This window comes from Streptomyces sp. NPDC088725, from assembly GCF_044751305.1.
GTDB lineage: Bacteria > Actinomycetota > Actinomycetes > Streptomycetales > Streptomycetaceae > Streptomyces.
The window spans coordinates 226,139-339,464 of the sequence record NZ_JBIVLO010000003.1 but is presented as its reverse complement, the minus strand read 5'-3'; the positions used below and the strand labels follow the sequence as shown (position 1 = coordinate 339,464).

The window sequence follows — 113,326 nt, the reverse complement described above, 5'->3', positions numbered from 1 at the left end:
CAGCCCGATACCGCCGGTCACGGTGAGCACGCCGATGACGATCCGGAAGATCACCGGGTCGATGTCGCAGTACCGCCCGAGCCCGCCGCACACCCCGGCCACCACCTTCTGCCGCGGGCTCCGCAGCAGCGCGGGCCGCGTGCCGCCGCCGGAGCCGCCGTCGCTCGCGCCCGGCGGCGGTACGGCGGTGGCACCGGCCGGTTCCGGCGGCGACTGGCGAGGGGGCTGAGTCATGTGTCCATGGTGACGGGCTCGGTGTCACGGCTCCACCTGCGGCGACCCTGGCTGGTCCCTGATATTGGCCCTCGCCGTCCCTGAGAAGACCGCAGTTGCCCGGAGTCGGTCGCAGTAAGTACTGGGGTGTCCCACGGCCTCCTTCGGCTCACCGGGCCGCTCGTCCCGCACCGCGGGCCACCCGTCGCTCAGGCGGAGGCCCCGCCGTCACCTCAGGGTCGGGTCAGGGGCGGATCAGGGTGGTGACCCTGATGTGCCCGGCTGTCCCCGCGTGTGACCATCGTTGGCATGCCAGCCGCCACGCACCGCGCCGCCGCGACCTCCTCCCGCGCTGCGGCGCCGGAGGAGGAACCGCTGCGCAAGCTGTACCGCAGCGCGGACGGCCGGCTCTTCGGAGGGGTCGCGCGCGGGCTCGCCGGGCATCTCGGGCTGCCGGTCATCTGGGTCCGCCTGATCTTCCTCGGCCTCTTCTTCGCCCAGGGGCTCGGTGCGCTGCTGTACGCCGTCTTCTGGGTCGTCGTCCCGCTGGGCATCGGCGGCACAGCGGCCGAGCCACGCTCCCTCTTCGAGATCAGCGCGGACGGCAGACGCCGGCTGCGCAAGCCCGACAAGGGCCAGCTCTTCGCGGTGGTGGCGCTGGCGGCCGGCGCCGCGACCTTCATCGGCAACGTCAACCTGGGCCGGGATCACGCCGACCGCTACATCTGGCCGATGCTGCTGATCGGCGCGGGCGTCGTCCTGGTCTGGCGGCAGGCGGACAACGCGAGGCGGGCCCGCTGGACCGAGGCCGGCGGACACCGCAGGACGCTGCAACTGGCCCGTGGGCTGGCGGGCGTGGCGCTGGTCGGCCTCGGGCTGACCGTCTTCGTGGTGGTACGCGGCTCGGCGGCCCAGTTCGGCAATGTTCTGACGGCCGCGATCGCCGTGGTGGCCGGCGTCGCGCTGCTGGTCGGCCCCTGGCTCGTACGGATGACCCAGGACCTCTCCGAGGAGCGGCTGATGCGTATCCGCGCCCAGGAGCGTGCCGAGGTGGCCGCCCATGTCCATGACTCCGTCCTGCACACGCTCACCCTGATCCAGCGCAGCGCGGACGACGGCGGCGAGGTCCGCCGCCTGGCCCGCGCGCAGGAGCGCGAGTTGCGCGCCTGGCTCTACCGGCCGGAGGGCACGGGCAAGGACGAGGCACAGGAGCCCGACACGCTCGCGGAGGCGGTGAAGAAGACGGCGGCCGAGGTGGAGGACTACCACGGCGTGCCGATCGAGGTCGTGGTCGTCGGCGACTGCCCGCTGGACGAGCAGCTGACCGCGCAGACGCAGGCCGCGCGCGAGGCGATGGTCAACGCCGCCAAGTACGGTGGCGCGGGAGGCGCGGTGCAGGTGTACGCGGAGGTCGAGGGCCGCACGGTCTTCATCTCCGTACGCGACCGTGGCCCCGGCTTCGATCTGGACGCGGTGCCGCACGACCGGATGGGGGTCCGGGAGTCGATCATTGGCAGGATGCAGCGCAACGGCGGCACGGCGCGGCTGCGTTCGGTGCCGGACGGCGGCACCGAAGTCGAGCTGGAGATGGACAGGGCCGGCGAATGACGGCGCTGTCGGAGGCAGACCGGCGGGGCGACCCGTCCCACGAGGGTGACGAGTGCGAGGGGCACAGAGCATGAGCGAGGAAGCGCAGACCGAGGGCACTCCCGCGACGGGCGGCGACGCCGGCGGAGACCGCCGCGTCCGCGTCGTCCTCGTCGACGACCACCGGATGTTCCGTACCGGCGTACGGGCCGAGATCGGCCGCACGGAAGAGACGGGCGTCGAGGTCGTGGGCGAGGCCGCCGACGTCGACGAGGCGGTCGCGGTCATCACGGCGACCCGCCCCGAGGTCGTCCTGCTCGACGTCCATCTGCCGGGCGGGGGCGGCGTCGAGGTACTGCGCCGCTGCGCCCCGCTGATGGCGGGCGGCGAGAACCCGGTCCGGTTCCTGGCGCTCTCGGTCTCCGACGCGGCGGAGGACGTCATCGGAGTGATCAGGGGCGGCGCCCGCGGCTACGTCACCAAGACGATCACCGGCACGGACCTGGTCGCCTCGGTCTTCCGGGTCCAGGAGGGCGACGCGGTGTTCTCCCCACGCCTCGCCGGCTTCGTCCTGGACGCCTTCGCGTCGACGGACGCGCCACCGGTGGACGAGGACATGGACCGGCTCACGCAGCGGGAGCGGGAGGTACTGCGGCTGATCGCGCGTGGGTACGCGTACAAGGAGATCGCGAAACAGCTGTTCATCTCCGTGAAGACGGTCGAATCACACGTCTCGGCGGTCCTGCGCAAACTCCAGCTCTCCAACCGCCACGAACTGACCCGCTGGGCGACGGCGCGCCGGCTGGTCTGACACCGGCAGACGGGTAATCAGCAGCGGCAGCGGGTCCGCCGGATACGCGGGCTCCGAACGGTCGTCACCGGAGGCGAACATGATGAGCGCGCGGCCGGAACACAACGGGGCAGTTTGCAAAGCGGTCGGGGTGCGAGCCGGGCGTGGGAGTGCGAATCCCGGTGAGGAACCGGCACACTGCCACCCCACAGTGACCAGTGGTCCGGAACAGCACTCGCGGACGGCGTGGCCCATCCGCGTCACGCGCACTTCCACCGCGTCACATAGGGCCGTTCGTGGGCGTCCAGGAGTACGCCCCTGATGCATTCGCCCGGTGCCGTGTCCAGCGTGCCGGTCAGCTGGGCGGTGCCGTGGTGGATTCTGGCCGTGCCGAACCAGTCGGGGAACGCGGTGATCCGGTTGTCCTTGCGCTGGTAGCCGAGCCGGACCTCGGCGCCCCCGGGATCGCCGGGGCGCCGCAGGTAGCGGATGGTGAAGGCGCCGGCGCCGCCGATCGGGCCGTCGATGCAGAGCCGGCCGTTGGAGAGGTCGCCGCATCCCTTCGGGGTCATGCCGACGGGCGCCAGGACGAACGCGGCGCCGACGGCCAGTCCGGCGCCGATCAGTCTGACGGCGGTGGCTCGTCTCATGGCGATCCCTTCGCGGGCCGGCGGTGTGCAGCCATCGTGACCCGCGGAAGGGGACGCGGCATCCCGGGACGGCGGGGAATCAGGCCGGACGGGCCGCGCCGACGAAGGGCATCTGGTCGATCGGAGCGATCCTGACCGGGGCGCCCGGGCGCGGAGCGTGGATCATCCGGCCGCCGCCGACGTAGATCCCGACATGGCTGACGCCCGAGTAGAAGAACACCAGATCGCCCGGCGCGAGCTGTTCGCGTGACACGCGCTGACCCGCGTTGATCTGGGTGTACGACGTCCGCGGGAGCGACACACCGGCGGCGCGCCAGGCCGCCTGGGTCAGCCCCGAGCAGTCGAAGGAGTCGGGGCCCGTGGCGCCCCAGACGTACGGCTTGCCGAGTGCTCCGTACGCGAACGACACCGCCGCGGCGGCACGTGAGGTGGGCGCCCGTAGCCCGCCGCCCGGTGCCGGCGCCTGCTCGGCGGCCCGCAGCGCGTCGCGGGACAGGGAGCGGTCGGCGCGGGACGCGACCGTACCGCCGGCCTGCTCCTGCGCGTACCGCGCGCGCTGCGCGGCGGTGAGCTGGGAGAGGAGCTTCTTCGCGGCGTCGAGCTTCTTCTGGATGCTCGCCTTGTACGCGGCCAGCTCGGTCTGGCGGGCCTTGAGGTCGGCGAGCCGGTCGTCGGCGCTGGTGTGCAATTGGGAGATCCGGGCCAGTTCCTTGCGCATACCGGAGATCGTGTCGGCCTGGCGCGACCCGGCACGTTCGGCGAGCGCCGCGCCCTCCAGAAAGTGTTCGGGGCTGGACGACAGCGCGAGCTGGATGGCAGGGTCGAGGCCGCCGGCGCGGTACTGCGCGGCGGCGATCGAACCGAGCGCGTTGCGCGAGGCGTTGAGCCGGTCCGTGCGGCGAGCGGCCTCGTCACGCAGCGCGTTCAGCGCCGTACGGGCCTCGTCGGCCTTCTCCTTCGCCCCGTCGTACTTGTCCGTGGCGGCCTCCGCCTGCTCGTACAGGGTGTTGACCTTGGCCTTGACCTGGGCGGCGGTCAGGCGGGGCCCGGCCTGTACGGGGCCGCTCGACGCGGCGGCGGTCACAGCTCCCGCGAGCGCGAGGGTGGCAGCGGTGCGGCTCGCCGGTCCGGCGAGCAGGCGCTGTTTACGTTTTCGGTGCGCGGCCACGGGGCGTCCACTTCCTTCGGGGAGATGGCGGCCGACGGCTGTCCTGGTACGTGGACGGCGGGGAGGAGTCGGCCACCTCGTGAAGGACCGTAAGGGGCGCGATCACGAGGCGCGCCCGGCTGGCCGCTATTGCCCAAAGGTGGACGGAGAGGAGCGGTTTACGATCACCGCGACCATGCCGAAGTCACTCCGCACGGCGGGACCTGACCGTTACGGACGACGGCCCGCCACACGGAGCAGGCGCGTGGCCTGCGCCTTCGCCCCTGTCCCTCGTCCGCTGCCAACAGGAACCTCAGCCTCAGGCCGGGCGAACCTCAGGCCGGGCGGACACTTCCGTAGATCGGCATGTAGTAGATCGACTCCTCGCGGACATTCGCCCCCGGCTTCGGTGCGTGGATCATCATTCCGTCGCCTATGTAGATGCCGACATGGCTGATGTCGTCGTAAAAGAAGACCAGGTCTCCAGGGAGCAGATCGGCCGTCGCGATGCGCGTGCCGACATTCACCTGGTCCCAGGTGGTGCGTGGCAGTTCCACGCCCGCCGCCCGCCAGGCCGCCTGGGTCAGGCCCGAACAGTCGTACGAGCTGGGTCCCGTCGCGCCCCAGACGTACGGCTTGCCCAGCTGGGCGCGGGCGAAGGCGAGTACCTTCCCGGCCTGGCCGGAGTTCGAGCCGGCCGGCGTGCCCGTGCCGCCGCCCGTGCCCGTGCCGCTGCCCGGCGGCTTCGACTGCTTCTGCCGCTCCGCCTCCGCCTTGGCCTTCGCTTCCGCCTGCTTCCTGGCCTTCTCCTGCTTCTCGCGCTCCAGCGCGGCCAGCCGCGCCTTCTCCTCCGCTGTCAGCTCCGACAGCAGGGCGCGCGCCTCGCCCAGCTTCGTCTGGACGCTCTGCTTGCTGGTGCGCAGCGTGCTCTGGGAGGCGGTGAGCGACGCGAGGCTCTTCGTCGCCTGCGCGCGCTTTTTACCGGCGGCCGCCTGCTGGGTCTGGAAGTCGGTGACCGCGTCGCGCTGGTGCGCCGTCATCCGGTGCATCAGCTGAGTCTGGTCGAAGTACGCCTGCGGGCTGTCGGCGAACATCAGGGCCGCGGTCGGGCCGACGGTGCCCTCCCGGTACTGCGCCGCCGCGTACGTGCCCAGCGCGCGCCGGGCCTCGTTCAGCTTGTCCGCGCGCCTGGCGACCTCGTCGAGGAGCTGGTCGAGGTCCTTCTTCTGCTTGTCCGTGGACTCTTTCGCCTTGTTGTACCGCTCCGTCGCGGAACCGGCCTCGCGGTACAGGTCGTCTACCTTCTTCCGCACCTCTTCTATGGACGGCTTCGGCCGCGCGGGCGCGGCGTTGGCGCTCTGTGCCGAGAGCAGCGTGACCGAGGCGAGGGCGGCCGTCGTGAGACCGAGCGCGGGGGAGCTGGACCGTACACCGTTACGGGTGCGCGGCTTGCGATGCGATGCCAAGGCCGGCATCTCCTTCCGTGGACCGCCTACCGGGTTAGCTGTCGGGTTCGGGCTCGGTGGAACGGAAGGCTGCCCTACGGGCCTGGGACGTGCGGCCCGATTCACCCCGGTCGTGCGAGTGGGTCCCCGGTTCCGGATCTCCGCACGTCGGCAGGGCTTCCCTGCGGAAGCGCTTCGGTACGGAACCCCGGATTCGGCGCGGGCAGCCCGTTTGGCGTCGGTCGCCGTTGGGGTACGGGGTGCCTGTTCGAGCACGCTAACCACTTCGTGGTGCTGCTGTGAAGGTTGATGTGCGATATGCCCGATACATTTTCGTGACCTTCGCGGATGCGGTGGCTGCTGGGCACGCTCCGTGATCACCTGGAGAGGATTCCGGCGTCCGGGGCAGGGCGTTTCGGACGTCGGCTGCCCGCTGTCAGTGGAGCGGCCTAGACTCTGAAGGCGATGAGCAGCCTCTTTGATGACAGTTTCCTGGCGGACCTCCAGCCCTCCGGCGAGGAGCACCCGCCGCCGCCCGAGGACACCGAGCCTGAGCAGGTGCCCGACGATCTCTTCGAGGGAGCGTTCCACGTGCCCGCGGCCCGGGATCCGTACCACCGCGACGGCGCCCCGCGCACCGTCGTCAATCCGGTGGCGCTGCTCGACGGGCTGAACGACGAGCAGCGCGCCGCCGTCGTGCACACCGGATCGCCGCTGCTCATCGTCGCCGGGGCCGGTTCCGGCAAGACGCGCGTGCTGACTCACCGGATCGCTCATCTGCTGGGCACGCGCCGCGTGCACCCCGGCGAAATACTGGCGATCACCTTCACCAACAAGGCCGCCGGCGAGATGAAGGAGCGCGTCGAGCAGCTGGTCGGCCCGCGTGCCAGCGCCATGTGGGTGATGACCTTCCACAGCGCCTGCGTACGGATCCTGCGGCGCGAGTCGAAGAAGCTCGGTTTCACGTCCTCGTTCTCGATCTATGACGCGGCCGATTCCAAGCGGCTCATGGCCCTGGTCTGCCGTGATCTGGAGCTGGACCCCAAGCGGTATCCGCCGAAGTCCTTCAGCGCCAAGATCTCGAATCTGAAGAACGAGCTGATCGACGAGGAGACCTTCACCGGCCAGGCCATCGACGGCTTCGAGAAGACCGTCGCCGAGGCCTACCGGATGTACCAGGCACGGCTGCGCGAGGCCAACGCGCTGGATTTCGACGACATCATCATGACCACCGTCCACCTGCTCCAGGCGTTCCCGGATGTCGCCGAGCACTACCGGCGGCGCTTCCGGCACGTCCTGGTGGACGAGTACCAGGACACCAACCACGCCCAGTACACGCTCGTACGTGAGCTGGTGGGCCCCTCCGGCGAGGACCAGGACCCCGCCGAGCTGTGTGTCGTCGGCGACGCCGACCAGTCGATCTACGCGTTCCGCGGCGCCACCATCCGCAACATCCTCCAGTTCGAGGAGGACTACCCGAACGCGACGACGATCCTGCTGGAGCAGAACTACCGCTCCACGCAGACGATCCTCAGCGCGGCCAACGCGGTCATCGAGCGCAACGAGAGCCGCCGCCCCAAGAACCTGTGGACCAACGCCGGCACCGGCGCGCAGATCACCGGCTATGTCGCGGACACCGAGCACGACGAGGCGCAGTTCATCGCCGAGGAGATCGACCGGCTGACGGACGCGGGTGACGCCAAGGCGGGTGACGTCGCGATCTTCTACCGGACGAACGCGCAGTCCCGTGTCTTCGAGGAGATCTTCATCCGGGTCGGCCTGCCGTACAAGGTCGTCGGAGGCGTGCGCTTCTACGAGCGCAAGGAGGTCCGCGATGTGCTGGCCTATCTGCGCGTGCTGGCCAACCCCGAGGACGCCGTACCGCTGCGCCGGATCCTCAACGTGCCCAAGCGCGGCATCGGCGACCGCGCGGAGGCGATGATCGACGCGCTCTCGCTGCGCGAGAAGATCACCTTCCCGCAGGCGCTGCGGCGGGTGGACGAGGCGTACGGAATGGCGGCCCGTTCCTCCAACGCCGTCAAGCGCTTCAACACGCTGATGGAGGGGCTGCGCACGGTCGTCGAGTCGGGGGCCGGGCCCGCGACGGTCCTGGAAGCCGTGCTGGAACAGACCGGCTACCTGGCGGAGTTGCAGGCGTCGACGGACCCGCAGGACGAGACCCGTATCGAGAACCTGCAGGAACTGGCCTCGGTGGCACTGGAGTTCGAGCAAGAGCAGAGCCAGGCGGCGGCAGCCGGAGACGGCACGGCCGCGGCCCCGGCCGGCACGCTCGCCGAGTTCCTGGAGCGCGTCGCCCTGGTCGCCGACTCCGACCAGATCCCCGACGAGGACGAGGACGGCTCCGGGGTCATCACGCTGATGACGCTGCACACGGCCAAGGGGCTCGAATTCCCCGTGGTGTTCCTGACCGGCCTGGAGGACGGCGTGTTCCCGCACATGCGCGCCCTCGGCGAGACGAAGGAGCTGGAGGAGGAGCGACGGCTCGCGTACGTCGGCATCACACGCGCCCGCGAACGGCTCTACCTGACGCGGTCGTCCATGCGCAGCGCCTGGGGACAGCCCGCGTACAACCCGCCGTCGCGCTTCCTCGAGGAGATCCCGGGGCAGTACCTGGACTGGAAGCGGACCGGCGCGCAGATCCCGGCGGGACCGACGTCGGGGATCACGTCCTCACTGTCCTCGTCCTCCGCGCGGTCGAGGCAGAGCGGCGGCCCTTCGGGCTTCGCCACGCGGCGGGCCACCGACAAGCCGGCGATCTCGCTGACGGTGGGGGACAGGGTCACGCACGACCAGTTCGGTCTCGGCACGGTGATGACGGTGACCGGGACGGGCGCGGACGCGCAGGCGACGATCGACTTCGGCGACGAGAAGCCGAAGCGGCTGCTCCTGCGGTACGCCCCGGTCCAGAAGCTGTAGAGGTCACGGACCGCCCGCGACCTGTCGTGGACGTGTCGCGGGCGGCCCGAGGGTGGTTACAGGAGTGTGATCACTGCGGGTTGAGGCCGTGGCTGCGCAGCCACGGCAGCGGGTCGATCGCGGAGCCGGAGCCCGGCCGGACCTCGAAGTGCAGGTGCGGCCCGGTGGAGTTGCCCGAGTTCCCGGAGTACGCGATGGTGTCGCCGGCCTTGACGGACCCGGAGCGGATCTTCGTGCTGCTGAGGTGGCAGTACCACGTCTCCGTGCCGTCGGGCGAGGTCACGATGGCCATGTTGCCGTAGGCGCTGTTCCACTGGGTGCGCACGGTGCCGTCGGTCGCGGCCATCACCGGTGTGCCGTACGAGAGCGGGAAGTCGATCCCGGTGTGCACGGACATCCAGTTGACCCCGGCCTGGCCGAAGAAGGCGCTGAGGCCGTGCTGGTCGGTCGGAAGGGCGAACTTGGGCCGCGCCGCCTCCTTGCGCGCCGCCTCTTCCTCGCGCTTCTTCTTCTCCGCCTCCTGCCGCTCCTTCAGGTCGATGCGCTCCTGCGTGCGGTTGGCGCGGTTGCCGAAGTCACGGGCGTCGGCGGTGAGCGCCCTGAGCTGTGTGTCCATCTTGCTGTTGGCGGCGACCGGCTTCACCGAGCCCGGGTCGGCCGCGGCCAGCGACTTCATGTCGTCCTGCGTCTCCTCGCCGCCGCTCATGCCGCCGACGGAGGCCGCGGCGATCCCGGCGACGCCCATCACGCAGGCGGACGGGACAGCGACGGTGAAGAGCGCGGAACGCTTCGCGGGCGTGCGCCGGCGGCCGCGGTTTCCGTTTCCGCCGTTCCCGGAGGAGCTCCTGACCGGGCGGGCGGAGGGCGGCGGGCTGAGGACGGGCGTGGTGGTGGTCTCCGCCATGTGGACCGACGCGGGTTCGGACCCGGGCTCGGACTCGGACTCGGGCCCGGCGTCACGGCCTGCGTCGTGGGACGCTGCCTCGTACGCCTCGTACCCGGCCTCGTATCCGTCGGTCTCCCGGTACGGCTCGGGGTCCTGATATCCCTCGGGGTCCTGATACGCGTCGGCTTCGGGCTGCCGGCCGTACGCGGTGTCGGCGTCGTACTGGCCGTCCTGTGCGTACTCCGCCCCGGGGGCGTATCCGGGCGCGAACTGCTCGGGTACGACTTCCGCGAGGATCGTGTCCTGCGCCGCCTGCCACGCGGTGGTGTCGTACGAGCCGGTCTCGAAGACGGGCGCGGCCCACTGGGCGGTCGCCTCGTACGCGTACGGCGCCGACTGGAGCTGCGTGGCGTCGAACTGGGCGGTCGGGGGGTGGTTCACCGTGCCGTACCCGAACTGCGTGGCGTCGTACTGGAGCGGCTGGCCGTTGGCGTCCAGCGGGTGGGCCTGACCGGACTGGTTCGTCTGATCCGGCTGATCCGGCTGGTTCAGCGGGTTCGCGTGGTTCGCCTGGTCCGCTACGTTCGCTTGGTTCCAGGCGTTGGCGTCCCACTGGCCCGTGCCGTCGGCGGGCGGCTGGTAACCGGCATTGCCCGCTGCGTCGACGGTGGCCCACTGGCCGCTCATGTCGTACTGCGGTGTGGCGTAGGCGTCGTAACCAGCCCCGTGGTGCTGCGCACCAGCGTCCCACTGTGTGCCTTCGTACTGCGCGTTGTGGTCCGCCTCGTAAGGACCGGAAAAGGTGCCGAAAAGCGGATCGCCGTCGAAGTGGCCTGAGGTGTCGCCGTCGTAGGCGGCGTACCCGGCGTGGGCGTGCTGGTCGTTCACCAACTATCTCTCTCGCCTCGGCAGCAGGACCAGGGTCTGAGGTCACGCCCCAATGTGGGAGGGACCCCAGGGGAAAGCAGTGGCCGCGACTGTACCCGGCGGTATGCGACGGCCACAATCTTCGGCGGGTTTTGCGCCCTGCGGAAACGGGCATTCGGCCGTGTTTCGGCGGAGCGCTGGCACAGCCTTGGCTTTGTGTTCGAAACCTGTTCGATGCAAAATCCATCCGCTTCAGGCGATGATCGGGGAACGGATCTGTTGATGTCGGAGCAAAGCGCACAAGTCCCCCGTGTGATTTCCCCCTCCCCGCCCGTCGGGGATTCGGCAGGGTGCGCGATGCTGGGGATAACGTTCGTTCACTACTCCGGGCCACGACGGCCGGAGCCCGCGCCAATGACGACGCAGTCGGTATGTGGAGGCAGTGATGGGTGTGACCGGTCCGATTCGGGTGGTGGTCGCCAAACCTGGTCTCGACGGCCACGATCGCGGGGCCAAGGTGATCGCGCGTGCGCTGCGCGACGCCGGTATGGAGGTCATCTACACCGGGCTTCACCAGACCCCCGAACAGATCGTGGACACCGCGATCCAGGAGGATGCCGACGCGATCGGTCTGTCCATCCTGTCCGGTGCCCACAACACCCTGTTCGCGAAGGTGATAGAGCTGCTGAAGGAGCGCGACGCGGCGGACATCCAGGTCTTCGGCGGCGGCATCATCCCGGAGGCGGACATCGCTCCGCTGAAGGAGCTGGGCGTCGCGGAGATCTTCACCCCGGGAGCGACGACGACGTCGATCGTCGACTGGGTGAACGCGAACGTGCGGCAGCCCGCGGGCGCATGACGGGGCGGCGGTCAGCGCCTCTGGCCGTCGGCCGGTAGGAACGGCGGACGGCCAGAGGGGCATGACCGGCGGGTAAGTGGTCAGCGGCGACGGTCAGCGAACAGTGGCCGGAGGACAGGCGTCAGGGCGCTGGCGTCAGAGGGCCGACGCCAGAGGTTTGGCGTCAGAGGTTTGGCGTCAGAGGGGCGGCGGGCAGGCGTGCCCGTCGCTTGTGCGGCTCCCGTCACCCTCGGCTTCCGCAGCGCCCTCGTCCGCCAGTTCCGACAGCATCGCCGCCCGGAGCCGCAGCGTGGAAACCAGCCGCTGGAAGGCTTCCGACCAGTAGCCGCCCGCGCCCGGTGACGTGGCCTCAGCTTCGTCGGGCGTCGCCGTCAGCAGTTCCAGACGGCCGGCCTCCGCGGGATCGAGGCAGCGCTCCGCGAGGCCCATCACCCCGCTGAAGCTCCACGGATAGCTCCCGGCATCCCGTGCGATGTCGAGCGCGTCGACGACCGCGCGGCCGAGCGGCTCGGCCCAGGGCACCGCGCAGACTCCGAGGAGCTGGAACGCCTCCGACAGACCGTGGGCGGCTATGAACGCGGCCACCCATTCGGCCCGTTCGGCCGGAGGCAGCGGGGCGAGGAGCTTCGCGCGCTGGGCCAGGGACCAGGCACCGGCGCCGTTCGCGGAGGAGACGGTGGGCGCGCCGAGCAGCGCCCGGGACCAGCGCGCGTCCCGCTGCCTGACTGCCGCCCTGCACCAGGCCGCGTGCAGTTCCTCCGTCCAGCCGTCGAGGACGGGCAGCGCGACCATCTCCTCGGGAGTTCCGCGGCCGAGGCGGGTATGCCAGGTCGCCAGCGGAGCCGCCTCCACCAACTGGCCCAGCCACCAGGACCGTTCGCCCCGTCCTGAGGGTGGGACCGGTGTCACGCCGTCCCGCTGCATGTCCGCGTCGCATTCGTGCGGCGCCTCGACCACGATCGCGTCGGCCGGGCCGCTGCCCGTGCGGTTCAGGCTGACGCAGGTCGCCGCGCGGGCCGCCATACGTTTCGCGAGCGCGGATTCCGGCAGTGAGGAGAGCAGTTCGGCGGCGGTGGAGCGGACATTGCGGCTGCGGTCGGAGAGTGCCTGCTCAAGGAACGGCTCGTCCGTTCCCGACAGCCCTTCGCGCAGGGAGTCGAGGAACATCAGCCGGTCCTCGGCGCGCTCGGTGGACCAGGTGGAGGCCAGCAGCGCCAGGCCCTCCTGTCCGTCCCTGGCCCGGACAGCGGCGAGCAGCGCGACCCGCTCGGCGAACAGGCCCTCCTCCCAGAGCGTCCGTATCGCCCGCGCGTCCCGTGTGTCGGGCCCCTCGTGCCCGGAGCGCGGTCCTGAGCCCCCGGAACCTCCGCGCAGCGCGAACTTCCACTCCGGGTTGAGCCGTGCGAGCCAGAGCCCGCGCGGCCCGGCGAACGTCAGTGCCTCGGGCCGCAGATCGGTCCGCGCCCTGGCGGCGTCGAGCAGCGCGGGCAGGGCGGCGGCCGGTGCGCGGTATCCGCGTTCGTTGGCGGCGGCGAGCCACTGGGGCAGCAGTTCGGTGAGATCCGGGGCCGTGCCGCGCCGGCCGCCGCCCGAGGGCGCGGACCGGTCGGCGAGCAGCTGGGCCAGCCGGTTCCTGGCGCGCTCGGGCACCTGCTCGCGGTCGTCCGCGGGCGCGCGCTCGGGCGGCTCGGCCGCGCGCGCCGGAAGCAGACCGGCCCTGCGCCGTACGGTGTGCAGCGCGGCCGCGTCCAACAGGGCGGTCGGCGCGTCCTTGCCGGGGGTCAGCAGCTCTGCCGGGGGCGTACGGCGGTCCGTGCCGAGCAGTGCCGAGGTGACGAGCTGTTCCCAGGACACGGCGGGACTGGCGGTGCGGGCAGTGGCGGTGGCGGCGGTGGTTCCGGTCATCGGTCCTCCGTACGTACGCGGGCCCGGGCAGGATCGGGACCGCAGATCGGGATGCGGGATCGAGGTCAGAGGCGCGGGGCCAGGACGTGGTGGCGGGGCTCGTTGGCAGGGCGCGCGGTCAGGGCCCGCGGATCGGCGATTCGGGGTCGGCGCGGCGCGGTTCAGGTGAGCGGGACCGGTCCCGGGGCCTCCGGTGACCAGACCGCCAGCGGGTTGAAACCGCGATGTCCGCACTCACCGAACACCGTGACCGGATCCCCGCCGGACAGCGAGACGAGCTTCCACAGCCCGGGACGCGTAAGGGCGGACGGGGCCACGGGCAGCGCGAACGCCCCTCCTGAGTCGGCGAGTTGCCAGCCCTCTCCGGCAGGGCCCGGCACGGGTACGACCCCGCTCAGCGTCACCGGCCAGGAGAGGAGCCACGGATCGTCGCGCAGCGCGTCGCCGTACGCCGTGACGGCCGCGGCCGTCGAACCGCCCGGCGGTGGCGCCTGGATCGGCTCCGGCGCGCCGAACTGCCCGCCCCAGTCGGCCCGCAGCGCCCCCGCGCCCGCGTGCGGTGTGATCTCGGCGTCCACCATCAGCCCCACCGGCAGGGCCAATTGGGGTGACCGGCCCGCCGCGCCGAAGGAGAGCAGCAGCGCCGAGCGCCCGGTCTCCCTTCCGTACAGCCACACGCGCCGGGTGAGGAGCTTGCCGTCCGAGGAGTCGTACTGAGCGAGGATCAGCCAGTGGTCCCGGACCGGCGGGCCGCCGGCCGGTGCCGGAAGACCCACCCGGGTGCGGACCGTCGTCGCCAGTGGCTCCGGCAGCCGGTCGAGGCCGAGCCAGGCCAGGTCCAGCAGATGCAGCAGCGCGGACTCCTCCAGCAACCGCACCGGCCAGCCGGGACCCGATCCCGGTATCGCACCCAACTCCCTCACCCGGCCGGCGAGACCGGGTGCCTGCGCGTCGATCATCCGCGCCGCCGTCTCCTCCCACAGCCCGTAACCCGACTGCTCCGCCGCGGCCAGCCCGCCGCGCAGCAGGTCCGTCAGCCGCTGCTCCAGCTCCGTGGCCCCCGCCGTGATCCGCGCGGCCCTGCGCTCCGCCCTGCGTCCGGCCGCTTCCGGATCGGCGGGCGGCGCCTTGGCGTCCGGATCGCGCCCGGCCCGGCCGTCGTCGCGCTTGCGGCGCCCTTTCAGCCACTCCGCGGCCCAGTCGGGCGCCTCGCCCGGCGGCACCGCCTCCTCGTCCGCCGCCCGGAGCAGCAGCAGCCCCAGCGCGTGCTTGCACGGGAACTTCCTGCTCGGGCACGAGCACTTGTACGCGGGACCCGTGGTGTCCACCACCGTTTGATACGGCTTGCTCCCGCTGCCCTTGCACAGGCCCCACACCGCGCCCGCCGAGCCGCCCGCGCCCGACCACGGCCCGGCCGCGCTCAGCTTCGTCCCCGCCTTGCGTGACGCGGCGTCAGGAGCCAGAGCCAGCACCTGTTCCGCCGTCCGGCGCACCCCCATGTCATTCATGTGGAAGACGTTAGAGCGACCCACTGACAACGGCTCTGACCTGCGTCGACGCGGCGCCGGAGGTCGATTGTCAGTGGGGTGGTGCACGGTGGGTTCCACACCCGGTCGATCGATCTGGAGGGGGACCCATGACCATGCCCGCAATCACCGAGCCCGCCGAATCCACCGCGCCCGCGGAGGCCCTGCGGCCGCATGCCGAGGACGCGTTCGCGGACGAGCTGAAAGCACTCGCGGCGGCCGACGACAGGCAGCGGCCCGTCCGCTGGAAACTGTCGCCGTGGGCCGTCGCCACGTATCTGCTCGGCGGCACCCTGCCGGACGGCACGGTGATCACGCCGAAGTACGTCGGCCCGCGCCGGATCGTGGAGGTGGCGGTCACCACGCTCGCGACGGACCGGGCGCTGCTGCTCCTCGGCGTGCCGGGCACCGCGAAGACCTGGGTCTCCGAACATCTGGCGGCGGCGGTCAGCGGGGACTCGACGCTGCTGGTGCAGGGCACGGCGGGCACCCCGGAGGAGGCGATCCGCTACGGCTGGAACTACGCGCAGCTGCTCGCCCACGGCCCGAGCCGCGAGGCGCTGGTGCCGAGTCCCGTGATGCGGGCCATGACGGAAGGCATGACCGCGCGGGTCGAGGAGCTGACCCGTATCCCCGCCGATGTGCAGGACTCGCTGATCACGATCCTGTCGGAGAAGACCCTGCCGATCCCCGAGCTGGGGCAGGAGGCCCAGGCGGTACGCGGGTTCAACATGATCGCCACGGCCAACGACCGGGACCGCGGGGTCAACGACCTGTCGAGCGCGCTGCGCCGGCGGTTCAACACCGTCGTGCTGCCGCTGCCCGCGACGCCCGACGCCGAGGTCGACATCGTCTCGCGGCGGGTCGAGCAGATCGGCCGCTCGCTCGACCTGCCGCCGGGCCCCGAGGGCATCGACGAGATCCGCCGGGTCGTCACGGTCTTCCGTGAACTGCGTGACGGCGTCACGGCCGACGGCCGCACGAAGCTCAAGTCCCCTTCCGGGACGCTGTCCACGGCGGAGGCGATCTCGGTCGTCACCAACGGCCTCGCGCTCGCCTCCCACTTCGGCGACGGCGTGCTGCGGCCCGGTGACGTGGCGGCGGGCATTCTCGGCGCCGTGGTCCGCGACCCGGCGGCGGACCGGGTGATCTGGCAGGAGTACGTCGAGACGGTCGTCCGCGAGCGCGACGGCTGGAAGGACTTCTACCGCGCGTGCCGGGAGGTGAGCGCGTGAAAGGGCCACTGTTGCTCGGGGTCCGGCACCACGGCCCCGGGTCCGCCCGGGGCGTGCTCCGCGCGCTCGACGCGGCGGCGCCGCGCACCGTGCTCATCGAGGGGCCGCCGGAGGGGGACGCGCTGCTGGCGCTCGCCGCCGACGAGGGGATGAAGCCACCCGTCGCGCTCCTCGCGCACGCCGTGGACGATCCGGGACGCGCGGCGTTCTGGCCGCTGGCCGCGTTCTCACCGGAGTGGGTGGCCATCCGCTGGGCGCTCGTACATGACGTACCGGTGCGGTTCATCGACCTCCCCGCGGCTCATTCGCTGGCGCTCGCCCCGGACGAGGAAGGGGAGCCGGCGGACGGTGAGGAGCCCGGGGGAGGAGAGGACACCGGAGGCGGTGGCGCCGGGAGAGGGCTGCGGATCGACCCGCTCTCCGTACTGGCGGAGGCCGCCGGGTACGACGACCCCGAGCGCTGGTGGGAGGACGCCGTAGAACATCAGGGTCCCGGCGGGAGCAACGGGACAGGAGATCCCTTCGCGCCGTTCGACGCCGTCGCCGAGGCCATGACCGCGCTGCGCGAGGAGCACGGCGACGGCGAGCACCCGCGCGATCGCGTCCGCGAGGCCCATATGCGGATCCAGCTGCGCGCCGCGCGCAAGGAGTTCGGGGACGACGGAGTCGCCGTGGTCTGCGGCGCCTGGCATGTGCCCGCCCTCGCGGAGAAGACGACGGTCACCGCCGACCGCGCGCTCCTCAAGGGGCTGCCCAAGGTCAAGACGGAGCTGACGTGGGTGCCGTGGACCCACCGCAGGCTCGCCCGGCACAGCGGCTACGGCGCCGGGATCGACTCGCCAGGCTGGTACGGACACCTCTTCGGTGTGCCGGACCGCCCGGTGGAGCGCTGGCTGACGAAGGTCGCGCGGCTGCTGAGGGAGGAGGACAGGCCCGTCTCCTCCGCCCATGTCATCGAGGCGGTCAGGCTCGCCGAGACCCTGGCCGTGATGCGGGGCCGCCCGCTGGCCGGGCTGACGGAGACCACCGACGCGATCAGGGCCGTGATGTGCGAGGGGTCCGACGTGCCGCTCGCGCTCATCAGGGACCGGCTCATCATCGGCGATGTGCTCGGTGAGGTGCCGGACGGCGCGCCCGCCGTGCCGCTCCAGCGCGATCTCACCCGGTCACAGCGCTCGCTGCGTCTCAAGCCGGAGGCGCTGGAGCGCGATCTCGACCTGGATCTCCGCAAGGAGACCGACGCCGCGCGCAGCAGGCTGCTGCACCGGCTGCGACTGCTCGGCATCGGCTGGGGAGCGCCGACGGCGAGCCGGGGGAGTACGGGCACGTTCCGGGAGAGCTGGCGGCTGCGCTGGGAGCCCGAGCTGTACGTACGGGTCGCCGAAGCCGGAGTGTGGGGCACGACGGTGCTCTCGGCGGCCACGGCGAAGGCCGAGTCCGAGGCCGTGTCGGCGACCGCGCTCGCCGAGGTGACGGCGCTCGCCGAACGGTGTCTCCTGGCCGAACTGCCCGACGCGCTGCCCGTGGTGATGACGGCACTCGCCGACCGCGCCGCGCTCGACGCCGACGTGGGCCACCTCGCCCGGGCGCTGCCCGCCCTGGCCCGTTCGCTGCGGTACGGCGACGTACGGTCCACGGACACCGCGGCGCTCGGCGAAGTCGCGGCGGGGCTCGCCGAGCGGATCTGCGTCGGCCTGCCGCCCGCCTGCACCGGTCTCGACGAGGACGGAGCAGCCGAGATGCGCGCTCACCTCGACCGCGTCCACACCGGCATCGGCCTCCTTCACGACGGGGGCGAGGGCCGGGGCAGGGCTCTCGGCGCGCGCTGGGAAGCCGCCCTGCACAAGCTCGCCGGGCGGGACACCGTCCCCGGGGTGATCCGGGGCCGGGCGGCCAGGTTGCTGCTGGACGACGGACGTCTCGCGGAGGACGAAGCCGCGCGGTTCATGGGGCTGGCCCTGTCGCCGGGCACGGAACCGGCCGACGCCGCCGCCTGGATCGAGGGGTTCGTCGGCGGCGGGTCAGGCGGCCTGCTCCTGGTCCACGACGAACGGCTGCTCGGCCTGGTCGACACGTGGCTGACGTCCGTGAGCCCCGACGCGTTCACGGACGTACTCCCGCTGCTGCGCCGCACGTTCTCCGCGTACGAGCCGGGCGTGCGCCGGACGCTGGGCGAGCTGGTCCGCCGGGGCCCCGCGGCCGGGGGTCCGGCGGACCAGGACGACACGACGCCCGGCTTCGGCCCCGGGCAGGACGAGACGCGGGCGGACGCGGTACTGCCGGTCCTGCGCCTGCTGCTCGGCACGGCCACGACGGCAGCGGACGCACCCATGCCGGAGAGGCCCGCGCCGGACGTGCCCGTGCCGGAGAGGCCCGCGCTGGACGTGCCCGTGCCGGGCACGACGGCAGCGCACGCACCCGCGCGGGACAGGCCCGTTCCGGACGCGCCCGTGCCGGACGTACCCGCGACCGAGGGCGCGCAGGCCCTGAGCCCGCCGGACGCACCCGCGCCGGCCGACGGTGACATCAACGACTACGCGGAGGTGGGCCGATGAGCGCGGACAGCGGTGTCGACGAGCGGCTGCGGCGGTGGCGCATGGTGCTCGGCGGAGGGAGCGCCGACGGCACGGGATGCCGGCTTTCCGGGCATGACGCGGCCATGGACGGCGCGCTGTCCGCTCTGTACGGCAAGGACAAGGGGAAAGGCGGCAGCCGGTCCGCCGGGCTCGGGGCCTCCGCGCCCTCGGTCGCGCGCTGGCTCGGCGACATCCGTACGTACTTCCCCAGCTCTGTCGTCCAGGTCATGCAGCGCGACGCCATCGACAGGCTCGGGCTCTCCGCGCTGCTGCTCGAACCGGAGATGCTGGAGGCCGTGGAGGCCGACGTCCATCTGGTCGGCACGCTGCTCTCGCTGAACAAGGTCATGCCCGAGACCACCAAGGAGACCGCGCGGGCTGTCGTGCGCAAGGTGGTCGCCGACATCGAACAGCGCCTCGCCACCCGGACCCGGGCCACCCTGACCGGCGCGCTCGACCGGTCCGCCAGGATCAACAGGCCGCGCCACCAGGACATCGACTGGGACCGCACCATCAGGGCCAACCTCAAGAACTACCTGCCGGAGTACGGCACGGTCGTCCCGGAACGGCTCATCGGATACGGCAGGGCCTCGCAGTCCGTGAAGAAGGAAGTCGTCCTCTGCATCGACCAGTCGGGATCGATGGCGGCGTCCGTCGTCTACGCCTCCGTCTTCGGCGCGGTGCTCGCCTCCATGCGTTCCATCGCCACCCGGCTGGTGGTCTTCGACACAGCCGTCGTGGACCTCACCGACCAGCTGGAGGATCCGGTGGACGTGCTCTTCGGCACCCAGCTCGGCGGCGGCACCGACATCAACCGCGCGCTGGCCTACTGCCAGTCGCAGATCACCCGCCCCGCCGATACCGTCGTCGTCCTCATCAGCGACCTCTACGAAGGCGGCATACGCGACGAGATGCTCAAGCGGGTGGCGGCGATGAAGGCGTCCGGCGTGCAGTTCGTGGCGCTGCTCGCGCTGTCCGACGAGGGGGCGCCCGCGTACGACCGTGAGCACGCGGCAGCCCTCGCGGCCTTGGGAGCGCCGGCGTTCGCCTGCACCCCGGATCTCTTCCCGGACGTGATGGCGGCGGCGATCGAGAAGCGGCCGCTGCCCATACCCGACATGACGCTGCCTCAGTAGGCCCAATCGGCCCCAGTCGGAACAAAGCAGGTACTGAGCGGACCTCAGTAGCCCTCGAACTCCTCGGTTGGGGCAGGCTTTTACTCGTCCGACCTGCCGCGCGGGGGCGGCACAGGTCTGCCCGCAGGAACCGGAAGATCTCCGGTTCGCCGCATTCCGAGTACGCGAAGGAACTGAGCACGCATGCACAAGAACATCCGCCGTACCGTGGCTGTGGCCGCGACGGCCACAGGACTGCTGGCCTTCGGGGCCGCCGGGGCCAACGCGGAGGAAGCACCGGACGCGCTGCCGGTGTCGCTTCCCGACCACGCCATTGACGTTCCCGACCTCGTGGGCGGCCTCACCGGCGCTGTCGGCGACACCGTCGGCGGTGTCGTCGGGGGCGTCACCGGTCAGACTCCCCAGCCGCACGCCCCGCTTCCGACGACAGAGGCGCCGGCCCCGAGCCAGTCCGCGCCCGCACACACCCCGGCCCCCGGGCACACAACCGCACCGGCGCACACGCCCAGCGCCGCTGCCCCCAGCGCGCCGTCCGCGTCACCGTCACCGTCCAGTGGCGGCAGTACGGGCAGCAGCACGCAGAGTGGCGAAGGCGACGACGTCATCGACTACCTCTTCGGTCCGCTTGACCTGATACCGGGCTACGCCGACGCCGGGAACGGCCCCACGGCCGACACCGCGGCCCCCCGCGTCGAGGCCGCGCCCACCGATGCTCCCGTCACCCACCAGAGCCCCGTGCGGAGCAGCCACGACCACATGGCCGTCGATGCCCCGGCCCCGGAAGCGCCGGTGACACCCGACCTTCCCTCGAACAACCGTCCGATGTCCCCGACGAACAGCTGGTCCGGTTCGTACGGCGGCTGAGCCGGCCACGTGACGGAACACACGTGACCGCCGGGCGGTCCCCGCAAGGGCCGGGGACCGCCCGGTATCGTCCTGGAGACGCCCGATATCGGGTGAGAGGGTGCCCGGTATCGGGCGGAGGACGGCCCGGTCGAGTCCCTGTTTCCAGCACCGTCTGTGACAGGTATCACCGCGTAGGTGTCATCTGTGATTTAGGGCCCCAGGGCCCACGGGGATAACCTGCAAGACGGACATGCCGCGTACCGGACATCGTGTACGCCTCCCTCAGTGACAGCGCAGTCACGTTGCCCATCGCGGCACGCCCACGCAGACATAAACCCCGCGATCGCCAGGCTGCGGTTTTTAGTAGACAAGGGACGGACACACGCGTGGACCTGTTCGAGTACCAGGCGAGGGATCTCTTCGCCAAGCACGGTGTACCGGTGCTGGCCGGTGAAGTCATCGAAACGCCTGAGGCGGCCCGCGAGGTGACGACGCGTCTCGGCGGAAGGGCTGTCGTCAAGGCGCAGGTCAAGGTCGGCGGCCGCGGCAAGGCGGGCGGCGTGAAGCTGGCCTCCGACCCGGCGGACGCCGTCGAGAAGGCCGGTCAGATTCTGGGCATGGACATCAAGGGCCACACGGTCCACAAGGTGATGCTCGCCGAGACCGCCGACATCGCGGAGGAGTACTACGTCTCCTTCCTGCTGGACCGCACCAACCGCACCTTCCTCGCCATGGCCTCCGTGGAGGGCGGCGTGGAGATCGAGGTCGTCGCGGAGGAGAACCCCGACGCGCTCGCCAAGATCGCGGTGGACGCCAACGAGGGCTGCACCCCCGAGAAGGCCGCCGAGATCGTCGCCGCGGCGAAGTTCCCGGCCGAGATCGCCGGCCAGGTGGCCGACGTCCTCCAGCAGCTGTGGACCGTCTTCATCAAGGAGGACGCCCTCCTGGTCGAGGTGAACCCGCTGGTCAAGACCGGTGACGGCAAGATCGTCGCGCTGGACGGCAAGGTCTCGCTCGACGAGAACGCGGACTTCCGCCAGCCGGACCACGAGGCGCTCGAGGACAAGGCCGCGGCCAACCCCCTCGAGGCTGCCGCCAAGGCCAAGAACCTCAACTACGTCAAGCTCGACGGTGAGGTCGGCATCATCGGCAACGGCGCCGGTCTGGTCATGTCGACCCTGGACGTCGTCGCGTACGCCGGTGAGGCCCACGGCAACGTGAAGCCCGCCAACTTCCTCGACATCGGCGGCGGCGCTTCCGCCGAGGTGATGGCGAACGGCCTGGAGATCATCCTGGGCGACCCGGACGTCAAGTCCGTCTTCGTCAACGTCTTCGGTGGCATCACCGCGTGCGACGAGGTCGCCAACGGCATCGTCCAGGCGCTCGAGCTGCTCAAGACCAAGGGTGAGAACGTCTCGAAGCCGCTGGTCGTCCGCCTCGACGGCAACAACGCGGAGCTGGGTCGCAAGATCCTGTCCGACGCCAACCACCCGCTCGTGCAGCGCGTGGACACCATGGACGGCGCGGCCGACAAGGCCGCCGAGCTGGCCGCAGCGGCCCGCTGACTTTCGCGCGTCTCCGACACGACAAGGGAATCAGGGCACCAACACCATGGCTATTTTCCTGACCAAGGAAAGCAAGGTCATCGTCCAGGGGATGACCGGCGCCACCGGCATGAAGCACACCAAGCTCATGCTCGCTGACGGCACCAACATCGTCGGCGGCGTGAACCCGCGCAAGGCCGGCACGTCCGTCGACTTCGACGGCACCGACGTACCCGTCTTCGGCTCCGTCGCCGAGGCCATCGAGAAGACCGGCGCCGACGTCTCCGTCCTCTTCGTACCGCCGGCGTTCGCCAAGTCCGCGGTCGTCGAGGCGATCGACGCCGAGATCCCGCTCGCGGTCGTCATCACCGAGGGCATCGCGGTCCACGACTCCGCCGCGTTCTACGCGTACGCGGGCGCCAAGGGCAACAAGACCCGGATCATCGGCCCGAACTGCCCCGGTCTCATCACCCCGGGCCAGTCCAACGCCGGCATCATCCCGGGCGACATCACCAAGCCCGGCCGCATCGGTCTCGTGTCCAAGTCCGGCACGCTGACCTACCAGATGATGTACGAGCTGCGCGACATCGGCTTCTCCTCGGCCGTCGGCATCGGTGGCGACCCCGTCATCGGTACGACGCACATCGACGCGCTCGCCGCGTTCGAGGCCGACCCCGAGACCGACCTGATCGTGATGATCGGCGAGATCGGCGGCGACGCCGAGGAGCGTGCCGCCGACTTCATCGCCAAGAACGTGACCAAGCCGGTCGTCGGCTACGTCGCGGGCTTCACCGCGCCCGAGGGCAAGACCATGGGCCACGCGGGCGCCATCGTCTCCGGCTCCTCCGGCACGGCGTCGGCGAAGAAGGAGGCCCTTGAGGCCGCGGGCGTGAAGGTCGGCAAGACGCCGACCGAGACCGCCCAGCTGGCGCGCGCCATCCTGGCCGGCTGAGTCCTTTCCGCCGGCACACGGCCGGTCCGGCCCCGCGAGGCCGGGCAGGACCCGTACGCGCGTGGGCCCGCACCCCTTCCCGGGGTGCGGGCCCACGCGCGTTTCGCGGCCCGGGTACGTTTCGCCGCCCACGCGCGTTTCGCGCCCGCGTGCGCGTCGCCCACGCGCGTTCCGCGCCCGCGTGCGCGCCGGCATCAGTTCGCCAGCGGGACCAGGCGCTGCGGGCCGTTCGCCGGTTCGTCGGCCAGCCGGTCGCGCAGCCGCAGGTCCTCCCGGCTGAGCCGCTGCGGCCCGCTCGTCAGCGGCAGGCCGCCCACCCGCCTGCTCGGCGCCTGCGGCGGGCTGTAACAGGTCGGCGCGGTCGCCACGGTGAAGCAGGTGGCCCCCACGATCAGCGCCGTGAACGCGAAGGTCGTCCGCGTCCAGAACCGGGCCCGCCGCTCGCATCCCGTCCGTACGGCGTCGGCCGGGGCGATCGAGGGCGGGGGAGCGCTGCGGGTCAGCGAGTCCAGCTGTTCGTGCAGTTCCCCGGCGTCGCTCAGCTCGGGCAGCCGCTCGGCGACCGACCTGCGGGCGTACAGCAGCCGGTTCGCCGCCGCCCGGGTACTCGACTCCATCTCGGCCGCGGTCTCCGGAAGGTCGAGGCCGAGACCGTCGTGGAGCAGCAGCGCGCGGCGGTGCGACGGAGGCAGCGCGAGCAGCGCCGCGGGCAGCGCGGGCCTGTCCTCGCCGCCCCGGCCATCGTCCTGCCGCGTACGGCGCAGGCGGTGCCAGGGCGACAGGGCGTACTCGTACGCGGCCGCCCGCACCCATCCGTCCGGGTCCCGGTCGACCGCGACCTCGGGCCAGCGCTGCCAGGCGTGGTGGAACGCGCGCTCCACGGCCTCGTGGGCGAGGGCGCGTTCCCCGGTGAGCAGGTACGTCTGGCGTACGAGGCCGGTCGCGGTGCGTGTGTACAGCGCGTCGAAGGCGTCGGCCGGGGTGGGCGCGGCGGATTCCTCCGCGTCCGCCGCTCCGGCTTCCTTGGTGATGCTCGGCGTCATCGAAAACTCTCCGCGTCACTGGGCTGACCGAAAAAACACATAAAACGTATATTGGGCGACACGGCGGAGATTCGCCCGTTACATGGATAAAGCGCGTGTCGTTGGGAGCATGGCGGCGTGACGCAAGTGACCGATCGCAGCACGCCGTTCTCCTCCGCCTCGGCCGCCGAACGCGGCCGGGCCGCCACGCTGACCGCGTCCTTCCTCCGTGGGGCCATCGCGGCGGGCCTCGGCCTCGGCGCGCTCGCCGTGCTCGTGATGGCGCTGTGGATCAGCTCTCCGTACCCCGACAGCGGCGCGGGCGGGGCCCTGCACGTGGCTGCCGCGCTGTGGCTGCTCGCCCACGGCGCCGCGCTCGTACGACCCGACACGCTGTCCGGGATCCCCGCGCCGATCGGCGTCGTGCCGCTGCTGCTGGTGGCCCTGCCGGTATGGACCGCCCACCGGGCGGCCCGGGACACCCTCGAACCGGAACCAGGGCGTCCGCAGCTGACCGCGTTCGGCGCCGCGTCTTCCGTGACCTGCGGGTATCTGCTGGTCGGCGGCGCCGTCGTGCTCTACTCGGCGGGCGGTCCGCTCACCGCGCAGCCGGTGCGCGCCGCGCTCATGCTGCCCCTCGTGACGGTTCTGGCCGCTGCCGCCGGTGCGTGGACGGGCAGCGGGCGGCCGATCGGCAAGCTTCCCGGGCGCCTGCCGAAGGCCGTACAGACGTTCCTGACCCGCGCCGTGTGGGCGCCCGCGCCGCGCCGCAGAGCCGCCGTCGCCCTGCGCGCGGGCGCGGCGGGCGCCACCGCGCTGCTCGGCGGCGGCGGGCTGCTGGCAGGAGCTTCGCTGATCTGGCACGGCGGCGCGGCCCACACCTCGTTCACGCAGCTCGCCGGGGACTGGGCGGGCCGGTGCGCCCTGCTCCTGCTCTGCCTCGCGCTGCTGCCCAACGCCGCCGTCTGGGGCGCCGCGTACGGCCTCGGCCCCGGATTCGCACTCGGTACGGCGGCCACGGCCACCCCGTTCGGCGTCACAGGTGTCCCGGTCCTGCCGCGCTTCCCGCTGCTCGCGGCCCTGCCCGGGGGGCCGGGTACGCCGCTGAACTGGGCGATGGCCGCGGTGCCCGTCGTCGCCGGTCTCGTGGTCGCCTGGTGGACGGTACGGGCCGCCGCGCCGCCCTACTGCGTACGCGAAGAGGCGTGGAGCCCGCGCAGGACCGTGCTGACCACGGTTCTCGGGGGCGTCGCGTGCGGCGGGCTGATGGCCGTGCTCGCGGCACTGGCGGGTGGACCGGTCGGCACCGGGGGCCTCGCGGCGTTCGGTCCCGTCTGGTGGCTGACGGGTGGCGCCGCGCTCGGGTGGACGGCGGTCGTCGGCGTACCGGCGGCGCTGGTGCTCAGGGCCTGGCGGCTGCGTGCCCCGCGCGGACGGGGTGAACGGACGGCCGGGGAGCGGGCGGCCCTGGAACCGGCCGTCGCGGCCGGCGCCGTGGCGGAGACGCGGGAGGAGACGGAGCCGGTGGCGTGGTGGGCGCCCTGGCGGCGGATCTCGTGGGACTGGCTGGTGGGGCGGCCCGACGCGGAGGTGTCCGGGTACGAGCGGGGCGCGGAGGCCGACTCCTGGGACGGCCTCGACGGACTGGCGATGGCCGCCGCGCTGGACGCGTCGGATCCGTACGCCGCCCATGCGTACGGATCCGACCCGCACCCGCACGCGCCCGACCCGTACCTGTGCGACGCGAGCGGGGCCGACCCGTACGTGTCCCCACTGCGCGCGGCCGATCCGGGCGGGACCGACCCGGGGGCGTCCGCTCCGGCCGGGGCGTCTGATCCGTACGACTTCCTGCCCACCGACGCCTGGCACGAGCGCGGTGCGCGCGAGGCGCGGTGGGCGGCGTTCAAGGAGGCGTCCGACAGCCTGGCGGCCGGGTTCACTCCGCCGTCACCACCGACGACGGAGCCGCCCCCCACCGGAGAATCCGGGAGGAACGGCTCCGGCGGCGACACGAAAGACTCACCCACGGATCCCGCGACTCCGTGACGGCCGCTCCGTGATGATCACGCCGGTACGCCTGCTTCTTGACGCCTGCTCTTCGACGTCTACTCCTTGACGCCGAAGAGCGGCCACAGGTCGTGCGGCAGCTCGGAGTTGCAGGACAGCTGGCCCGTCTTGGTCAGCGCGTCGTTCACGCACGAGTAGTAGTCGCGGTAGACGAGCTGCACCGTGAACGTCGCGGCCACGATCACCAGCGCCAGCGACGCCGTCACCAGACCGCTCACCGCCGCCGTCGTCTGCGGCCTGCCCGGCGTGCCGTACGGAGCGCCGCCGGGTACCGGAGGACGCCCCGCCGGCTGCGCGGCGGCAGCGGACGGCTCGTCGACCGCCGTACCGGCCCGGCCGGTGATCGCGTCGACCGACGCGGACTGCTTGGCATCCGGGGACTGGCGCGCCTTCAGCGGCTTGTTGCGCAGCGAGCTGGCGCCCCAGTACACGGCCAGCGCACCCAGCAGCAGCGCGATCTCCGGGAAGTCGAAGAGGGCGAAGAAGAACGCCCACATCCCGGACAGCAGCGCGTACCGGGCACGGCGCTGGACCGGGTCCGTCGGATCCCAGCGCGGGCCGCCGCGAACGCCCTCGGGGCCGCCCTTCGGCGCGTTCGGATCGTTCTGGCCGCTCGGACCGGTCTGCGATCCGGGGCGGCTGCCGAAGCCGTCCGAGGAGCGTCCGGGCTGGCGGCTGCTCCACTGGCTTCCCCAGCCGGACCCGCCGCCCCGGCCGGAGCCGGACTCGTCGTCGGGCGAGCCGCCGTTCTCCGGGCGGCGGGGCCGCCACGGCTGGTCGGGGCTGCCTTCGGGCGGGGGCGCGAAAGGATTGTGGTCCGACGACTCCGTGGACCCCTGAGAACCCGTGGATCCGTCCGACCCCGTGGACCCCTGAGAACCCGTGGACCCGTCCGACCCCGCGGCCCCCGAAGGCCCGGTGGAAGAGGACTGGCGTTCCCGCGGCAGCAGCACCGGCCCGGCGGGCTGCGGAAGGTGGAGTGCCGTGCGGCGGCGTCGGTCCGTCATCTGGTGAACGTCTTCCCCTCAGACCCAGGCGTGAGGGCCTTGACTCGTATGGACCGTCTGAAGACGGAACCCTGTCCTCAGACGCTACCTCCCGGCAACGCCCCCGTCCCATGAGGGCCGTATGGAGTGCCGGTATCGTTGCTGACGGTCGGCTCCTTCGTAGAGTTCCCCGATACGGGAAACGCGATTCGTTCGTACGACCACACAAAGGCGCTCCAAGCCGCTCCAAGAAAGGGCCCCGCCGTGGCCACCCCGCCCTCTTCCGCCCGCCCGGCAGCAGGACCGTCCGGAGAACCGTCCGCGGAACCGGCCCGTCTTGTGGTTCTTGTCTCGGGATCCGGTACGAATCTTCAGGCCCTGCTCGACGCCGTCGGTGACGATCCCGGGGCGTACGGGGCGCGCATCGTCGCCGTGGGCGCCGACCGCGACTCCATCGCGGGCCTGGAGCGCGCCGAGCGCGCCGGTCTGCCGACCTTCGTCTGCCGGGTGAAGGACTACGGAACGCGTGACGAGTGGGACGCGGCGCTGGCCGCGGCGACGGCCGCGTACGAACCCGATCTGGTGATCTCGGCCGGTTTCATGAAAATCGTGGGGAAGGAATTCCTCGCGCGGTTCGGCGGCCGCTTCGTCAACACGCACCCGGCCCTGCTGCCCAGTTTTCCCGGTGCCCACGGCGTACGCGACGCGCTCGCGTACGGCGCGAAGGTCACCGGCTGCACCGTCCACTTCGTCGACGACGGTGTCGACACCGGCCCGGTCATCGCGCAGGGCGTGGTCGAGGTCCGGGACGAGGACCACGAGGACGGTGGCGTCGCGCTCCATGAGCGCATCAAGGAAGTCGAGCGACGGCTGCTCGTCGATGTCGTGGGGCGTCTCGCCCGGCACGGCTACCGCATTGAGGGACGAAAGGTAACAATCCAGTGACCGCCGAAGGTACCAAGCGGCCGATCCGCCGCGCGCTGGTCAGCGTCTACGACAAGACGGGCCTGGAAGAGCTGGCCCGCGGCCTGCACGAGGCGGGCGTCACCCTGGTCTCGACCGGCTCCACCGCCGGCCGGATCGCCGCCGCGGGCGTGCCGGTGACCAAGGTCGAGGAGCTGACCGGCTTCCCCGAGTGCCTGGACGGCCGGGTCAAGACGCTGCACCCGCGCGTGCACGCCGGCATCCTCGCCGACCTCCGGCTCGACGCGCACCGCGAGCAGCTGGCCGAGCTGGACATCGAGCCGTTCGATCTCGTCGTCGTGAACCTCTATCCGTTCCGCGAGACCGTCGCCTCCGGCGCCACCCCGGACGAGTGCGTCGAGCAGATCGACATCGGCGGTCCCTCGATGGTGCGCGCCGCCGCCAAGAACCACCCGTCCGTGGCGGTCGTCACCAGCCCGGAACGTTACGGGGAGGTGCTCGGGGCCGCCCGGGACGGCGGATTCGACCTGACGACCCGCAAGCGGCTCGCGGCCGAGGCGTTCAAGCACACCGCCGCCTACGACGTGGCCGTCGCGTCCTGGTTCGCCGACGACTACGCGGCCGCGGACGACTCGGACTTCCCCGAGTTCCTGGGCGCCACGTACGAGCGCAAGAACGTCCTCAGGTACGGCGAGAACCCGCACCAGCCTGCCGCGCTCTACACCTCGCAGGAGGGCGGTCTCGCCGAGGCCGAGCAGCTGCACGGCAAGGAGATGTCGTACAACAACTACACGGACACGGACGCCGCGCGCCGTGCCGCGTACGACCACACCGAGCCGTGCGTGGCGATCATCAAGCACGCCAACCCGTGCGGGATCGCGATCGCCGGCGATGTCGCCGAGGCACACCGCAAGGCGCACGACTGCGACCCGCTGTCCGCGTTCGGCGGAGTGATCGCGGTCAACCGTCCCGTCTCCGTGGAGATGGCCGAGCAGGTCGCCGAGATCTTCACCGAGGTCATCGTCGCGCCCGACTACGAGGACGGCGCGGTCGAGGTGCTGGCCCGCAAGAAGAACATCCGCGTGCTGCGCTGCCCCGAGGTCCCGTCAGCCCCGGTCGAGGTCAAGCCGATCGACGGTGGCGCGCTGCTCCAGGTCACCGACCGGCTCCAGGCCGACGGCGACGACCCGGCGAACTGGACGCTCGCGACCGGCGAGGCGCTGTCCGAGGCCGAGCTGCGTGAACTGGCCTTCGCCTGGAAGGCGTCCCGCGCGGTCAAGTCCAACGCGATCCTGCTGGCCAAGGACGGCGCGTCCGTCGGTGTCGGCATGGGCCAGGTCAACCGCGTCGACTCCGCGAAGCTCGCGGTGGAGCGTGCGGGCGAGGAGCGTGCGCGTGGATCGTACGCGGCCTCCGACGCGTTCTTCCCGTTCCCCGACGGGCTGGAGATCCTGCTGAACGCGGGCGTCAAGGCCGTCGTGCAGCCGGGCGGTTCGGTCCGTGACGAGCTGACGATCGAGGCGGCGCGGAAGGCCGGCGCGACGATGTACTTCACCGGCACGCGGCACTTCTTCCACTGAGCCGGGCGGTAACGACAGCGAAGGCCGCGCTCCCCATGGACGGGAGCGCGGCCTTCTCGTCGTTCAACGGGCCGACGGAGCGATGGGCCAGCCGGTCAGCCGTTCAACGGGTCAGCGGGTCCTGATGACCAGCGAGGAGACGATCTTGTCCGCGAACGTCTGCTTCTTCGCGTCCCACAGCGGCCACAGCCAGCCGATGTAGCACGCGATCTGGTCCACGAAGTGGCAGAGACGGCGGGCGAACGCCATGCCGATGCCGAGCGGCTGGCCGTCGGCCTCGCGCACCAGCCGGATGTCCATGACCTTGCGGCCGACGGTCTGTCCGGTCTTCCCCTCGCGGATCAGCTGCCAGACGCCGGTCGCGATCACGGCGAGGTAGCCGATCACCATGATGACCGCGCCGACGGCGTGACCGATGCCGCCTCCGATGCCCGCGACTATGCAGGACGGGATGAGCAGCAGGCCGTCGATCAGGAGAGCGACGAACCGCAGGCCCCAGTGGGCCAGTTCCGGAGCGCCGGCCTGTCCCGGGTACGGCTGGCCCTGCGGCGCCTGCGGGTAGCCGTATCCCTGCTGCGGCACGCCCTGCGGGGCCTGCGGGTAACCGTAGGGCTGCTGCGGCTGACCGGGCTGCTGCGGCTGGCCCGGCTGCTGGGCGTAGGGGTTGTTCGGGTCGCCGAAGCTCATGGCGTGTTTCCTCCGTTGGTGGTGCGGGTACCGCACGTACCGCGTGGAGGACTTCACGACTGAGACCGTGCGGTCTGCCCCCCGACGCTGCCGCGCGTTCTGCGCGTTCATCGTGTTATCGATGTGGGCCTCTTGTCCAGCCACCGCGCGTATGCGTTGTGTAAGCGCAACATCAAGTTTGGTTTCTGAACGGCGGGGAATCCCGCGAGGCGACCGGCAAGCGGACGCGAATTGCAACTGTGCAGGGGTCATCCGCGAGAATGGGTGTCATGAGCGCCCACATTCTCGATGGCAAGGCCACCGCAGCCGCGATAAAGACCGATCTGACCGCCCGCGTGGCGGCCCTCAAGGCGCGGGGCGTCACGCCCGGTCTGGGCACCCTCCTGGTCGGGGACGACCCCGGCAGCCGCTGGTACGTCAACGGCAAGCACCGCGACTGCGCCGAGGTCGGCATCGCCTCGATCCAGCGTGAACTGCCCGACACCGCCTCGCAGGAAGAGATCGAGGCCGTGGTCAGGGAGCTGAACGCGAACCCGGACTGCACCGGCTACATCGTGCAGTTGCCGCTGCCCAAGGGCATCAACACCAACCAGGTGCTGGAGCTGATGGACCCGGAGAAGGACGCGGACGGGCTGCACCCGATGAGCCTGGGGCGGCTGGTGCTGAACGAGACGGGACCGCTGCCCTGCACCCCGTACGGCATCATCCAGCTGCTGCGCCACCACGGCGTCGAGATCAACGGCGCGCATGTCGTCGTCGTCGGGCGCGGCATCACCGTGGGCCGCTCCATCCCGCTGCTGCTCACCCGTAAGTCGGAGAACGCGACCGTCACGCAGTGCCACACCGGCACCCGCGATCTGTCGGCGCAGCTCAAGCAGGCCGACATCATCGTGGCCGCCGCCGGGGTGCCGCACATCATCAAGCCCGAGGACGTGAAGCCGGGCGCGGCCGTCCTCGACGTCGGTGTCAGCCGCGACGAGAACGGCAAGATCGTCGGAGACGTCCACCCGGGCGTCGCCGAGGTGGCCGGCTGGATCTCTCCGAACCCGGGCGGCGTCGGTCCGATGACCCGGGCCCAACTGCTGGTGAATGTGGTCGAGGCGGCCGAACGCGCCGTCGCCGTCGCGGGCTGAACACGGCACGAACCGGAAAGGGGCACCCATGGGTGCTGGTACGAGCGCGAGCGACGCGGCGAAGTCGTCGGCCGAGTCCGCCGAAATCACCGCTCCCGCTGACGCGGCAGTGTCACCGGGCACCGCTGCCTCACCGGACGCGGCTGTCTCATCGGACGCGGCTGCCCCGGCGGATCCGGCGGTCGTGGCAGACACGGCAGACACGGCAGGCGCCCCGGACACAGAGGACACCGCACATGCCGAGAACACCGTGCCCGCCGCCGACGGCGCGGTGACCGCCGACGCGGAAGGCGCCACGACCGCCGCGTCGGAGGACACCGGTACGACCGGCGACACCGAGGCCGCCGCCGCGATCACCGCCACGGAAGACACCGCGGTCGCGGCGGACCCCGACGCCCGCATAGACGCCGATCCGGAGGTCGTCACCCAGAGCACCGCGCGCCCCGAGGGCGGCGGTCGCGCGGCCACCGGCGACGCCCCGGCACCGGCCAGGCAGTGGCCGCTGCTCAGCGTGCTCGGCACGACGGGCCTCGGCCTGCTGATCGTCGGCCTGCACCCCTTCGACGAGGCGTTCCGCATCGGCACGATCCTGATCGGCCTCGCCCTGATCGGCGGCGCGGTGCTGCGGCGGATGGTGCCGTCGGTGGGCATGCTGGCGGTGCGGTCACGCTTCACCGACATGATCACGTACGGCCTGCTCGGCGTCATGATCGTGCTGCTCTCGCTGATGACGCAGCCGAAGCCCTGGCTGGAGATCCCGTTCCTGGAGGACGTGGTCCACTCGACGGTCCCGTAATCCGGCGGCCGTGAGCCGAGCTGACGACGGCGCCCGTCCTCTCCCCCGGGGGAGGACGGGCGCCGTCCGTTCGTGGCGGTGCCTCTCGCGCACGGCCTCGTGAATACGCCTGTGGGGCGCGGGAGTTGCCTGAGGCCTGTGGGACGCGGGTGGTCATTTCAGCACGGCGTGAGCGGCCGGTGATGGATATGCCACTTCCTGCGGCGCGACCCGTACGGCGGCCCCGCAGCCGTGAGGGCTCCCGGGTCGGATAGCCTGATCGCCGGATATCTCTTCACGTCAAGATTCGGTTCCGCGATCCGGACGCCGGCGCTGACGCACGGAGACGTCCCGCACCAGGGGAGGGACCCCCACCACCAGCTGTCTTACGGAGATCGCCATGACCCGCACTCCCGTGAATGTCACCGTGACCGGCGCGGCCGGCCAGATCGGCTACGCGCTGCTCTTCCGCATCGCATCCGGTCATCTGCTCGGCGCGGACGTGCCGGTCAAGCTGCGACTCCTTGAGATCCCGCAGGGCCTCAAGGCCGCCGAGGGCACCGCGATGGAGCTGGACGACAGCGCCTTCCCGCTGCTCCAGGGCATCGAGATCACGGACAACCCGAACGTCGGCTTCGACGGCGCCAACGTGGCCCTGCTGGTCGGTGCCCGCCCCCGCACGAAGGGCATGGAGCGCGGTGACCTGCTCTCCGCCAACGGTGGCATCTTCAAGCCGCAGGGCAAGGCCATCAACGACAACGCGGCGGACGACATCAAGGTCCTCGTCGTCGGCAACCCGGCCAACACGAACGCGCTGATCGCCCGCGCCGCCGCCCCGGACGTCCCGGCCGAGCGCTTCACCGCGATGACGCGCCTCGACCACAACCGCGCGATCTCGCAGCTCGCGCAGAAGACCGGCGCCGCGGTCTCCGACATCAAGCGCCTGACCATCTGGGGCAACCACTCCGCCACCCAGTACCCGGACATCTTCCACGCGGAGATCGCCGGCAAGAACGCCGCGGAGACGGTGAACGACCAGGCATGGCTGGCCGACACCTTCATCCCGACCGTCGCCAAGCGCGGCGCCGCGATCATCGAGGCGCGCGGCGCCTCCTCCGCCGCGTCGGCCGCCAACGCCGCTCTCAACCACGTCCACACGTGGGTCAACGGCACCGCCGACGGCGACTGGACCTCCATGGGTGTCGTCTCCGACGGCTCCTACGGTGTGCCGGAGGGCCTGATCTCCTCCTTCCCCGTGACCACGAAGAACGGCACGTACGAGATCGTCCAGGGCCTGGACATCAACGACTTCTCGCGTGCCCGCATCGACGCCTCGGTCCAGGAGCTCAAGGAAGAGCGCGACGCCGTCCGCGAACTCGGCCTGATCTGACCCGAACCGCTCAACACAAGCGCCCCCGACGGTCGTTGGGGGCGCTTGTCGTTTTCCGCCCGCGCGTTTCCCCTCGCCCATCCTGTTGTGTGACTGCTCTCCGATGTAGTACTTCTTATACATGAGCGAGCAGGTGCACAACAGGCTGGCGGTTGTCAGGGCGGAACGGAAGGTCTCCCGGCAGCAGTTGGCCGAGGCGGTCGGGGCGCACTACCAGACCGTGGGGTACATCGAGCGGGGGCAGTACAACCCGAGCCTCGATCTGGCGTTGCGGATCGCGGAGTTCTTCGGTCTCCCGGTGGAGGCGCTGTTCTCCCTCGAACCCTTCAGCCCGCTCACGGACGAGGTCTACGGGAGGAAGCAGTGATGGCCGCGCAGCAGCTACGGCAACCGACGAGGTACGACCGGCGCATGTACGCGCTGATGAACAGGCGTGAGGGGAAGGCCTTCTACGCCACGGCCGCCCGCAGGCGTGCCACCGTCTGCGCGCACATCGCGCTGAGCGCCGTCGCCGTGGCGGCCTGGATCGCGGCGGTCTTCTCCGACCGGATGTGGCCCCTCTGGGTACTGGCCGCGGCGGTGCTGCCGTGGTGCGTCGCGACGGGCGCGATCAACGCGGCCACCCGCGGTCTGCTGGAACTGCGGGGCCGCGTGCTGGACGAGCGCCAACTCACCGAGCGCGACCGGGTGCTGGCCCGCGCCCACCGGGTGACGCTGATCCTGCTGCTGGCTGCCGCGCTGGTGACCGGCGGGATCGGCTGGCTCGGAGGCGAGCGGGTGGACGGGCTGATCGCGCCCGTGCTGGTCGCCGTCCTGACCGTGCACTGGCTGATGCCGCACTGGGTGGCGGGTCTGCTGGTACGTGGCGAGCCCGCTGACGAGTAGTCGGGCGAGGTGGATTCCGAGTCCCCTCCGGACGGGGGCCGAGGGGGCTCGGAAGGGGGGCTGGTGCGGGTATGGGTGATGATGGGCGGATGCTGATCCGTATCGAAGTCTCCGATCTGCCCGGACGCGTCATCGGTCCTGGACCCACCTTCGACGGGGTCGGCAACCTGCATGTGGGGGTCCAGCGCAAGGACGCGCCCGACGACGTACTCGATCCGCAGCCGGGAGACGCCGATGCGGCCGCGTGGACGCTGGAGTGCGACGCCACCGCCGGGCCCGAGGGGATCGACATCTCGGGCCGGTACGTACAGAACCGTTTCGGCGGGCGGTTCGTGTACCTCTCCTGGGGCACCGTGGACGAGAGCGGTGTCTTCACGATGTTCCGCAGGGCGAAGCTGATGTTCGGCTCCATCGCCCCGGAGGTGGTCGAGGCCGCCACACGCACGGGATGCCTGACGGCGAGGCTGCGGCTCACCGACGCCGACGGTCATCCGCTGTGCGGGGCGGTACGCCCGCCCCTGGTCGAGTGGTCGGCCACCCCGCGCTGACCGCGCCGAGGACGCCGCCTTCGTCAACCCGGACGGCGCTCACGGCGGCGTTGTGCTGAAGGCCACATCGTCGGACCAGCGCCTGTCGATCACCGGGAACAGCCGTTCCCTCAGCTGCGATCCGCCCGCTGGAGCCGCGGCCGCCTTCATCCGGCAGACCACGGACTCTGGTCAAGGGGCAGTTTTCGGCAGTCGGACACGCATGCTTTCCGCCAACCGGGGCAGGCGCGGGAATCGCCAGTTGTTGCTGGTGGAGTCCGTTCCTGGAGTGGAAGGCGTTACCCGACGTGTCGGCACAACAGACCATTCATGTGGGCGGAGAATGGCGCGAAGCCATCTCCGGTGCCACGCGTGACATCCTCGACCCCGCCGACGCCACGGTCCTCGCCGTCGTATCGGAGGGCGCGGCCGAGGACGCCGACGCCGCGATAGCCGCCGCGCGTGAGGCGTTCGACTCGGGGCCCTGGCCCCGTACCCCCGTCGCCGAGCGCGCCGGGGTGCTGCGGCGCACCGCCGACCTGCTGATCCGCAACCGCGAGAAGATCGCGCTGCTGGAGAGCCAGGACTCGGGCAAGACGCTCGAAGAGGGCCGCGTCGACGTCGACTGCGTCGCCGACGCCTTCCGCTACTTCGCCGACCTCGTCATGAACGAGAGCGGCGGCCGGGTCGTCGACGCGGGCTCGGACACCGTGCACAGCGTGGTCGTGCATGAGCCGGTCGGCGTCTGCGCGCTGATCACTCCGTGGAACTACCCTCTCCTTCAGGCCAGTTGGAAGATCGCCCCGGCGCTCGCCGCGGGCAACACCTTCGTGATCAAGCCGAGCGAGATCACCCCCCTCTCCACCGTCGACCTCATCGACCTGCTCGGCGAGGCCGGACTTCCGCCCGGCGTCGCCAATCTGGTCACCGGCGCGGGCGACCAGGTCGGCGCCCGGATGTCCGAACACCCCGGCGTGGACCTCGTCTCCTTCACCGGCGGACTGAGCAGCGGTACGAAGGTGATGCAGGCGGCCGCCCCCGGCGTGAAGAAGGTCGCCCTCGAACTCGGCGGCAAGAACCCGAACGTCGTCTTCGCCGACGCCTGCGCCACCGAAGAGGGCTTCGACACCGCCGTCGACCAGGCGCTGAACGCGGCCTTCATCCACAGCGGCCAGGTCTGCTCCGCCGGCTCGCGCCTGATCATCGAGGAGTCCGTCCGCGAGCGCTTCGTCGCCGAACTCGCCCGCCGCGCCAAGCTGATCAGGCTCGGACGCGGCACGGAGAAGGGCGTGGAGTGCGGACCGCTCGTCTCCGCCCAGCAGTTGGCGAAGACCGAGGAGTACGTCGCCTCCGCGCTCGCCGAGGGCGCCGTACCGCGCTCGGGCGGCAAGCGCCCCGAGCCGTCCGAAGTCCGCCCGGGTGAGGGCTACTTCTACGAGCCGACCGTCCTCGACCAGTGCCACCGCGAGATGCGCGTCGTACGGGAAGAGGTCTTCGGCCCCGTACTGACGGTCGAGACCTTCCGTACCGAGGACGAGGCCGTCGCACTCGCCAATGACACCGAGTACGGCCTCGCCGGCGGCGTGTGGAGCGCCGACCCCGGGCGCGCGCGCCGCGTCGCGGGCCGGCTGCGGCACGGCACCGTATGGATCAACGACTTCCACCCCTACCTGCCGCAGGCGGAGTGGGGCGGCTTCGGGAAGTCCGGCATCGGACGCGAACTGGGGCCCGCGGGTCTCGCCGAATACCGCGAGGCCAAGCACATCTACCAGAACCTCGAACCGAGCCCGGTGCGCTGGTTCGCCGGCTGACTCGTACAACCCCCCTCACGCGCAAGAACTTTGCACGCCTCCAGAACAGGAGCAGAACACCTATGGCCGAGTACGACTATGTCGTCGTCGGCGGCGGTACCGCAGGATCGGTGATCGCCTCCCGCCTCACCGAGAACCCGGACGTCACCGTCGCCGTCATCGAAGGCGGCCCCACCGACATCGACCGCCCCGACGTACTGACGCTGCGCCGCTGGATGGGACTGCTCGGCGGCGAACTCGACTACGACTACCCGACGACGGAGCAGCCGCGCGGCAACTCCCACATCCGGCACAGCAGGGCCCGGGTACTCGGCGGCTGCTCCTCCCACAACACCCTCATCGCCTTCAAACCGCTGCCGTCCGACTGGGACGAGTGGGCCGCCGCCGGGGCCGAGGGCTGGGACGCCGCGTCGATGGACCCGTACTTCGGCAAGCTGCGCAACAACATCGTGCCGGTGGACGAGCTGGACCGTAACGCCATCGCCCGCGACTTCGTCGACGCCGCGAAGGGCGCGCTCGGCGTGCCGCGCGTCGACTCCTTCAACAAGCAGCCCTTCCACGAAGGCGCCGGTTTCTTCGACCTCGCGTACCACCCGGAGACCAACAAGCGGTCCTCCGCTTCCGTCGCGTACCTCCACCCCTTCCTCGACCGGCCCAACCTCCATCTGCTGCTGGAGACCTGGGCGTTCAGGCTGGAACTCGACGGCACCCGCGCCACCGGCGTACGGGTCCGTACGAAGGACGGCGAGGAGCAGCTGATCGAGGCGCGCCGCGAAGTCGTCGTCTGCGCGGGCGCGGTGGACACCCCGAGGCTGCTGCTGCACTCCGGCATCGGCCCGCGCGCCGACCTGGAGAAGCTGGGCATCCCCGTCGTCCACGACCTGCCGGGCGTCGGCGAGAACCTGCTCGACCACCCCGAGTCGGTGATCGTCTGGGAGACGGAACGACCGATCCCGGACAACTCGGCGATGGACTCGGACGCGGGACTCTTCGTCCGGCGTGATCCCTCGATCGAGGGCCCCGACCTGATGTTCCACTTCTACCAGATCCCGTTCACCGACAATCCGGAGCGGCTGGGCTACGAACGCCCTGAGCACGGCGTGTCGATGACCCCGAACATCCCCAAGCCCCGCAGTCGCGGCCGTCTTTACCTCACCAGCGCGGACCCCGAGGTCAAACCCGCCCTGGATTTCCGCTACTTCACGGACGAGGACGACTACGACGGCAAGACCCTCGTCGACGGCATCAAGATCGCCCGCCGTATCGCCGAGGCCGAACCGCTCGCCCCCTGGCTCAAGCGCGAGGTGGCCCCCGGTCCCGACATCACCTCCGACGAGGACCTGAGCGAGTACGCACGTAAGTGCGCGCACACCGTCTACCACCCGGCGGGTACCTGCCGGATGGGTGCCACCAGCGACGAACAAGCCGTGGTCGCACCCGACTTGAAGATCCGTGGTCTCGACTCCGTCCGTATCGCCGACGCGTCGGTCTTCCCGACGATGCCCGCGGTGAACCCGATGATCGGAGTCCTGATGGTCGGGGAGAAATGCGCAGAACTGCTGATCGACGCGGACACCGATGAGAGGGCCTGACCAGATGAGCGTTCCCACCAGCACCGACCTGATCACCGACCGCGACGAAGGAACCGCCGGAGAGCCCGTCTTCTCCGTGCGCAACCTCTGGAAGGTCTTCGGCCCCAAGGCCGACCGCGTCCCCCGCGACCCCGAACTCGCCGCGCTCAGCCCGGAGGAGCTGCGGACCCGCACCGGCTGCACCGCCGCCGTCCACGATGTCTCCTTCGACGTCCGCAAGGGCGAGGTCTTCGTCGTCATGGGCCTCTCCGGCTCGGGCAAGTCCACCCTCGTCCGCTGCCTGACCCGGCTCATCGAGCCGACCGCCGGTGAGGTCGCCATCGACGGCGAGGACGTCCTGTCCATGGACAAGGCCAAGCTGCGCGGACTGCGCCGCCACCGCGCCGCCATGGTCTTCCAGCACTTCGGTCTGCTGCCCCACCGCTCCGTGCTCGACAACGTCGCCTACGGCCTGGAGATCCAGGGCATGCCCCGCGCGGAACGCCGGGCGCGGGCCGCCGAAGTGGTCGAGAAGGTCGGTCTCGGCGGCATGGAGAACCGCCGTCCCGGCCAGCTCTCCGGTGGCCAGCAGCAGCGCGTCGGCCTTGCGCGCGCGCTCGCGGTCGACCCTCAAGTCCTGCTGTTCGACGAGCCGTTCAGCGCCCTCGACCCGCTGATCCGGCGCGACATGCAGGAGGAGGTCATCCGGCTGCACCACGAAGAGGGCCGCACGATGGTCTTCATCACGCATGACCTGAACGAGGCGCTGCGGCTGGGCGACCGGATCGCGCTCATGCGCGACGGCCGCATCGTGCAACTCGGCACCCCGGAAGAGATCGTGGGCCGGCCGGCCGACGCGTACGTACGCGACTTCGTCCGTGACGTTCCGCGCGAGCAGGTCATCACCGTCGGCGCCGCCATGCGCCGCACGGTGTCGGGTGACGCCGAGTCCGGGCCCGCGCTCGCGCCGTCCGCGACCGTCGCCGAGGCGATCGAGGCGGTGGCACGCTCCGGCGACGCCTCGGCCCGCGTCGTCAAGGGCGGCCGGATGGTCGGAGTGGTCGACCGCGAGTGCCTGCTCGGTGTGGTGGCCGGAACCGGCGGCCTGGAGCCGCCACCGGACGCGAAGGTGGGAGCGGGGGCCGGGAAGGCGGTCATCTGATGGCAACCGCCACCGCTTCCTCGTCCGTCGAGCGCGGCGCACTCGCCGGCGCGCTCAAAAGCCGCACACTCGGCAAGCTGCTGCTGCTCGCCGTGTTCGCGGCCGTCCTCATCCCGCTCGCCGTCACCCGCTGGTCGGGTACGGCCTGGCCGGACGCGCTGACCGTCGATGTGTCGGGGCCGCTCGGCAACGCCAGCGACTGGATCATCGACAACCGCGACAGCCACCCGCTCTTCCTCTACTTCTTCGGCTACATCAGCAACGGCGTCGTGCTCTCCGTGCGCGGTGTCTACCTCCTGCTGCTCGGCGCCGGCTGGGCCGGGGTCACCGCCGCGGCCGGGCTGATCGCCTGGCGCGTCGCGGGCATCCGGCTCGCCCTCACCGCGGCCGTGTCGTTCGCGGTCTGCGGGCTGCTCGGCATGTGGGTGCCGACGATGCAGACGCTCGCCCTGATGATCGTCGCCGTCGTCGTGTCCGTGGTGATCGGCGCGGTGCTCGGCCTCGCCGGGGGACTCTCCGACCGGCTCTACCGCGCGATGCGCCCGCTGCTCGACACCATGCAGGTGCTGCCCGCGTTCGCCTACCTGCTGCCGGTGGTCCTGATCTTCGGCATCGGCGTTCCCGCGGCGGTCCTCGCGACCGTCGTGTACGCGGCCCCGCCCATGGCCAGGCTCACCGCGCTCGGCCTGCGCGACGCCGACGGCGGTGTGATGGAGGCCGTCGCCTCGCTCGGCGCGACCGGCCGCCAGCGGCTGTTCAGCGCCCGCCTGCCGCTCGCCCGCAAGGAACTGCTGCTCGGCCTCAACCAGACCATCATGATGGCCCTTTCGATGGCCGTCATCGCGTCCGTGATCGGCGCGGGCGGCCTCGGCGACCGCGTCTACCAGGCGCTGGCCTCCGTCGACGTCGGCGCGGCCCTGGCCGCCGGACTGCCGATCGTGCTGCTCGCCGTGGTGCTCGACCGTACGACGGCCGCGGCCGGCGCCGGTACGGGCGGCGAGCGCGGCGGTCTGCGCGGCAGCCGCCTCGGCTGGGCCGTGGTGGCCATCGTGACCGCTGTCGTGGCGGTGGCGGGACGTATGGCCGGCCGGCTCAACTGGCCGGACAGCTGGATCGTCCAGATCGCCGACCCCGTCAACAGCGCGGTCGACTGGATGACCGACCACCTCTACTCCGGCGTCCCCGTCCTCGGCGGCACCGCCGACTGGGCCGCGCACTTCACCACCTGGGTCCTCGACCCTCTCCGCAGCGGCCTTCAGGGGCTGCCCTGGTGGTCCGTCCTGCTCGTCGTCGCCGCGCTCGCGCTGCTGATCGGCACCTGGCAGACCGCGCTGACCGCCGTGCTCGCCATGGCCGCGATCGGCGTCCTCGGCGTCTGGGAGCCGTCGCTCGACACACTCTCGCAGGTGCTGGCCGCCGTCGCCGTCACCCTCGTCATCGGCTTCGCGGCGGGCATCACGGCCGCGCGCAGCGCGCGGTTCGAGGCGCTGCTCAGGCCCGTACTCGACGTCTTCCAGACCCTGCCGCAGTTCGTCTATCTCATCCCGGTGGTCGCGCTGTTCGGAGTCGGACGCGCTCCGGCGGTCGCCGCCGCCGTGGTGTACGCGCTGCCCGCCGTCGTCCGTATCACCACGCAGGGACTGCGCCAGGTGGATGCGTCGGCGCTGGAGTCCGCCCGCTCGCTCGGCGCGACCAGCACGCAGCAACTGCGCCAGGTCCAGCTGCCGTTGGCGGGACCCGCGCTGCGGCTCGCGCTCAACCAGGGTGTCGTCCTCGTACTCGCCGTGGTCATCATCGGCGGACTCGTCGGCGGTGGAGCGCTCGGCTACGACGTCGTCTTCGGCCTGGCCCAGGGCGACTTGGCGACAGGTCTGGTCGCGGGTGCGGCCATCGTCTGCCTCGGCCTGATGCTCGACCGGGTCACGCAGCCGACCGAACGCCGTGACAGTAAAAGGAAGGCGGCCTGACATGGCCCGTACCCGTACGTACCTGACCGTGCTCACCGCCCTCGGACTGCTCGCGGTGACCGGTTGCGGCGCCGCCGACATGACCAAGCAGGCGTCCCCGTACGCCAACGCCCAGGGCTCGAAGACCGTCACGCTGTCCGTCCAGTCCTGGGTCGGCGCACAGGCCAACACCGCAGTGGTGACCTACCTGTTGGAGCACGAACTCGGCTACCGCGTCGACACCGTCCAGGTCGACGAGGTCCCGGCGTGGGACGCGCTCAGCCAGGGCCGCGTCGACGCGATCCTGGAGGACTGGGGCCACCCGGACCAGGAACAGCGCTACATCACCGACAAGAAGACGATCCAGCGGGCCGGAGACCTCGGCGTGACCGGCCACATCGGCTGGTTCGTACCGACGTACTTCGCGAAGCAGCACCCGGACGTCACCGACTGGCACAACCTCGACAAGTACGCGGACCAGCTCCGTACCGCCGAGAGCGGCGACAAGGGCCAGCTGATCGACGGCTCGCCCTCGTACGTCACCAACGACAAGGCGCTGGTGAAGAACCTGGGGCTGGACTACCAGGTCGTGTTCGCGGGGTCCGAGGCGGCGCAGATCACCCAGATCAAGCAGTTCGCCAAGGCGAAGAAGCCCTTCCTCAGCTACTGGTACAAGCCGCAGTGGCTGTTCGAGAAGGTGCCGATGACCGAGGTGAAGCTGCCCGCGTACAAGGACGGCTGCGACGCGGACCCGGCGAAGGTGAAGTGCGCGTATCCGGTCACGCCGCTGCAGAAGTTCATGAACGCGGACTTCGCGAAGAACGGCGGTGACGCGGCGACGCTCGTGAAGAACTTCCGCTGGACCACGGATGAGCAGAACGAGGTCGCTCTGCTCATCGCCGACCAGGGTCTCTCGTCGGAGGAGGCCGCGCGGAAGTGGGTCAAGGAGAACGAGCCGACCTGGAAGAAGTGGCTGCCGAAGAAGTAGGCGTGCGCAGCCGCCGGGGAGTGGTGTGGCCCGCCGCTCGGCCTGCTGAGGCAGGTCAGGCGGACGGGTTCACCACTCCCGCGAGTCCTGCGGCGGTCCGTCGTGCATACGCCGCAGGAAGGGCCCCAAGCGCTTGCTGAGCGCGTCCCCCGTCGTCGGGATCACCGGCGTGCTCATTGCTTGCACGCCGGGATCACTGCGTGAACGCGCCCGGCGTGTAGTGGCCCGGAACCATCCGTGAGGACACCCCGAGGCGGTTCCAGGCGTTGATCGTGGTGATCGCCGCGATCAGCTCGTCCGCACACTGGCGGAGCGCACTCCGGACATCCGCGTGACCGGCATCGCCGCAGGGCTGCACGCCGTACTCGAACTCCCGCCGGGAACAGAGCGCTCGGTGATCGAGGCGGCGGTCTGGCAGGGCCTGGCGGTCATCGGCATGAACGGCTTCCGCCACGCCGACGCGGACGCGCGAGTCCCGGAGAGGGACGCACTGGTCGCCGGTTACGCGACCCCGTCGGACAGCGCCTGGACGGGAGCCCTGGACGCACTGTGCCGCGCGTTGCCGTGAGGGTCTGCCTTGCAGTCCAGCCGAGCCCACCACATCGCGGAGACGTGCGCCGCGATTTCGGCGGCACGCACTCGGACTCGTCCGGGGGAACCCGCGAGCCGCGATGGGCCTGCGGCGTCGGGCGGTCGTACGGTCGAACCCGTCACCGAGGAGGGCTTCTGATGCGCAGCGTGACCTATTCGATGGGTGTCTCACTTGACGGCTACATCGTCGGGCCGGACGGCGATTTCAACTGGACGGCGCCCGACGAGGAGGTCTTTCGCTTCGTCACCGACGAGATGCGAGAGGTCGGCGTCCACCTCCTGGGGCGACGGCTGTACGAGACGATGCTGTACTGGGAGACCGCCGACCAGGATCCGTCGATCGACGACGCAATGCTCGAATGGGCCGCGATCTGGAAGCCGATCCCGAAGGTGGTGTTCTCCACCACTCTGTCGGCGGTGCGGGGTAACGCCCGCCTGGCCTCCGGCGGCCTGGCGGAGGAGATCGAGCGATTGCGAGCCGAGCCGGGTGAGGGCGACATCGCGATCGGCGGCGCGACTCTCGCCGCCGAGGCGGCCGCGCTGGGTCTGATCGACGAGTACCGTCCGAGGATCTCCCCGATGCTGGTCGGCGGCGGCATTCCGTTCTTTCCCCGTCACGAGCGCCGGGTGGATCTCGAACTCGTCGGGACCCGGACTTTCAGTTCGAAGGTCGTCTGCCTCCGTTACCGGGTGGCGCGGCAGGGAGATCCATCAAAAGGTGCTTGAGGCGGCCGCCTGGCAGGGGGCGGCGGTCATCGGCATGAATGGCCCGCGCCCGCGCCCGCGCCGAGGTCGGGGAGCGGGTATCGGAGCGGGACGGCACTGGTCGTCGGATACGTCCGTTGGGCAGCGTTTGGATGGGAGCCCTGGAGGCACTGTGCAGCGCCTTGCCGTGACAAGGCACTACGTCGGCGTACCCAAGAGGTCACCGCGCAGCAGCCGCAGGGCAATTGCCCCGTGGTGGGTGACGCAGGTGAACCACTGCGCCCTGTCGTCGCAGAGGAACAGCACCGCGGGGACGCCGCACACCCAGCACGTCTCGGCGTCGGGGGCCGCGAGGTAGGACTCCCATGCCCGGAGGGCCGGCGGCTCCGACGGTGTTCGAGAGTCGCACACCGGTCGGCGCAGGCACTCGGCGGCGTCGGGGCACAAGGGGAGACGCGCGCAGGAATTGGTGTCCGTCACGGGGTGGCCCCGATCGGTCGGCGGGATACGGGCGGGTCCGCGACATCGGAGCCGGCCGACGGGTAAGCACGCCAGAACGTCATGGCGGTGGCGCGGAAAGCCCGGTGCGAGGGATGCCGTCCGACATGCGTCAGCGCCCACACCTCCGGGCCCACCCGAGTGCCCTCCTCGGTGTCCGACCGCTCGCCGCAGGTCGTGCACTCGGACTGGTAGCGGGGCGCTTGCGGAGCGCCTTTCTCGCCGTCCTGGCGGAGCGTCCACAGCACGGCACGGATGATGGTGCGGGTCGTCATCTCGACTGGGCCTACTGGTCCGTTGTGCGGGTGCTGCCCGAGTTCGGCGGTGGCGTCGGCCACGCCCGCCATGTCCCCGCGCGCCCACGCCTCGGCACGCTGCCTGCCGAGCGCTCCGCACACGTCGCAACCGATCGTCAGCCGCACGTCCACGAGCGGCGGCGCACCCTTCGCGCCCACTGCGAGTGCCACATTCATTCACCCCTGCCTGCCTGAGTGGTTGTCAGGAAAGTGACCCTAGGGAGGGGTATTCGCCTGTGTCTGTGGCACTTCTACTCACTGTCGGTGACAAGTGACACGCGGCGGGTCACACCTGAAGGTGGATGGTGGACGCCATGGCGCGCATGTCCGGGGTGAGTGTGCGCCGTCCGTCGATGATGCGTGTGAGGACCGTGCGGGCGTACGTCTGATTCGGCAGCCACTCCGGGGACGTCGCCTTGATGTCCGCCAACTTCTCGAAGGCTTCCACGTATTGACCGGTCTTGGCGAACGCGTCGGCCACGTCGAGGAAGTGCCTGTTGCGGTTGCTGGACGTCGGCTTGAGCGTGTACGCCGGGATGTTTCCCGCGAGACGCAGGACGATGTCCGGCTTGTCCGCGACAGCCGCGTTCTCGGCGGCTTTGAGCTTGACGGTCGTCGGCCCGAAGGTCCGAAGGTTCTCGTTCTCCGGGGCGTACTCGCGCGACAGCGCGACGGCTGCCGCCCTTGCGTACCTGAGCGCGTCAGCGGCCTGGCCCGCCTGGGAGTTCCGTACGGCCGCCGCCGAAACCCGCAGCAGTGTGAGGCCCCAGGTGCTCAGCTCGGCCGGAGTCGCGCGCGAGATGCGCGGCTCTGTCTCGTCGGCCCACTTGACGGCGAGATCGAGTGCCGTGTCCAGCTTCCCCTGACGCAGGAGCAGCCAGCACTGCGTGTTGACCGTCGCGGCCCCCTCCATACGATCGGCCGCCTCGTCCAACGCGCGTTCCAGCGCGGTCTCGGCCGCGTCGAACTGCCGCGTGTGCACCATGGCGCCCCCGGCCAGTTGCAAAAGCCGGACGCGGACGGCGCGTCCCTCGTCGCCGAGGAGTTCGGCGTCGCGGAGCATCCTCGGCAGCACTTCGGACAGGGCGCTGAACTTGTGGGCTGCGTAGAGCGGCACGGCCGCCGCCAGGTTTCCCCGTACGCCCTCCACCGTCGGCATGTCGTCGTCCGACTCCGGCCCGACCGGCGGCCGTTCAAGCGCGGACCGCACTCCTTCCCAGACGGCGGAGGTCCCCGCGACGGGCCCCTCCTCGCGCGGCCCCCCGGCCAGACGCATGGTGGGAACCCTCAGCGCGACGGCCAGTTTCCGCAGTGTCTCCAGCCGTGCGCTCTCGCGCTCGCCCTGCTCCAGTTTGCGGATGATCGACAGGGAGACCCCCGACGCGGCAGCCAGCTCACGCTGCGTCAGGCCCCTCCGCTTACGGACTTCCTTGACGTGCTTGCCTGCATCGCTCATACCACGAGCGTACGGCGAACGGGACGGCGCGTCCCCGGCGTTCGGGTGCCCGCCCCACGGATTCGCGGGGCGGGTACGTCTTACGGGTGTACCGCCCGACGGGCGTACGGACCGCGCCGCAGTCTCACGCGCGGCGGCGCCCCCACGCGGAGATCATCGGGGCCGTGGCCAGGTCGAGGCGGCCCGTGGCGACGTTCGCGAGGTGGCGGTCGATCTCCTCGTCGGTGGCGAGTCCCGCCGCCACCAGGCGGCCGCGGATCTGCCGCACGGTCGCGGCCTCGAGGACGGCGCAGGGCGGCGAGGTGATCGGGAAGTACGCGTCCGCCTGAACGTCGTCAAGACCGGCCTCGCGCAACAGCCTGGGCAGGGTCCGCCCGTACGTGAGGTCCGCGCCGCGTGCCGCCATCAAGGAACGGAAGCCGGATCGCAGCCGGTTGGCGAGCCACTGTTCGGGACCCGACTCGTCCGGACACAGCAGCGGCTGCAGCTCCGGGTCGGCGTCCTCCAGGAGCAGCCAACCGCCCGGCCGCAGCGCCTGGATCATCCGGCGCAGCGCCTCGGCACGGTCGGTGACGTGCACCAGGACCAGCCGCGCGTGGACGAGGTCGAAACCGCCGGGCGGCGGCGGGTCGGCCGCGACATCGTGGCGCAGCACCTCGATCGCGCCACCGGCGATGTCCCGGGTCCAGGACACGTCGATGTCGGTGGCGACCACCGTTCCGGAAGGGCCGACACGCTCGGCCAGCCCGAGGGGTACGGACGGACCACCGGCGCCGGCCTCCCAGCACCGCATGCCTGCCGCGATCCCGAGCCGGTCGACGTGCCGGAACGTCACCGGGTCGAACAGTTCGCTGAGGGCGTCGAACCGGATCCCCGCCTCCGATTGCCGGTTGTCCAGCAGGTATCCGTGATCGTGTTCCCTGTCCTGCTCAGCCATGCGGTGATTCTGGCAGAGGGGCGGTCGGGGCCCGGGGCCGCCGCCGTCCTGACTGTCCCGCGTCCCGAGCCGTGCGCGCCGGAAGGTGATCTCGCCTACCATCTCCGGTGCGGCATCGCGTGTCGGTCACCGGCCGGGTGAGGCATGGAGGTGCCGTGAGTTGCCTGATGGAGGCAATCAAACCGTGTCAGTCAAGTTGAATCACACCATCGTCCACGCCCGTGACAACCGGGAGTCCGCCGAGTTCCTGGCGTACATCCTGGACCTTCGGGTCGGCCCCCAGTGGGGCCCGTTCATCCCCATTGAGCTGAGCAACGGCGTCACGCTCGACTTCGCGTCGGTTCCGGCGGAGACGATCGCGGTGCAGCACTACGCGTTCCTCGTCACCGAGGCGGAGTTCGACGGCATTTTCCAGCGCATCCAGGACGCCGGGATCACGTACTACGCCGATCCGCACCGCAAGCAGCCCGGCGAGATCAACCACAACGACGGCGGGCGCGGCGTCTACTTCATGGACCCGGCCGGTCACGGCATGGAGGCCATCACCCGCCCGTACGGCGGCTTCCCCGAAGGCGAAGGCGAGAGCTGACCGTCGCGGGATCCGCCCCGGACGCTACCCGTTGTACCGGAGAGCTACGTCGCGGGTGCGCTCCCCGGGGGGACGCCGAGCACCAGGTGTGAACCATAACTTCCGTACCGGAAGCACGCATTGGCATCCGGTACGGAAGGACCACCCTCCATGGCGCCCCGCCTGCGCAGAACCCGCCCCACACCACGTCCCCACGCGCTGACGTCGCGCCCGGGACGGTGCGACTCCTTACGGCGAAGCGGCCGGGCATCTAATGTGGCTGGTACTGATGGATCGGGCGCGGCGGATGGACCGGTCGGACGACGGCGGGTCCGGCGGCGGGTCCGACGACGACGGGGGAGAGTCGCAGATGACGACGTCGCGGCAACGGAAGTTCAGGTCGAGCGCGGTGGTGCTCGGCGGCATGGGGATGCTCGCGGTGACGCTCACGTCGTGCGGCTCGGAACCCGACAAGCGGTGCATCGATCCGGTGACGTACAAGACGCTGCCCAAGTACGAGTGCTCGGACAACGGTCACGGCCACTACTACTACGGCGGTACGGTCCGCAACGGACGCGTCTCCGGCGGGAGTACCAACAAGTCGGCCGTCGACAGCGGCGGCTTTGGCGGCCACCACTCCAGCTCCCACTCAGGCTCGCACGGTGGCTGACCGGGCGCCGGTCACGGCCCGTCCGCGCCCGAACCCGGGCCGGATCCCGGCCGATCCGCGATCCACGGAGGGTCACTGATGGAACGGCACTCCATCGAGCCCCGCCCCGGCTGGCAGCGGACCGTCGAGGAACAGGGCGTCGTCTACCCGCTGACCCGCCACCCCGACGGTTCGCTGCGCCCGTACTGGGACGAGAGCGCGTACTACAGCTTCACGCTGCCCGAGGTCGAAGCCCTCGAAGAGGTCGTGGAAGAACTGCACGCGATGTGTCTGGGCGCGGCCGGGCACATCGTGACGCACAACCGCTTCGCCGACCTCGGCATCACCGACCCCCGGCTGGCCGGACTGGTGGCCGAGTCCTGGCAGCGTCGCGCCGAACTGCCTTCCCTGTATGGCCGGTTCGACCTGCGTTACGACGGCACGGGCCCCGCCAAGATGCTGGAGTACAACGCCGACACCCCCACTTCGCTGGTCGAGGCGGCGAGCCCGCAGTGGTTCTGGATGGAGGAACGCTTCCCCGGCGCCGACCAGTGGAACTCCCTGCACGAACGGCTGGTCGCCGCCTGGAAGCGGCAGTCCGTCCTGCTGCCGCCCGGACAGCCCGTCCACTTCGCGCACTCCGAGACGGACGAGCTGGGCGAGGACCTGATGACGGTCGCGTACCTGCGCGAAACCGCGGAACAGGCCGGTCTGGACACCGAGGCGCTGTCCATGGAGCGGATCGGCTGGGACCGGCTGAGCGGACGCTTCGTGGACGACCGGCTGCGGTTCATCCGCAGCTGCTTCAAGCTCTACCCGTGGGAGTGGCTGACCACCGACCGGTTCGGCCCGCAGGTCCTCGACACACTGGACAACGGCGGTGGTACGGGCACGACGTGCTGGATCGAGCCCGCCTGGAAGATGCTCCTGTCGAACAAGGCGCTGCTGGCGATCCTCTGGGAACTGCACCCCGGCCACCCGAATCTGCTGCCCTCCTACCTCGACGGGCCGCGCGAACTCGCCACCGGGCGCGGCTATGTCGCCAAGCCGCTCCTCGGCCGCGAGGGCGCGGGAGTCACGATCCACCAGGCGCTCCCGGCCGGCGTCGCGCCGACCGTACGGGACGAGCCCTGCTGCTACCAGGAGCTGGCCCCGCTGCCCGACTTCGACGGCAACCGGGTGGTGCTCGGCGCGTGGGTGGTGGAGAACGAGGCGGCGGGGCTCGGCCTGCGCGAGTCGTCGGGCCTGATCACGGACGAGTGCGCCCGCTTCCTGCCCCACGTCATCCGCTGAACCCGGCGGCGGCCCCGGCCCGCGCGGGCGGGGGGCCGCCGGGCTCCACTCGCCCGCTGGGTGCCCTACTCGGCCAGCACAGAGCGCAGTCGGTCCAGCCCCCAGTCCAGATCCTCCTTGCTGATCACCAGCGGCGGAGCGATCCGGATCGTCGAGCCGTGCGTGTCCTTCACCAGCACGCCCCGCTCCATCAGCCGCTCGGAGATCTCCCGGCCGGTGCCGTGCGACGGCGTGATGTCCACCCCGGCCCACAACCCCCGTCCGCGCACCGCCTCCACGGACCCGCCGCCCACCAACAGGCCCAGCTCGTGGTGGAGATGGTCGCCCAGCTCTGCCGCGTTCTGCTGGAACTCACCGGTGTTGAGCATGGCGATGACCTCCAGCGCCACCGCGCAGGCCAGCGGATTGCCACCGAACGTCGAGCCGTGCTCGCCCGGCTTGAACACGCCGAGAATGTCCGCCGACGACACCACGGCCGACACCGGTACGATCCCGCCGCCGAGCGCCTTGCCGAGGAGGTACATGTCGGGCACCACACCCTCGTGCTCGCACGCGAAGGTCTTGCCGGTGCGGCCGAGCCCCGACTGGATCTCGTCCGCGATGAAGAGCACGTTCCGCGCGCGCGTCAGCTCCCGTACCCCGGCGAGATAACCGGCCGGCGGGACCAGCACCCCCGCCTCGCCCTGGATCGGTTCGAGCAGCACGGCCACGGTGTTGTCGGTCACCGCGGCGTCGAGCGCCGCGAGGTCCCCGTACGGGACGATCTCGAAGCCCGGGGTGTAGGGGCCGTAGTCGGCCCGCGCCTCGGGGTCCGTCGAGAAGCTGACGATCGTCGTCGTACGGCCGTGGAAGTTGTTGGCCGCGACCACGATCTTCGCCGTGCCGTCCAGCAGCCCCTTGACGCGGTACCCCCACTTGCGCGCGGTCTTGACGGCGGTCTCGACCGCCTCGGCCCCGGTGTTCATCGGCAGGACCATCTCCATGCCGCACAGCTCGGCAAGCCGCGTACAGAACTCCGCGAACCGGTCGTGATGGAACGCTCTCGACGTGAGCGTCACCCTGTCCAGCTGCGCCTTGGCGGCATCGATGAGCCGCCTGTTCCCATGGCCGAAATTGAGCGCCGAATACCCGGCGAGCATGTCGAGGAAGCGCCGGCCTTCGACATCGGTCATCCACGCGCCCTCCGCCGACGACACGACGACCGGCAGCGGATGGTAATTGTGCGCGCTGTGCGCCTCCGCCGAGGCGATGGCACGTTCCGTTGTCGACACGGGTACTCCCTTCGTCCGGTTCAGGGGTGGTGCCCCTGCTCCTATCGTCGCTCGCGGGAGGAACGAGGAAACCTAAAGGAGCGCATGATCCGCCTAAACCTCCGCAAGGGGTTGTTACCGCCCCTGAAGCGCCCCTGAAGCGCCCCTGAAGTGACGGCCGCCTCACCCGGCCCGTGTCCCCGGACCGCACCCTCCGGCCGTCGTGCGTCATGTGTTCCCGAGCTGTCAGTGTCACCTGAGAGAATGGTGAGCATGGCCACTGACCGTCCCCGCGCCCTCTCCGGTATCCAGCCCACCGCAGGTTCCTTCCACCTCGGGAACTACCTCGGTGCGGTCCGTCAGTACGTTGCGCTGCAAGAGACCCATGACGCGTTCTACATGGTCGTGGACCTGCATGCGATCACCGTTCCCCAGGACCCCGCCGAGCTGCGTGCCAATACCCGGCTCGCCGCCGCCCAGCTCCTCGCCGCCGGGCTCGACCCGCAGCGCTGCACCCTTTTCATCCAGAGCCATGTCCCCGAGCACGCGCAGCTCGCCTGGGTCATGAACTGCATCACCGGCTTCGGTGAGGCGTCCCGGATGACGCAGTTCAAGGACAAGTCCGCCAAGCAGGGTGCGGACCGCGCCACCGTCGGGCTCTTCACGTACCCGGTCCTCCAGGTCGCGGACATCCTGCTGTACCAGGCGGACGCGGTGCCCGTGGGTGAGGACCAGCGGCAGCACGTCGAGCTGACGCGCGACCTCGCGGAGCGTTTCAACACCCGGTTCGGCCAGACGTTCACGGTCCCGGCGCCGCACATCGTGAAGGAGGTCGCGAAGATCTACGACCTCCAGGACCCGGCGATCAAGATGAGCAAGTCGGCGTCCACGCCCAAGGGCCTGATCAACCTGCTGGACGAGCCCAAGGCCACCGCGAAGAAGATCAAGAGCGCGGTCACCGACACGGGCACCGAGATCGTCTTCGACACCGCGGCCAAGCCCGGTGTGAGCAATCTGCTCACCATCCTCTCCACGCTCACCGGCACCGCTATCCCCGAGCTGGAGAGCAGCTACACCGGTAAGGGTTACGGTGCGCTGAAGACGGATCTGGCCGACGTGATGGTCGATTTCGTCACACCGTTCAGGGCCCGCACCCAGGAATATCTGGACGACCCGGAGACGCTGGACTCGATCCTGGCGGAAGGCGCCGACAAGGCCCGTGCGGTCGCGGCGGAGACGCTGGCCCAGGCGTACGAGAGGGTCGGTTTCCTTCCGGCCAAGCACTGAGCGTGGGCTCGCCGCCGCACTGCCGGGACCGTGGCCTCTGGTCAGCGCGGCGGTCGGAGCGTCACACTGGCGGACGGCACCACCCGCAGAAAGAGGACGGCGCCGCCCGCGGCAGAGCGGTCGGCACCGCCCGCAGGAGATCCACATACGGAGTGAGGAGAACGACGTGGGGACCGTAACGCTCGGCGTTTCGATCGCGGTCCCGGAGCCGTACGGCAGTCTGCTCCAGCAGCAGCGTGCGGGCTTCGGTGATTCCGCCGCGCCCGGCATCCCCACGCACGTCACCCTCCTGCCTCCTACGGAGGTCGACGCCTCGCTGCTGCCCGCGGTCGAGGCGCATCTCGCCGCCGTGGCGAAGGCCGGCAGACCCTTCCCGATGCGGCTGTCGGGCACCGGCACGTTCCGGCCGCTCTCGCCGGTCGTGTACGTCCAGGTCGTCGAGGGCGCCTCGGCCTGCTCGTGGCTCCAGAAGCGGGTCAGGGACAGCTCGGGGCCGCTGGTGCGCGAGCTTCAGTTCCCGTACCACCCGCATGTGACGGTGGCTCACGGCATCGCCGAGGAGGCGATGGACCGCGCCTACGAGGAGCTGTCCGAGTTCGCGGCGGAGTGGAGCTGTGCCTCGTTCGCGCTGTACCAGCAGGGCGCGGACAGCGTGTGGCGCAAGCTCCAGGAGTACGCGTTCGGCGGCGACGGCGAGATCTCCGGGGTGCCCTCGCAGAGCACCCCCAGAGATCAGCCCGCCACGATCCGCCCGTAACGTCCCCAAGCCGGACCGACAAGCCGGACCGACAAGCCGGACCGACGTCCGTAAGCCGCACCGACGCCGTTCACGACCGCGGGCCGGACCGCCCGCTACAGCGGCAGCCGCCTGAAGACCGCGCGCGGCAGATGCCGCAGCGCCGCCATCACCACCCGCAGCGACCCAGGCACCCACACCGTCTCCGAGCCGCGCCGCAGCCCCAGCTCGATCGCCGTCGCCACCGCGTCCGGCGTGGTGGACAGCGGCGCCTCGCCGAGAACGGCCGGGCCGGCCGCCCGCCGCGTCCGTACGAGTCCCGGCCGTACGACCATCACCCGCACCCCTGTGCCCCGCATGGCGTCCCCCAGCCCCTGCGCGAACGCGTCGAGGCCCGCCTTGCTCGACCCGTAGATGAAGTCGGCGCGCCTCGCACGCTCGCCGGCGACCGACGAGAGCACGACGAGCGAGCCGTGCTCCTGCGCCTGCATCAGCCCGGCGCACACCAGCGCGGCGGAGAGCGCGCCGGTGTAATTCGTCTGCGCCACCCGGACCGCCGCGACCGGATCCGCCTCGTCGTGCGCCTGGTCGCCGAGTACGCCGAAGGCGAGCAGCGCCAGGTCCATGCGGCCCTCCGCGAAAACCTTCCCCAGCACCTCCCCGTGCGAGCCGGGGTCGAGCGCGTCGAATTCGACCGTACGGACGTCGACCTCCGTACGAAGCGCGCGCAGTCCGTCGGCCGCACGGTCCAGCGCGGGGGAGGGGCGGCCGGCCAGCCAGACCGTACGGACTCCCCGCGTGATCAGCCGGCGCGCGGTGGCGAGGCCGATCTCGGACGTCCCGCCGAGGACGAGCAGGGACTGCGGGGTGCCGAAAGCGTCCTTCATCGTTGCGTGCTCCTTGGGAAGACGGCCGTCGCCGGGCCGGGGCGGCGCCGGTATCGGTGGCGGTGTCGGCAGACACGAAAGTGACGCTATCGCCCCATAGGTCATTCTTTACGCCGTTTGTCGCGCTGCTCGTATGAATGGGTGGCAGATACGGCTTCGCGAAGCCGCCGCTCTGGTTTTCCGAGCCCGGGGCAGGTCTCCCCGTACAGACCGGGTAGGTCTTCCTGCATGGACTGGCTGAAAAAACTTCCCGTCATCGGTCCGTCGGTGGCTCGTCTCATGCGGACGCACGCGTGGCGTTCGTACGAGACGCTGGACCGGGTCCGCTGGTCGCGACTGGCCGCCGCCGTCACGTTCATCAGCTTTCTCGCGCTCTTCCCGCTGATCACGGTGGGCGCGGCGGTCGGTGCCGCGTTGCTCAGCAAGAATCAGCTGGACGACGTGCAGAACAGCATCGCCAAGCAGGTGCCCGGCATCTCCAAACAGCTGAACATCCACGAACTCGTCGCCAACGCGGGCACGGTCGGCGTGGTCGCGGGCGCGCTGCTGCTGTTCACCGGGATCGGCTGGGTCGGCTCGATGCGGGAGTGCCTGCGGGTCGTCTGGGAGCTGGACGACAAGCCCGAGGGCAACCCGATCGCGCTCAAGGCCAGGGACGGCCTGGTTCTCGTCGGCCTCGGCGCGGTCGGGCTGGCCTCGGTCGGCGCCTCGGGATTCGGCTCCACGGCCATCGGCTGGACCGCCGACCGCCTGGGCATCTCCGAGGGCGGCGCCGGCGGCGTACTGCTCCAGATCGCCGCGATCGCGGTCGGGGTCCTCGCCGGCTTCCTGCTGCTGTTGTACGTCCTGACGCTGCTGCCGCGTGTCAAGCCGCCGCGCAGGCGACTCGTGGTCGCCGCGCTGATCGGCGCGGTCGGCTTCGAACTGCTCAAGCTGCTGCTCGGCGGCTATATGACGAACGTGGCGTCGAAGAGCATGTACGGCGCCTTCGGCGTGCCCGTGGCGCTGCTGCTGTGGATCAACTTCACGGCGAAGCTGCTGCTGTTCTGCGCCGCGTGGACCGCGACGCCGAGCAAGACCCAGGAAGCGGACGAGTCCAGGGCCGGGGCCGACGCCGGCTCCGACGGCGGCCCCGGTGCGACGGACGCCGCCGTCAGGACTTCGGAAGGCGGCGCAGCATCGGCCAGCGCCGGTTGACGAGGAAGATGGCGCCCGCCAGCACGACCAGCGAACCGCCGGTGACCGCGAGGGCCGTTCCGACTCCGCTCGTGCCGCTCCCGTCGGCGGTGACCGGCCTGACCGCCTGGGCCGGGGCGTGGCCCGCGGGGCTCGCGCTCGCCGAGGCGCCGGTCTCGGCCGGTCCGGTGTCCGCGGACTTCGGCGGTACGAGCTTGCCGACGGGCGTGACCTTGCCCGACGCGGCGAAGCCCCAGTCCAGCAGGCGCGACGCCTCCTTGTAGACCGCTTGGCTCTCGTCGGACGACGGGTTCATGACGGTGACGAGCAGTACCCGGTCGTTCCGCTCGGCCACGGCCGTGAACGTCGCCCCGGCGTTCGTGGTGTTGCCGTTCTTCACACCGGCGATGCCCTGATACGGCGTTACGCCGTTCGCGCCGGTCATCAGCCGGTTGGTGTTCTGGATCTCGAAGGTCTCGCGCTTCTTGCCCTTCTTCTGCTCGCCGGGGAACTGGGCCGTCGCGGTGGAGCAGTACTCGCGGAAGTCCTTCTTCTGGAGCCCGGAGCGCGCGAACAGCGTCAGGTCGTAGGCGCTGGAGACCTGGCCCGGCTCGTCATACCCGTCGGGCGAGACGACATGCGTGTCGACCGCCTGGAGTTCGTCGGCGTGCCGCTGCATGTCCCGGACCGTCTCCGGGACGCCGCCGTTCATCGCGGACAGTACGTGCACCGCGTCGTTGCCCGACTTCAGGAACACCCCGAGCCACAGGTCGTGGACGCTGTAGCTGAGGTCTTCCTTGACGCCGACCAGGCTGCTGCCCTCGCCCATTCCGGTGAGGTCGTCCGTTGTCACCTTGTGCTGCTCGTCCGGCGGCAGCTTGGGCAGCAGTGTGTCCGCGAAGAGCATCTTCAGGGTCGAGGCGGGCGCAAGGCGCCAGTGCGCGTTGTGCGCGGCCAGTACGTCACCGGACTCGGCGTCCGCGACGATCCAGGAGCGCCCGCTCAGTTCCTTCGGCAGCACGGGCGCGCCGCCCGAGAGGTCCACCTGCGTGCCCGCCTGGCCGAGCCTGGCACCGCCGACCGTGGACATCACGGCGGGGGGCTTGGGCTGCGGGGACGCCGTGGACCGTGCGTCGTCCGCCCAGGAGGGTGCGGCGGTCAGTATGGGCAGCAGCGCGGCGGAGGCGACCGTCAATACGGTCTTTTTAAAAGCGGACACAATCGAGAACGTACAGGGCGTTGACCTCGGCGCCCACACCGGCGGGGTCCCCCGCCGAACCGGGGCGGGAGGGGCCGGTGATACTGGATCCATGAAGCTCAGCCGCCCCGTCTCCTGGTTCCTGCTCGCCTTCGGGGTGTGGAGCTGGTTCATCTGGATCACTTTCGCCAAGAATCTGTGGCAGGACGGCAGCGGACTCGCCTTCGACGACGCGGGCGATCCGACCGCGTACTTCTGGGTTCATCTGCTGCTCGCCATCGCCTCTTTTCTTCTGGGGACGGCGGTGGGCGTGATCGGGTTCCGCGGAGTGCGCGCGCTGCGGGCGGAACAGCCGCGGGAGGCGTCGCCCGGCACCGGCGGCTGACCGCCGCCGGGCCCAGCGGCGACGGAGGCCGGCCGGCGCGGGCCCGTGGGCGACGCATTTCAGCGCGGGTCGGACCTCAGCGCACGTCGAACTGGTACCTCCCGGAAAGCAGCTCGCTCAATTCCGCCCCAGGACCGTGCTCGGCCGGTTCGTGACCGCGCCGGAACAGCCGGGCGCCGCTCTCCGCGCCGCCCAGTTCCAGCGTGTCGCCCGTACGCCGAAGCCAGGTGCCCTCGCGGAGGCCGAGCACCGGCACGTCGTTCTCCTCCAGGAACTGCGTCAGCCGCTCCTCACGGGTCTCGCCCATGTGCGAGCTGCCCGGGATCGGGTCCAGGTAGTGCGGGTTGAGCTGGAACGGCACCAGCCCCAGCGTTTCGAACGACGGCGGCTGGACTATGGGCATGTCGTTCGTGGTGCGCAGCGTCGGCGCGGCCATGTTGGTGCCCGCGCTGGAGCCCATGTACGGGACGCCCGCCGCGACCCGCTCCCGGAGCGTGGCCAGTACGTCGTGCTCGTACAGCGCGGAGAGCAGCCGGAAGCTGTTGCCGCCGCCTGTGAACACCGCCTCCGCTCCGGCGGCCAGCTGTCGCGGGTCGCCGGTGTGGATGCCGCGGACCCGGATGCCGAGCCCCTTCATGAAGGCCTCCACGGTCGCCGTGTAGCTGGCGTGGCCGGCGAGGGCGTACGGCACGAACAGCAGCTCGTCCACACCGCGCAGGTGGTCCGCGATCACATCACGGGCATGCTCCAGGTAACCGCGGCCCGGGGCCGTGGAGTTGGAGAGCAGCAGCAGTCGTATCGGGTTCGGCTCCATGGGGTTCAGCCCTTCTCGCTGATCTTTCTGGGGGCTCCCGGTGCGCGGGGATCGCGCGCCGGGGTACGCGAACGCCTCGGGGCGAGCAGTTCGCCCAGGCTCTCGGCGGCGGACCGCAGGGGGCGCAGCAGCTCCTCGTGAGCGCCGCCGAGCAGTTCGTGCGGGCCGACGAGGGAGAGGGAGCCGATCGGCTGCGCCCGTACCAGCACCGGGACCGCGAGCCCGGCGGTGGCGAGGTCGTACTCGCCCTGGGTGAAGGCGTAACCGTCGGCGGGCACGCGCGCCATCAGCTCTTCGAGACGCGCCGGGTCGGTGATCGTCAGCGCGCTGAACCGGGCCATCGGGCGTCCGCTCAGCAGCGTCGCGCGTGCGCCGGGAGTGAGCGTGCCGAAGTACGCGCGGGAGGTTGCTCCGGCGTGCGCCGGATACAGCTCGTCCGCGAGCCGGTAGACGCGCAGCGGGCCCGAGGTGCCGTCGGCGGACTCCACACAGCGCATGTGCGCGCCGTCGGGCACGGCGAAGAGGGCGGTGACCCCGCACGCGGAGGCCAGAACCCGCAGCACCGGCCTGACCAGGCCGGCCATGCCGCCGTGCCGCTCCCAGGCGGTGGCCATGTGCCAGACGGCGGGACCCAGCCGGTAGCGCCGGGTCACCTCGTCGGAGACGAGGAAGCCGCGGTGGGCGAGCGAGGCGAGCAGCCGCTGCGAGACGGACTTGTCCCAGCCGAACTCGGCGGCGAGGTCGGTCACGCCCCACTCCTCCCGGTCCTGGGAGAAGGCGAGCAGCACCTGCAGGGCGCGGTCCGCGGTCTGGAGCGGTGCCCGGTCCGGCACTCGGTCCGATGTCTGTTCCGGCACTCGGTCCGGTACTCGTCGCGGTGCTCGGTCTGGCGTCACGGGAGGCACCCTATCGCTATGCGCATCGCCGTCCCGCATATAGAGAAATGGTTGCTCTGAGGGAAGGCCAGGGGCAATCTGCTGCACACGCCGGGCCCGAAAGCAGCACTATTTCCAGCCTTTCCGGCGAATCCACGCACGATCGCACCGAGGAACCACTGTGCTCAAGTACGTCCTGGACGTCATCGAACTCCTCGACCGCCCGCAGGCGGACGGCGGACTGCTCGCCCGTCACCTGAACGCCGTACTGGAGAACGCCGCCGCCGAGACCGGTACGACGGAGACCACCGGGACCGTCACCGGCACCGCGCCGACGCCGGAGACCACCGGCACCGGCACCGCGCCGACGCCGGAGATCACCGTCACCACGGTCGAAGGCGAACGCGGCTCCACCGACTTCGTCAAGGTGGTCGTTCCCGGCCGCACCGGCGCGCTCGCCGGAGGCCGGGCCCCCACGCTCGGCATCCTCGGCCGCCTCGGCGGAGTCGGCGCGCGGCCCGAGCGCACCGGCATCGTCTCGGACGCGGACGGAGCCGTCGCCGCACTGTCGGCCGCCGCGAAGCTGCTCGACATGTACGCCAGGGGCGACCGGCTCGAAGGCGACGTCGTCCTCAGCACCCACGTCTGCCCCGACGCCCCCACACGTCCGCACGACCCGGTGCCCTTCATGGACTCCCCGGTCTCCATCCTCGACTGCAACAAGCACGAGATCGCGCCGGAGATGGACGCCGTCGTCTCCATCGACACCACCAAGGGCAACCGGCTGCTCAACCACCGCGGCATCGCCCTCTCCCCGACCGTCAAGGAAGGCTGGATCCTGCGGGTCAGCGACGACCTGCTCGGCGTCCTGGAGACGGTCACCGGCGAGGCCGCCCACGTCCTGCCCATCACCACGCAGGACATCACCCCGTACGGCAACGGCGTGCACCACATCAACTCGATCATGCAGCCGTGCGTCGCCACCGACGCCCCCGTCGTCGGGCTCGCCCTCACCGCGGGCAGCACGGTCGCGGGCTGCGCGACCGGCGCCAGCCACGAGACCGACATCGCCTCGGCGGGACGCTTCGCGATCGAGGCGGCCAAGGAGTTCGGCCGCGGCGAGGCGCGCTTCCACGACGAGGCCGAGTTCGCCCGCCTCGTCGAGCTGTACGGACCGATGACGCGGTTGCAGGCCTCCGCCGAATGATCGGCGGGGCCGTCCCGCTGCTCGGCCCCCTGCCCCTGCCCGTACCTCTCCGCTCTCCCCGTCCCCGCCTGGACCCATCGCCGCGCCCGGGCAGCAGCACCCCTCCTGCCCACGGAGCACCATGAACCAGAACCCGGTCCCCGCGACCGAGAACCCGGTCCCGCCGACCGCCGTGGCCCCGCCGGCCGCCCACCCGCGAGCCTTCGAACCGGTCACGCTCGTCGTGACGGTCCTGCTCTCCGTGCTCGGGTCGGTCATCGGTCTCGTACTGATCACCACCCTCGGCATCGCGCCCAACACCTCGGTCATCGGTGCGCTGCTGGCCATGCTGATCGGCCGGATCTCCTTCGCGGCCCTGTCCAGGATGCGCGACCCGCAGCGCCAGAACCTGGTGCAGTCCGCCATCTCGGGGTCCACCTTCGCCGCCGCCAACTCGCTGATCACACCGATCGCCGTGCCCTTCCTGCTGGGCCGTTCCGACCTGGTGTGGCCGATGCTGGGCGGCGCCGTCATCGGGCTCGCCGTCGACAGCTGGGTGCTCTACCGGGTCTTCGACTCCCGGCTGCTGCCCGCCTCAGCCGCCTGGCCGGCCGGCATCGCGGCCGCCGAGACGATCAAGGCGGGCGACGAAGGCGGCCGCAAGGCCAGGCTGCTCGGGATCAGCGCGCTCGTCGGCTTCGTCGGCTCGCTGTTCAAGCTGCCGGCGAGCGCCGCGGGTGTGGCGTTCCTCGGCAACGTCTGGGCGCTGTCGATGTTCGGCCTCGGCCTGCTGGCCGCCCAGTACGCGCCGACGCTGCTGGACGTCGACCTCGCCGCCCACTACGTCCCGCACGGTGTGATGATCGGCGCCGGGCTGGTGGCGCTGGGCCAGGCCGTCACCCAGATGAGGGACCGCAAGGCGAAGAAGGACACGGAAGGGGCCGGCGGGAGGGCCGACCGCTTCCGGCCCGAGATCCGTACTGTCGACGCGCGCCGCCTGCGCCGGGGGCTGCTCGAAGGACTGGTGCTCTTCGTCGTCGGAGCCCTGCTCATCGCGCTGATCGGCGGTGTCGCCGCCGACATGGGCGGTGCCGGGCTCGTCGGCTGGGTGCTGCTCGCCGGGGCCGCCGCACTCGTCCACCAGCTGATCGTCGGCCTGGCCGCCATGCACTCCGGCTGGTTCCCGGCCTTCGCCGTCACGCTGATCTTCCTCATGCTCGGTCTCGTCCTCGGCATCCCGATGGTGCCGCTGGCGCTGCTCGTCGGCTACGCGGCCTCCACGGGACCGGCCTTCGCCGACGTCGGCTACGACTTCAAGGCCGGCTGGCTGCTGCGCAGGAACGCGGTGCCGTGGCACCCGTACGAGATGGCCGGCCGCCGTCAGCAGTACCTCGCCCAGCTGGTCGGCTTCGCCGTCGCCATCATCGTCGTGATGATCGCCTGGAAGCCGTTCTTCTCCGAGGGCCGCGTACCGCCGGTCGCCCACGTCTACGTGGACACGATCAAGGCCGGGCTCACCGACACCCACGCGCTCACGATGATGGCCCTGTGGGCGATACCCGGCGCGGCCGTTCAGCTGCTCGGCGGCTCCTCACGCCAGATGGGTGTGCTGCTCGCGACCGGTCTGCTGGTCGCGACTCCGCAGGCCGGATGGCTGGTCCTGATCGCCCTCGCCGTCCGTTTCGGCTACGCCCGCCACAAGCGCAGGGGCGCCGCGGACGACGCCGCGCGCAAGGCGGCGCAGGAGGCCGTGGACAACGAACTCGCGCTCGTCGGCGCCGGGTTGGTGGCGGGAAGCTCCATCAACGACGTCAGCCAGATCTACAAGGCCGTCTGAGCCAAGGAGCGTTGAGATGACACACGCGACCCCGGCGCTCGGTCTGGTCACCATCGGCCAGGCACCGCGCACCGACCTGCTCGGCGACATCCTCCCGCTCCTCGGCGGCCTCAGGCCCGTCGAACACGGCGCGCTCGACCAGGATGTCTTCGACGGGCCGACGGGAGAGCGGGCCCGGCGCGCGGTGGCGCCGGCGGCAGGTGAGGCGCCGCTCATCTCGCGGCTGCGCGACGGTTCCTCGGTCGTCCTCGGCCACGACGCCCTGGCCCCCCGGACGCGGGACGCGGTCGCCCGCTGCGAGGACGAGGGCGCGGGCGCCACACTGCTCCTCTGCACGGGCAGTTTCCCGCCCGTGCCCGCCACCGGACCGCTCCTCTACGCCGAATCCCTGGTGCAGTACGGCGTACGGGCCGTCGCGGGCGCCGATCCGGTGGGGGTGGTGTGCCCGCACCCCGGCCAGCGAGAGGACGTGCGGCGGCGCTGGGCCGGTGTGCTGCCGGGAGCGGTACGGGTGGAACCCGCCGACCCGTACGACCGGGACGCGCCCGCGACCGTCGCCGCCGCGGCCCGGCGCCTCGCGGGCGCGGGCAGCCGCTGGCTCGTACTGGACTGCGTCGGCTACACGGAATGCATGCGCGCCGCGGCCGGGCGGGCCGCCGCCGTACCGGTCCTGCTCGCGCGCACCCTGGCCGTCCGCCTGGCCGCGGAAGCCGCGTCGTCCCGCACCCCCGCCCGGTAGCGCGCGAGCCCTGCCCGGCAGACTTGCCGGGCAAGGCTCGTGCGAAAAAAAGTGGGATGAGGGGACCGTCCGTGATCGTCGTGACCGTACTGGTGGGGTTGGCGGCTGTGGCGCTCGTCGCAGCGGCGCACGGGTACGTGTGGCGGCGGCTGGTACGTGATGTCAGCGCGCCCGGCTCGGTCTGGCGGCGGGCGGGGACCGTCCTCGCCGTGCTGCTGCCGCTGCTCTCCGTCGGGGCCCTGGTCTCGGGGCGCTCCGGGGCGCCGTTCCTGGTGGAGCGGGTGCTTGCCTGGCCGGGGTTCCTGTGGCTCGCGCTGCTGCTGTACGTCCTGCTCGCGCTGCTCGTGGGTGAGGCAGTACGGCCCTTGCTGCGACGGTTCCTGGCGCGGAAGCCGGCGGTGACCACGCCCGCTGCCACTCCTGGGCCCGAGTCCGCTGTCTCTGCCGCTGGCGGGCAGCCGGTCGCCGTGACCGAGCAGCCGGTCGCCGTGACCGAGGAGACGGCCGCCGCCCCCGTCGAGACGCCCGCCGCCTCCCGGCGGCTGTTCGTCTCCCGTGTCGTCGGCGGCGCTGCCGCCACCGCCGCACTCGCCACCGTCGGGTACGGCACGTACGGCGTCATGCGCGGGCCCCGCGTCAAGCGCGTCACCGTGCCGCTCGCCAAGCTGCCCCGCAGCGCCCACGGCTTCCGTATCGCGGTCGTCAGCGACATCCACCTCGGGCCGATTCTCGGCAGGGCCCACACGCAGCGCGTGGTCGACACCATCAACTCGACCCGGCCCGATCTGATCGCGGTCGTCGGCGACTTGGTGGACGGGAGCGTCCACGACCTGGCGTCGGCGGCCGAGCCGCTGGCCCAGCTCGACGCGCCACACGGCTCGTTCTTCGTCACCGGGAACCACGAGTACTACTCGGGCGCCCACGCCTGGATCGACCACGTACGCGAACTCGGCCTGAGGCCGCTGGAGAACGAGCGCGTGGAGATCCCCGGCTTCGATCTCGCCGGGGTCAACGACATCGGCGGCGAGGCTCAGGGCGAGGGGCCCGACTTCGCGAAGGCGCTCGGCGACCGCGACCGGGCCAGGACCTCCGTACTGCTCGCGCATCAGCCCGTCGTCATCGACGACGCCGTACGGCACGGCGTCGACCTCCAGCTCTCCGGTCACACGCACGGCGGTCAGCTGTGGCCGGGCAACTACCTGGCTGAACTGGCCAATCCCACCGTCGCCGGCCTCGAACAGTACGGTGACACCCAGCTGTACGTGTCCCGGGGTGCGGGGGCCTGGGGGCCTCCGGTCCGGGTCGGGGCGCCTTCCGACATCACCATCGTGCAGCTGGCCTCCCGCCAGGCCTGATCCGCTGGCTTCCCTGTCCCCACGTATCGGCGGTTCTTTCCGGCCAACTCCGCGTGGCAGGTTTAACTGACCTGACCTTTGCCTTCGAGTGCCCGGATTCCCCTTCCGCGCGTGAAGACGGTGTGATTGTGTGTGCGCCATCACGGTCAGGGGTGGGCGTGGTAGAGGGGCACACACGATGCGGTCGATCCGCCTGCGAATTCTCATCACACTTGTCGTGCTGGCCGTCGCCGGGGTGGGCGGCTGGCAGTTACTTCCATCGGACAAGGCGCAGAACAAGGCGATCACCGTCGGGACGACGGACGTGGTCAGCTCGCTCGACCCGGCGGGAGCGTACGACGCCGGGTCCTGGGCCCTCTTCGGCAACGTGTACCAGTCACTGCTGACCTTCAAGCCCAGTTCCGTCACGCCTGTCCCGGACGCGGCGCGCGAGTGCGACTTCACGGACGATCAACTGACCACGTACAGATGCGAGTTGCGGGACAACCTCACCTTCGCCAACGGTCACGCGATGACCGGCGAGGACGTCAAGTACTCCATCGACCGAGTCCTGGCCATCAAGTCGGACGTCGGCCCAGGCCCCCTCTTCGGCACACTCGAATCCGTCGAGGCCGACGGCCTGACCGTCACCTTCCATCTCGTCTCCCGGGACGCGACGTTCCCGCTGAAGATCGCCACAGGCGCCGGTTCGATCGTCGACCACAGCAGGTACCCGGCCGACCAACTGCGCGCGGACAACGCCGTCGACGGCTCAGGGCCGTACATCCTGAAGACGTACACGGCGGGTTCGGCCGCCCACCTGGTGCCCAACCCCGCGTACCACGGCGCGATCAGCGAGACGGGCGGACCCGTGGACATCGCCTACTTCGAGCAGTCCGCGGACCTCGCGGCCGCCTGGAAGGCCAAGGAGGTCGACGTCACCCACCGCCAGCTGCCGCCCGCGCTGATCGCCGGCCTCGACTCCGGCCAGGACGACATCGTGGTCAACGAGTCCGACGGCGCCGAGATCCGCAACCTCGTCTTCAACGTGCGCGACGGCTCACCGATGGCCGACGTCGCGGTACGCAGGGCGGTCGCCGCGGTCGTCGACCGGCCGAAGATCGTCACCACCGCCTACGCCTCGACCGTCGACCCGCTCTACTCGCTGATCCCGCAGGGCATCACGTCCCACCACACCGCGTTCTTCGACGCCTATCCGAAGCCGGACCCCGAAGAGGCCGCACGACTGCTCGCGAACGCGGGGATCGAGACCCCGGTGCGCTTCACGCTCGCGCACGCCACCGGCGGCTCGGCCGCGCCCGAGGCCGACGAGCTGCGTGAACAGCTCGAATCCACCGGGCTGTTCAAGGTGAAGATCGTCGAGAAGGAGTGGCAGGACTTCCAGAAGGGTTACTCCGCAGGGGACTTCGACGCGTACACCGTCGGCTGGGTCCCCGACTTCCCCGACCCCGACAACTTCATCCAGCCGCTCATCGGCGCCAACTCGGCTCTGCACAGCGGCTACAAGAGCGCGCACGTCGACGCGTTGATCAAGTCGACCCAGCAGTACAGCGATCGCGGCATGGCCGCGGACGCCTTCACCTCCCTGCAGCGGACAGCGGCGAAGGACATACCGATCCTGCCGCTGTGGCAGAAGAAGGACTACGTGCTCAGCAGCGTGGACGTCACCGGCTCCCAGTACCTCTCCGACGGCACCGGCGTCTGGCGCCTGTGGGAACTGGCCTGGGTCTGAGAGGGCCGTGGGCCTCGCCCGCGACCGGCACCCGCGTCGCCCGTCAGGTCCTCCTGCGCGCCGCGGCCGTCTCCGCCAGTCCCGGCAGGAAGTCATTGAACAGCTCGTGCAGTTCACGCACGAGCGGCCGCAGCAGAGGGAACCGCGAGAGCGCGATGCCCCTGCTGGTCAGCCGGGCGCCGCGCTCCGCCAGCCGGCGGCTGCGCCCGCTGCCCTCCGAGCGGTCGTAGACCCAGTAGAGGACGAGCCCCATCTGCGAGAGCCACATCAGTTCGGGGAGGATGTCCGCCAACTCGTCCGGGATCTTGGCCCTGGACCCCTCAAGTACCTCCCGGTGCACGGCGATCGCCGCCTCGCGCGGCCCCTCCGACTCGGGCGAGAAGGGGCTCAGCGGTGACTCGGGATCGGCGGCGTTCTTGAAGAACTGCGCCCCGAACCGGTGGTACGGCTCCGCGATGTCGAGCCAGGCGGTCAGTACCCCGGCGAGCCGCGCCTCCAGCCCGGTCTCCCGGTCCAGTACGGTCCTGACCGCCGCCCGGTGTTCGGCGCCGATCCGGTCGTAGAAGCCCTGGACGAGATGTTCCTTGGACGAGAAGTAGTAGTACGCGTTCCCGACGGACACCCCGGCCTCCTGCGCGATGGCCCGCATCGTCGTCTTGTCGTAGCCCCGCTCCTGGAACAACCGCAGCGCGGTTTCGAGGATGAGGGTGCGGGTCTTCTCGCTCTTCGGGGCCTTGGCGTCCTTCTCGTCCTTCACGGTGTCCGAGCCTAACGGGGCGTGACGGCCGCCCCGAACGCGTCGGCGCCCGTCCCCGGCGTACGACGTGATCCGGACCGGTACCGGAGGCGCCGGAAGAGGAGCAGACTGGACCGATGGCATCCGTTTCCCTGCCCGAGGGCGCCGGCGACCGACAGCGGAACAGGAAAGCTTCCCTGGTGGGTGAGTTGTACCGGCGCGCCGGAGGGTGGATGTTCCGCGAGGCCGACCGCGGGCACATCCGCGGCGAGGCCGACCTCCCCGTGGACATGCGCCAACGCCTTTGGTTGCACAGGGAACAGGTCGCCGTCAGCCTCCGCAAACACGGCGCCGGTGTCACCGCCGCGCGCGTGATCCTCGTACTCGACGCCTCCGGCTCCATGGCCGCGCTCTACGCACGCGGTGTGGTCGCCGAAGTGGTCGAGCGGACGGCTGCCGTCGCCGCCCAACTCGACACGGGAGGTGCGATGCCGGCCTGGACCTTCGCCTCGCACCCGGCCAGGCTGCCCGACCTCACCCTCGGCCGGCTGCCCGAGTGGCTGCGGCTGCACGTACGGGCGGGACAGCTCAGCCTCCTCGGACGGCCCAGGCGGCGCCGGCGCGGACTGCACGCGGAACAGATAGACATGCGGGCCGTCGGCACACAGAACGAGGAGCAGAAAGTCATCGCCGAGGTGCGCGCCCATCTGCGTGAACACCCCGCACGGGTGCCCACCCTCGTGCTGTTCTTCTCCCACGGCGGTGTGCACCGCGACGCGGAGATCGAACGCGAACTGCGCGCGTCCGCCGGGGAGCCGGTGTTCTGGCAGTTCGTGGGGCTCGGACGGGCCGACTACGGCGTGCTGGAGCGCTTCGGCACGCTCTCCGGGCGGCGCCTCGACAACGTGGGCTTCTTCGCCGTCGACGACATCACGCGGACGTCCGACGCGGAGCTGTACGACCGGCTCCTGTCGGAGTTCTCCTCCTGGCTCACCGCGGCCCGACGCGCGGGCGTCATCGAGTGAACGCCCGCGCTCGGATCACCGGGCACCCAACGCCCCCTGCACAGGCGTCACATGGCGCTGAGCGAACGGGCGTAGCCGATCTGCCCCATCACCGTCTGGACGGCCAGAGGATGCGTGGCGGGCACCATCGTGGCGTGGTGGCGGCCGCCGCTGGTCACCGTGATCTGGACGAACCCGGTGGTCGTCTTCTCCTTCATCAGCAGGAAGAGCAGGCCGAGGAAGCAGAAGAGGAAGAAGACGACGGCGAGGACGATGGCGTACGGCGGGATCCTCTCCTCCGTACGGGACAGGTCCGTCGCGCTCCACACCGCGCCTCTGAGCGGCAGTACGCCGGCGGGCGTCACGATCGCGTCGTTCACGACCGTGATGTCACCGATCGAGACCAGCGGCATCCCGTTGCCGGGGACCGCGTGGGGGCCCGCGCCGGGGTAGCCGTACCCGGGAGCCGGGGCCGGATAGCCGTACCCGGGAACGGCGTTGGCATAGCCGTATCCAGGTGTGCCCGGCGCCCCCGGCACGCCAGGCATGCCCGGCACGGAGTCCTGCGGCTGCGCCGGACCCCACGTGTACTCCCCGTCCGCGTACGGATTCGGCTCGCTCATCTCTCTCCCCGTTCCCCGGTCATCCGGCCGGGCCGGCGCCCGTAGGGACCGATCCTGGCACAGAAAGGGCCCGCTTCCGTACGGCTTGCGTACGGAAGCGGGCCCTCCGGAGAGTCGCTGGGCGGCTCAGAAGCGACGCGTGATCAGCGCGCGCTTGACTTCCTGAATCGCCTTCGTGACCTCGATACCGCGCGGGCAGGCGTCCGTGCAGTTGAACGTCGTACGGCAACGCCACACGCCGTCCTTGTCGTTGAGGATCTCAAGACGCTGCTCGCCGGCCTCGTCACGCGAGTCGAAGATGAAACGGTGCGCGTTGACGATCGCCGCGGGGCCGAAGTACTGGCCGTCGTTCCAGAACACCGGGCACGACGACGTGCACGCCGCGCACAGGATGCACTTGGTGGTGTCGTCGAAGCGCTCGCGGTCCTCGGCGGACTGGTAGCGCTCGCGCGTCGGCTCGTTGCCGCTGGTGACGAGGAAGGGCATCACGTCGCGGTACGCCTGGAAGAACGGGTCCATGTCGACGATCAGGTCCTTGAGGACCGTCAGGCCCTTTATGGGCTCGACCAGGATCGGCTTGACCTTGCCGGTCTTCTTGTCCGGCGTGGTGATGTCCTTGATCAGCGTCTTGCACGCCAGCCGGTTCTTGCCGTTGATGCGCATCGCGTCGGAACCGCAGATGCCGTGCGCGCAGGAACGCCGGAAGGTGAGGCTGCCGTCCAGGTCCCACTTGATCTTGTGGAGACCGTCGAGCACACGCTCCTTCGGATCGATGTCGATCTCGAAGTCGTCCCACGTGGCCTCGTCGGAGACCTCGGGGTTGAAGCGCCGGATGCGGAACGTGACCGTGATGAGGTGGGAGGCCGCGGAGGCCGACTCGACCCGGTCCATGGTCTGGGTGGACATCAGTACTTACGCTCCATCGGCTGGTAGCGGGTCTGGACGACCGGCTTGTAGTCGAGACGGATGGACTCGCTGCCGTCGTCGCCGACTTCGCGGTACGCCATGGTGTGGCGCATGAAGTTCACGTCGTCCCGGGTGGGGAAGTCCTCGCGGTAGTGACCGCCGCGCGACTCCTTGCGGGCCAGCGCCGACACGGCCATCACCTCGGCCAGGTCGAGCAGGTTGCCCAGCTCGATGGCCTCCAGCAGGTCCGTGTTGAAGCGCTTGCCCTTGTCCTGGATGGACACGTTCCGGAAGCGCTCGCGCAGCTCGCCGATCTTCTCGACCGCGGTCTTGATCGTCTGCTCGGTGCGGAAGACCATGACGTTCGCGTCCATGGTCTCCTGAAGCTCCAGACGCAGCGCCGCGACCCGCTCCTTGCCCGTGGAGTTGCGCAGGTGCTCGACCAGCGACTCGACGAACTCGGCCGGGTTCTCCGGGAGTTCGATGTACTCGCTCTTCGCCGCGTACTCGGCCGCGGCGATGCCGGAACGGCGGCCGAAGACGTTGATGTCGAGCAGCGAGTTCGTACCGAGGCGGTTGGCGCCGTGCACCGAGACGCACGCGACCTCGCCGGCCGCGTAAAGCCCGGGAACCACCGTGGTGTTGTCCGCGAGGACCTCACCCTGGACGTTGGTGGGGATGCCGCCCATGGCGTAGTGCGCGGTCGGCTGGATCGGGATCGGGTCGGTGTACGGCTCGATACCGAGGTACGTACGCGCGAACTCCGTGATGTCGGGCAGCTTGGCGTCCAGCTGCTCCGGCGGCAGGTGCGTCAGGTCCAGGTAGACGTGGTCGCCCTCGGGACCGCAGCCGCGGCCCTCGCGGATCTCCGTGTAGATGGAGCGCGAGACGACGTCACGCGAGGCGAGGTCCTTCATGACGGGCGCGTACTTCTCCATGAAGCGCTCGCCGTCCTTGTTGCGCAGGATGCCGCCCTCACCGCGGGCGCCCTCCGTCAGCAGGATGCCCATGCGCCAGATGCCCGTCGGGTGGAACTGGAAGAACTCCATGTCCTCCAGCGGCAGTCCGCGCCGGTAGCAAGCGGCCTGGCCGTCACCGGTGAGGGTGTGCGCGTTGGACGTCACCTTGAAGAACTTGCCGGTGCCGCCGGACGCGTAGATGACCGACTTCGCCTGGAAGACGTGGATCTCGCCGGTGGCCAGCTCGTAGGCGACCACACCGGCGGACACCTTCACTCCGTCGACCTCGGCCATCAACTGGTCGAGGACGTAGAACTCGTTGAAGAACTCCACGCCCTCCTTGACACAGTTCTGGTAGAGCGTCTGGAGGATCATGTGGCCCGTGCGGTCCGCGGCGTAGCAGGACCGGCGGACCGGCGCCTCGCCGTGGTTACGGGAGTGACCGCCGAACCGGCGCTGGTCGATGGTGCCTTCGGGCGTCCTGTTGAACGGAAGGCCCATCTTCTCCAGGTCGAGGACCGCGTCGATGGCCTCCTTCGCCAGGATCTCGGCGGCGTCCTGGTCGACCAGGTAGTCGCCGCCCTTGATCGTGTCGAAGGTGTGCCACTCCCAGTTGTCCTCCTCCACGTTGGCGAGCGCGGCGGCCATGCCGCCCTGCGCCGCGCCCGTGTGGGAGCGGGTGGGGTAAAGCTTCGTCAGCACGGCGGTACGGCTGCGCTTGGTCGACTCGATGGCCGCGCGCATACCGGCGCCACCGGCGCCGACGATGACTGTGTCGTACTTATGGATCTTCATTGCTCTCGTCAGCCCCGGCTTTAGACGATGTTCGGGTCGAAGGTGAAGATCACCAGCGAGCCAAGAAGGATGGTGAACACCGTGGCGGTGTACAGCAGGCCCTTGAGCCACAGCCGCGTGGTCGTGCTCTCCGCGTAATCGTTGACGATCGTACGGAGGCCGTTCGCGCCGTGCAGCATGGCCAGCCACAGCATCAGCAGGTCCCAGACCTGCCAGAACGGAGACGCCCAGCGGCCGGCCACGAAGGCGAAGCCGATCTTGGAGACGCCGCCGTCGAGCACCAGCTGGATGAGCAGGTGGCCGAGGACCAGCACGACGAGGACGACGCCGGACAGCCGCATGAACAGCCAGGCGGCCATCTCGAAGTTGCCACGGGTCGACTTCGGGGTCTTGGACGTACGGCTGCGCGGCGCCTCGAGGAACGGGGCCGGGTGGTCGACGTCGAACCTGGGTGCGCCTTCGACGTCACTGACCGCCGTGGCGGAGGAGGGCGACGGGGATGCGGGGGTGGTGTCTGCGGACATCGGACTCAGCTCCCGAATACTTCGCGAAAGGCGTGCCCGAGCACGGGGTAGAGAGCACCGACCATCAGGACGAGCCAGATGCCGACCGCGGTCCACAGCATCTGCTTCTGGTAGCGGGGGCCCTTGGACCAGAAGTCCACGGCGATGACGCGCAGGCCGTTGAGCGCGTGAAAGAGAATTGCGGCCACAAGGCCGTACTCGAGCAGCGCGACGACCGGGTTCTTGTAAGTCGCCACGACGTCGTCGTAGGACTCAGGAGAAACTCGGACGAGAGCGGTGTCCAGCACGTGTACGAACAGGAAGAAGAAGATGAGGACGCCGGTGACTCGATGAGCCACCCAGGACCACATTCCTTCCCGGCCGCGGTACAGCGTTCCAGCCGGCACGGAAAAACCCCTCCGGGAGCGGTGATCGGGGCCGGCCGCCATCTTCTACTCAATCAAGCACAGTGGTGTCGGTCGCGCCCGGCCGGGTACGGTCCACCGGCCCTGGCCATCGTAGCGACGACATGTCTGTTCGTTTGCCCAGGGTCCGCAGGTGTGATCAAACAGGCAGCAAAGAGCCACGTACGGGCTATCGGAGCGCCCTTATGTCCGACCTGCGGGGGATACTGTATGCAATTCCGCGCCCGATTCCGGTTGGCGGCCGGGTCGGCGGCCGGGTCGACAGCCGGTCAGGCCGGCGATCGCCCGCGGGATCCGGCTCCGGGCCAGGCGGCGCAGCTCGTCGGCGGCAACGGAACGTTCCTTGTCGGGGTCGTGGGAGAGCCGGGTGTGGATCTCGGCCAGCACGTGGTTCAGGCAGTCCTCCGGCTGGTGGCCGTCGAAGCTGATCACGAAGGCGTGCCCGAACCTGCTCTCGTACGCGGCGTGCGCCGCGCGCAGCGCCGTCTGCGCGGCGGGCGGCGTGCCGGGGTGCGGGACCACCGGCGACTCGCGGGCGAGTGCTTCCGTCAGATCGGCGAACGACAGGTCGTAGCTCGCCTCGTCGGCGGCCGCGAGCAGGACGTCGAGCGTGGCGTACGGGCGGTGCCCGGCCAGCCGCTGGGCCCAGCGGCGGCTGCCGCAGCAGCTGAGCAGCGCAGCCTCCGCGGCTTCGGGTGACGCGGCGTTGAAGCGGCCGAGGCCGGGCGTGTCCAGCGTGAACTCCTCGAACGCGGCGTGTCGTCGGCGCAAGAAAGGAAAGCAGGAAGGAATGGAAGAGGCGAGGGCGGCGGGGGACGGCAACGTTACCGATCTATAGAGGGACCTGTCCGACGCTTGCTCGATTTTCACCCGGAAGGAAGAGTTTCGGATCGCGAAATGGACGTCGGCGTGGGACGTTCACCGTAGCTTCGCCTCTGTTTCGTCATATTTTCGCCGTCCATGGGAGGTTTCGAGTGAGGTGGCCATCAGAGCGCGGCCCGGGCGTGGGCAGGACCACCGCGAGCAGGAGGGCCGGAGTGCGGAACGCGGGAGCGGCGACGGCCGTCGCGCTGGTGGCGGTGACGGTCGCGGCCTGCGGAAACAGCTCGTCGAACGGCAGCGGCAACGGCTCCTCGCGCAGCGCCACGACCCCGCCTCCCGCCGCGTCCCCCGCCACACCGTCCCCGGCCCGGAGCGCTGCCTCACCGACCCCCTCGCCCACCGGCCCGCTCTCCACCGCGCCCCGGACCATCCCGTCCGTACGGACCCACGAGGCGGCACGTGGCCCCGGCTGGAAACCGACGGCCTCCGGCGGAGTCGTCATCGCCCGGGGAGCCGCCGGGGCCGGACTCGCCGACGAGGGCAAGCTGATCGCGCAGGAGCTGAAGATCCCCTACCGGGGGACCGCGGCGGCGCGCGCGGGCGATGTCGAGCTGGCCCTCGCCAAGGGCGGCGCGGCCGAGTCGTACACCCTCACCACCACGAACGGACGAGTCCGGATCGTCGGCCCCGACCAGGCGGGCGTCTTCTACGGGACCCGCACGCTCAAACAGTCCGTACGCGCCGACGGCGAGATGCCCGCGGGTGTCGTACGCGACAAGCCGGACCGTCCGCAGCGCGGGCTGAACCTGGACATGGCGCGCAAGTACTACACCGAGGGCTGGATCGAGGACCGGCTGCGCGAGATGGCCGACCTCAAGCTCAACCAGCTGGGCCTGCACTTCTCCGACGACCAGGGCTTCCGCATCCAGTCCAGGACCCACCCGGAGATCGTCTCCCGGCAGCATCTGTCGCAGGCCCAGGTACGGAAGATCCTCGCGCTCGCCGACCGGCTGCACATCGACGTGGTCCCCGAGATCGACTCCCCGGGCCACCTGGGCGCGGTGCTCGCGGCCCACCCCGAGCTGCAGCTGCGCAACGCGAACGGGGTGGTCACGCGCGGAGCGATCAACATCGGGCTGCCCGCGTCCGCGCGGCTCATCGATGAGCTGGACCGCGAATTCGCCGCGCTGTTCCCGTCCCACTACTGGCACCTCGGCGCCGACGAGTACCAGGCGCTGGTGGTCTCCGACCCCCAGGCGTCGTATCCGAAGCTGGCCGCGCTCGCCCGGCAGAAGTACGGCAGCAAGGGACGGGTGCAGGACCTGGCGACCGCCTGGACCAACGCCCGCGCGGCCGTGGTCCGTTCGGTCGGCAAGAGGCCGAAGGTCTGGAACGACGGGCTGTTCGCCGGTGGTGTCGTGGCCCCGGCCAAGGACCTCCAGGTCGAGTACTGGACGGGCCGGGAAGCCGGTGCGCGGCAGCCCGTGGCGTACCTGAAGGAAGGCCGTCAGGTGGTGAACCTGAACGACGAATACCTCTATTACGTGCTCGGGCAGCCGAACAACTTCGTCTATCCGACCGGTCAGCGGATCTACGAGCAGTGGACCCCGCTCGTCCTGCGCGGCACGAAGCCGGTGTCCGAGACCTACTCGAAGCAGATCCTCGGCGGCCGGCTCGCGGTGTGGGGCGACTTCCCGAACGCCCAGACCCAGGACGAGGTGGCGCGGGGGATCGCGATGCCGCTGCGGGCCGTGGCACAGAAGACCTGGACTCCGGGCAAACCGCCGCTGAGCTGGACCGCGTTCAAGACGCTCGGCACGCGACTGGGTGGCTGAATCCAATGAGACGGAGGCGGTGTCCGAGCCGCCTCCGTCCTCTTTGCCCGGCTGAAGTACCCCATCCACACGGTCATTTGGGATGTCCGGGTGCGGATCGGCGGCACAAGTAGTGACGTATTTCAGCCGTCCGGCGCAGTATGAGGCAGTGCTGCGTCCGTGACGGGAGACGACCATGAGTCTGGTGAAGCTGATCGCACAGTCGGATGAGCGGGGCCTCGCCGCGAGCGGGCTCGGCTGTCTCGACCGGTGTCTGCCCCTGCGGGCCGAACGGGCCGGTGTGCTGAAGCCGTTGTGGGTGGGGATCGTGCGCGGGCCGGACGGCTGGCCCGCGCGGCTGGCCACCGCGCGGAGCGCGCTGGAGACGCCGGACGGGTCGGAGGCGCCGGGCTCCGCCGTCGCGGCGGCGCTCGTACGGACGATGCTCGAATCGGCGCCGTCGGACTGGGCCGCCGGGCCGCTGCGTACCTGGGCGGACACCTGCTCCCTCGTGGCGCTGGAGATCCACCAGGAGTTCGACACGCAGGGCGCCGGTGGCGCGGGCCGCGCGGTCCCGGATGACTCCGCCGAACTGCTGGCGCGATGCCGCGAACAGGAGATCGAGACGGCCGGCGCGGCGGACGGGATACCGGGAGCCGATGGCCCGGGACCGCTCGTCACGGGCGAACTGCGCCGCCAGACAAGGATTCTGGAGATCCTGGCGGAAACGCCGGGCTCGCCGGGACTGCGCCGGGTCATGGATCTGTCGGCCGAGGGACAGCGGGTGCTGCGAGCCGTGGTCTCGCGCCGGGCACGGGCGGGAACCTGACCGATTCGTGCCCGCCTCGCGGCCCGTATCGCCGGTCCCCTGCGCCGACCGCGAGCGGGCAACCGGGCCGTTCGGAGGCCGGCGGCGGAGGAGTTCCGGGAGGACGACCGAGGCCGCCACCCCTGGCTCGGCTGACCAATAAAAGGCCTCTGACCAGTCATTTTGCCGTCTGGCCAGAGGTTCTCGCTTGCTCCTGGATCGGTCTCTATCTGGCTGTTTCTGGCTGTTTCTGAGTGCTGTTGGTCATGCGTTGGTCACGTGACCAACCCGGCGGGACAGCCCGCACGGCAGCCTCACGGTGGGAAGTCGAACCCTCCGACTCAACGGCTGTCCACGCGACCCGCACGGCCCGGGACCCCCAGCCGGGCGCCTGTCAGTCAGCGGCCTCGCTCTCCCGACTCACCGGGTTGAAGGCGAGCGTCCGCGCATCGCGACCTCCAAGTAGCGCAGCATGCAACGAAGTTGAGGTGGTGGGCGATCACGGTCTGTGGCAAGATTGCCGCGCGAGGAACCTTTCCAGAAAGCCATCATTGCGCCGTGATGTTCAAACAACTCGAAACGCCTAGAGAGCGGATTGCGATGAGCCTCGCTGAGGAGCAGGGATTCATGGTCGAGAAAAAAGAGTTGAGCGAGAATGAACTCCAGCTTATTTCTGCGGCAGGCGACGGAGATGGGATCGGTTTCTTGCCGCCTGAACCCGAGCCCGACCTTACGCCGCAGGGCGACATGGAGAACCCCGACCCCCTCTGGGTGTTCCAGCAGATAGACCATGACATGAGTGGTCAATGGAATGAATCAGGTATTTTCCCCGATTTCTTTGGGGTCGACGAGGCGGCTCCGGCGCCCGCTGAGCAGGAACCGACGCCCACTCAGCAGGAACCGGCGCCCACCGAGACGGGTGACGACACTGGCTCCAACGACAGCTGGTGGAACCCCCAGCACCTCCCCGGGGAGCTCTGAAGCGGGAGGCCGCACGTTCTTCAACGAGAAGTGCGGTGGCTGAAGCTCCGGGGTGGCGTGGGGCGTAGAGCCGCGAGGTGGCGGGCAGGGGGAGGAGGAAAGCGAGTCATGCGGGGCAGGGCGTGTGGTCATACTCACGGATACGGCTGCACCGCCACGCCGCTGATTTGGCAAACATGCCGATCAAAAGGGTCCGACTCTCCGGAGTTGGACCCTTAAGGCGTAACCGCGCAGTTCAGGTGCTGACTGCCGGATCCGATGGGCGGCCCTCAGTGCTCTCCGGAATATCTGGTCCGGTGCCGAGAGGGGATCGCGCGCTCATCGCGGAGGGTGACCGTGTCGCGTGGCCTGATGACTCGTCAGCGGGTTGTGCGAATTCGGGGCCTTTTTTGCTCACCGTTTCGACCCGAAGTATGAACTTCAAGATCCTCAGACCTTCGCGTTAATTTGCACCTGCGTACTCATGTTTAACTAATCGGAAGCCATCATTCCGCCCCTTCAGGGAGTACTCGCAGTGTCCAGTCGTCGTATGCCCAAGCCGCACGCAATCGTCCCGCCTGCGGCAGTCGTCCCGCACACGAGCGGGCAGTAAAAGGTAGCGGCTGTAATCGGGTTCGGACTTCTGGCCACTGCTATAGCAACGGCTGGAGCCATGTTCATGACGAACAATGACTCGGCGACTCCCGCGCAGAAGGGCGGAATTACATGACCCGCCCCGGAGGGTGACGGAAATACCCTGCGACTGTCGGCCGATCAGCTGAACGCACTCATAGCCGAGGCCACGAGCCGCGGAATGTCCTCGAAGGAAGCTCGCGCCTACGTGTACCGCACCCTTGGCTACACGGACCCGGGCACGGCAAAATCGGCCCCGAACCAGAACACGGAGAGGGACGCCGGTGGGCGCTCAATCTTCAACCTTGATATAGGCCATGACGGTAAAGTCCTCGATGACCTGGTCGATGAGATCCCAGGAGATATCGAGCTGCCACCGATCTATTCGCCGTTTCCCGACACGATCGGCATTCCCGCGCTCCCGCCGGGGGGATGGCCGCAGCTTCCTCCGGTTGTGGACGACCCGGCAACGGAGCCCCCGAGCCAGGACCCGGAGCCGGTCCCGGATCCAGACCCGGAGACTGCTCCCGCCCCCGACCCCGCGCCTGACCCGGAGGTCGAACCGGTCTCGGATACGCCGCCTCAGGCGCTGTAGGGCAGGAGAAAGGGTCCTTCCGTGCTGAGGCAGCAGAAGACCAGCCGGACACCGGCGCTCCTAGACGCCGGGCCGCTTCTCGATCTCCTCAGCCGGACCATCCCTGCTCGCGCGGGGAGCACGCGGCGTGCCGTCCGGAGCGGGCCACTCTGGTGGGACCATCCCTGCTCGCGCGGGGAGCACACTTCCTGACCTGCCTTTTCGCGCCCTGCGAGCGCCATCAGGAGTCAACCAGCTCCGGTCAACAATAACGGCAGCGTTGCGTCGCCGTACTGACAAGCACGTTACTTGTCGGCAGCTAGCCAGCATCTCGGCGAGCCCGGTTCCCCTGGGACGCTCCACCTCAGAGCGTCAGACACCGAGGCCGTTGTCGTCACAACGGCCACGAACGGTTGCCTGGCGTGTCGAGCCAGAGGGTGTGTGCGCCGTCTGCCTCGACCGTCAGGCCGTACCGGGCGACGTTCGGACGGCCGGCGCTCACCCAGTCGTTGAGCAGGGGCTCGCGCTCGGCCCAGAGGTCACGCGGGCCGCCGTGCTCCAGGCGTGCTGTCCGGACGTCGAGCAGCGTGATGCGAGCCCACGACGATGTGTCTGGCTCCCAGAGGCAGCGCATTTCCTGACCTTTGTCGTTCTTGAGCACGATGGTTTTGACAGTGGGGTGGATGAGGGACGGAAGGAACTGGGCCATGTCGCCCCCGAGGCCCGTGGGAAGGCTGATCTCCCGCGTGTCGCCGGTGGAGGTGAGAACGGCGTTCGTGTGCTCCTGAGATGTCGCGTTGGTGCTGTGTGTGTCCGGCCGGGCCACCATGAAGGCCGCCAGTTCGGGGAGGAAGCGGCCTTCTGCTCGGTGGTCGCGGTCAACCACCAGGCGCATGACGCCGAAGCCGAGGTTGGCAACAATGATCCCGCCGGAACGGACTTGCTCCCGCCACGAGTTCGGGATGCGGCCCACGCCACAGGTGGCCAACAGCCTGTCGTACGGCGCGCGGTGCGCGCAGCCGGCCATGCCGTCCCCGGCAAGCAGCTCAGGGGTGCAGCCCGCCAGTTCGAGGCGATCGCGCGCCGCGTTCACGAGGTCGGGGTCGATATCGACCGAAACGACATTCTCGTCGCCGAGGCGGTGAGCCAGCAGAGCGGCGTTGTATCCGGTACCGACACCGATCTCCAAGACCTGGTCGCCGTCCGCGACGTCCAGGGATTCGAGCATCGTGGCCATGAGGGAGGGACGTGTCGAGGAACTGGTGGCGACGCCGGAGGCGTCGAACTGCGTCAGCAGCGATACATCCCAGTAGGCCGCGGTGAGCCACATCGGATCAGGCTGGCCGTAGTCGTGCAAACCCCCTTTCGCTCGCACCGTGAACTTGGGCACGAACATGTGCCGGGGCACACAGGAGAACGCGTCAATCCAGCGCTGGGAACGCAAGGCCCCCGTAGCGATGAGCTGTTCCGTCATCATTCGGCGCAGCTCGTCAGGAAAAACGGCAGAAGTGGTCATGGGGTGCCTTCCAGTAGGTCAGCGAGTGCTCGGGTGATGGGGGCCCGCAGCTCAGGGATGAACCCCCACTGCCCGTTCGGATTCACGTCGACCAGGTGCCAGGTCCCCTGCTGGTTAACGAGAAAGTCCAGAGCGGCGTAACGGAGCCCGAAAGTGCCCAACAGCTCACGAACTCCGGAGGTGACTGAGCGCGGCACGTCGCAGGGTTCGTATGTGTGGCTGTCGTAGTCGGTACGAATATCTACTTGTGCGGCGTCTGACGTGCTGTGGATCTTGGCCGCGAACATCTGGCCGGCCACGACCGTCAGGCGAATCTCATATGCCTTCGGTATCCACTCCTGGAATTGGTGGGCGGTCAGGTTGACCTGATCTGTGATCTCATTGGCACGAACTTTGGTGGTCCACAGTGCGTACGGCTCACCGTCGACGCCACTGGGACCTCTCGTACCGAGGGCCTTGTACGCGGCGACCTGGGAGGGCAGCTTCGAGATGAAGGCGCGGGCCTCGGCCGGGTCGTTGGTGATCAGCGTCTCGGGGATGGTCAGCCCGCACCGAACTGCCGTTGCGAGGGCGACGGGTTTGACGCCTGCGGCAGCGTTTCGCCGGGGGTGATTCAGCCAGGTGCATTCCAGCGCGGCGAGCACGCCGCCGAGGCCCACGCGGGCCTCGGCGGCTGCCCATTCCGCGTCCGGCCCCGACAAGTCGGGGTGGAGGCGGTATTCCGACGGACGCCGGTAGTAGACGGAACGAACGTGACCGAGGTCCAAGTCCCGGTGCTCACCGCGCAACCTGCCGTCCCAGGAGCCTCGTTGGGAGCTGATTCGCGCCGTCGCGATCAAGCTCTTGGGGAAGTCTCCGGGGTCGAGCCGGTGAACGGGTACTCCGCGGTCGTTGAGTTCCGCTATCACCAGATCGGCAGTCGCATCTTTGGGGCCGGTCAGAACCAGGACAGTCATCGGTCAATCAATCCCTTCGCTCAGTCGGCCGGTCGTCAGTCCGTGTCGTTGCTCGTCTCTTCGTCGAGCTGGCTGTCCTCGGTGGTCTGGCTCACCGTCTCGAAGGCGGACTTCATCGACGGGGCGTGGATGAACGGCTCCCCGCCCGACGTAACACTGATCTGCCGCTCAGGGCAGAGGACGAGGGCGGGGATGATCTCCGAGCCCGGCCGCACGGGGACGGCCCTGGAGAGGCCGAACGGGCGGACGGGGGACGACGACAGAACCGGAGCAAGTCCCGCGCGCTCCATGAGCTGTGACGACATGGTTCTCTCCTTATTTCTGTTGGTTTTTTCAGGACCCGCCCTGGCTTCTCGACCTGTTCTGCTACACGGGGGTTGGCGAAGGAGCCAGGGCGGGGGTTCGTCCCGCCCCTGCCAGGGATGTGAAACACGCGGGGGAGCGAGGTTCAGATGCGTCTGGCAGGGGCGGAGTCTGTGTGGGCCACGTATGGCCGGGAGGAAGGTCTGCACCTGCCCCGGCCCGACCTCCCCGCCGATTACGAGGGTGCCGGGGCAGGCGGTATATCCGTTCTCTGCCGAGTGCGTGATGTCGGGGAGAACATCTCGCCAGTTCGGCCGGCAGGGAACGAAGTCGAAGAATCGCGGTTGTCGCGATGAGTGTTCAAGTAGCCTGTCGATAAACTGTGGCACTCTTTTTCATCAGCCACGGCGGCATACCGGCGAATCTCAAAATCCTGGTGCCAGGCTCGCTTGCCGCTCTCATGTCCTCTACCTGGAAAAACTCGCCGTTGACGTGAAGGAAATCACCGACGCGCACTTCGGTGGGGGACAGTTCCGTCCGGATGGCTCCGGGCGGTGTCGAAATGCGTCTCGGCAGTACGCGATGATGCATCAGGTCCTCCAGACAGCTATTACGAGCACGCTACTCAGTGACACCACACAGATCAGGTGCGCAATTTGGTGGTCGCGGTGAGTCAAGGTGAGACCACCAGGTGGCTCAGTAAACGCTCCCGCAGAAGAAAGTTGTCGAGTTGGTCAAGCGGTCGCCACTGGGCCCGCCCCGCTGTCTCCATGGAGGGAATCAGTGCTCCGGAGTGGGCGCGGAACAGGTACCGGAAGCCGAAACGCAACCGCGACTCGTCCTCGGCTGGCGACACGTCGATCACGAAAGGGCCCTCCGCGCCGGGGACCGTCCACACGTCGTAGATCCCAGCGAACTCCTCCAGCACACGAAGTGCGGTCCTGGCGAGCGAGTCGTCCTCTGGTTGAGGCGGGTCCTCAGCGAAGCCCCACCCGGCGCCGTTCCTCAGCATGAGCACTCGCGCCTGCTCATCGACCAGGAGGGCCCCGACCGTGATCAGTGGACAGCGACCGTCATGGCAACAGAGCTGCTGGCGGGAGTGGTCGAGCAGGGCATCGAACAAGGGCTTCAACCCCTGCGCTTCGCCGGGATTGTGAAAGACGTGGCCGTTTATTTCCTTCATGACATCGCTTACCGGGACTGGCATGACTGCCTCTCCCGCTCAGGTCCGAAGGCGATCAGCTCAGCCCAGACGACCTTGCCCCAGCGGCGATGGTCGGCGCCCCAGTCGGCGGCGATCTCAGAGATCACAAGCAGGCCGCGACCAGACTCTTCGTCACCCTGTGGTTCTCGGATGATCGGAGCGACACAGGACTTGTCGGAAACGAGAATGCGTACGCGACCCGCTGCCGGCAGAGTGATGCCAACGCGGATGTCCCGACTCCCACTGTGCTGCACCGCGTTGGACACCAGCTCGGACACGATCAGCCGCCCGGGGTCGACGAGGCAGCCGAAGTTCCAGGTGTGCAGGGCAGCGCCGATCAGCAGACGTGCTGGGCGGGCTGATGCCGCCGCGCACGGCAGCGTCTCGCTGTAACCGGGGGCGCCGGTTGCGCTCGGCCGAGTTACGGTCCTGGTCACGCGACCTTCCCCTCTGAAGTGGTGGAGCGCTCGGCCCCCTCGGGGAAAAGAGCCGAGTGCGCTCACCGCGCCTGTCTGGGCTCAAGGGCTGAGGCCCCGCAGCGAACCCGATGCTGGGCATCGGCTTGACGCTCGTCACGCTGGCCATAGACCCTTCAGCGCTATATGGGCGCGAGTTGTCTCCGTCGTCTAGGCTCGCAAATGAGTGGATTGCGCCCTAAACCTCTACGTCACCATCCTGACGCAGACAGTGACGCAGCCGGTATGGCGTCCCACTGTCGTGGCTCTGAAGTTTCACTGAAGTTAGATGCTGGGCGGGCTCTTGGGGCGTTGGCGCACCCGGCATCACTGTCATGCTGGGTGCATGGCAGAACTCAACGGTCGGCCGCTGGGGTTGGAGCAACTCCAGACGCTCGCGCTCACCAATTACGGTCACTTCACCAGCCTGCGAGTGGATGAGGGGCGTGTCCGCGGCCTCGCGCTTCACCTGGACAGACTCGTGCGCGACTGCCGAGTGCTGTTCGGAGTGGACTTGGACACCGAGCGTGTGCTCGGGTTGATTCGGCGGGCGGTGCCGCCCCACGGCGCTACCACGATCCGGGTGACAGTGTTCGACCCGGCCACAGACTTGGGTCGCCCAAGCGCGGCCGTGGACCCACAAATCCTCGTCACGGAGAGGGCGGCGGGAGCCCTCCCTCTGCCGGCGCTTCGCGTTCAATCAGCCACATACGCACGTGACACTCCTGAAGTGAAGAGTGTCGGGCTCTTCGGATCGCTTCGTGCGCGCCGTACGGCTCAGCTCAACGGATTTGATGATGCGTTGTTCATTGATGGCGACGGACTCATTGCGGAGGGCGGCACGTGGAACATCGGATTTTTCGATGGTGATCATGTGATCTGGCCGGATGCTGACTGTCTTGAAGGTGTGACCATGAAGCTTCTTCAGAAGGTCCACGCACACCGGGTAGGGCCGGTTACCATCGACGACCTTCCCTCGATGCAGGCAGCCTTCGCGACCAACGCCGCCATCGGATTGCGTGCCATCGCGCAGATTAACGAAAATCACCTCTCCGTTGATCACTCCATCATCGAAATACTCCGCAAGGAGTACAACGGCATCGTCGGTGACCTTATTTGAATCGATGTGCGAGTAACTAATTGGCGATAGTAAGTTTTACTTGCGCAGAAGTGGGGAGCGGGATATGGCCACGGTCGAACGTTGGACGGGGAAGGAGTCTAAAGCCCTACGAAAAGCAAAGAGGATGGGAATTGATGCTTTCGCTGAACATTTGGGCGTGAGTGAAAGGACCATCTCTACGTGGGAAAAGCGGGGTGAGGATATTTCTATTCGTGACGTTAATCAGGCGGCGTTGGACACATCGCTGAAGGTCTCCAGTCCTGATGTGCATGAGCGTTTTGTTGCTTTTGTAGGAGGGTCCGATAGTGTCCTGCCGATGTCAGGAGCAGCCTCTGGGCAAGTGTTGCGTTCACAGGAGCAAGAGCGTCATCCTGGCGACGGAAAACAGATGGCGCTGGTTGACGCTGGAGTCTTCCTGAGTGGCAAAGAAAGAAAACCCACATGGCTCCCATCCTTCTATATGGATATTTTTCCTGCTACCTGTTCCGACTACTCTCGTTTTGTAGTCGCCACCGGCCATCAAGCACCGGACAATTGGGTAAAAGGGAAGTGCCCGGACACGCTCTTCGATCACCCTGTCACCTTTGTCACCTGGCATGATGCTACTTCGTACGCCTCTTGGGCGGGCAAGGGGCTCCCTAGCTCCCAGCAGTGGGAAAAGGCTGCGAGAGGAGTGCGAGGCGACTCGCATCCGTGGGGATGTCAGGCCACGCCTGCGAAATGTAATTCACGCGAGAGTGGCCCAGGCTCCACTACTCCGGTAAGCCGTTATCACAGTGGCGTAAGCCCATATGGGGTATACGACATGTGCGGAAATGTGTGGGAGTGGTGTAATTCTCGAACCGAACCTAACCGGTACGAATTGAAGGGTGGCGCGTTTACGAGCCCCTTCTCCAGGGCCGCTCCCTCGTCTTTCAACGACGCGTCATCAACCATGCTTGATGATGACACGGGCTTTCGCTGCTGTATTTCTGAGACTGCAATGCATGCATTGTTGAAGCCGCGCGACCGCTGAGTGTATAGCCGACATCCCTCTACGAGCTGGTAGCCCGGATTGAATTGGCGGAGCCCGACCAGGTGGGTTGAGATGTCTACACCGCTCGTACGCGCACCGCCTGCCGGCCTGCGGCCGAGCCGGATCGGACTTCTCCACATTGATGTCGCGCGGGCTCGCCTGGCGGTGAATGACGTCCTGGGCGCCGAGGAAGCGCTCACGAGCGCCTTCAGGGTGGCACCTGAGATGACTGCTCCTTACTCAACGGTCGTGAAGTACTTCGGGTCCTTTCGTCATGCACCAGGGACCCGGCCCACGCTGATGACCATGGCGAAACGAGTGGGGCTGACCGACTAGCTCTGGTATGGCAATGCCTTCGACGATATCTGAGGCTCCGGCGTTTATGCGTATACCTGCTGCCGTAGACTGCTCTTCATGGCAAAGAAAGTGATTACGACGTATGTGGATGACCTCACCGAAGAGGCAAGCGAAGAGGTCAAGACGCACACCGTGCTTGTAGACGGGGCAGGCGTCGACATTGACCTGTCTCCGGACAGCTACGACAGGCTGCTTGAGGCTCTGAAGCCTTTTCTGCACGCCAAGGGCGCGCGGAAGGTGAGAGGCTCCGGTGCTGCGAGCGTTGGCAGCAGGCGTCGTCCTGTGACCTCGGGTGGAAGGGTGAACACTCCCACGATTCGTGCCTGGGCCAAGGAGAACGGCCACACCATCAACGATCGTGGCCGTGTGCCGGCGCCCGTGCGGGAAGCGTACGAGAAGGCCAACGCTTAAAAGTTCGAGGAAACCCACAAATTTTCGCCGAAGCCTCCTCCGCCAGGAGGGGGCTTCTTCTTCCTGTAAGGGCTCCGAGACCTGCAACTCTGATTTCCGGACGCCAATAATCCGAAATGTCATTCGTCTCACGCACTGTCGACATAACTCAATTGCGACTGTTAGACGAGAGGTCCGAGATTCATCGGATTCACTCGGGCTAACCGGGCATTGGCTATTCTGACCGATACGTCGTTATGGCGGTGCCCGGATCATCGTACCCGTCGACATATTCCAGGCCGTTCAGCCAGGCTGCGAGCTTCCCGACGCCGCGTTCGCATCGATACCGCACTGTCCGGTCAGTGACTCCTTGAAGGATGCCGGCCGTCTCGTCCGTCAGGTCTGCGCCGTACCGCAGGACAAGGGCTTGGCGCTCACCCGTCGTGAGCGGCGCTGTCCGCCACACGTGGCGGACAGCGGCAAGATGCGCGAAGAGGAGATCCGCGGACCGCTTGTCGACAGAGCCCTTCGGCATATCAGCGTCCGGGGCTGTCGGGCTGCGGACGCCGTACGCCGCCTCGGACGCCCAGACGGCAGTCAAGAGGTCTTCGACGAGACGTCGGCCGTAGGTCACAGGCCGCTCTCGGCCACGTGTCGGGCAGCCTCGTAGGAGACGTGATCAGACCGGTGCTTCGCGTCGGTCAGCCAGCGGTCGCGCAGCCGCTGAGGCATCCAGCGGTGCAGCATGCCGGCCAGGTCAGCGCGCGGTGGCGGTCCGTCAGGAAAAGGCTGGACCTCCCCGAGCTGTTCCGTCTTCACGACTGGCGTCTCAGCAAGGTCACCAACGATTTGGATGCGGGGGAGAACCCCGTAGAGGTTTCTGCCAATGTCCGGCATGCCACACCCGGCTACACCATGGCCCAGTACGGACAGCGCCGAGTCGAAGGTGCCCGCAAGCTGGCGGCCGGGGCGGCTCAGCGTATTGGCCTGGAGAGATTCGTGTGAAGCGCCGGGGCTGTTGGTCACGCTGTTGGTCACGGCGGTGGGTAGCGGCCCGTAACTTCGCAGGTCAGAGCGGTAGAAGATGCGAGGACGACCGAGGCCGCCACCCCCCACAGGAGAGGCCTCGGTCGTCGTCCGCCGGAGCCGCAGTGCGGCCCCGTACTCCTAACAGCGCCGGGCGTGCGTTTTCTGTCACACCGCATAACGTCAGCAAGTCGTCGCAGACTGTACAAGTCGTGGACGTGAGCCGGTGGAAGGCCGTAGCGTTCAGAGGTGCGTGGGGCAGTACGCGGCAGTGACCAGCTGCGATTTCAGGACAGGTTGTGGAAGTGCTGGGGGACGATGCGCAACTGACCGCCGCGTTGCTCGCGGCGCAGGACGGGGACGAGAACGCCTTCCGTACTGTGTACCGCGCCGTGCAGCCAAGGCTGTTGGGCTACATACGGACGCTGGTCGGCGACGCGGACGCCGAGGATGTCGCATCCGAGGCCTGGCTGCAGATCGCCCGCGACCTCAACCGTTTCAGCGGTGACGCCGACCGTTTCCGCGGCTGGGCTGCCCGAATAGCGCGCAACCGCGCCCTCGATCACATCCGGATGCGCGGCAGGCGCCCCGCGACGGGCGGGGACGAGACCGAACTGGCCGACAGGGCAGCCGAGTCCGACACCGCCGACGAGGCGATGGAGGCCCTGTCCACCGGCCGGACGATGGCCTTGATAGCCCAACTGCCGCAGGACCAGGCAGAGGCAGTGGTGCTGCGGGTAGTGGTCGGGCTCGACGCGAACAGCGCCGCGAAGACGCTGGGGAAACGTCCCGGTGCGGTGAGGACCGCCGCGCATCGCGGTCTCAAGCGGCTCGCCGAACTGGTGAGCGCGGACCTGCCGACCGCTCTCGGCGATCTCCAAGGGCTCGGGACCGGCCCTGAGAGGCCTGGGGAGACTGAGGAGCCGGCAGACTTCGAACGGCCTCGGGAGACTGGGAAGCCGGGAGGCCTCGAACGGCCTCGGGACCTCGAAGGGACCGGAGACCTTGCACCGCATGCGCGTCTTGAAAGGGCCGGAGAGCGGGCGGAGCGGGGCGAGTCGGGGGAGCACGAAGGAGCGGACGGCGACCTCCGTGGAGCAACCGCTTACCGTGCTGCGGGCGTTGCGGACCGGCCTGGCGGACCGAGCGACCGGACCACTCACGGTACGGGTCACGGCACCGCAGGTTACGGTGGCGGGATCGGCTCCGTACTCCCGCAGCGTGTCATCCGCCCGGAAGCGGCGGCCGTTACGGGTGTGACGCAATCGAGCGCACAGGCGCAGAAAGACATGTGATGGCCGACGAGCGCGACAAGTGGCTCGACAAGGCGACAGCGGAGAGACTGCTTCGTGGCGAGCCTGTCGAGGTTGCAGGCGGACATGCCAGGAGACGGGCGGAGGGGCTCGCCGGCGCTCTGCGCGGCCTGGCGCACGTCACGTACGCGAACGATACGGAAACCCCGGGCGAGGCGGCCGCGTTGACGGCGTTCCGGCGCGCCCGGGTGGCCACGGGCCCGCGCGACAAGGCCCCGGAGACGCACGCGGAGCGCGAGGCGGCCGCCGAACTGCCGGGAACCGTACGGCTCGCGCCCGTTTCGCGTGCCCTCCCCGTACCGTTCTTCCGCGGCTCGTTGGGCAGAGGGTTCGTGGCGGCCGCGGCCGCCTGCGCGCTGTGTACCGTGGCCGTCGCCGTGGGCACGGGGGTGCTGGGCAACTCCTCGTTCAGTAAGCGCGACCCATTGCCCGCGAACTCCGTTTCCCCGGTCGAGACGCTGAGTCCTGCGCCGCTCCTGTCCAGGGAGACGGGGTCCCCGCACGCGTCGGCCCCGTCTGACCCGCCATCCGCGGCGGGGACAGAGGCCGGTACGGCGACGGAGGCGGGGAGGCCACCCAGGTCCGGCCAGGGGTTCTCGGCGACGCGGGAGAGCGGCGACAACGGGGCCGGCGGTGAGGCGCCGGCCCCGGGCCGCAGACCGGACGGGCCGCCGGGCAAGTCCACGAACTGGTACCTGTCGGCTCTCGCCACCTGCCGCGACTACCGCAGCGGCGAGATCGACGCGGCGCGCAGGCGTGAGCTGGAGTCGAAGACGAAGGGACCGCAGGGGGCCGAAAGGTTCTGCGACCGGCTGCTCGGCAGGGGCGACGGCGGTGCCGGTGGGGGTGCCGGCAGAGGTGGCGTCAAGGGCGGGGACCGTGGCGAGGGCGTCACGGGCGGTGGCAAGAGCGGGGGTGTGTTGGCGCCGAGTGCGCCCGCGCACGTAGAGCCTGACGGGCACTTGTCGTTCCAGCCCCCGGAGCCGACGCCGACCGCTGCGCCGACACCGACACCCGGAGCCGGTGGTGGGGCCGCGTCCCCGCCGTCCGGGCCCCCGCCGCTCGGATTCGCGCCGACCGGAGTCCCGCAGTTCGCGCACGACGCGATCCGGGACGCGGGCCACGAGGTGACCCCGGCCGTGCACGCCGGCGTGCGCCTCGCCTCGGACACCGCGCCGTCGCGCTCCGGCCCGTCGCCACGGGGTGTGACATTTTTCGGGGGCCCGGCGCAGTAGTGAGTGAGCCGACTGGTCATCGGCGGCGCAACGAGCCGGGGTTCCCCCCGTACCTTCGGCTCGGCGCAAACGGCGCGGGCGGGATACGTTCCCCCGGTCCCGCCCGCGCCTTCACTTCTCGTCGCCGACCGCTCTCGGCCACCGGCGACGTCGTGCGCGTCACCGACGCCACACACGACGCATGGCTACTTGTAGACGACGACCTTGTCGCCCGTGCGGACCTGGTCGAAGAGCGAAGCGATCTTCTTCTCGTCCCGGACGTTCACACAGCCGTGCGAGGCTCCCGCGTAACCACGCGCCGCGAAGTCCGAGGAGTAGTGCACAGCCTGGCCGCCGCTGAAGAACATCGCGTACGGCATGGGGGAGTCGTACAGCGTCGAGACGTGGTGCCGGTTCTTCCAGAACACCGAGAACTCACCCTCGCGGGTCGGCGTGTACTCCGACCCGAAACGGACGTCCATCGCCGACTGCACCTTGCCGTCGATCATCCAGGCCAGCGTCCTGCTGGTCTTGTTGATGCACATCACCCGGCCCTTCAGGCACCGCGGGTCCGCCTTCGGCAGCGGGTTGGTCGTCGGCGGGCGCAACTCGTCCGCGGTGGGCGTCTTCGTCATCCCGAGCAGCTTCTGCCACGTGACCACGTCGGTCGTGCCGGTGCGCGGCAGCCCGCGCTTGTCCTGGAAGGACGAGACGGCGGCGGCCGTCACGGAACCGTAGAAGCCCGTGGGGTTCTGACCGAAGTGGCCGATCTGCCGCAGCCGCGCCTGGAGTTCACGGACCTGCTCGCTCTCGGCGCCGCTCGCCATCAGCGTCCTGGGCTTCGGCGCGGCCGGTGCGGGGGCCGGGGTGTACGTGGGCAGGGGCGCCGGCTCCGCGCTCTTCGTCCGCTGCGCGACGGGCTCGGCGGGCGCCTTCTTCGTCGGCGTCGGAGTGGGAGTGGGAGTCGGTGTCGGCGTTGGTGTCGGCGTACGCGACGGCTCGGCGGATGCCACGCCTGGGGTGTCGCCCGGCTTGGCGTCGAAGCTCACGGCTCTGCCGTTCGTCGGCTGCACCGTACAGCCAACGGCCGCGCCCACTACGGCCGCGGCGGCGAGCCCTCTGCGTAGGGCGGATGCGCTCAGCATCTTCGTCCCCTCTGTCTCCGGTCTCTCGCCGGTATCTCCGGCGTTCCATGGTGTGCCACCTGAGACAGTCTCCCCGCCCGCCATGGTTGCCCGACAGACCCCCGTCGCTACAGTCTGTCGTGAAGTCGTCATTACCGGTAAGTAGCCCGAGCGGCACGGCGGGTGCACACAAGGCCCGTGGGATGCGGGGCATATACGCGCCAGCGTCCCGACGGACGTGCACTGACGGGATCGCGCGTATGTGCGACACTCCGCTCCATGTTGGGTATTACCGATCTGCCGACCTACCTCGTCGGTGTCACTCTGATCGTGCTCCTGCCGGGGCCGAACTCGCTCTACGTCCTCTCGGTCGCCGCCCGGCGCGGTGTCCGTACGGGATACAAGGCGGCAGCCGGAGTGTGGTGCGGCGACAGCGTCCTGATGGCGCTCTCGGCGGCGGGCGTCGCGTCGCTGCTTCAGACCAACACGCTGCTGTTCGGCATCGTGAAGTACGCGGGCGCGGGCTACTTGACCTGGCTGGCGATCGGAATGATGCGCTCGGCGTGGGCACTGTGGCGCTCGCGCCGGGATCCCGCGAACTCAACGGATCTTGCTGAGGCGGCTGTTGAAACGACAGCCGCGGAAGAGCGCCCGTACCGGCGGGCTTTGGTCATCAGCCTGTTCAACCCGAAGGCGATCCTCTTCTTCATCTCGTTCTTCGTGCAGTTCGTCGACCCGAACTACGCCCATCCGGCGCTGTCCTTCGTCCTGTTGGGGTTCGTTGCCAACGTGATGAGCGCGCTGTACCTGACGGCTCTGATATTCGGCGGCACCAAACTCGCGGCCAACTTCCGCCGCCGCAAACGCCTTTCGGCCGGCGCCACAACGGCGGCGGGAGTGCTGTTCCTGGGCTTCGCGGTAAAGCTGTCCACGGGCGGCGCGTGAGCGGTCCGGCGCGAACTCACTCACCTCACGTCGGATGACTCATACGGGCTGCTGTAGCGGACCCGCCTGTCGGGCTGGTTCAGGCGTCAAGGCGAAGCTGAAGGCCGTGAGAACGCCGACAGAAGTGCGAGTGCGAATACGGCCACCGTGACCAGCCACGCGGTCATGCTGTCGGAGGGGTAGAGGGCAATGGCCCACCAGGTATGGGTCGCGTAGCCGTCGGGGTTGTAGGCGCGGCCGAGGATGAGGTTGATGACGAGGAGCATCAGCCCTGCTCCCGCTGCCGTGGCTTCGTTGGTGAGGCGGCGTGTGAGGAGCGCGAGAGCCAGCAGGAGCGTGACGTTGCGGGCGATGTCCATTCCGACCACCAGCCCGGCCGCGTGCGCGAGAGCCGCGGTGAGAATGACGGCACCCTGATCGAACCGGTGGACGGGCAGGACTGCTGTGGTCTCAGCTTCACGCAGTTGCCGTTCCAGGCAGTACATGACCGCGATGACGATCAAGACGGGTGTGAAGTAGGCGAGCTGGGCGCTCCCCGTGCCGCTGAACAGACTCGGGACAGGCACCTCGCTCGCCCCCATCGTCCAGCACACCACGACGAGCAGGGCGAGCGCCGCGGGGATAGCCCACCAGCGGCGCACAGCGATCGCATAGCGGTTCATGAGATGGCCTTGTCGCAGCGCTTTTGGCTCACAGCCGCCCTGGTGAACCAGTCGGCCTGTTCCTGCGCGGGAAGCCGGCGGATTTTCAGGAGTGCCGCCCAATCGGTGGGGGACAGCGCGGCCTGTACACCCTTCTCGTCCAATCCGACCACCAGGGCAGCCCAGGCGGCGGCGGGTGAGCCCGGCTGTCGGCAGTCGTTCACGCCGGCGAGCGCGGCGGTGCCGGTTACCGCCGATTCCGCCAGGTCGGCGGCGTACTGGGCAGGGTCTTGGTCACTGCCGAGTGGAAGCAGCGACCAGTACAACGGCCAGGTGCCCGGCTTGAGGGGAACCTTCGCGGAGGCAACGCGCAACTCTTGCGGGACGGCTACGCCAGCGTCCTTCAGCTGTCTGATCGGAGCCAGGGCGTCCCGCCGCAACTGTTCGGCGTAAGGCTCGTACTCCGGCGGTACACACACCCTCGGTGCTTGCCCGGTACAAGTCAGTGTCACCTCGCGGGGGTTTGAAGGGTTCTGGTAACCCCAGTCGATCACGGCAGCACGGCCTGCGGTGAAGGTGACTGCCGTCACGGCCAGGGCGATGACCACCGCCCAGGCGCGCCGGCGCATCCGGGCCAAAACCCAGAACGCGAGCGCCAGGCCCGCGACAACACCCCACGGCACCAGATAGACGGCTGGGCTGAGCACATCGGTGACGGTCGACTGCCCGTCGATGAAGCCACCCAGGTGCCGCATCCATGAATTGGACATCGCGTGCGGCATCGACAGCCACGCCCAGCAGCCAATGCCGATGACGGGGGCGGCGATACTCCTGGGCGTGATGAGCCCGAGGCACCAGCCGATGACCGACCAACCGAGGGAGAGCGCGATCAGGTGCGCTACAGCCAGCCACCCTGCCCCTCCGGGGAGCACGCCCACCGCGTGGTGGGCCACGGTGAGCGCTCCGGTGACGAGGACGAGGAGCAGGACCAAGACGGGGGTAACAGCCCTCAAGAGTTGCTGGACCGGGCCGCGTTGACCTGTGATGCTCAAAGCGCCCAGCAGACGGTGGCGGCCCGCCTCCCACGCGGCAGTCGCTGCCACGGCCGGGGCGATGACCGCGACGGCGTGGGCGGCCAGTTCGCCGGACTCGACATCGTACTTCGACGGTCCGGTGAAGATCGCGTCGTCGATGTACAGGCCTGCGTATATCAGGATGGGAAGAACCAGCCAGGGTGCGGCCGAGGCGCGGAGATTGGCCCAAGTGATCATTCGGCTGCCTCCAGGAGCGACGCGTAGGCGGCCTCCAGGCGCCGACCCGGCGCGCAGTCCGGCGCAGCGTGGCCGGCGAACTCCTCAACTGTGCCCCGGAACCTCGGTTTCCCCGATTCAAGGACCACGACCTCGTCGAAAGCTTCGTCGAGGTCGCCGATGTCGTGAGTCGAGACGATCACATGAACCTTGCCGCGCAGCGAGATCAGCAAATCGAGGAATCGGCGCCGCTGATGCGGGTCGAGTCCGACGGTCGGCTCGTCGAGAAGCAACAATTCTGCATCGTGTACGAGCGCTTGCGCGATGGCTATCCGCTGCTGCTGACCGCCGGACAGCGTCTTGACTCTGCTGTTGATTTTTTCGGTGAGGCCTACTCGTTCGATCGCCTCCGTCGCGGCGTTCCAGGCGTCCCGCTCCCGCATGCCCTTGAGCCAGCCCACATAAGCCACATGCTCTCTGCACGTCAGCCCGGGAAGGAATCCGGGACGCTGCGGCAGCCAGGAAACCTTGCTTCGATAGGCCCGCGTGTGTTTGCGGTTGGCCGGATCAAGCTCCCCATACTGGATGCGCCCCGCATGTGAAATCGAGGCGCTGGCGCCGAGGGAGAGCAGTGTGCTCTTGCCTGCGCCGTTGGGGCCGAGAAGGACGGTGTGGCCCGGCGAAAACGCCAGATCGAGCCGATCGAGGACCGGACGTGACCTGCGGCCGTAACGGAAGGTGCAGGACTGGTACTGCAGGGGCATGGGGGAAGACCTCGTGGCAGAAAGTAAGCCCCCTTGGGGGTGCGCCCGTGCGGTGCGGGCGCACCCCCAAGGGGTAGGGAAAGTGCTTAGTACGTTACGGTCAGCGACTTGACCGTGACATGCACCCCCACAAGGGCATCGTTGACAGCGAAGTAGTAGTCGCCGGAGCCGTGGTCGACCCATGTGCCGGAAGAGGTTGCCGTGCCGCTGGCGAAGCAGTTGGTGAACGACGCTCGCACGTAGGCGGGGTCCGGCCCGAGGGTGTCCTTGCGGAGAAGGACACTGACGCTCTTGTTGCTGTAGTCGTCCGAGCAGCCGGTGAACTTGATGCCGGTGGAACCGCCGCTGTCAGTCCAACGACGGGATTCGAAGCCCGGGCCGGCATTCTTCAGAGAGTGACTTCAAGTTGTCTTTCTGTGAGCAGGGAACTGAAGATGAGTTTGGTTCTCTGCGTTTCTGTTGAATCTCGCAGACAGAAATAATCGTGAAGAGAATCAATGCCCCCCTTCACGTCTCCCGGGGCGTATCTGACTTGCGATGCGGAATATGTCAAGGTGGCTGAGTCGAATCTGCCAAATGTTCCGAGTTGGCTTTCTGTCTGATTCGCCGCGCGTTCTGCCTCACGGAGGCTGTTCAACGCATTGCTTCGCTCACCTGTCAGGGCGTAAGAATGTGCTTGCTGCCCGGCGCGAGAAATGCGCGCATGCGGGGGCTGGATTCCGGAGATGCTTCCGCAGCGGCGTTCGCGAGTCTCACTGTTGGTGCGTCGTGGCCAAGATTTGCTGCCTGAACCGACATGCCGCGCAGGACGTGGAAATCGGTCATGTGGTCGCCACTGGTGCCAGCAAGCTCCAGACCTTTGCGTAGTACTCCTACGATCCGCCGTGCGCCCCCTCATCGACTGCCATCCATCCGGTCAAGTAGCACAGGATCGTGGCTGCAGACATCATCGATTTGCGGTTTTCGCTGGATGTGGTTGCCTTCACTTAGGGGGTGACCGTGTTGACCAAGCGGCGGCAATGGGTCGGGCGTAGCGGCCACCAATTCGGCATCGAGATCTGACAGTCGGTCGGTCATGGCTGGAACTGCCTGGAACTCTGGCTGGCCAATTCGCCGGTGTGGATCGGTCTTGATCGGAGTCCGTCCGGCCCATCCCGTCGGGCCGGCCAGGGGTGGTGAGAGCCGCAGAGAAAAGGCCCGCACTGAAATCGGTCCGGCGGGAGGGATCCATGTCCTGTCTTCCCAGATCGATCAGTCCTTCCACGGTGCTGCCGGATTGTTTCAACCGGTCGAGTGCCGAGGGGAAACCTGCCTCGGCGTGTGTGACCGGGCCTTTGAGTCTCCGAGTCCAAGGCCTCCACGATGAGCGGCCGGACGCTCTCCCTGGGGATGTGTCCCTTCAGCCACTGGTGGACCGACGGTTCACAGCATTTGAGTGGCGTCCCTCGCTCGGTTCCGATGCGGTTGATCGCTTGGGCGAGTTGGCGCATCTTCCACCCGCTCTCACGGAACAGCCGCTCAAGTGTCGCGTTCGGCTCCGGGGGCTTCACTGGTCCCAACCCCCGCGCAGACAGCTCCTAAAGCTCTGAAGTCCTGCCGCCGAAGCAAGCGTAGCTCTGTGCGTAGTTTTCCAGTTTCCCAGAGTGAATGGGAGACCACTGAAGGAAGCAGGGCGACCATGGATCCAAGGGCAACCGGCAGGGACGCCACGCGGCGACGGCGAAAACTTTCTCCGGCCGGTTCTCAAGTGGCCACCATGCCAATGCGACGCAGCGGTTTGCCGCCGCGGTGTCACCCGATGCCGACGCGTCTCAGCCCGAAGTCGACCTGAGTGACGCGGACGTCACGGACAAGGCGGAGTCAGTAGAGGGTGACGAGCAGAGCCCGACCATGCGGCGCGGCAGGGAACAAATGCGGCGGGAAGATCGGCTGAGGCGCCGAGGTGGTGGTTACCGGTGATAGCCAAGAATGTCAAAGTGCGGCCGGCGAATGACCTGTCAGGTGCTTTGCCTGGCTGCGGGTCTCCCGATCGGCGCGGGCGAGAGCGTGTTCGCGAAGCCGCGGCAGTCCTTGCCCGAACCCGCCACCCGGCAATCCCCCGCTACCCCATCAACCCGCATCCGCGCAGCCACTCCCAGTCCGGCCGCGGTCCGGTCCCCGGTCCCCGACGCGTCCTCGCCCGCCCATCCCACGTAGCCGTCCGGGCGGATCAGGAACAGGCCCCTGCCGTACGGGGCGTAGGCGTCCAGGTGGTGTACCCGGATTGCTTCGCCCTCCAGTGGCGGCAGTTCTGCGTCCGTCCCCACGGTCAGCAGGGTGAAGTGCGGCCCCGCAGGGCGTCGAAGATTCTTGTGCCGTCCGGGAGGGGGCCGTCCGGGTCCCGGTCGCCCGCGTGCAGGGCTCCCGCCGAGCCTGCGGACAGGGGGCCGCCCCGGTAGCCGAGGGCGAGTTGGCGGGTCGCCGTGCCGCGCTACGCCTCGCCCCGGTGGATGCGGGTCGACAGTGCGAGCATCTCCGCGGCCAGGGGCCGCCGTTCCTCCTCGTACGTGTCCAGCAGCGCCGTCCTCGCGCCGTGTCTGATCACCTGGCCGAGCTTCCAGCCCAGGTTGTACGCGTCCTGAATGCTGGTGTTCAGGCCCTGCCCGCCCGCCGGGGAGTGGAGGTGTGCCGCGTCTCCCGCCAGGAAGATCCGGCCGTCGCGGAACCGGTCCGCCAGTGCGGTTCGCGGCCGGAAGTCCGACGACCACCGCACTTCCGTGACGTCCGCCGCGGTGAGATGGGTCCGCGCCGCGACGAGTTTGCGTATCCCCGCCGCCGAGGTGTCGGGCGCCGAGCCGTCCTTGAACTGGGCGACCAGTTGGAAGTCTTCGGTCGCGGGCAGCGGGCACAGCGTCAGGAACGCGCCGTCGTCGTCCACGAAGGTGTGCCAGTTCAGCCGGTCGAGCGCGTGCGCGCGGATGCGGAGGTCCGCGACCAGCATCGGGGCGGGGTCGACGCTCTCGCCTCTCATGCCGATGCCGAGCAGGCCGCGCACCGTGCTGCGGCCGCCGTCCGTCGCGACCGCGTACCGCGCGCGGACCGTCCCGCCGGACGTCCACCGGGGCGTCTCCCCGCCGGTCTCCCCGGTCCGGCCGGTCCCGTCCGTCTCCCCGCTCCCGACGCTCTCCCCGGTCCGGCCGGTCCCGACGGTCTCCGTGGGCTCCCCGCCCGCCGTGACGGCCGACAACCGCGCCGTGACCCCCTGCTCGTCCTGCGTGATGTCCGTCAGCCTCGTGCCGAAGGTGACGCTCCCGTCCAGCTCGGTGAGCCGGGCGTACAGGATTTCCTGCGTGCGCCACTGCGGCACCAGCCAGGGGCCTCCGTACGGTTCCGCGTCAGTCGGGGCGATGTCCTCGAACACCCGCCGTTCGCCCTGCCGTTCGCCGTCCCGCCAGAGCATGGCGACCGGCGCGATGCCGCCGTGCGCCAGCATCGGCTCGATCACGCCCAGGTCGTCCAGGACCTCCAGCGTGCGGGGCTGAACGCCCTTTCCGCGTGAGCCCGGGAAGAGGCCGTCCGACTGTTCCACGACCTGTACGGAGACTCCGCGTCTCCGCAGGTCGCAGGCGAGGGCGAGGCCCGTGGGACCCGCCCCGACGATCAGGACGTCGACTGGGGTGGAGATAGAGGTGGGGATGGCGGCGGGCACGGGGCCCGGCGCGTCCTTAACGTTGTTAAGTTCCATGTCCGGAGCCTCCGACTCCGCCGCCCCGGGTTATGACGTGGAAGCCCGCTCCGCGGGGCTCGCGGCCGTCGTCGCGGGCATCGGGCAGCTGCTCCTGTGACGTCTGAGGTGCTGCGTTTTCCTGACCGACGGTGTGAGTTCACCTGCTGGCCCGGCGGGTTTCCTAACCTGTCACCTGCCCCCCACCTGTAGCGGGTGGCAGCAGACGTCCGGGAGCAGCATGACAAAGGTCCGCAGCCTATGGCCGAGACGGCGCGGCGGCAAGAACGGCGCAGCCGACACGACCGGTACGACCGGCGTGGACGACGGCGCGGGTACGAACGCCACCACCGACCAGCCCGTCGCGTCGGCACGCGCCGACGACCGGATCGAGGCGACCCACCACGCTGTCTGTCTGCGCGCCTGCGCGCGGTACGAGGCTGAGTCGGCGGCGGTAAAAGGCGACCGCAAACGAACGGAGCTGATCGAGAAGCTCCGGCATTTGCTCGATGTCCACGCACGCGAGAAGCAGGCGCTGGCGGCAGCCCACCCGGAGTCAGGCAAGTCCGGGACCGGCAAGTCCGGCAAGGGCAAGCCCGCCGGCAAGCCCGGGCCGGCCCCGCTCGGTGTCAGTGACGCGCTCTTCGACGCGCTCCTCGCCGTCGGTTCCAAGGCGCTGGAGTGCGACCGCGGCCGCGGTGGCGCGGAGTTGAAGCTCGCGCTCCTCGTCGGCAACACCGTGCTGACCGAACGCGGCAACTCCCGTGCCGGATGGCGGCTGCGGGCCAGGACGCTGGAGGCCGCGGGAGACGAGGCCGCCGCCGTCGACGCGTACGAGCGCTATCTAGGCCTCACCGCCGACGACCGGTTCGGCGTGGCACCCAAGCTCGCCGGGCTGCGGGTGGCCACCGAGCGGCAGCAGGACATGCTGACGCTGCTGGCCCGTGACTGCCCCCGGGCCGAGAACTTCGCCGCCGGTCCCGCCGCCGACGTGTGGGCCGAAGGTCTGGCCCTGCACGAACTCGGCGAGCGCGAGCAGGCGGAGCCGCGGCTCGTCGGCGCGCTCCTCGGCATGGGCCGGGCCGGACGCCCGGTGCTCGAACTGCAGGAAGCCGTCAGCCGGTACCTCGACCTGCGGATCACGGCCGCCGGCGGTGACGCCTCCGAACTGCGTGAACTCATCGGCCTCTACGCCGATCAGCGCAGGAACCGCATGCGACCGCCCGTGCTGGATCCGACCTTCGAAGAGGCCGACTGGATCGGTCTCGGCGAACTGCGCAATCTCATAGCGGGCAAGTCCATCTGCCTGGTCGCCAACTCCGCTCGCATGAACGGCAGTTCGCTGGGCGCCGAGATCGACGCGTACGACCTGGTCGTGCGCTTCAGCTCGTACCGCACCGAGGCGCAGGACACCGGTAGCCGTACCGACATCCACGCCACCAGCCATGAACACGGCTTCAATTGGGACCGTCCGGTCACCTTGCGGCTGGCCTACGGCGGGGTCTCCGAGGACTGGCGGTACTCGCTGCGCGACCGGCTGGTGCCCGGAGCGCAGAAGTACGTGGGCGACGAGACGCTGCGCTGGCCGCTGCGCCACATCGGCGGGGTGGGCTGGGACTCCTGGCCCTCCATACCGACCAGCGGTTTCAACACGCTGTGGATGCTGGACTTCCTGGACGTCAGCCCGACGCTCGACCTGATCGGCTTCGACTTCTACGAGAGCGGTGTCCACCGGCTGCCGGGGGCGATGCGGATCCCCGTCACCTCCGAGCGTGAGTACACCAGCGAGAAGGCGTGGGTCATGGAACGCGCCCAGAGCGTCACCGATATGAGGATTTCCCTGAGATGACCGCCCCCACGCTCTCCGGTGACGGAGCCGCCAACCCGCTCACCGGCAAGCGCCGTATCGCCTTCGCCGCCTTTGTCGGTGAAGGCCAACTCGACGATTTCCTCGTCTTGTTGCGCAGTCTCGCCCTCTCCAACCCGGAGCTGTGCGAGGACTTCGTCGTGCTGCACGACGGACTGACGCCCGCCGCGGTCGACCGTATCCACACGCTGCACCCGCGCACGGAACTGCGGGCCGTCGACACCGCGCGGTACGCGTCGTACGGCGCCGTCGCCCAGGCGCCCGGGGAGCACCAGCCCGGAGCGGGTTCCTGGACGGCGTACTGCTTCCTCGACGCCTTCCGGATACGCGACTACGACACCGTCATCGTCCTGGACCCCCGCATGGTGGTGCCGGGCAACCTCGGTGAGCTGCTGCGGCAGCGCGAAGGGCTCGCCGCACTGGCCCAGTTCACGGAGGGGCCCGGCGACCGGTCGGCCCGGCTCGCGGCGGGCCCGCTGGTCATCCAGCGCGCGTATCTCAACGACGCGTTCTGCGCGCGGCTCGACGCCATGGGACACAGTGGCGGCTACGCGGTGGCCGAGCAGGGCTTCGGCCTTCTCGACGCCGTGCTGGACGGCGGCTTCGTCGCGCTCAACGCCAAGCTCATCGGTACGTTCGACGCGAAGGAGAACGCGAAGACGGACGTCTCCGACGCCGAGTTCCAGGCCGCGTACGTGGAGCTGAAGGGCGCCACGCACCACGATCTGCTCGTGCACTTCGGCACCCCGCACGTGGCGCGCACCGGCGATCTGGACTGCGCGCGCAAGGTCGCCGGTGCCCACATCGCCGCGGGCGAGTACGAGGAGGCGGTGGAGCTGCTGCGCAGCGTCCACATCCCGGTGGACGCGGCCTGGCCGCACGAAGTGCTGGGCCACGCCCTGATGTCCGTCTCCCGTTACGAGGAGGCGCGCGCCCAGCTGCTGCTGGCCACCGCCGCCCCCAAGCGGGCCGCCACCGCCTTCGGCCGGCTGGCGCAGATCGCCTGGGTGCACGGCGACGACGCGCTCGCGCAGACGTACGCGATGGAAGGGCTCGCGGTCGACCCGACCCACCCCAACAGCCGCCAGATGCAACGCCGTACGCGCGCCCGGACCGAGCCCCAGGAGGGCCCGGCGGGCGAGCAGCTGGCGCACGTGGCGTATTACATGCCGGAGCAGGGCAACGCGGGTGACAAGCTGTTGCCCGAGTCCGTACGGCTGACCTTCGGCGCCGATACGGGCCCGAACCGCTGGCACTCCATCCACGCCCACCGGCTCTTCGACGAGGCCGCGCTCGAACGGGTCAACTCCCGTCGGGGGCTGGTCATCGGCGGTGGCGGACTGTTCATCCCGGACACGGCGCCCAACGGCAACAGCGGCTGGCAGTGGAACGTCCCGGACGAACTGCTGAACCGTATCGACGTGCCCGTCATGGTCTACGCGGTCGGCTTCAACGCCTTCGACGGCCAGTCCTACCGGCGCCGCCGCTTCGACACGGCGCTGCGCCGACTCGTCGAGCGCGCTTCGTTCTTCGGGCTCCGCAACCACGGCTCGATCGAGAAGGTCAGGGCGCTGCTGCCCGCCGAACTGCACGACAAGGTCCGCTTCCAGCCCTGCCCGACCACCGTCACACGGCAGTTGGTGGACGGCTGGACGGACCCGGACGAGCGCGAGAACACCGTCCTGATCAATGCCGCGTACGACCGGGCCGGCCTGCGCTTCGGCCATGACTACGCGCACTTCCTCGCCGAAATGGCCAAGGCGATAAGGGCGTTGGGTGCGCACGCCGAGGTGAAGTGTGTGGCGCACTCGCTCGACGACGAGAAGATCGTCGTCGATCTGCGGCGTGAGCACGGCATCTCGCTGCCGGTGATCCCGATGTACGACTTCGACAACGACGCGATCCGGGACACGTACGCCCGTACGAAGCTGGTGATCGGCATGCGCGGGCACGCGGGGATGATCCCGTTCGGCTGCGGTACGCCCATCATCAGCCTGATCTCGCACCCGAAGATGACGTACTTCCTGGCCGACATCGAGCGTCCGGAGTGGGGCGTCTCCGTCCACGACAAGGACCTCGGCGCGGTGCTCACGGAGCGGGCGCTCGGGCTGCTGAACGATCACGCGGCGGCCGTGGCCGACGTGCACGCCAGGCAGCAGGAGCTGTGGAAGGTCACGCAGGCGAACGCCGCCGACCTGCGCGCGATCCTGGGCTCCGCACAGGGGAGTTGACCGAACACGAAGGGGGGCGGGCCACTCGGTCGAGTGGTCCGCCCCCCTTCGTCGTTCACAGCACAGCCGGTCCCGGAGGACCTACCGCAGGACCGTCCGGCGCAGCTTCCTCGCCCGCCGCACCATCCGCCGCGCCGTCGCGTTGCGCGGGATCGCGGCGAGCTGCGAGGGGATCGCGCCCGGCAGTCCGAGCGCCGTCAGGCGGCGGCGCTTGAAGTAGCGCCAGGTACGGTCGTCGAGATGCGTGGAGAGGTAACGCTCCGCCGCCGGACGCAAGTTCGGGTAGATCTGCGCCTGCATCGCGAAGCCGACCGCCTCGACCAGCTCGCCCAGGTGCGCTTCCGGCTCGAACGAACCGTCGTCGTCCAGCGGCGTGAGCAGCGCGTCCACGATCGTCACCGGCACGCGGTTGCTGTTCTGGTACGGCGCGAGCCGCTCCAGCAGGATCTCGGTGCCCGTGCGGGCCACCGGGATTCCGTAGAAGGCGGACGCCGTCAACAGCGCCGTGGAGAAGCAGCCGACGACCAGGACGGGCTTCAGCCGCTTGTACAACACCTCGGCGAGCACGGGCGTGTCGAGGACCGTCAGTTCGACTCCGGCCTTCTTCGCCTCGTCCTCGAGCAGCTTCGACCACTCCGAGGGCGCGGCCGGATGCGGCTTGAACACCACGTGCTTGTGACCCAGGGCGGCGGCACCGCGCACCATCGTGGCGTGCAGTTCCTCCTCTTCGCGCTCAGTGAGGATCCCGAGCGCGGAGAGGTACTGGCCGAGGATCAGCACCGGAGGCACCGACGGCGTCGCGATGCCCTCCGCCGTGTCGGTGAGCGTGTCGAGCACGCGGCGGAACGCCTCCGTCGGCACCAGCTCGGGCTCGACGCCGAACTCCGTGAGGAGCAGCGGCTTGAGGCCGGGTACGAGGTCGAGATGGAGCAGCCGGCGCACCCGGCTGCCGATCAGCGGGGGGATCTTGGAGCGCGTGGGCCCGTAGCTCATCAGGCCGTCGGCGTACACCGTCAGCGGCGCGCCCGTGAAGATCTCGGTGATCGCGAGCGCGGGGTTGACCTGGATGGACTCGACGGCCACCTCCACGCGCGTGTCGCCGAGGCCCCAGGCGAGCCTCAAGTGGCGTTCCCACAGCGGGGTGTCGTCGGACCGGGGCGACCAGCCGCTCGGGTGGAACGGCGCGATGGTCTCGTTCCACGACACGAGGTCGTCGAACCGGTCACGCAGCTGCTCGAAGCCCGGCATCCGGTCGATGGACGGGTGCAGTTCGGGCGACGCGGAGTTGTTGCAGACGACGAGCAGGCGCCGTTCGGCCGGGCCGAAGAGCCCGGCGTCGATCGCGGCGGCCAGCGTGGCGGCTCCGTACAGCGAGGACGCGCAGAAGATCTGCGTGAGCCCCCTCGTACGGGCGGCCCCCGGGCCGGCGGTGCCAGGAGTGGCCGCGGCAGCGGGAGTTGTACGACTCTCCGACGTGTTCGACGCCATCACGCGACCGCCTTGCCGGTAGCAGCGGACCGCCGTCGCAGACGGCGCAGTCGGGTCGAGCGCTCCAGGTCCATCGAATCCAGTGCTTCCTTGAGAACGTCCTGGGGCAGTCGTTTCAGGGCGCCGGCGCTCATGGCGCGCAACTGGCGCGCCACGGACGGCTCGAACCGCTCTATCGATCCCAGATGGTGGGCAATGATCGCGCAGTACGTACGGACGGCCTTCGGCAGGAACCGGTCCGCCTCCGGGTCCTTGGCGGTCTCCTCGATGACCTCGTCGAAGGCGCGGATGAAGTCGAGCTGCCGCACGTCACCGATCTGGGTGAGCGAGGAGGCGACCCCGCGCCGGTAGAAGATCCCGAGCACGCTGAGCGCCGCGAAGCTCTCCGCCTCGCGGTGCAGCCGCCAGATCCACGGCCGGTCCTCGGCGGTCCGCAGCCCGTCCGTGAAGTGCACGAGGCCGCGTTCGACCAGCCTGCGGTGGTAGACGCCCGCCCAGGCGTACGGGTAGTCCACGGACGTCGACCGGTCGGCGGGCAGGATCACGTCACGCGGCCGCAGCACCTCGTCACGCAGGCCCACCGGAACCCGGTGGATCGTCCGCGCCTTGCCGGTGAACTGCACGTGGTCGGTGCGCACGAAGTCGACGCCGAGCCCTTCGGCCGCCTCGACCACCTGCGCGTAGTAGCCGGGGGCCACCCAGTCGTCGCCGTCGAGGAAGGTGACGAACTCACCGCGCGCGGAGTCGAGTCCGGTGTTGCGCGCGGTGGCGAGGCCGCCGTTGCGTTCATGTCTGAGGACGACCGCCCCCGGGAGTTCACGCTCCGCCCGTTCAAGGATCTCGAGGGTCCCGTCGGACGAACAATCGTCGACCAACAGGAATTCGAAGTCGTCACGCGTGTTCGCGCGCAGGCTTCTGAGGGTTTCGGGAGCGTATGTCTGCACGTTGTAGAACGGCACGACGACGGAGAGCTTGACCACGCACGTGAGGCTAGGCGGCGCCACATCCTGTCCCCTGACATTCGGAGGGATGGCGGGTGAACGAAGCGTGGCGGAACGGTTAACCCGCTCGCTCCGGGTGCGCCGCCCCCATCCGTAGATGTTCTGTTAACCCTTCGTTGCCATTGAGTTGGGCGGAGCAACGAATTGGCTTTCTAACGTCCAGGACGTGCCATCACGTAGCAGTCACGCGGTTCGGGTCGCAGTGCTCGCCGACTCGGACACCCGGTGGAAGTGGGGCGCGCTCACCGCGCGCCGCATCGTCCCCGAAGAGCGCGACATCGAGCTGAGCGGCTTCCTGCTGCGCGGGCGAGCCACGCCCACGGCCAGACAGCTTGCCGAGGTCGGCGCGGACGCCGACGCGCTGCGCGAGATGACGGGCACCGGCTTCCTGCACGCGCTGAGCGATGAAGAGCCGTACGACATTGTCGTGTTGGCCCTCGTCGGCGGAGCCGTACAGGCGATGCTGCACGGCCTCGCGGCCCTCGGTCTCGCCAAGCGCCCCGTCATCGTCACGGGGTACGTGGGTGTCGTCTACGAGAAGCTGTCCGACGGCCTGCTGCTGCGGCACGGTGCGGACGTCGTCCTCGCCAACTCCCGTCACGACGCGGCGCGTTTCCGCGCGGTGTACGAAGGTGTCGGCGCCGACGCCTCGTCGGTCACGGAGGCGGCGCTGCCCTTCCTGGGCGGCGAGCGCTACCGGCCGGAGGAGGACCGCGACACCGTGGTCTTCGCGGCGCAGCCGTCCGTCCCGGTGAGCCGTGCCGACCGTGCGTACGTACTCAGGCGCCTGATCGAGCACGCCAGGCTGCACCCGCGCCGCGAGGTGCTGCTCAAGCTGCGCAGCCAGGTGGGTGAACAGACCACGCACATCGAGGAGTTCCCCTACCAGAAGCTCGCCGAGAAGGTGCCCGGCGGTCTGCCGCCGAACTTCAAACTGGTGTACGGGAACATGGGCGAGGTCCTCGACCGTACGGACCTCCTGGTCACCGTCTCCTCGACGGCGGCCCTCGAATCCCTGCACCGGCGCATCCCGACGGCGATCCTCACCGACCTCGGAATCCGCGAACCGCTCGGCAACCACCACTTCATCGGCTCGGGCTGCCTCGCGTCCTGGGACCAGCTGGACGGCGGCAACCGGCCCAAGGCGGACGCCGTTTGGGCCGACCGGCAGGGCGTCGCCGCCGACGGTTCGTACGCCTCGGCCTTCGACCAGGCGCGCAAGCGCGTGGCCGGCCTGCTCGACCTGCACGACGAGGGCGAACTGCCCGCCATCAGCCCGTACTACACGACCACCACGGCGCCCGGATACCTGCCGGGGCTGCTCGCCCGCTACCACCTCGCGCCCGACGGCACACCGTCGTCCGCCCGCGCCGCCTCGAACGGGTCCTCCGGGGTCCGCCGCGTGGTGCGCGAGGCCGTACGCGGAGCGGCGCGCGGCGCCTACCGCCACGGCGTCCAGCGGGTGGCCCCCGTCATCCGCCGGATGGGCGAGCTGTGACCCCGCCCGCCGCGGACCAGCTGACCGCGGCCGGCCGGCAGGCCGCCGCCGCGCAGCCCACCACGCCGTCCGCCTCCGGCCGGCCCCCCACAGCGCAGCCCGCCGCCGACCGGCGGGCCGCGAACCTAGGAGCGCACGACATGACCGTCCTCGCCGTGATCCCCGCACGCGGTGGATCCAAGGGCGTCCCCGCCAAGAACCTCGCCACCGTCGGCGGCGTACCGCTGGTCGTCCGCGCGGTGCGCGCCGCCCTCGCCGCCCGTCACGTGACCGACGTCGTCGTCTCGACGGACGACGCCGCGATCGCCGACGCGGCCAGGATCGCCGGGGCCGAGGTCGTCCTGAGGCCCGCCGCGATCGCCGGTGACACCGCGACCAGCGAGGCCGCCGTGCTCCACGCGATGGACGCGCACCAGGCGATGCGCGGCGTGGTCGCGGACGTCGTCCTGCTGGTGCAGTGCACCAGCCCGTTCATCACCGCCGACGACCTCGACGGCGTGGCCTCGGCCGTCACCGAGGACGGCGCGGACACCGCGCTGACCGTCGCACCGACCCACGGCTTCATCTGGCGTCAGGAGGGCGGACAGCTCACCGACGCCGACGCGAAGCTGAACGGCTACGGCGTCAACCACGACAAGTCGAACCGGCCGCGCCGCCAGGACCGTCCCCAGGAGTTCCTGGAGACCGGCGCCGCGTACGCGATGCGCGCCGACGGCTTCCGTGAGGCGAACCACCGGTTCTTCGGCCGCACCGCCCTCGTCCCCACGGACCCCGCCCGGGTCCTGGAGATCGACGACCCGCACGACCTGGAGCGCGCCCGCGTCCTCGCGCCGCTCCTCGACCCGGCCGTCCTGCCCTCGCACGCGGACATCGACGCCGTCGTCCTCGACTTCGACGGGACCCAGACCGACGACAAGGTCCTCGTCGACGCCGAAGGACGCGAGACGGTCGCCGTCCACCGGGGCGACGGCCTCGGCATCGCCGCGCTGCGCCGCTCCGGACTCGAACTGCTCATCCTCTCCAGCGAGCAGAACCCGGTCGTCGCGGCCCGCGCCAGAAAGCTTCAGGTGCCGGTACTCCACGGCATCGACCGCAAGGACCTCGCACTCAAACAGTGGTGCGACGAGCACGGGGTCGCACCCGAGCGAGTGCTCTACGTCGGCAACGACGTGAACGATCTCCCGTGCTTCGGGCTCGTCGGCTGGCCCGTGGCCGTCGCGAGCGCCCATGACGCCGTACGCGCAGCCGCGCGTGCCGTCACCACGACCCCCGGCGGTGAGGGCGCGATCCGCGAGATCGCGGCCTGGATCCTCGGACCGGGTCTGAACACCCCCCACACGAACACCCTCGACAAGAAGTAAGGACCCACCATGACCGACTCCCGCCTGCGTACCTTCGGCACGCGTACCGCCGGACCCGGCCGCCCCGTCTACATCACGGGCGAGATCGGCATCAACCACAACGGTGAGCTGGACAACGCGCTCGCCCTGATCGACGTGGCCGCCGAAGCCGGCTGCGACGCGGTCAAGTTCCAGAAGCGCACCCCGGAGATCTGCACCCCGCGCGACCAGTGGGACATCGAGCGCGACACCCCCTGGGGCCGGATGACGTACATCGACTACCGTCACCGCGTCGAGTTCGGCGAGGACGAGTACCGCACGATCTCCGAGCACTGCAAGACCCGCGGCATCGACTGGTTCGCCTCCCCGTGGGACACCGAGGCCGTCGCGTTCCTGGAGAAGTTCGACGTCCCGGCCCACAAGGTCGCCTCCGCGTCCCTCACGGACGACGAGCTGCTGCGCGCCCTGCGCGCCACCGGCCGCACCGTCATCCTCTCGACCGGCATGTCGACGCCGAAGCAGATCCGTCACGCGGTCGAGGTCCTCGGCAGCGACAACATCCTGCTCTGCCACGCCACGTCGACGTACCCGGCCAAGGCCGAGGAGCTGAACCTGCGGGTCATCAACACCCTCCAGGCCGAGTTCCCGAACGTCCCGATCGGCTACAGCGGCCACGAGACCGGTCTCCAGACCACCCTCGCCGCCGTCGCCCTCGGCGCCACCTTCGTCGAGCGTCACATCACCCTCGACCGCGCCATGTGGGGTTCGGACCAGGCCGCGTCCGTCGAGCCGCAGGGCCTGCAGCGCCTCGTGCGCGACATCCGCACCATCGAGGCGTCCCTCGGTGACGGTGTCAAGAAGGTCTACGAGTCGGAGCTGGGCCCGATGAAGAAGCTCCGCCGCGTCGCGGGCGTCGTCGCCGAGGCCGAGACGTCCGTGCCGGCGGCGGTCTGACACTCGTGACCAGTCCCAGTGGGGCTCGCCCCCAGCACCCGCGTGTGATCGCCTTTGTGGAGAGCCCGGTCCAGCTGCTGAACGTGCTGGAGTGGGCCCGGGCGAGCGCGACCGGTGACCAGCTCACCGTCATCGTGCTCTCGCCCACCGATCCCATGTCGCGTGGCCAGCTCCGCCGGATGGCGGAGCTGGCGCGGGACGAGGGCTTCACTGTGCGCTGGCAAGAGGCGCGCGCGAGTGCGGGGGCGCCGCTGCGGACTGTGCGCCAGCTCGCACCGATGCTGCGCAGAGCGGACCGGATCGTCATAGGCGATCCGTTCTCCCGCTACGTGCAGCTGCTGCTGACGCTCGTCCACGGGAAGGCGCTGACCGTCGTGGACGACGGCACGGCGACCATGGAGTTCGTCGGGCAGCTCGCCCGGGGCGAGCGGCTGGTGCGCTGGCACCGCCGCGGCGGCGGCCGCGGTCCCCGTGAGCTGATACTCGCCCCGGTCACGGCAGCGGCGCGGCGCAGGCTCACGCCGACCGCCGCCCGCAGCGTCGAGGTCTTCACCTCGATGCCGGTGGGGGAGGTACCCGACGGCATCACCGTGACGCCCAACACCTTCGAGTGGACCCGCGCCACCTTCGGCCCGCCCTCGATCCACGAGGGCGCGGCCGACATGGTCGGCACGTCGCTGGTCGAGACGGGCGTGGTGGACGAGGACCAGTACCTCGAAGCGGTCGTGGCCCTGGCCCGTACCCACAACGCCACCCGCTACTTCGCCCACCGCCGCGAGGCCGTGGACAAGCTGCACCGGCTGCACGCGGCGACGGACCTGGAGATCGTCCGCCCCGACCTGCCGCTGGAGGTCATCGCACGCCGTGGCCCGATAGGCGCGACGGTCGTGAGCTTCCCCTCCACCGTCGTCCACACGCTTCCCCTGGCCCTCGCCGGCACGGGCGTACGAGTCGCTGTGTGCGACATCGCGCCGGAATGGCTCAGGGAATCGGCGTCCCCCCGTGCGGAGGGCTTCCTGTCGGTGGTCACCGGCACGGCCCGGGACATCCACCGCCTGCCCCGCCTCCCGGCAACGGCCTGACGGCCCGCGCCGAACCCCGGCCCGACGGTCTCCCGGCCGAACGGCCAACCGGCCCGACGGCCTGAGGACACCCGGCCCGGCCCACCGATGGACTCCACCGGTGGGCCGGGCCGCGCCTTTTGCGTGCCTCACCCGTTGGACCCGCCGTTCTTGGCCGGTATCCGTTCCCCGCGCCACGCTCCGTTCCGGGGGCCGGCGCGGCCGCGCCGTATCAGTGGATCTATGCGGATCGGTACGGATCAAGCGCCACCAGGCGTGCCGTGCTCATTTGTGGGAAGTCGACCCACATACCCCACGGAAGTGACCATTAAGCGTCCGAGTAAGGGCTGGGTGCGACTGTGTGGCTGAAATTTTATGTATCCAGCCATCGTTGATCCTTGCAGGGCCTAACGTTCGGCAGGTGAACCAGTTGACGTCCGATGAGACAGATCAAGATCTGCCCGGAGAAGCTGCGCTTCCCGGTGCGCTCCCCGACGACCTGCGTGCCGAGCTGATCGCCTTCCGGCGGGACATGCACATGCACCCCGAGCTGGGCAATCAGGAGTACCGCGCCACGGCCGCGGTCAAGCGGCGACTGGAGCGGGCCGGTCTCGAGCCCCGGGTACTGGCCTCCGGAACCGGGCTCATCTGCGACATCGGGACCTGGGACGGCGTACGCCCCATGCTGGCGCTCCGCGGCGACATGGACGCGCTGCCCATCCCGGACACCAAGACGGACGTCCCGTACCGCTCCACCGTGCCCGACCGCGCGCACGCCTGCGGACACGACGTCCACACCACGGTCGTCCTCGGCGCCGGGCTCGTTCTGGCCGATCTCGACCGGCAGGGGCTGCTGCCCCACCCCGTGCGGCTGATCTTCCAGCCCGCCGAGGAGGTGCTGCCCGGCGGCGCCGCGCTGGCCATCGAGTCCGGGGCGCTGGAAGGCGTCGGCCGGATCATCGCCCTGCACTGCGACCCCAAGGTGGAGGCCGGCAAGATCGGGCTGCGCATCGGTCCCATCACGTCCGCCTGCGACCGGCTGGAAGTCGCCCTGGACGGCCCCGGCGGGCACACCGCGCGGCCGCACCTGACCACCGACCTGGTGACCGCGCTCGCCCGCGTCGCCACCGACGTGCCGGCCGTACTGGCCCGCCGGGTCGACTCACGCTCCGGGCTGGCGCTCACGTGGGGCCGGATCACCTCGGGCCACGCCGCCAACGTCATCCCGCAGCACGGCGAACTGTCCGGAACCGTACGCTGCCTCGACCTGGTCGCCTGGCACGACGCCCCCGATCTGGTCCATGCCGCGATCGACGAGGTGGCCTCGCTCCATCACGCCAAGTCGCAGATCACCTACGTACGGGGAGTGCCGCCGGTGGTCAACGAGAAGGGCGCGACGGAACTGCTGCGGGACGCGCAGACCGCGAGACGCGGTTCGTACGCGATCGAGGACACCGAGCAGAGCCTCGGCGGCGAGGACTTCTCCTGGTACCTGGAGCAGGTTCCTGGCGCGATGGCGAGGCTCGGCGTGAAGGAACCGGGTGATATTGGTCGCTACGACCTGCATCGTGGCGATTTCGACGTGGATGAGCGTGCGATCCAGGTGGGAGTTGAACTTTTCACCGGAGCGGCACTGATGGACCGCCACCGCTTGTAATCGGCCAGTACTTTTCCCGTCACCTCCCGTTCGCGACGATCCGATAACAGCTTTCGGACAGGTCTTTGTCCGACATCTACGCGCGTTACGATCGCCGCTAAACCAGCGCCAAAAGAGGCGCTTTGGTCAGGTTGAAGGGACCACCCTCTTGCGCCGGGTAATCAAGGTCGCTGCGGCGGGATTCGCCACCGCCGCGCTCGCTCTGTCTGCCACCGCGTGTGGCAGCACATCGGCCGACAAGGCCAAGGACAGTGACGCCTCGTCCAGCTCCGCAAAGGGTGGCGTCAAGGTCGGCATCGCCTACGACGTCGGTGGTCGTGGTGACCACTCCTTCAACGACTCCGCCGCGCGCGGTGTCGACAAGGCGAGGGACGAGTTCGGTGGTGAGGTCAAGGAACTGACCGCCAAGACCACCGACACCGAGGCCGACCGCCTCGACCGTCTCTCGCAGCTCGCCGAGGCCGGGTACAACCCGGTCGTGGGCATCGGCTTCGCGTACGCCAGCTCGATGAAGCTGGCCGCGGACAAGTTCCCGCAGACCACCTTCGGCATAGTGGACTCGGTCGTCGACGCGAAGAACGTCGACAACATCGTCTTCACGGAGGAGCAGGGCTCCTACCTCGGCGGTGTGGCCGCGGCCCTCAAGACGAAGAAGGACCACGTCGGCTTCATCGGCGGCGTCGACGTCCCGCTGATCAAGAAGTTCGAAGCGGGTTACGTCCAGGGTGTCCACGACACCAACCCGAAGATCAAGGTCGACGTGCAGTACCTGTCGCACGGCTCCGACACCTCCGGTTTCGCCAGCCCCGACAAGGGCAAGGCCGCGGCTCAGGGCATGCTCGACAAGGGCGCGGACGTCATCTACACGGCGGCCGGCTCCTCCGGCTCCGGCGCCATCGAGGCCGTCCACGGCACCAAGGGTGCCTGGGCGATCGGCGTCGACTCCGACCAGTACAACCAGGCGCAGCTCGCCGCGTACAAGAGCTCGATCCTGACCTCCGTTGTGAAGAACGTCGACCTCGGCGTCTACGACCTGGTCAAGTCCGTCAAGGACGGCAAGCCGCTGGTGGGCACCAACACCTACGCGCTGTCCAAGGACGGTGTCTCGCTGACCACCAGTGGTGGTTTCATCAAGGACATCCTGCCCAAGATCGACGAAGCCAAGCAGAAGATCGTCGACGGTTCGGTCAAGGTCAAGACCACCCCGTAATCGGCTACGGCGCGCGGGGCTGAACCTGCGACGCCGGAGCGCGGGCCCGGTGGGAGGGATCTCGACCCCTCCCACCGGGCCTCACTTGGTGGTAACGATGTGTCAACTCTACGCGTGTAGGCGGGAGTTGACGCGCTAGCGTCACCGAACGCCCCCCGCCCAACGCTCCTTCCATCCGAGGTGAGTGCGCCATCAACGCGTCCAGCCCGTCCGCGGCCCCGCCCGCCGCCGCCCCTGTCGAGGCGGCTCCTGCCGTCGAACTGCGCGGCATCACCAAACGCTTCCCGGGTGTCGTCGCCAACAGCGACATCGACATCACCGTCCGCAGAGGCACCGTGCATGCCCTCTGCGGGGAGAACGGCGCCGGCAAGTCGACCCTGATGAAGATCCTCTACGGCATGCAGAAGCCGGACGAGGGCACCATCACCGTCGACGGCACGCAGGTCGCCTTCGGCAGCCCCGCGGACGCCATCGCGCGCGGCATCGGCATGGTGCACCAGCACTTCATGCTGGCCGACAACCTCACCGTCCTGGAGAACGTCGCGCTCGGCAGCGAGAAGCTGTACGGCATCGGCGCCAGGGCCCGCGCCAAGATCCAGGAGATCTCGGACGCGTACGGCCTCGGCATACGGCCCGACGTCCTCGTGGAGGAACTGGGCGTCGCCGACCGGCAGCGCGTGGAGATCCTCAAGGTCCTCTACCGCGGCGCCCGTACGCTCATCCTCGACGAGCCCACCGCGGTCCTCGTGCCGCAGGAGGTCGAAGCGCTCTTCGACAACCTGCGCGAGCTGAAGTCCGAGGGCCTGACCGTCATCTTCATCTCGCACAAGCTGGGCGAGGTGCTGTCGGTCGCCGACGCCATCACGGTCATCCGGCGCGGGACGACGGTCGGCGACGCCGATCCGCGCACCACCACGACCAAGCAGCTCGCCGAGCTGATGGTCGGCAGCGAGCTGCCCTCCCCGGAGACCCGCGAGTCGACCGTCACCGACATCCCCGCGCTCACCGTCGACAACCTGAAGCTGACCGCCACCGACACCGACGGTGTCGTACGGGACGTCCTGGCCGGCATAAGTTTCACGATCCACCGGGGCGAAGTCCTCGGGATCGCGGGCGTCGAGGGCAACGGCCAGGCCGAACTGGTCGAGGCCGTCATGGGCATGCGCGACCCGGACGGCGGTGTCATCACCCTCGGCAGCACCGACATCTCCCACGCGCCCACCCGCAAGCGGCGCGAGGCCGGTATCGGCTACATCCCCGAGGACCGTCACCGGCACGGACTGCTGCTGGAGGCCCCGCTCTGGGAGAACCGCATCCTCGGCCATGTCACCGAGGCACCCAATTCCAGGCACGGCCTGATCGACGCCAAGGGCGCCCGTCGCGACACCGAGCGGATCGTGCGCGAGTACGACGTACGCACCCCCGGCATCGAGGTCACCGCGGCGTCCCTGTCCGGCGGCAACCAGCAGAAGCTGATCGTCGGACGCGAAATGAGCCACGCGCCCAGGCTGCTGATCGCCGCGCACCCGACCCGGGGCGTGGACGTCGGCGCGCAGGCCCAGATCTGGGACCAGATCCGCGAGGCACGGCGCGAAGGTCTCGCCGTCCTGCTGATCTCCGCGGACCTGGACGAGCTGATCGGCCTGTCCGACACCCTGCGGGTGATGTACCGCGGCCGCCTGGTCGCGGACGCCGACCCCGCCACGATCACCCCCGAGGAGCTGGGCTCCGCCATGACCGGCGCGGCCAGCGGCCACCTGGAAGCCCAGGACCCGGGCACGGACGTCCCTGTCCCTGCCCCTGCCCCTGCCACGAACCTGGACGACCAGGACCCGAACCCGGAATCCCGGCCCCAGGGCGAGACGGGGGAAGAGGACCGATGAAGAAGCTCATCGCCCGCATCGACAGGGAGCGGCTGCTCCTCGCGATCGCGGCGCCCGTACTGGCGGTGATCGCCGCGCTGGTCATCACCGCGCTGATCATCCTCGCCACCGGCAAGAACCCGTTCGAAGCCTTCAACGACATGCTGTCGTACGGCTCGGCGAGCGACAGCCAGATCTACATCCTCAACAAGGCGACGACGTACTACCTCGCGGGCATCGCGGTGGCCATCGGCTTCCGGATGAACCTGTTCAACATCGGCGTCGACGGCCAGTACCGCATCGCGGCCTTCTTCGCCGCCGTCGTCGGCGGCGCGCTGAACCTGCCCGGCATCATCCAGATCCCGGTCATCATCATCGTCGCGATGCTCGTCGGAGCCATGTGGTCCGGCATCGCCGGTGTCCTCAAGACCTCACGCGGGGTCAGCGAGGTCATCTCCACGATCATGCTGAACTCCATCGCCACCGCGGTCATCGGCTACCTGATCCAGCCGGACCAACTCGGCCAGCTCGACGACGCGGGCACCCTCGTCTCCACCAAGTCGCTGCCCTCGTCCTCGTGGTTCTTCTCCATCGACACCGGCCCGGCAGGACAGCTGTGGGGCTTCATCGTCATCGCCGCTCTGGCGGGCGTGGCGTACTGGTTCATCCTCGGCCGCACCCGCTTCGGCTACGACCTGCGCGCCGTCGGCCAGTCCGAGTCCGCCGCCTCGGCGAGCGGTGTCAGCGTCAAGAAGATGATCATCACCAGCATGCTCATCTCCGGCGCCACAGCCGGTCTGATCGGCATGCCGACGCTGCTCAATGACAGCCACTCGTTCAGCAACAACTTCCCGCTGGGCGTCGGCTTCACCGGTATCGCCATCGCGCTGCTCGGCCGCAACAACCCCATCGGGATCGCGCTCGCCGCCCTCCTCTGGGGCTACCTGGAGCGCACCACCAACCACCTGGAACTCATCGGCTACGACAAGGAGATCCTCGGCGTGATCCAGGGCGTCATCGTCCTGTGCGTCGTGATCGCCTACGAACTCGTACGCCGTTACGGCCTCAAGCGCCAGCAGCAGCGGGTCGGCGCCGAACTCGCCGCGCAGGCCGCCAAGACCGAGAAGCTGGAGGTGGCGTGATGACCGCCATGACAACCAACGCCCCTCCTTCCACGGCCGCGAAGACGCCGGGCGGCAAGCCCGCCCGCCGCCGGCTCTCCGTCCCGCGGATCCTGCTGATCGTCGCGGGCGCGCTGATCCTGCTGTCGGCCGTACGGGTCCTCACCGGGTCG

The 113,326-nt window shown here is 69.6% G+C and carries 99 protein-coding genes, 4 pseudogenes and 1 riboswitch (2 of these 104 cut by a window edge); of the genes and pseudogenes, 60 read left to right on the top strand and 43 right to left on the bottom strand.

All coding sequences use genetic code 11. The features are described from left to right. Positions 1-234, bottom strand: the 5' portion of a protein-coding gene (locus tag ACIP6N_RS08550) for a PspC domain-containing protein (RefSeq protein ID WP_401813941.1). The gene continues 1,245 nt to the left of window position 1, outside the view; only the first 234 of its 1,479 coding nucleotides appear in the window; it begins with the start codon at positions 232-234; the stop codon falls past the left edge of the window. A 288-nt stretch (positions 235-522) separates the two neighbouring features. On the opposite strand from ACIP6N_RS08550, the gene ACIP6N_RS08545 reads away from it, so the two are divergent. Together ACIP6N_RS08545 and ACIP6N_RS08540 are read left to right on the top strand one after the other, a co-directional pair. Next, a complete protein-coding gene (locus tag ACIP6N_RS08545) occupies positions 523-1,821 on the top strand; it encodes a PspC domain-containing protein (protein WP_401813939.1) in 1,299 nt (432 codons plus the stop codon). Positions 1,822-1,891: 70 nt separating this feature from the next. Continuing rightward, on the top strand, positions 1,892-2,611 hold the full coding sequence (locus ACIP6N_RS08540; RefSeq protein ID WP_401813937.1) for a LuxR C-terminal-related transcriptional regulator: 720 nt from the start codon (positions 1,892-1,894) through the stop codon (positions 2,609-2,611). Between the two features lie 239 nt (positions 2,612-2,850). Here ACIP6N_RS08540 and ACIP6N_RS08535 read toward each other — a convergent pair whose 3' ends face one another. The 3 genes from ACIP6N_RS08535 to ACIP6N_RS08525 all read right to left on the bottom strand — a co-directional run bounded on the left by ACIP6N_RS08535 (position 2,851) and on the right by ACIP6N_RS08525 (position 5,853). After that, positions 2,851-3,240: a hypothetical protein gene (locus ACIP6N_RS08535; protein ID WP_401813936.1), complete on the bottom strand. Its 390-nt coding sequence runs from the start codon at positions 3,238-3,240 to the stop codon at positions 2,851-2,853. Positions 3,241-3,319: 79 nt separating this feature from the next. Continuing rightward, on the bottom strand, positions 3,320-4,408 hold the full coding sequence (locus ACIP6N_RS08530) for an NlpC/P60 family protein (RefSeq protein WP_401813934.1): 1,089 nt from the start codon (positions 4,406-4,408) through the stop codon (positions 3,320-3,322). A gap of 314 nt (positions 4,409-4,722) precedes the next feature. Beyond that, complete coding sequence (locus tag ACIP6N_RS08525) at positions 4,723-5,853, bottom strand: NlpC/P60 family protein (protein WP_401813932.1); 1,131 nt, start codon at positions 5,851-5,853, stop codon at positions 4,723-4,725. 7 nt (positions 5,854-5,860) lie between these two features. Further along, positions 5,861-6,016: riboswitch (cyclic di-AMP (ydaO/yuaA leader) on the bottom strand. A 281-nt stretch (positions 6,017-6,297) separates the two neighbouring features. On the opposite strand from ACIP6N_RS08525, the gene pcrA reads away from it, so the two are divergent. Beyond that, positions 6,298-8,769 carry a DNA helicase PcrA gene (gene pcrA / locus ACIP6N_RS08520; RefSeq protein WP_401813930.1) on the top strand — a complete coding sequence of 824 codons (2,472 nt, stop codon included), beginning with the start codon at positions 6,298-6,300 and terminating at the stop codon, positions 8,767-8,769. A 70-nt stretch (positions 8,770-8,839) separates the two neighbouring features. Here the strand turns inward: pcrA and ACIP6N_RS08515 are convergent, their stop codons facing one another. After that, positions 8,840-10,543 (bottom strand): peptidoglycan DD-metalloendopeptidase family protein, encoded by a 1,704-nt coding sequence (locus ACIP6N_RS08515; RefSeq protein ID WP_401813929.1) that lies wholly within the window; start codon positions 10,541-10,543, stop codon positions 8,840-8,842. Between the two features lie 424 nt (positions 10,544-10,967). Here ACIP6N_RS08515 and ACIP6N_RS08510 point away from each other — a divergent pair, with 424 nt between their 5' ends. After that, the gene (locus ACIP6N_RS08510; protein ID WP_401813927.1) at positions 10,968-11,381 is read left to right on the top strand and encodes a cobalamin B12-binding domain-containing protein; all 414 of its coding nucleotides are present in this window, start codon (positions 10,968-10,970) and stop codon (positions 11,379-11,381) included. A gap of 177 nt (positions 11,382-11,558) precedes the next feature. On the opposite strand, the gene ACIP6N_RS08505 is transcribed toward ACIP6N_RS08510, so the two are convergent. Continuing rightward, complete coding sequence (locus tag ACIP6N_RS08505; RefSeq protein ID WP_401813926.1) at positions 11,559-13,286, bottom strand: DUF5691 domain-containing protein; 1,728 nt, start codon at positions 13,284-13,286, stop codon at positions 11,559-11,561. A gap of 161 nt (positions 13,287-13,447) precedes the next feature. Further along, positions 13,448-14,794, bottom strand: a complete 1,347-nt coding sequence (locus tag ACIP6N_RS08500) for an SWIM zinc finger family protein (protein ID WP_401813925.1) — start codon at positions 14,792-14,794, stop codon at positions 13,448-13,450. A gap of 128 nt (positions 14,795-14,922) precedes the next feature. On the opposite strand from ACIP6N_RS08500, the gene ACIP6N_RS08495 reads away from it, so the two are divergent. From ACIP6N_RS08495 to sucD, 6 genes are all read left to right on the top strand, one after another. After that, positions 14,923-16,047 carry an AAA family ATPase gene (locus ACIP6N_RS08495; RefSeq protein WP_401813924.1) on the top strand — a complete coding sequence of 375 codons (1,125 nt, stop codon included), beginning with the start codon at positions 14,923-14,925 and terminating at the stop codon, positions 16,045-16,047. After that, positions 16,005-18,602 carry a DUF5682 family protein gene (locus ACIP6N_RS08490; protein ID WP_401814407.1) on the top strand — a complete coding sequence of 866 codons (2,598 nt, stop codon included), beginning with the start codon at positions 16,005-16,007 and terminating at the stop codon, positions 18,600-18,602. The genes ACIP6N_RS08495 and ACIP6N_RS08490 overlap by 43 nt, the downstream gene beginning before the upstream one ends. Next, positions 18,599-19,759, top strand: coding sequence for a VWA domain-containing protein (locus ACIP6N_RS08485; RefSeq protein WP_401813923.1), 1,161 nt, complete (start codon positions 18,599-18,601; stop codon positions 19,757-19,759). Before ACIP6N_RS08490 ends, ACIP6N_RS08485 begins: the two co-directional genes overlap by 4 nt. A gap of 183 nt (positions 19,760-19,942) precedes the next feature. Next, positions 19,943-20,623, top strand: a complete 681-nt coding sequence (locus tag ACIP6N_RS08480) for a hypothetical protein (protein WP_401813921.1) — start codon at positions 19,943-19,945, stop codon at positions 20,621-20,623. Between the two features lie 368 nt (positions 20,624-20,991). Beyond that, complete coding sequence (sucC, locus tag ACIP6N_RS08475; RefSeq protein ID WP_401813920.1) at positions 20,992-22,170, top strand: ADP-forming succinate--CoA ligase subunit beta; 1,179 nt, start codon at positions 20,992-20,994, stop codon at positions 22,168-22,170. Between the two features lie 46 nt (positions 22,171-22,216). Further along, positions 22,217-23,101, top strand: coding sequence for a succinate--CoA ligase subunit alpha (gene sucD, locus ACIP6N_RS08470; RefSeq protein WP_401813918.1), 885 nt, complete (start codon positions 22,217-22,219; stop codon positions 23,099-23,101). Between the two features lie 194 nt (positions 23,102-23,295). Here the strand turns inward: sucD and ACIP6N_RS08465 are convergent, their stop codons facing one another. Beyond that, complete coding sequence (locus tag ACIP6N_RS08465) at positions 23,296-24,144, bottom strand: sigma factor-like helix-turn-helix DNA-binding protein (protein ID WP_401813917.1); 849 nt, start codon at positions 24,142-24,144, stop codon at positions 23,296-23,298. Positions 24,145-24,261: 117 nt separating this feature from the next. Between ACIP6N_RS08465 and ACIP6N_RS08460 the strand changes: the two genes are divergently transcribed. Next, positions 24,262-26,169 carry a DUF6350 family protein gene (locus tag ACIP6N_RS08460; protein ID WP_401813915.1) on the top strand — a complete coding sequence of 636 codons (1,908 nt, stop codon included), beginning with the start codon at positions 24,262-24,264 and terminating at the stop codon, positions 26,167-26,169. 59 nt (positions 26,170-26,228) lie between these two features. Here ACIP6N_RS08460 and ACIP6N_RS08455 read toward each other — a convergent pair whose 3' ends face one another. Then, the gene (locus ACIP6N_RS08455) at positions 26,229-27,197 is read right to left on the bottom strand and encodes a hypothetical protein (RefSeq protein ID WP_401813914.1); all 969 of its coding nucleotides are present in this window, start codon (positions 27,195-27,197) and stop codon (positions 26,229-26,231) included. Positions 27,198-27,440: 243 nt separating this feature from the next. Between ACIP6N_RS08455 and purN the strand changes: the two genes are divergently transcribed. Together purN and purH are read left to right on the top strand one after the other, a co-directional pair. After that, complete coding sequence (purN, locus tag ACIP6N_RS08450; RefSeq protein WP_401813913.1) at positions 27,441-28,121, top strand: phosphoribosylglycinamide formyltransferase; 681 nt, start codon at positions 27,441-27,443, stop codon at positions 28,119-28,121. Then, positions 28,118-29,680, top strand: a complete 1,563-nt coding sequence (gene purH / locus ACIP6N_RS08445) for a bifunctional phosphoribosylaminoimidazolecarboxamide formyltransferase/IMP cyclohydrolase (RefSeq protein WP_401813912.1) — start codon at positions 28,118-28,120, stop codon at positions 29,678-29,680. The genes purN and purH overlap by 4 nt, the downstream gene beginning before the upstream one ends. Before the next feature lie 111 nt (positions 29,681-29,791). On the opposite strand, the gene ACIP6N_RS08440 is transcribed toward purH, so the two are convergent. Further along, positions 29,792-30,367 carry an RDD family protein gene (locus tag ACIP6N_RS08440; RefSeq protein WP_401813910.1) on the bottom strand — a complete coding sequence of 192 codons (576 nt, stop codon included), beginning with the start codon at positions 30,365-30,367 and terminating at the stop codon, positions 29,792-29,794. A 269-nt stretch (positions 30,368-30,636) separates the two neighbouring features. Here ACIP6N_RS08440 and ACIP6N_RS08435 point away from each other — a divergent pair, with 269 nt between their 5' ends. The 11 genes from ACIP6N_RS08435 (at position 30,637) to ACIP6N_RS08385 (ending at position 42,555) form a co-directional block, all read left to right on the top strand. Continuing rightward, the gene (locus ACIP6N_RS08435; RefSeq protein WP_401813908.1) at positions 30,637-31,500 is read left to right on the top strand and encodes a bifunctional methylenetetrahydrofolate dehydrogenase/methenyltetrahydrofolate cyclohydrolase; all 864 of its coding nucleotides are present in this window, start codon (positions 30,637-30,639) and stop codon (positions 31,498-31,500) included. Between the two features lie 28 nt (positions 31,501-31,528). Continuing rightward, complete coding sequence (locus tag ACIP6N_RS08430; protein WP_401813907.1) at positions 31,529-32,296, top strand: DUF3017 domain-containing protein; 768 nt, start codon at positions 31,529-31,531, stop codon at positions 32,294-32,296. Between the two features lie 379 nt (positions 32,297-32,675). Continuing rightward, complete coding sequence (locus ACIP6N_RS08425) at positions 32,676-33,665, top strand: malate dehydrogenase (RefSeq protein WP_401813905.1); 990 nt, start codon at positions 32,676-32,678, stop codon at positions 33,663-33,665. Between the two features lie 121 nt (positions 33,666-33,786). Further along, complete coding sequence (locus tag ACIP6N_RS08420) at positions 33,787-34,032, top strand: helix-turn-helix transcriptional regulator (protein WP_365750804.1); 246 nt, start codon at positions 33,787-33,789, stop codon at positions 34,030-34,032. Next, positions 34,032-34,550, top strand: coding sequence for a hypothetical protein (locus ACIP6N_RS08415; RefSeq protein WP_401813903.1), 519 nt, complete (start codon positions 34,032-34,034; stop codon positions 34,548-34,550). The genes ACIP6N_RS08420 and ACIP6N_RS08415 overlap by 1 nt, the downstream gene beginning before the upstream one ends. A 71-nt stretch (positions 34,551-34,621) precedes the next feature. After that, positions 34,622-35,098 (top strand): DUF5990 family protein, encoded by a 477-nt coding sequence (locus tag ACIP6N_RS08410; protein ID WP_401813902.1) that lies wholly within the window; start codon positions 34,622-34,624, stop codon positions 35,096-35,098. A gap of 287 nt (positions 35,099-35,385) precedes the next feature. Next, complete coding sequence (locus ACIP6N_RS08405) at positions 35,386-36,888, top strand: aldehyde dehydrogenase family protein (RefSeq protein WP_401813901.1); 1,503 nt, start codon at positions 35,386-35,388, stop codon at positions 36,886-36,888. A gap of 62 nt (positions 36,889-36,950) precedes the next feature. After that, positions 36,951-38,480 carry a GMC family oxidoreductase gene (locus ACIP6N_RS08400; RefSeq protein WP_401813899.1) on the top strand — a complete coding sequence of 510 codons (1,530 nt, stop codon included), beginning with the start codon at positions 36,951-36,953 and terminating at the stop codon, positions 38,478-38,480. Positions 38,481-38,484: 4 nt separating this feature from the next. Continuing rightward, positions 38,485-39,621, top strand: a complete 1,137-nt coding sequence (locus ACIP6N_RS08395) for a glycine betaine/L-proline ABC transporter ATP-binding protein (protein WP_401813898.1) — start codon at positions 38,485-38,487, stop codon at positions 39,619-39,621. After that, on the top strand, positions 39,621-41,588 hold the full coding sequence (locus ACIP6N_RS08390) for an ABC transporter permease (RefSeq protein ID WP_401813896.1): 1,968 nt from the start codon (positions 39,621-39,623) through the stop codon (positions 41,586-41,588). The genes ACIP6N_RS08395 and ACIP6N_RS08390 overlap by 1 nt, the downstream gene beginning before the upstream one ends. Before the next feature lies 1 nt (position 41,589). Next, positions 41,590-42,555 carry an ABC transporter substrate-binding protein gene (locus tag ACIP6N_RS08385; RefSeq protein ID WP_401813894.1) on the top strand — a complete coding sequence of 322 codons (966 nt, stop codon included), beginning with the start codon at positions 41,590-41,592 and terminating at the stop codon, positions 42,553-42,555. Positions 42,556-42,748: 193 nt separating this feature from the next. On the opposite strand, the pseudogene ACIP6N_RS08380 reads toward ACIP6N_RS08385, so the two are convergent. Further along, positions 42,749-42,850, bottom strand: a pseudogene (locus ACIP6N_RS08380) (carboxymuconolactone decarboxylase family protein); the annotation flags it as partial. Here ACIP6N_RS08380 and ACIP6N_RS08375 point away from each other — a divergent pair. Both ACIP6N_RS08375 and ACIP6N_RS08370 read left to right on the top strand, forming a co-directional pair. Beyond that, positions 42,836-43,123: pseudogene (locus tag ACIP6N_RS08375) on the top strand (PLP-dependent aminotransferase family protein); the annotation flags it as partial. The pseudogenes ACIP6N_RS08380 and ACIP6N_RS08375 overlap by 15 nt on opposite strands. Positions 43,124-43,284: 161 nt before the next feature. After that, positions 43,285-43,872, top strand: a complete 588-nt coding sequence (locus ACIP6N_RS08370) for a dihydrofolate reductase family protein (RefSeq protein ID WP_401813892.1) — start codon at positions 43,285-43,287, stop codon at positions 43,870-43,872. A 177-nt stretch (positions 43,873-44,049) separates the two neighbouring features. Here ACIP6N_RS08370 and ACIP6N_RS08365 read toward each other — a convergent pair whose 3' ends face one another. The 4 genes from ACIP6N_RS08365 to ACIP6N_RS08350 form a co-directional block, all read right to left on the bottom strand. Beyond that, positions 44,050-44,331: a hypothetical protein gene (locus tag ACIP6N_RS08365; RefSeq protein WP_401813891.1), complete on the bottom strand. Its 282-nt coding sequence runs from the start codon at positions 44,329-44,331 to the stop codon at positions 44,050-44,052. Further along, the gene (locus ACIP6N_RS08360; protein ID WP_401813889.1) at positions 44,328-44,816 is read right to left on the bottom strand and encodes a hypothetical protein; all 489 of its coding nucleotides are present in this window, start codon (positions 44,814-44,816) and stop codon (positions 44,328-44,330) included. Before ACIP6N_RS08360 ends, ACIP6N_RS08365 begins: the two co-directional genes overlap by 4 nt. A gap of 115 nt (positions 44,817-44,931) precedes the next feature. Next, positions 44,932-46,101: a helix-turn-helix domain-containing protein gene (locus ACIP6N_RS08355; RefSeq protein ID WP_401813888.1), complete on the bottom strand. Its 1,170-nt coding sequence runs from the start codon at positions 46,099-46,101 to the stop codon at positions 44,932-44,934. A gap of 124 nt (positions 46,102-46,225) precedes the next feature. After that, positions 46,226-47,038: a class I SAM-dependent methyltransferase gene (locus ACIP6N_RS08350; protein WP_401813887.1), complete on the bottom strand. Its 813-nt coding sequence runs from the start codon at positions 47,036-47,038 to the stop codon at positions 46,226-46,228. 184 nt (positions 47,039-47,222) lie between these two features. On the opposite strand from ACIP6N_RS08350, the gene ACIP6N_RS08345 reads away from it, so the two are divergent. The 3 genes from ACIP6N_RS08345 (at position 47,223) to ACIP6N_RS08335 (ending at position 49,548) form a co-directional block, all read left to right on the top strand. Further along, complete coding sequence (locus tag ACIP6N_RS08345; RefSeq protein ID WP_401813885.1) at positions 47,223-47,627, top strand: VOC family protein; 405 nt, start codon at positions 47,223-47,225, stop codon at positions 47,625-47,627. 349 nt (positions 47,628-47,976) lie between these two features. Continuing rightward, complete coding sequence (locus ACIP6N_RS08340; RefSeq protein ID WP_401814406.1) at positions 47,977-48,276, top strand: hypothetical protein; 300 nt, start codon at positions 47,977-47,979, stop codon at positions 48,274-48,276. 78 nt (positions 48,277-48,354) lie between these two features. Next, positions 48,355-49,548 (top strand): glutathionylspermidine synthase family protein, encoded by a 1,194-nt coding sequence (locus ACIP6N_RS08335; RefSeq protein ID WP_401813884.1) that lies wholly within the window; start codon positions 48,355-48,357, stop codon positions 49,546-49,548. Positions 49,549-49,613: 65 nt separating this feature from the next. Here ACIP6N_RS08335 and rocD read toward each other — a convergent pair whose 3' ends face one another. Continuing rightward, a complete protein-coding gene (gene rocD / locus ACIP6N_RS08330) occupies positions 49,614-50,819 on the bottom strand; it encodes an ornithine--oxo-acid transaminase (protein WP_401813882.1) in 1,206 nt (401 codons plus the stop codon). Between the two features lie 252 nt (positions 50,820-51,071). Here rocD and trpS point away from each other — a divergent pair, with 252 nt between their 5' ends. Further along, the gene (gene trpS, locus ACIP6N_RS08325; RefSeq protein WP_401813880.1) at positions 51,072-52,085 is read left to right on the top strand and encodes a tryptophan--tRNA ligase; all 1,014 of its coding nucleotides are present in this window, start codon (positions 51,072-51,074) and stop codon (positions 52,083-52,085) included. A 166-nt stretch (positions 52,086-52,251) separates the two neighbouring features. Next, positions 52,252-52,842 carry a 2'-5' RNA ligase family protein gene (locus ACIP6N_RS08320; protein ID WP_401813878.1) on the top strand — a complete coding sequence of 197 codons (591 nt, stop codon included), beginning with the start codon at positions 52,252-52,254 and terminating at the stop codon, positions 52,840-52,842. A gap of 95 nt (positions 52,843-52,937) precedes the next feature. Here ACIP6N_RS08320 and ACIP6N_RS08315 read toward each other — a convergent pair whose 3' ends face one another. Further along, complete coding sequence (locus ACIP6N_RS08315) at positions 52,938-53,708, bottom strand: decaprenylphospho-beta-D-erythro-pentofuranosid-2-ulose 2-reductase (protein ID WP_401813877.1); 771 nt, start codon at positions 53,706-53,708, stop codon at positions 52,938-52,940. A 228-nt stretch (positions 53,709-53,936) separates the two neighbouring features. Between ACIP6N_RS08315 and ACIP6N_RS08310 the strand changes: the two genes are divergently transcribed. Further along, on the top strand, positions 53,937-54,905 hold the full coding sequence (locus ACIP6N_RS08310; RefSeq protein ID WP_401813876.1) for a YihY/virulence factor BrkB family protein: 969 nt from the start codon (positions 53,937-53,939) through the stop codon (positions 54,903-54,905). Here the strand turns inward: ACIP6N_RS08310 and ACIP6N_RS08305 are convergent. Beyond that, a complete protein-coding gene (locus ACIP6N_RS08305; protein WP_401813874.1) occupies positions 54,862-56,103 on the bottom strand; it encodes a D-alanyl-D-alanine carboxypeptidase family protein in 1,242 nt (413 codons plus the stop codon). The genes ACIP6N_RS08310 and ACIP6N_RS08305 overlap by 44 nt on opposite strands. Before the next feature lie 91 nt (positions 56,104-56,194). Between ACIP6N_RS08305 and ACIP6N_RS08300 the strand changes: the two genes are divergently transcribed. Next, positions 56,195-56,467 carry an SCO4848 family membrane protein gene (locus ACIP6N_RS08300; protein ID WP_401813872.1) on the top strand — a complete coding sequence of 91 codons (273 nt, stop codon included), beginning with the start codon at positions 56,195-56,197 and terminating at the stop codon, positions 56,465-56,467. Positions 56,468-56,543: 76 nt separating this feature from the next. Here the strand turns inward: ACIP6N_RS08300 and pepE are convergent, their stop codons facing one another. Together pepE and ACIP6N_RS08290 are read right to left on the bottom strand one after the other, a co-directional pair. Further along, the gene (gene pepE, locus ACIP6N_RS08295) at positions 56,544-57,266 is read right to left on the bottom strand and encodes a dipeptidase PepE (protein ID WP_401814405.1); all 723 of its coding nucleotides are present in this window, start codon (positions 57,264-57,266) and stop codon (positions 56,544-56,546) included. Between the two features lie 20 nt (positions 57,267-57,286). Next, entirely contained in the window at positions 57,287-58,114 is an 828-nt protein-coding gene (locus tag ACIP6N_RS08290) for an IclR family transcriptional regulator (protein WP_401813870.1), read from the bottom strand. Between the two features lie 223 nt (positions 58,115-58,337). Between ACIP6N_RS08290 and ACIP6N_RS08285 the strand changes: the two genes are divergently transcribed. The 5 genes from ACIP6N_RS08285 (at position 58,338) to ACIP6N_RS08265 (ending at position 65,005) form a co-directional block, all read left to right on the top strand. Then, on the top strand, positions 58,338-59,363 hold the full coding sequence (locus tag ACIP6N_RS08285) for a DUF1177 domain-containing protein (RefSeq protein WP_401813869.1): 1,026 nt from the start codon (positions 58,338-58,340) through the stop codon (positions 59,361-59,363). A gap of 121 nt (positions 59,364-59,484) precedes the next feature. Further along, positions 59,485-61,179, top strand: a complete 1,695-nt coding sequence (locus ACIP6N_RS08280; protein WP_401813868.1) for an OPT/YSL family transporter — start codon at positions 59,485-59,487, stop codon at positions 61,177-61,179. A gap of 16 nt (positions 61,180-61,195) precedes the next feature. After that, complete coding sequence (locus tag ACIP6N_RS08275) at positions 61,196-61,918, top strand: AroM family protein (protein WP_401813867.1); 723 nt, start codon at positions 61,196-61,198, stop codon at positions 61,916-61,918. Positions 61,919-61,974: 56 nt separating this feature from the next. Next, positions 61,975-63,273, top strand: a complete 1,299-nt coding sequence (locus ACIP6N_RS08270) for a metallophosphoesterase (protein WP_401813865.1) — start codon at positions 61,975-61,977, stop codon at positions 63,271-63,273. 178 nt (positions 63,274-63,451) lie between these two features. Continuing rightward, complete coding sequence (locus ACIP6N_RS08265) at positions 63,452-65,005, top strand: ABC transporter substrate-binding protein (RefSeq protein ID WP_401813864.1); 1,554 nt, start codon at positions 63,452-63,454, stop codon at positions 65,003-65,005. Between the two features lie 43 nt (positions 65,006-65,048). Here ACIP6N_RS08265 and ACIP6N_RS08260 read toward each other — a convergent pair whose 3' ends face one another. Next, positions 65,049-65,762, bottom strand: coding sequence for a TetR family transcriptional regulator (locus ACIP6N_RS08260; protein ID WP_401813862.1), 714 nt, complete (start codon positions 65,760-65,762; stop codon positions 65,049-65,051). Positions 65,763-66,004: 242 nt separating this feature from the next. Between ACIP6N_RS08260 and ACIP6N_RS08255 the strand changes: the two are divergent. Then, positions 66,005-66,766: pseudogene (locus ACIP6N_RS08255) on the top strand (vWA domain-containing protein); the annotation flags it as partial. A gap of 47 nt (positions 66,767-66,813) precedes the next feature. Here ACIP6N_RS08255 and ACIP6N_RS08250 read toward each other — a convergent pair. From ACIP6N_RS08250 to ACIP6N_RS08225, 6 genes are all read right to left on the bottom strand, one after another. Then, entirely contained in the window at positions 66,814-67,368 is a 555-nt protein-coding gene (locus tag ACIP6N_RS08250; RefSeq protein WP_401813860.1) for a hypothetical protein, read from the bottom strand. Positions 67,369-67,494: 126 nt separating this feature from the next. Beyond that, complete coding sequence (locus ACIP6N_RS08245; protein ID WP_401813859.1) at positions 67,495-68,274, bottom strand: succinate dehydrogenase iron-sulfur subunit; 780 nt, start codon at positions 68,272-68,274, stop codon at positions 67,495-67,497. Then, on the bottom strand, positions 68,274-70,028 hold the full coding sequence (gene sdhA / locus ACIP6N_RS08240) for a succinate dehydrogenase flavoprotein subunit (protein WP_401813857.1): 1,755 nt from the start codon (positions 70,026-70,028) through the stop codon (positions 68,274-68,276). The genes ACIP6N_RS08245 and sdhA overlap by 1 nt, the downstream gene beginning before the upstream one ends. Positions 70,029-70,048: 20 nt before the next feature. Further along, positions 70,049-70,552, bottom strand: a complete 504-nt coding sequence (locus ACIP6N_RS08235; RefSeq protein WP_401813856.1) for a succinate dehydrogenase hydrophobic membrane anchor subunit — start codon at positions 70,550-70,552, stop codon at positions 70,049-70,051. A 5-nt stretch (positions 70,553-70,557) separates the two neighbouring features. Then, on the bottom strand, positions 70,558-70,938 hold the full coding sequence (gene sdhC, locus ACIP6N_RS08230; RefSeq protein ID WP_401813854.1) for a succinate dehydrogenase, cytochrome b556 subunit: 381 nt from the start codon (positions 70,936-70,938) through the stop codon (positions 70,558-70,560). A gap of 201 nt (positions 70,939-71,139) precedes the next feature. Beyond that, positions 71,140-71,727 carry a 2-oxo-4-hydroxy-4-carboxy-5-ureidoimidazoline decarboxylase gene (locus tag ACIP6N_RS08225; protein WP_401813853.1) on the bottom strand — a complete coding sequence of 196 codons (588 nt, stop codon included), beginning with the start codon at positions 71,725-71,727 and terminating at the stop codon, positions 71,140-71,142. A gap of 266 nt (positions 71,728-71,993) precedes the next feature. On the opposite strand from ACIP6N_RS08225, the gene ACIP6N_RS08220 reads away from it, so the two are divergent. The 4 genes from ACIP6N_RS08220 (at position 71,994) to ACIP6N_RS08205 (ending at position 76,588) form a co-directional block, all read left to right on the top strand. Further along, complete coding sequence (locus ACIP6N_RS08220; protein ID WP_401813852.1) at positions 71,994-73,613, top strand: glycoside hydrolase family 20 protein; 1,620 nt, start codon at positions 71,994-71,996, stop codon at positions 73,611-73,613. 175 nt (positions 73,614-73,788) lie between these two features. Continuing rightward, positions 73,789-74,421, top strand: coding sequence for a hypothetical protein (locus ACIP6N_RS08215; protein ID WP_401813850.1), 633 nt, complete (start codon positions 73,789-73,791; stop codon positions 74,419-74,421). Positions 74,422-74,958: 537 nt separating this feature from the next. After that, a complete protein-coding gene (locus tag ACIP6N_RS08210; RefSeq protein WP_401813848.1) occupies positions 74,959-75,381 on the top strand; it encodes a hypothetical protein in 423 nt (140 codons plus the stop codon). A gap of 793 nt (positions 75,382-76,174) precedes the next feature. Next, positions 76,175-76,588 (top strand): hypothetical protein, encoded by a 414-nt coding sequence (locus ACIP6N_RS08205; protein WP_401813847.1) that lies wholly within the window; start codon positions 76,175-76,177, stop codon positions 76,586-76,588. Positions 76,589-76,961: 373 nt separating this feature from the next. On the opposite strand, the gene ACIP6N_RS08200 is transcribed toward ACIP6N_RS08205, so the two are convergent. The 5 genes from ACIP6N_RS08200 to ACIP6N_RS08180 form a co-directional block, all read right to left on the bottom strand. Next, positions 76,962-78,083 carry a methyltransferase domain-containing protein gene (locus ACIP6N_RS08200; protein WP_401813845.1) on the bottom strand — a complete coding sequence of 374 codons (1,122 nt, stop codon included), beginning with the start codon at positions 78,081-78,083 and terminating at the stop codon, positions 76,962-76,964. Then, positions 78,080-79,039 (bottom strand): ATP-grasp ribosomal peptide maturase, encoded by a 960-nt coding sequence (gene tgmB / locus ACIP6N_RS08195; protein ID WP_401813844.1) that lies wholly within the window; start codon positions 79,037-79,039, stop codon positions 78,080-78,082. Before tgmB ends, ACIP6N_RS08200 begins: the two co-directional genes overlap by 4 nt. A 35-nt stretch (positions 79,040-79,074) precedes the next feature. Continuing rightward, entirely contained in the window at positions 79,075-79,344 is a 270-nt protein-coding gene (gene tgmA / locus ACIP6N_RS08190; RefSeq protein ID WP_401813842.1) for a putative ATP-grasp-modified RiPP, read from the bottom strand. Between the two features lie 671 nt (positions 79,345-80,015). Beyond that, positions 80,016-80,549, bottom strand: coding sequence for an NUDIX hydrolase (locus tag ACIP6N_RS08185; RefSeq protein WP_401813841.1), 534 nt, complete (start codon positions 80,547-80,549; stop codon positions 80,016-80,018). Beyond that, positions 80,534-80,983, bottom strand: a complete 450-nt coding sequence (locus ACIP6N_RS08180; RefSeq protein WP_401813840.1) for an ATP-binding protein — start codon at positions 80,981-80,983, stop codon at positions 80,534-80,536. The genes ACIP6N_RS08185 and ACIP6N_RS08180 overlap by 16 nt, the downstream gene beginning before the upstream one ends. A gap of 364 nt (positions 80,984-81,347) precedes the next feature. Here ACIP6N_RS08180 and ACIP6N_RS08175 point away from each other — a divergent pair, with 364 nt between their 5' ends. From ACIP6N_RS08175 to ACIP6N_RS08165, 3 genes are all read left to right on the top strand, one after another. Continuing rightward, on the top strand, positions 81,348-82,121 hold the full coding sequence (locus tag ACIP6N_RS08175; RefSeq protein ID WP_401813839.1) for an aminotransferase class IV family protein: 774 nt from the start codon (positions 81,348-81,350) through the stop codon (positions 82,119-82,121). Positions 82,122-82,185: 64 nt separating this feature from the next. Next, the gene (locus tag ACIP6N_RS08170; RefSeq protein ID WP_401813837.1) at positions 82,186-83,136 is read left to right on the top strand and encodes an SUMF1/EgtB/PvdO family nonheme iron enzyme; all 951 of its coding nucleotides are present in this window, start codon (positions 82,186-82,188) and stop codon (positions 83,134-83,136) included. A 414-nt stretch (positions 83,137-83,550) separates the two neighbouring features. Beyond that, positions 83,551-83,904 (top strand): Lsr2 family protein, encoded by a 354-nt coding sequence (locus ACIP6N_RS08165; protein WP_401813835.1) that lies wholly within the window; start codon positions 83,551-83,553, stop codon positions 83,902-83,904. A 214-nt stretch (positions 83,905-84,118) separates the two neighbouring features. On the opposite strand, the gene ACIP6N_RS08160 is transcribed toward ACIP6N_RS08165, so the two are convergent. Together ACIP6N_RS08160 and ACIP6N_RS08155 are read right to left on the bottom strand one after the other, a co-directional pair. Further along, a complete protein-coding gene (locus tag ACIP6N_RS08160) occupies positions 84,119-84,517 on the bottom strand; it encodes a hypothetical protein (protein ID WP_401813833.1) in 399 nt (132 codons plus the stop codon). Beyond that, positions 84,514-84,921, bottom strand: a complete 408-nt coding sequence (locus ACIP6N_RS08155) for a hypothetical protein (RefSeq protein WP_401813832.1) — start codon at positions 84,919-84,921, stop codon at positions 84,514-84,516. The genes ACIP6N_RS08160 and ACIP6N_RS08155 overlap by 4 nt, the downstream gene beginning before the upstream one ends. 293 nt (positions 84,922-85,214) lie before the next feature. On the opposite strand from ACIP6N_RS08155, the pseudogene ACIP6N_RS08150 reads away from it, so the two are divergent. Further along, a pseudogene (locus ACIP6N_RS08150) lies at positions 85,215-85,761 on the top strand (RNA polymerase sigma factor); the annotation flags it as partial. A gap of 442 nt (positions 85,762-86,203) precedes the next feature. Further along, positions 86,204-87,457: a hypothetical protein gene (locus ACIP6N_RS08145; RefSeq protein WP_401813831.1), complete on the top strand. Its 1,254-nt coding sequence runs from the start codon at positions 86,204-86,206 to the stop codon at positions 87,455-87,457. Positions 87,458-87,642: 185 nt separating this feature from the next. Here the strand turns inward: ACIP6N_RS08145 and ACIP6N_RS08140 are convergent, their stop codons facing one another. After that, entirely contained in the window at positions 87,643-88,581 is a 939-nt protein-coding gene (locus ACIP6N_RS08140; protein ID WP_401813829.1) for a L,D-transpeptidase family protein, read from the bottom strand. Between the two features lie 258 nt (positions 88,582-88,839). Between ACIP6N_RS08140 and leuE the strand changes: the two genes are divergently transcribed. Next, a complete protein-coding gene (leuE, locus tag ACIP6N_RS08135) occupies positions 88,840-89,505 on the top strand; it encodes a leucine efflux protein LeuE (RefSeq protein WP_401813828.1) in 666 nt (221 codons plus the stop codon). 86 nt (positions 89,506-89,591) lie between these two features. Here leuE and ACIP6N_RS08130 read toward each other — a convergent pair whose 3' ends face one another. The 6 genes from ACIP6N_RS08130 to ACIP6N_RS08105 form a co-directional block, all read right to left on the bottom strand. Continuing rightward, positions 89,592-90,167: a hypothetical protein gene (locus ACIP6N_RS08130; protein WP_401813826.1), complete on the bottom strand. Its 576-nt coding sequence runs from the start codon at positions 90,165-90,167 to the stop codon at positions 89,592-89,594. Further along, on the bottom strand, positions 90,164-91,417 hold the full coding sequence (locus tag ACIP6N_RS08125; protein ID WP_401813824.1) for a hypothetical protein: 1,254 nt from the start codon (positions 91,415-91,417) through the stop codon (positions 90,164-90,166). Before ACIP6N_RS08125 ends, ACIP6N_RS08130 begins: the two co-directional genes overlap by 4 nt. Further along, positions 91,414-92,160, bottom strand: coding sequence for an ABC transporter ATP-binding protein (locus ACIP6N_RS08120; RefSeq protein WP_401813823.1), 747 nt, complete (start codon positions 92,158-92,160; stop codon positions 91,414-91,416). The genes ACIP6N_RS08125 and ACIP6N_RS08120 overlap by 4 nt, the downstream gene beginning before the upstream one ends. 894 nt (positions 92,161-93,054) lie before the next feature. Then, the gene (locus ACIP6N_RS08115; protein ID WP_401813821.1) at positions 93,055-93,237 is read right to left on the bottom strand and encodes a hypothetical protein; all 183 of its coding nucleotides are present in this window, start codon (positions 93,235-93,237) and stop codon (positions 93,055-93,057) included. Between the two features lie 920 nt (positions 93,238-94,157). Beyond that, positions 94,158-94,466 carry a hypothetical protein gene (locus ACIP6N_RS08110; RefSeq protein ID WP_401813819.1) on the bottom strand — a complete coding sequence of 103 codons (309 nt, stop codon included), beginning with the start codon at positions 94,464-94,466 and terminating at the stop codon, positions 94,158-94,160. Positions 94,467-94,630: 164 nt separating this feature from the next. Further along, the gene (locus ACIP6N_RS08105; protein ID WP_401813818.1) at positions 94,631-95,884 is read right to left on the bottom strand and encodes an FAD-dependent monooxygenase; all 1,254 of its coding nucleotides are present in this window, start codon (positions 95,882-95,884) and stop codon (positions 94,631-94,633) included. Positions 95,885-96,104: 220 nt separating this feature from the next. Here ACIP6N_RS08105 and ACIP6N_RS08100 point away from each other — a divergent pair, with 220 nt between their 5' ends. Continuing rightward, positions 96,105-97,712: a glycosyltransferase family 29 protein gene (locus ACIP6N_RS08100; protein WP_401813817.1), complete on the top strand. Its 1,608-nt coding sequence runs from the start codon at positions 96,105-96,107 to the stop codon at positions 97,710-97,712. Further along, positions 97,709-99,961, top strand: coding sequence for a polysaccharide pyruvyl transferase family protein (locus ACIP6N_RS08095; protein ID WP_401813816.1), 2,253 nt, complete (start codon positions 97,709-97,711; stop codon positions 99,959-99,961). The genes ACIP6N_RS08100 and ACIP6N_RS08095 overlap by 4 nt, the downstream gene beginning before the upstream one ends. Positions 99,962-100,042: 81 nt before the next feature. Here ACIP6N_RS08095 and ACIP6N_RS08090 read toward each other — a convergent pair whose 3' ends face one another. Continuing rightward, positions 100,043-101,449 carry a polysialyltransferase family glycosyltransferase gene (locus tag ACIP6N_RS08090; RefSeq protein ID WP_401813814.1) on the bottom strand — a complete coding sequence of 469 codons (1,407 nt, stop codon included), beginning with the start codon at positions 101,447-101,449 and terminating at the stop codon, positions 100,043-100,045. Then, positions 101,449-102,429, bottom strand: coding sequence for a glycosyltransferase family 2 protein (locus ACIP6N_RS08085; protein WP_401813812.1), 981 nt, complete (start codon positions 102,427-102,429; stop codon positions 101,449-101,451). The genes ACIP6N_RS08090 and ACIP6N_RS08085 overlap by 1 nt, the downstream gene beginning before the upstream one ends. Before the next feature lie 187 nt (positions 102,430-102,616). Between ACIP6N_RS08085 and ACIP6N_RS08080 the strand changes: the two genes are divergently transcribed. The 9 genes from ACIP6N_RS08080 to ACIP6N_RS08040 form a co-directional block, all read left to right on the top strand. Continuing rightward, the gene (locus tag ACIP6N_RS08080) at positions 102,617-103,948 is read left to right on the top strand and encodes a DUF6716 putative glycosyltransferase (protein WP_401813810.1); all 1,332 of its coding nucleotides are present in this window, start codon (positions 102,617-102,619) and stop codon (positions 103,946-103,948) included. 140 nt (positions 103,949-104,088) lie between these two features. Next, a complete protein-coding gene (locus ACIP6N_RS08075; protein WP_401814403.1) occupies positions 104,089-105,309 on the top strand; it encodes a cytidylyltransferase domain-containing protein in 1,221 nt (406 codons plus the stop codon). Between the two features lie 9 nt (positions 105,310-105,318). Then, positions 105,319-106,242, top strand: coding sequence for an N-acetylneuraminate synthase family protein (locus tag ACIP6N_RS08070; protein WP_401813809.1), 924 nt, complete (start codon positions 105,319-105,321; stop codon positions 106,240-106,242). A gap of 44 nt (positions 106,243-106,286) precedes the next feature. Further along, positions 106,287-107,324: a hypothetical protein gene (locus ACIP6N_RS08065; RefSeq protein WP_401813808.1), complete on the top strand. Its 1,038-nt coding sequence runs from the start codon at positions 106,287-106,289 to the stop codon at positions 107,322-107,324. Positions 107,325-107,724: 400 nt separating this feature from the next. Next, complete coding sequence (locus ACIP6N_RS08060; protein ID WP_401813807.1) at positions 107,725-108,960, top strand: amidohydrolase; 1,236 nt, start codon at positions 107,725-107,727, stop codon at positions 108,958-108,960. 148 nt (positions 108,961-109,108) lie between these two features. Continuing rightward, positions 109,109-110,170 (top strand): BMP family protein, encoded by a 1,062-nt coding sequence (locus tag ACIP6N_RS08055; protein ID WP_401813806.1) that lies wholly within the window; start codon positions 109,109-109,111, stop codon positions 110,168-110,170. Between the two features lie 191 nt (positions 110,171-110,361). Beyond that, positions 110,362-112,053 (top strand): ABC transporter ATP-binding protein, encoded by a 1,692-nt coding sequence (locus ACIP6N_RS08050; protein ID WP_401814402.1) that lies wholly within the window; start codon positions 110,362-110,364, stop codon positions 112,051-112,053. Beyond that, positions 112,050-113,174, top strand: a complete 1,125-nt coding sequence (locus tag ACIP6N_RS08045; RefSeq protein WP_401813805.1) for an ABC transporter permease — start codon at positions 112,050-112,052, stop codon at positions 113,172-113,174. The genes ACIP6N_RS08050 and ACIP6N_RS08045 overlap by 4 nt, the downstream gene beginning before the upstream one ends. Next, on the top strand, positions 113,174-113,326 hold the start of the coding sequence (locus ACIP6N_RS08040) for an ABC transporter permease (protein WP_401813803.1). Its footprint extends 1,137 nt past the window's final position; only the first 153 of its 1,290 coding nucleotides appear in the window; its start codon is at positions 113,174-113,176; the stop codon falls past the right edge of the window. Before ACIP6N_RS08045 ends, ACIP6N_RS08040 begins: the two co-directional genes overlap by 1 nt.

What these genes read in the sequence shown, in the direction of transcription:
- ACIP6N_RS08545 (WP_401813939.1), top strand. Translation starts at nt 523, where the DNA reads ATGCCAGCCGCCACGCACCGCGCCGCCGCGACCTCCTCCCGCGCTGCG.
- ACIP6N_RS08540 (WP_401813937.1), top strand. Translation starts at nt 1,892, where the DNA reads ATGAGCGAGGAAGCGCAGACCGAGGGCACTCCCGCGACGGGCGGCGAC.
- ACIP6N_RS08535 (WP_401813936.1), bottom strand. Translation starts at nt 3,240, where the DNA reads ATGAGACGAGCCACCGCCGTCAGACTGATCGGCGCCGGACTGGCCGTC.
- pcrA (WP_401813930.1), top strand. Translation starts at nt 6,298, where the DNA reads ATGAGCAGCCTCTTTGATGACAGTTTCCTGGCGGACCTCCAGCCCTCC.
- ACIP6N_RS08510 (WP_401813927.1), top strand. Translation starts at nt 10,968, where the DNA reads ATGGGTGTGACCGGTCCGATTCGGGTGGTGGTCGCCAAACCTGGTCTC.
- ACIP6N_RS08505 (WP_401813926.1), bottom strand. Translation starts at nt 13,286, where the DNA reads ATGACCGGAACCACCGCCGCCACCGCCACTGCCCGCACCGCCAGTCCC.
- ACIP6N_RS08500 (WP_401813925.1), bottom strand. Translation starts at nt 14,794, where the DNA reads ATGAATGACATGGGGGTGCGCCGGACGGCGGAACAGGTGCTGGCTCTG.
- ACIP6N_RS08495 (WP_401813924.1), top strand. Translation starts at nt 14,923, where the DNA reads ATGACCATGCCCGCAATCACCGAGCCCGCCGAATCCACCGCGCCCGCG.
- ACIP6N_RS08485 (WP_401813923.1), top strand. Translation starts at nt 18,599, where the DNA reads ATGAGCGCGGACAGCGGTGTCGACGAGCGGCTGCGGCGGTGGCGCATG.
- ACIP6N_RS08480 (WP_401813921.1), top strand. Translation starts at nt 19,943, where the DNA reads ATGCACAAGAACATCCGCCGTACCGTGGCTGTGGCCGCGACGGCCACA.
- sucD (WP_401813918.1), top strand. Translation starts at nt 22,217, where the DNA reads ATGGCTATTTTCCTGACCAAGGAAAGCAAGGTCATCGTCCAGGGGATG.
- ACIP6N_RS08465 (WP_401813917.1), bottom strand. Translation starts at nt 24,144, where the DNA reads ATGACGCCGAGCATCACCAAGGAAGCCGGAGCGGCGGACGCGGAGGAA.
- ACIP6N_RS08455 (WP_401813914.1), bottom strand. Translation starts at nt 27,197, where the DNA reads ATGACGGACCGACGCCGCCGCACGGCACTCCACCTTCCGCAGCCCGCC.
- ACIP6N_RS08440 (WP_401813910.1), bottom strand. Translation starts at nt 30,367, where the DNA reads ATGAGCTTCGGCGACCCGAACAACCCCTACGCCCAGCAGCCGGGCCAG.
- ACIP6N_RS08435 (WP_401813908.1), top strand. Translation starts at nt 30,637, where the DNA reads ATGAGCGCCCACATTCTCGATGGCAAGGCCACCGCAGCCGCGATAAAG.
- ACIP6N_RS08430 (WP_401813907.1), top strand. Translation starts at nt 31,529, where the DNA reads ATGGGTGCTGGTACGAGCGCGAGCGACGCGGCGAAGTCGTCGGCCGAG.
- ACIP6N_RS08425 (WP_401813905.1), top strand. Translation starts at nt 32,676, where the DNA reads ATGACCCGCACTCCCGTGAATGTCACCGTGACCGGCGCGGCCGGCCAG.
- ACIP6N_RS08420 (WP_365750804.1), top strand. Translation starts at nt 33,787, where the DNA reads ATGAGCGAGCAGGTGCACAACAGGCTGGCGGTTGTCAGGGCGGAACGG.
- ACIP6N_RS08415 (WP_401813903.1), top strand. Translation starts at nt 34,032, where the DNA reads ATGGCCGCGCAGCAGCTACGGCAACCGACGAGGTACGACCGGCGCATG.
- ACIP6N_RS08410 (WP_401813902.1), top strand. Translation starts at nt 34,622, where the DNA reads ATGGGTGATGATGGGCGGATGCTGATCCGTATCGAAGTCTCCGATCTG.
- ACIP6N_RS08400 (WP_401813899.1), top strand. Translation starts at nt 36,951, where the DNA reads ATGGCCGAGTACGACTATGTCGTCGTCGGCGGCGGTACCGCAGGATCG.
- ACIP6N_RS08395 (WP_401813898.1), top strand. Translation starts at nt 38,485, where the DNA reads ATGAGCGTTCCCACCAGCACCGACCTGATCACCGACCGCGACGAAGGA.
- ACIP6N_RS08390 (WP_401813896.1), top strand. Translation starts at nt 39,621, where the DNA reads ATGGCAACCGCCACCGCTTCCTCGTCCGTCGAGCGCGGCGCACTCGCC.
- ACIP6N_RS08385 (WP_401813894.1), top strand. Translation starts at nt 41,590, where the DNA reads ATGGCCCGTACCCGTACGTACCTGACCGTGCTCACCGCCCTCGGACTG.
- ACIP6N_RS08370 (WP_401813892.1), top strand. Translation starts at nt 43,285, where the DNA reads ATGCGCAGCGTGACCTATTCGATGGGTGTCTCACTTGACGGCTACATC.
- ACIP6N_RS08355 (WP_401813888.1), bottom strand. Translation starts at nt 46,101, where the DNA reads ATGAGCGATGCAGGCAAGCACGTCAAGGAAGTCCGTAAGCGGAGGGGC.
- ACIP6N_RS08350 (WP_401813887.1), bottom strand. Translation starts at nt 47,038, where the DNA reads ATGGCTGAGCAGGACAGGGAACACGATCACGGATACCTGCTGGACAAC.
- ACIP6N_RS08340 (WP_401814406.1), top strand. Translation starts at nt 47,977, where the DNA reads ATGACGACGTCGCGGCAACGGAAGTTCAGGTCGAGCGCGGTGGTGCTC.
- ACIP6N_RS08335 (WP_401813884.1), top strand. Translation starts at nt 48,355, where the DNA reads ATGGAACGGCACTCCATCGAGCCCCGCCCCGGCTGGCAGCGGACCGTC.
- trpS (WP_401813880.1), top strand. Translation starts at nt 51,072, where the DNA reads ATGGCCACTGACCGTCCCCGCGCCCTCTCCGGTATCCAGCCCACCGCA.
- ACIP6N_RS08315 (WP_401813877.1), bottom strand. Translation starts at nt 53,708, where the DNA reads ATGAAGGACGCTTTCGGCACCCCGCAGTCCCTGCTCGTCCTCGGCGGG.
- ACIP6N_RS08310 (WP_401813876.1), top strand. Translation starts at nt 53,937, where the DNA reads ATGGACTGGCTGAAAAAACTTCCCGTCATCGGTCCGTCGGTGGCTCGT.
- ACIP6N_RS08300 (WP_401813872.1), top strand. Translation starts at nt 56,195, where the DNA reads ATGAAGCTCAGCCGCCCCGTCTCCTGGTTCCTGCTCGCCTTCGGGGTG.
- ACIP6N_RS08280 (WP_401813868.1), top strand. Translation starts at nt 59,485, where the DNA reads ATGAACCAGAACCCGGTCCCCGCGACCGAGAACCCGGTCCCGCCGACC.
- ACIP6N_RS08275 (WP_401813867.1), top strand. Translation starts at nt 61,196, where the DNA reads ATGACACACGCGACCCCGGCGCTCGGTCTGGTCACCATCGGCCAGGCA.
- ACIP6N_RS08270 (WP_401813865.1), top strand. Translation starts at nt 61,975, where the DNA reads ATGAGGGGACCGTCCGTGATCGTCGTGACCGTACTGGTGGGGTTGGCG.
- ACIP6N_RS08265 (WP_401813864.1), top strand. Translation starts at nt 63,452, where the DNA reads ATGCGGTCGATCCGCCTGCGAATTCTCATCACACTTGTCGTGCTGGCC.
- ACIP6N_RS08250 (WP_401813860.1), bottom strand. Translation starts at nt 67,368, where the DNA reads ATGAGCGAGCCGAATCCGTACGCGGACGGGGAGTACACGTGGGGTCCG.
- ACIP6N_RS08245 (WP_401813859.1), bottom strand. Translation starts at nt 68,274, where the DNA reads ATGTCCACCCAGACCATGGACCGGGTCGAGTCGGCCTCCGCGGCCTCC.
- sdhA (WP_401813857.1), bottom strand. Translation starts at nt 70,028, where the DNA reads ATGAAGATCCATAAGTACGACACAGTCATCGTCGGCGCCGGTGGCGCC.
- ACIP6N_RS08235 (WP_401813856.1), bottom strand. Translation starts at nt 70,552, where the DNA reads ATGTCCGCAGACACCACCCCCGCATCCCCGTCGCCCTCCTCCGCCACG.
- ACIP6N_RS08215 (WP_401813850.1), top strand. Translation starts at nt 73,789, where the DNA reads ATGAGTCTGGTGAAGCTGATCGCACAGTCGGATGAGCGGGGCCTCGCC.
- ACIP6N_RS08205 (WP_401813847.1), top strand. Translation starts at nt 76,175, where the DNA reads ATGTCCTCGAAGGAAGCTCGCGCCTACGTGTACCGCACCCTTGGCTAC.
- ACIP6N_RS08200 (WP_401813845.1), bottom strand. Translation starts at nt 78,083, where the DNA reads ATGACCACTTCTGCCGTTTTTCCTGACGAGCTGCGCCGAATGATGACG.
- tgmB (WP_401813844.1), bottom strand. Translation starts at nt 79,039, where the DNA reads ATGACTGTCCTGGTTCTGACCGGCCCCAAAGATGCGACTGCCGATCTG.
- tgmA (WP_401813842.1), bottom strand. Translation starts at nt 79,344, where the DNA reads ATGTCGTCACAGCTCATGGAGCGCGCGGGACTTGCTCCGGTTCTGTCG.
- ACIP6N_RS08185 (WP_401813841.1), bottom strand. Translation starts at nt 80,549, where the DNA reads ATGCCAGTCCCGGTAAGCGATGTCATGAAGGAAATAAACGGCCACGTC.
- ACIP6N_RS08175 (WP_401813839.1), top strand. Translation starts at nt 81,348, where the DNA reads ATGGCAGAACTCAACGGTCGGCCGCTGGGGTTGGAGCAACTCCAGACG.
- ACIP6N_RS08170 (WP_401813837.1), top strand. Translation starts at nt 82,186, where the DNA reads ATGGCCACGGTCGAACGTTGGACGGGGAAGGAGTCTAAAGCCCTACGA.
- ACIP6N_RS08165 (WP_401813835.1), top strand. Translation starts at nt 83,551, where the DNA reads ATGGCAAAGAAAGTGATTACGACGTATGTGGATGACCTCACCGAAGAG.
- ACIP6N_RS08145 (WP_401813831.1), top strand. Translation starts at nt 86,204, where the DNA reads ATGGCCGACGAGCGCGACAAGTGGCTCGACAAGGCGACAGCGGAGAGA.
- ACIP6N_RS08140 (WP_401813829.1), bottom strand. Translation starts at nt 88,581, where the DNA reads ATGCTGAGCGCATCCGCCCTACGCAGAGGGCTCGCCGCCGCGGCCGTA.
- leuE (WP_401813828.1), top strand. Translation starts at nt 88,840, where the DNA reads ATGTTGGGTATTACCGATCTGCCGACCTACCTCGTCGGTGTCACTCTG.
- ACIP6N_RS08130 (WP_401813826.1), bottom strand. Translation starts at nt 90,167, where the DNA reads ATGAACCGCTATGCGATCGCTGTGCGCCGCTGGTGGGCTATCCCCGCG.
- ACIP6N_RS08125 (WP_401813824.1), bottom strand. Translation starts at nt 91,417, where the DNA reads ATGATCACTTGGGCCAATCTCCGCGCCTCGGCCGCACCCTGGCTGGTT.
- ACIP6N_RS08120 (WP_401813823.1), bottom strand. Translation starts at nt 92,160, where the DNA reads ATGCCCCTGCAGTACCAGTCCTGCACCTTCCGTTACGGCCGCAGGTCA.
- ACIP6N_RS08115 (WP_401813821.1), bottom strand. Translation starts at nt 93,237, where the DNA reads ATGACCGACCGACTGTCAGATCTCGATGCCGAATTGGTGGCCGCTACG.
- ACIP6N_RS08105 (WP_401813818.1), bottom strand. Translation starts at nt 95,884, where the DNA reads ATGGAACTTAACAACGTTAAGGACGCGCCGGGCCCCGTGCCCGCCGCC.
- ACIP6N_RS08100 (WP_401813817.1), top strand. Translation starts at nt 96,105, where the DNA reads ATGACAAAGGTCCGCAGCCTATGGCCGAGACGGCGCGGCGGCAAGAAC.
- ACIP6N_RS08095 (WP_401813816.1), top strand. Translation starts at nt 97,709, where the DNA reads ATGACCGCCCCCACGCTCTCCGGTGACGGAGCCGCCAACCCGCTCACC.
- ACIP6N_RS08090 (WP_401813814.1), bottom strand. Translation starts at nt 101,449, where the DNA reads ATGGCGTCGAACACGTCGGAGAGTCGTACAACTCCCGCTGCCGCGGCC.
- ACIP6N_RS08075 (WP_401814403.1), top strand. Translation starts at nt 104,089, where the DNA reads ATGACCGTCCTCGCCGTGATCCCCGCACGCGGTGGATCCAAGGGCGTC.
- ACIP6N_RS08070 (WP_401813809.1), top strand. Translation starts at nt 105,319, where the DNA reads ATGACCGACTCCCGCCTGCGTACCTTCGGCACGCGTACCGCCGGACCC.
- ACIP6N_RS08045 (WP_401813805.1), top strand. Translation starts at nt 112,050, where the DNA reads ATGAAGAAGCTCATCGCCCGCATCGACAGGGAGCGGCTGCTCCTCGCG.